Annotated in this window: 103 protein-coding genes, 1 tRNA gene and 4 pseudogenes (1 of these 108 only partly in view); 82 read left to right on the top strand and 26 right to left on the bottom strand. The window is 72.6% G+C overall.

Annotated features, from left to right (window positions below; translation table 11 throughout):
- Positions 1–267 precede the first annotated feature (267 nt).
- Complete coding sequence (locus tag UQW22_RS15700; protein ID WP_407318003.1) at positions 268–969, top strand: hypothetical protein; 702 nt, start codon at positions 268–270, stop codon at positions 967–969.
- 208 nt (positions 970–1,177) lie between these two features.
- On the opposite strand, the gene UQW22_RS15695 is transcribed toward UQW22_RS15700, so the two are convergent.
- Positions 1,178–1,732, bottom strand: a complete 555-nt coding sequence (locus UQW22_RS15695) for a small multidrug efflux protein (protein WP_407318001.1) — start codon at positions 1,730–1,732, stop codon at positions 1,178–1,180.
- A 218-nt stretch (positions 1,733–1,950) separates the two neighbouring features.
- Between UQW22_RS15695 and UQW22_RS15690 the strand changes: the two are divergent.
- A pseudogene (locus UQW22_RS15690) lies at positions 1,951–2,181 on the top strand (DUF1330 domain-containing protein); the annotation flags it as partial.
- Between the two features lie 35 nt (positions 2,182–2,216).
- Entirely contained in the window at positions 2,217–3,044 is an 828-nt protein-coding gene (locus tag UQW22_RS15685) for a zinc-binding dehydrogenase (RefSeq protein WP_407318000.1), read from the top strand.
- 57 nt (positions 3,045–3,101) lie between these two features.
- Here UQW22_RS15685 and UQW22_RS15680 read toward each other — a convergent pair whose 3' ends face one another.
- Entirely contained in the window at positions 3,102–3,731 is a 630-nt protein-coding gene (locus UQW22_RS15680) for a hypothetical protein (RefSeq protein WP_407317999.1), read from the bottom strand.
- A gap of 268 nt (positions 3,732–3,999) precedes the next feature.
- On the opposite strand from UQW22_RS15680, the pseudogene UQW22_RS15675 reads away from it, so the two are divergent.
- Both UQW22_RS15675 and UQW22_RS15670 read left to right on the top strand, forming a co-directional pair.
- Positions 4,000–4,488 (top strand): annotated as a pseudogene (locus tag UQW22_RS15675) (ATP-binding protein); the annotation flags it as partial.
- A 261-nt stretch (positions 4,489–4,749) separates the two neighbouring features.
- The gene (locus UQW22_RS15670; protein ID WP_407320835.1) at positions 4,750–6,768 is read left to right on the top strand and encodes a LuxR C-terminal-related transcriptional regulator; all 2,019 of its coding nucleotides are present in this window, start codon (positions 4,750–4,752) and stop codon (positions 6,766–6,768) included.
- Positions 6,769–6,841: 73 nt separating this feature from the next.
- Here UQW22_RS15670 and UQW22_RS15665 read toward each other — a convergent pair whose 3' ends face one another.
- On the bottom strand, positions 6,842–7,555 hold the full coding sequence (locus UQW22_RS15665) for a MerR family transcriptional regulator (RefSeq protein ID WP_407317998.1): 714 nt from the start codon (positions 7,553–7,555) through the stop codon (positions 6,842–6,844).
- A 174-nt stretch (positions 7,556–7,729) separates the two neighbouring features.
- Complete coding sequence (locus UQW22_RS15660; protein WP_407317997.1) at positions 7,730–8,335, bottom strand: TetR/AcrR family transcriptional regulator; 606 nt, start codon at positions 8,333–8,335, stop codon at positions 7,730–7,732.
- Between the two features lie 121 nt (positions 8,336–8,456).
- Between UQW22_RS15660 and UQW22_RS15655 the strand changes: the two genes are divergently transcribed.
- Positions 8,457–9,401 (top strand): alpha/beta hydrolase family protein, encoded by a 945-nt coding sequence (locus tag UQW22_RS15655; protein WP_407317996.1) that lies wholly within the window; start codon positions 8,457–8,459, stop codon positions 9,399–9,401.
- Positions 9,402–9,494: 93 nt separating this feature from the next.
- On the opposite strand, the gene UQW22_RS15650 is transcribed toward UQW22_RS15655, so the two are convergent.
- The gene (locus UQW22_RS15650) at positions 9,495–10,253 is read right to left on the bottom strand and encodes an SDR family oxidoreductase (RefSeq protein WP_407317995.1); all 759 of its coding nucleotides are present in this window, start codon (positions 10,251–10,253) and stop codon (positions 9,495–9,497) included.
- 198 nt (positions 10,254–10,451) lie between these two features.
- On the bottom strand, positions 10,452–10,931 hold the full coding sequence (locus UQW22_RS15645) for a MarR family winged helix-turn-helix transcriptional regulator (RefSeq protein WP_407317994.1): 480 nt from the start codon (positions 10,929–10,931) through the stop codon (positions 10,452–10,454).
- 73 nt (positions 10,932–11,004) lie between these two features.
- On the opposite strand from UQW22_RS15645, the gene UQW22_RS15640 reads away from it, so the two are divergent.
- The 8 genes from UQW22_RS15640 (at position 11,005) to UQW22_RS15605 (ending at position 18,605) form a co-directional block, all read left to right on the top strand.
- The gene (locus UQW22_RS15640; RefSeq protein ID WP_407320834.1) at positions 11,005–12,075 is read left to right on the top strand and encodes an LLM class flavin-dependent oxidoreductase; all 1,071 of its coding nucleotides are present in this window, start codon (positions 11,005–11,007) and stop codon (positions 12,073–12,075) included.
- Positions 12,072–12,761, top strand: coding sequence for an NADPH-dependent F420 reductase (locus UQW22_RS15635; RefSeq protein ID WP_407317993.1), 690 nt, complete (start codon positions 12,072–12,074; stop codon positions 12,759–12,761). Before UQW22_RS15640 ends, UQW22_RS15635 begins: the two co-directional genes overlap by 4 nt.
- Before the next feature lie 118 nt (positions 12,762–12,879).
- Positions 12,880–13,272, top strand: a complete 393-nt coding sequence (locus UQW22_RS15630) for a GNAT family N-acetyltransferase (protein WP_407317992.1) — start codon at positions 12,880–12,882, stop codon at positions 13,270–13,272.
- An 87-nt stretch (positions 13,273–13,359) separates the two neighbouring features.
- A complete protein-coding gene (locus UQW22_RS15625; RefSeq protein WP_407317991.1) occupies positions 13,360–14,643 on the top strand; it encodes a glutaminase in 1,284 nt (427 codons plus the stop codon).
- A gap of 44 nt (positions 14,644–14,687) precedes the next feature.
- Positions 14,688–16,067 carry a DUF2252 domain-containing protein gene (locus tag UQW22_RS15620; RefSeq protein WP_407317990.1) on the top strand — a complete coding sequence of 460 codons (1,380 nt, stop codon included), beginning with the start codon at positions 14,688–14,690 and terminating at the stop codon, positions 16,065–16,067.
- A gap of 99 nt (positions 16,068–16,166) precedes the next feature.
- Positions 16,167–17,009: an alpha/beta fold hydrolase gene (locus UQW22_RS15615; RefSeq protein WP_407317989.1), complete on the top strand. Its 843-nt coding sequence runs from the start codon at positions 16,167–16,169 to the stop codon at positions 17,007–17,009.
- A 95-nt stretch (positions 17,010–17,104) separates the two neighbouring features.
- Positions 17,105–17,869: a MerR family transcriptional regulator gene (locus UQW22_RS15610; protein WP_407317988.1), complete on the top strand. Its 765-nt coding sequence runs from the start codon at positions 17,105–17,107 to the stop codon at positions 17,867–17,869.
- Positions 17,859–18,605: a GPP34 family phosphoprotein gene (locus tag UQW22_RS15605; RefSeq protein ID WP_407317987.1), complete on the top strand. Its 747-nt coding sequence runs from the start codon at positions 17,859–17,861 to the stop codon at positions 18,603–18,605. The genes UQW22_RS15610 and UQW22_RS15605 overlap by 11 nt, the downstream gene beginning before the upstream one ends.
- A gap of 85 nt (positions 18,606–18,690) precedes the next feature.
- On the opposite strand, the gene UQW22_RS15600 is transcribed toward UQW22_RS15605, so the two are convergent.
- From UQW22_RS15600 to UQW22_RS15590, 3 genes are all read right to left on the bottom strand, one after another.
- Entirely contained in the window at positions 18,691–19,461 is a 771-nt protein-coding gene (locus UQW22_RS15600; protein WP_407317986.1) for an isocitrate lyase/phosphoenolpyruvate mutase family protein, read from the bottom strand.
- Positions 19,462–19,471: 10 nt separating this feature from the next.
- Positions 19,472–20,194, bottom strand: a complete 723-nt coding sequence (locus tag UQW22_RS15595) for an alpha/beta fold hydrolase (RefSeq protein WP_407317985.1) — start codon at positions 20,192–20,194, stop codon at positions 19,472–19,474.
- Between the two features lie 116 nt (positions 20,195–20,310).
- Positions 20,311–23,055, bottom strand: a complete 2,745-nt coding sequence (locus tag UQW22_RS15590; protein WP_407317984.1) for an ATP-binding protein — start codon at positions 23,053–23,055, stop codon at positions 20,311–20,313.
- A gap of 248 nt (positions 23,056–23,303) precedes the next feature.
- Here UQW22_RS15590 and UQW22_RS15585 point away from each other — a divergent pair, with 248 nt between their 5' ends.
- The 12 genes and pseudogenes from UQW22_RS15585 (at position 23,304) to UQW22_RS15530 (ending at position 32,750) form a co-directional block, all read left to right on the top strand.
- Entirely contained in the window at positions 23,304–23,801 is a 498-nt protein-coding gene (locus UQW22_RS15585; RefSeq protein WP_407317983.1) for a carboxymuconolactone decarboxylase family protein, read from the top strand.
- On the top strand, positions 23,798–24,814 hold the full coding sequence (locus UQW22_RS15580; RefSeq protein WP_407317982.1) for a pirin family protein: 1,017 nt from the start codon (positions 23,798–23,800) through the stop codon (positions 24,812–24,814). Before UQW22_RS15585 ends, UQW22_RS15580 begins: the two co-directional genes overlap by 4 nt.
- A gap of 113 nt (positions 24,815–24,927) precedes the next feature.
- On the top strand, positions 24,928–25,389 hold the full coding sequence (locus UQW22_RS15575; protein WP_407317981.1) for a DUF4260 family protein: 462 nt from the start codon (positions 24,928–24,930) through the stop codon (positions 25,387–25,389).
- A 180-nt stretch (positions 25,390–25,569) separates the two neighbouring features.
- Positions 25,570–26,097, top strand: a pseudogene (locus tag UQW22_RS15570) (AAA family ATPase); the annotation flags it as partial.
- Positions 26,098–26,116: 19 nt separating this feature from the next.
- The gene (locus UQW22_RS15565; protein WP_407317980.1) at positions 26,117–27,109 is read left to right on the top strand and encodes a LuxR C-terminal-related transcriptional regulator; all 993 of its coding nucleotides are present in this window, start codon (positions 26,117–26,119) and stop codon (positions 27,107–27,109) included.
- 135 nt (positions 27,110–27,244) lie between these two features.
- Positions 27,245–27,322 (top strand): annotated as a pseudogene (locus UQW22_RS15560) (ABC transporter ATP-binding protein); the annotation flags it as partial.
- Between the two features lie 20 nt (positions 27,323–27,342).
- Positions 27,343–27,951: an ABC transporter permease subunit gene (locus UQW22_RS15555; protein ID WP_407317979.1), complete on the top strand. Its 609-nt coding sequence runs from the start codon at positions 27,343–27,345 to the stop codon at positions 27,949–27,951.
- 98 nt (positions 27,952–28,049) lie between these two features.
- The gene (locus UQW22_RS15550; protein WP_407317978.1) at positions 28,050–29,171 is read left to right on the top strand and encodes an alpha/beta hydrolase family esterase; all 1,122 of its coding nucleotides are present in this window, start codon (positions 28,050–28,052) and stop codon (positions 29,169–29,171) included.
- A 105-nt stretch (positions 29,172–29,276) separates the two neighbouring features.
- Positions 29,277–30,110 carry an alpha/beta hydrolase family protein gene (locus UQW22_RS15545; protein WP_407317977.1) on the top strand — a complete coding sequence of 278 codons (834 nt, stop codon included), beginning with the start codon at positions 29,277–29,279 and terminating at the stop codon, positions 30,108–30,110.
- The gene (locus tag UQW22_RS15540) at positions 30,107–30,886 is read left to right on the top strand and encodes an SDR family NAD(P)-dependent oxidoreductase (protein ID WP_407317976.1); all 780 of its coding nucleotides are present in this window, start codon (positions 30,107–30,109) and stop codon (positions 30,884–30,886) included. Before UQW22_RS15545 ends, UQW22_RS15540 begins: the two co-directional genes overlap by 4 nt.
- A gap of 47 nt (positions 30,887–30,933) precedes the next feature.
- Positions 30,934–32,109, top strand: a complete 1,176-nt coding sequence (locus UQW22_RS15535) for an AI-2E family transporter (protein ID WP_407317975.1) — start codon at positions 30,934–30,936, stop codon at positions 32,107–32,109.
- 38 nt (positions 32,110–32,147) lie between these two features.
- Entirely contained in the window at positions 32,148–32,750 is a 603-nt protein-coding gene (locus UQW22_RS15530; protein WP_407317974.1) for a GNAT family N-acetyltransferase, read from the top strand.
- A 72-nt stretch (positions 32,751–32,822) separates the two neighbouring features.
- Here the strand turns inward: UQW22_RS15530 and UQW22_RS15525 are convergent, their stop codons facing one another.
- On the bottom strand, positions 32,823–34,133 hold the full coding sequence (locus UQW22_RS15525; protein WP_407317973.1) for a lytic polysaccharide monooxygenase: 1,311 nt from the start codon (positions 34,131–34,133) through the stop codon (positions 32,823–32,825).
- A 110-nt stretch (positions 34,134–34,243) separates the two neighbouring features.
- Here UQW22_RS15525 and UQW22_RS15520 point away from each other — a divergent pair, with 110 nt between their 5' ends.
- A complete protein-coding gene (locus tag UQW22_RS15520; protein ID WP_407317972.1) occupies positions 34,244–35,587 on the top strand; it encodes a M20/M25/M40 family metallo-hydrolase in 1,344 nt (447 codons plus the stop codon).
- Here UQW22_RS15520 and UQW22_RS15515 read toward each other — a convergent pair.
- Entirely contained in the window at positions 35,574–36,380 is an 807-nt protein-coding gene (locus UQW22_RS15515) for a fructosamine kinase family protein (RefSeq protein ID WP_407317971.1), read from the bottom strand. The genes UQW22_RS15520 and UQW22_RS15515 overlap by 14 nt on opposite strands.
- Before the next feature lie 21 nt (positions 36,381–36,401).
- Positions 36,402–36,608, bottom strand: a complete 207-nt coding sequence (locus UQW22_RS15510) for a DUF5703 family protein (RefSeq protein ID WP_106269450.1) — start codon at positions 36,606–36,608, stop codon at positions 36,402–36,404.
- Between the two features lie 73 nt (positions 36,609–36,681).
- Here UQW22_RS15510 and UQW22_RS15505 point away from each other — a divergent pair, with 73 nt between their 5' ends.
- The gene (locus UQW22_RS15505; protein WP_407317970.1) at positions 36,682–36,972 is read left to right on the top strand and encodes a primosomal protein; all 291 of its coding nucleotides are present in this window, start codon (positions 36,682–36,684) and stop codon (positions 36,970–36,972) included.
- A gap of 38 nt (positions 36,973–37,010) precedes the next feature.
- Here UQW22_RS15505 and UQW22_RS15500 read toward each other — a convergent pair whose 3' ends face one another.
- Positions 37,011–37,982, bottom strand: a complete 972-nt coding sequence (locus UQW22_RS15500) for an aldo/keto reductase (RefSeq protein ID WP_407317969.1) — start codon at positions 37,980–37,982, stop codon at positions 37,011–37,013.
- Between the two features lie 81 nt (positions 37,983–38,063).
- Between UQW22_RS15500 and UQW22_RS15495 the strand changes: the two genes are divergently transcribed.
- Together UQW22_RS15495 and mshC are read left to right on the top strand one after the other, a co-directional pair.
- Entirely contained in the window at positions 38,064–38,936 is an 873-nt protein-coding gene (locus UQW22_RS15495) for an undecaprenyl-diphosphate phosphatase (protein ID WP_407317968.1), read from the top strand.
- An 18-nt stretch (positions 38,937–38,954) separates the two neighbouring features.
- Positions 38,955–40,244: a cysteine--1-D-myo-inosityl 2-amino-2-deoxy-alpha-D-glucopyranoside ligase gene (gene mshC, locus UQW22_RS15490; RefSeq protein ID WP_407317967.1), complete on the top strand. Its 1,290-nt coding sequence runs from the start codon at positions 38,955–38,957 to the stop codon at positions 40,242–40,244.
- Positions 40,245–40,269: 25 nt separating this feature from the next.
- On the opposite strand, the gene UQW22_RS15485 is transcribed toward mshC, so the two are convergent.
- Complete coding sequence (locus UQW22_RS15485; protein WP_407317966.1) at positions 40,270–41,157, bottom strand: PAC2 family protein; 888 nt, start codon at positions 41,155–41,157, stop codon at positions 40,270–40,272.
- Between the two features lie 108 nt (positions 41,158–41,265).
- On the opposite strand from UQW22_RS15485, the gene UQW22_RS15480 reads away from it, so the two are divergent.
- Positions 41,266–41,952 (top strand): HAD family hydrolase, encoded by a 687-nt coding sequence (locus UQW22_RS15480; protein ID WP_407317965.1) that lies wholly within the window; start codon positions 41,266–41,268, stop codon positions 41,950–41,952.
- Positions 41,953–41,969: 17 nt separating this feature from the next.
- Here the strand turns inward: UQW22_RS15480 and UQW22_RS15475 are convergent, their stop codons facing one another.
- Complete coding sequence (locus UQW22_RS15475) at positions 41,970–42,884, bottom strand: RecB family exonuclease (RefSeq protein ID WP_407317964.1); 915 nt, start codon at positions 42,882–42,884, stop codon at positions 41,970–41,972.
- 84 nt (positions 42,885–42,968) lie between these two features.
- On the opposite strand from UQW22_RS15475, the gene UQW22_RS15470 reads away from it, so the two are divergent.
- From UQW22_RS15470 to UQW22_RS15415, 12 genes are all read left to right on the top strand, one after another.
- Positions 42,969–44,105, top strand: coding sequence for a site-2 protease family protein (locus tag UQW22_RS15470; RefSeq protein ID WP_407317963.1), 1,137 nt, complete (start codon positions 42,969–42,971; stop codon positions 44,103–44,105).
- Positions 44,106–44,116: 11 nt separating this feature from the next.
- Positions 44,117–45,100 (top strand): tRNA (adenine-N1)-methyltransferase, encoded by a 984-nt coding sequence (locus UQW22_RS15465; RefSeq protein WP_407317962.1) that lies wholly within the window; start codon positions 44,117–44,119, stop codon positions 45,098–45,100.
- Between the two features lie 213 nt (positions 45,101–45,313).
- On the top strand, positions 45,314–46,966 hold the full coding sequence (gene arc / locus UQW22_RS15460; RefSeq protein ID WP_407317961.1) for a proteasome ATPase: 1,653 nt from the start codon (positions 45,314–45,316) through the stop codon (positions 46,964–46,966).
- 108 nt (positions 46,967–47,074) lie between these two features.
- Positions 47,075–48,691, top strand: a complete 1,617-nt coding sequence (gene dop, locus UQW22_RS15455) for a depupylase/deamidase Dop (protein ID WP_407320833.1) — start codon at positions 47,075–47,077, stop codon at positions 48,689–48,691.
- A 74-nt stretch (positions 48,692–48,765) separates the two neighbouring features.
- Positions 48,766–48,963: a ubiquitin-like protein Pup gene (locus UQW22_RS15450; RefSeq protein WP_407317960.1), complete on the top strand. Its 198-nt coding sequence runs from the start codon at positions 48,766–48,768 to the stop codon at positions 48,961–48,963.
- Positions 48,964–48,969: 6 nt separating this feature from the next.
- Positions 48,970–49,821 (top strand): proteasome subunit beta, encoded by an 852-nt coding sequence (gene prcB, locus UQW22_RS15445; RefSeq protein ID WP_407317959.1) that lies wholly within the window; start codon positions 48,970–48,972, stop codon positions 49,819–49,821.
- Positions 49,818–50,537 carry a proteasome subunit alpha gene (prcA, locus tag UQW22_RS15440; protein WP_407317958.1) on the top strand — a complete coding sequence of 240 codons (720 nt, stop codon included), beginning with the start codon at positions 49,818–49,820 and terminating at the stop codon, positions 50,535–50,537. Before prcB ends, prcA begins: the two co-directional genes overlap by 4 nt.
- A gap of 9 nt (positions 50,538–50,546) precedes the next feature.
- Positions 50,547–51,908, top strand: a complete 1,362-nt coding sequence (gene pafA, locus UQW22_RS15435) for a Pup--protein ligase (RefSeq protein ID WP_407317957.1) — start codon at positions 50,547–50,549, stop codon at positions 51,906–51,908.
- A gap of 94 nt (positions 51,909–52,002) precedes the next feature.
- On the top strand, positions 52,003–53,022 hold the full coding sequence (locus UQW22_RS15430) for an FKBP-type peptidyl-prolyl cis-trans isomerase (protein ID WP_407317956.1): 1,020 nt from the start codon (positions 52,003–52,005) through the stop codon (positions 53,020–53,022).
- A 7-nt stretch (positions 53,023–53,029) separates the two neighbouring features.
- The gene (gene hisF, locus UQW22_RS15425; protein ID WP_407317955.1) at positions 53,030–53,800 is read left to right on the top strand and encodes an imidazole glycerol phosphate synthase subunit HisF; all 771 of its coding nucleotides are present in this window, start codon (positions 53,030–53,032) and stop codon (positions 53,798–53,800) included.
- Positions 53,801–53,940: 140 nt separating this feature from the next.
- A complete protein-coding gene (locus UQW22_RS15420; RefSeq protein WP_407320832.1) occupies positions 53,941–55,758 on the top strand; it encodes an ABC transporter ATP-binding protein in 1,818 nt (605 codons plus the stop codon).
- Positions 55,755–57,575 (top strand): ABC transporter ATP-binding protein, encoded by a 1,821-nt coding sequence (locus UQW22_RS15415; protein WP_407317954.1) that lies wholly within the window; start codon positions 55,755–55,757, stop codon positions 57,573–57,575. The genes UQW22_RS15420 and UQW22_RS15415 overlap by 4 nt, the downstream gene beginning before the upstream one ends.
- A gap of 10 nt (positions 57,576–57,585) precedes the next feature.
- Here UQW22_RS15415 and UQW22_RS15410 read toward each other — a convergent pair whose 3' ends face one another.
- The gene (locus tag UQW22_RS15410; protein WP_407317953.1) at positions 57,586–58,320 is read right to left on the bottom strand and encodes a haloacid dehalogenase type II; all 735 of its coding nucleotides are present in this window, start codon (positions 58,318–58,320) and stop codon (positions 57,586–57,588) included.
- 78 nt (positions 58,321–58,398) lie between these two features.
- Here UQW22_RS15410 and UQW22_RS15405 point away from each other — a divergent pair, with 78 nt between their 5' ends.
- From UQW22_RS15405 to pyk, 12 genes are all read left to right on the top strand, one after another.
- Complete coding sequence (locus tag UQW22_RS15405; RefSeq protein ID WP_407317952.1) at positions 58,399–59,001, top strand: CGNR zinc finger domain-containing protein; 603 nt, start codon at positions 58,399–58,401, stop codon at positions 58,999–59,001.
- Positions 59,001–59,441: a phosphoribosyl-AMP cyclohydrolase gene (hisI, locus tag UQW22_RS15400; protein ID WP_407317951.1), complete on the top strand. Its 441-nt coding sequence runs from the start codon at positions 59,001–59,003 to the stop codon at positions 59,439–59,441. The genes UQW22_RS15405 and hisI overlap by 1 nt, the downstream gene beginning before the upstream one ends.
- On the top strand, positions 59,438–61,078 hold the full coding sequence (locus tag UQW22_RS15395) for an anthranilate synthase component I (RefSeq protein WP_407317950.1): 1,641 nt from the start codon (positions 59,438–59,440) through the stop codon (positions 61,076–61,078). Before hisI ends, UQW22_RS15395 begins: the two co-directional genes overlap by 4 nt.
- A complete protein-coding gene (locus UQW22_RS15390) occupies positions 61,075–61,671 on the top strand; it encodes a Trp biosynthesis-associated membrane protein (protein ID WP_407317949.1) in 597 nt (198 codons plus the stop codon). Before UQW22_RS15395 ends, UQW22_RS15390 begins: the two co-directional genes overlap by 4 nt.
- Positions 61,672–61,711: 40 nt before the next feature.
- Positions 61,712–61,990, top strand: coding sequence for an HGxxPAAW family protein (locus UQW22_RS15385; RefSeq protein WP_407317948.1), 279 nt, complete (start codon positions 61,712–61,714; stop codon positions 61,988–61,990).
- Between the two features lie 222 nt (positions 61,991–62,212).
- A complete protein-coding gene (trpC, locus tag UQW22_RS15380) occupies positions 62,213–63,037 on the top strand; it encodes an indole-3-glycerol phosphate synthase TrpC (RefSeq protein WP_407317947.1) in 825 nt (274 codons plus the stop codon).
- A gap of 81 nt (positions 63,038–63,118) precedes the next feature.
- Positions 63,119–64,414: a tryptophan synthase subunit beta gene (gene trpB, locus UQW22_RS15375; protein WP_407320831.1), complete on the top strand. Its 1,296-nt coding sequence runs from the start codon at positions 63,119–63,121 to the stop codon at positions 64,412–64,414.
- The gene (gene trpA, locus UQW22_RS15370) at positions 64,411–65,256 is read left to right on the top strand and encodes a tryptophan synthase subunit alpha (RefSeq protein WP_407317946.1); all 846 of its coding nucleotides are present in this window, start codon (positions 64,411–64,413) and stop codon (positions 65,254–65,256) included. The genes trpB and trpA overlap by 4 nt, the downstream gene beginning before the upstream one ends.
- Positions 65,253–66,263 (top strand): prolipoprotein diacylglyceryl transferase, encoded by a 1,011-nt coding sequence (lgt, locus tag UQW22_RS15365; RefSeq protein WP_407317945.1) that lies wholly within the window; start codon positions 65,253–65,255, stop codon positions 66,261–66,263. Before trpA ends, lgt begins: the two co-directional genes overlap by 4 nt.
- Before the next feature lie 123 nt (positions 66,264–66,386).
- A complete protein-coding gene (gene gltB / locus UQW22_RS15360) occupies positions 66,387–70,955 on the top strand; it encodes a glutamate synthase large subunit (protein WP_407317944.1) in 4,569 nt (1,522 codons plus the stop codon).
- Positions 70,948–72,426 carry a glutamate synthase subunit beta gene (locus UQW22_RS15355; RefSeq protein WP_407317943.1) on the top strand — a complete coding sequence of 493 codons (1,479 nt, stop codon included), beginning with the start codon at positions 70,948–70,950 and terminating at the stop codon, positions 72,424–72,426. The genes gltB and UQW22_RS15355 overlap by 8 nt, the downstream gene beginning before the upstream one ends.
- A 77-nt stretch (positions 72,427–72,503) precedes the next feature.
- Positions 72,504–73,943 (top strand): pyruvate kinase, encoded by a 1,440-nt coding sequence (gene pyk, locus UQW22_RS15350; RefSeq protein ID WP_407317942.1) that lies wholly within the window; start codon positions 72,504–72,506, stop codon positions 73,941–73,943.
- 83 nt (positions 73,944–74,026) lie between these two features.
- Here pyk and UQW22_RS15345 read toward each other — a convergent pair.
- A tRNA-Leu gene (locus UQW22_RS15345) sits at positions 74,027–74,100 on the bottom strand.
- A 133-nt stretch (positions 74,101–74,233) separates the two neighbouring features.
- Between UQW22_RS15345 and UQW22_RS15340 the strand changes: the two genes are divergently transcribed.
- Together UQW22_RS15340 and UQW22_RS15335 are read left to right on the top strand one after the other, a co-directional pair.
- Positions 74,234–74,899: an ANTAR domain-containing response regulator gene (locus tag UQW22_RS15340; RefSeq protein ID WP_407317941.1), complete on the top strand. Its 666-nt coding sequence runs from the start codon at positions 74,234–74,236 to the stop codon at positions 74,897–74,899.
- Between the two features lie 103 nt (positions 74,900–75,002).
- Entirely contained in the window at positions 75,003–75,692 is a 690-nt protein-coding gene (locus UQW22_RS15335; RefSeq protein WP_407317940.1) for a GNAT family N-acetyltransferase, read from the top strand.
- 25 nt (positions 75,693–75,717) lie between these two features.
- Here UQW22_RS15335 and UQW22_RS15330 read toward each other — a convergent pair whose 3' ends face one another.
- The gene (locus UQW22_RS15330) at positions 75,718–76,140 is read right to left on the bottom strand and encodes a hotdog fold thioesterase (RefSeq protein ID WP_407317939.1); all 423 of its coding nucleotides are present in this window, start codon (positions 76,138–76,140) and stop codon (positions 75,718–75,720) included.
- Between UQW22_RS15330 and polA the strand changes: the two genes are divergently transcribed.
- On the top strand, positions 76,139–78,904 hold the full coding sequence (polA, locus tag UQW22_RS15325; protein WP_407317938.1) for a DNA polymerase I: 2,766 nt from the start codon (positions 76,139–76,141) through the stop codon (positions 78,902–78,904). The genes UQW22_RS15330 and polA overlap by 2 nt on opposite strands.
- Positions 78,905–78,911: 7 nt before the next feature.
- On the opposite strand, the gene UQW22_RS15320 is transcribed toward polA, so the two are convergent.
- The gene (locus tag UQW22_RS15320; RefSeq protein WP_407317937.1) at positions 78,912–79,703 is read right to left on the bottom strand and encodes a class I SAM-dependent methyltransferase; all 792 of its coding nucleotides are present in this window, start codon (positions 79,701–79,703) and stop codon (positions 78,912–78,914) included.
- 233 nt (positions 79,704–79,936) lie between these two features.
- Between UQW22_RS15320 and rpsA the strand changes: the two genes are divergently transcribed.
- Positions 79,937–81,439 (top strand): 30S ribosomal protein S1, encoded by a 1,503-nt coding sequence (rpsA, locus tag UQW22_RS15315; RefSeq protein WP_407317936.1) that lies wholly within the window; start codon positions 79,937–79,939, stop codon positions 81,437–81,439.
- Positions 81,440–81,597: 158 nt separating this feature from the next.
- Here the strand turns inward: rpsA and UQW22_RS15310 are convergent, their stop codons facing one another.
- A complete protein-coding gene (locus UQW22_RS15310) occupies positions 81,598–83,529 on the bottom strand; it encodes an ABC transporter ATP-binding protein (protein WP_407317935.1) in 1,932 nt (643 codons plus the stop codon).
- 34 nt (positions 83,530–83,563) lie between these two features.
- On the opposite strand from UQW22_RS15310, the gene coaE reads away from it, so the two are divergent.
- The 6 genes from coaE (at position 83,564) to UQW22_RS15280 (ending at position 89,243) form a co-directional block, all read left to right on the top strand.
- A complete protein-coding gene (gene coaE, locus UQW22_RS15305; protein WP_407317934.1) occupies positions 83,564–84,202 on the top strand; it encodes a dephospho-CoA kinase in 639 nt (212 codons plus the stop codon).
- On the top strand, positions 84,199–84,828 hold the full coding sequence (locus UQW22_RS15300) for a pyroglutamyl-peptidase I (RefSeq protein ID WP_407317933.1): 630 nt from the start codon (positions 84,199–84,201) through the stop codon (positions 84,826–84,828). The genes coaE and UQW22_RS15300 overlap by 4 nt, the downstream gene beginning before the upstream one ends.
- Before the next feature lie 50 nt (positions 84,829–84,878).
- Positions 84,879–86,987, top strand: coding sequence for an excinuclease ABC subunit UvrB (uvrB, locus tag UQW22_RS15295; protein ID WP_407317932.1), 2,109 nt, complete (start codon positions 84,879–84,881; stop codon positions 86,985–86,987).
- Between the two features lie 75 nt (positions 86,988–87,062).
- On the top strand, positions 87,063–87,491 hold the full coding sequence (locus tag UQW22_RS15290; RefSeq protein ID WP_407317931.1) for a VOC family protein: 429 nt from the start codon (positions 87,063–87,065) through the stop codon (positions 87,489–87,491).
- 190 nt (positions 87,492–87,681) lie between these two features.
- Positions 87,682–88,686: a TerC family protein gene (locus UQW22_RS15285; RefSeq protein WP_407317930.1), complete on the top strand. Its 1,005-nt coding sequence runs from the start codon at positions 87,682–87,684 to the stop codon at positions 88,684–88,686.
- The gene (locus UQW22_RS15280; protein ID WP_407317929.1) at positions 88,683–89,243 is read left to right on the top strand and encodes a hypothetical protein; all 561 of its coding nucleotides are present in this window, start codon (positions 88,683–88,685) and stop codon (positions 89,241–89,243) included. The genes UQW22_RS15285 and UQW22_RS15280 overlap by 4 nt, the downstream gene beginning before the upstream one ends.
- Before the next feature lie 46 nt (positions 89,244–89,289).
- On the opposite strand, the gene UQW22_RS15275 is transcribed toward UQW22_RS15280, so the two are convergent.
- Positions 89,290–89,586, bottom strand: a complete 297-nt coding sequence (locus UQW22_RS15275) for a YciI family protein (protein WP_407317928.1) — start codon at positions 89,584–89,586, stop codon at positions 89,290–89,292.
- A 114-nt stretch (positions 89,587–89,700) separates the two neighbouring features.
- On the opposite strand from UQW22_RS15275, the gene uvrA reads away from it, so the two are divergent.
- The 11 genes from uvrA to UQW22_RS15220 all read left to right on the top strand — a co-directional run bounded on the left by uvrA (position 89,701) and on the right by UQW22_RS15220 (position 102,562).
- Positions 89,701–92,664 carry an excinuclease ABC subunit UvrA gene (uvrA, locus tag UQW22_RS15270; RefSeq protein ID WP_407317927.1) on the top strand — a complete coding sequence of 988 codons (2,964 nt, stop codon included), beginning with the start codon at positions 89,701–89,703 and terminating at the stop codon, positions 92,662–92,664.
- A 17-nt stretch (positions 92,665–92,681) separates the two neighbouring features.
- On the top strand, positions 92,682–93,191 hold the full coding sequence (locus tag UQW22_RS15265; protein WP_407317926.1) for an OsmC family protein: 510 nt from the start codon (positions 92,682–92,684) through the stop codon (positions 93,189–93,191).
- 41 nt (positions 93,192–93,232) lie between these two features.
- Entirely contained in the window at positions 93,233–95,254 is a 2,022-nt protein-coding gene (gene uvrC, locus UQW22_RS15260; RefSeq protein ID WP_407317925.1) for an excinuclease ABC subunit UvrC, read from the top strand.
- Positions 95,251–96,186: an RNase adapter RapZ gene (gene rapZ / locus UQW22_RS15255; protein WP_407317924.1), complete on the top strand. Its 936-nt coding sequence runs from the start codon at positions 95,251–95,253 to the stop codon at positions 96,184–96,186. The genes uvrC and rapZ overlap by 4 nt, the downstream gene beginning before the upstream one ends.
- Before the next feature lie 87 nt (positions 96,187–96,273).
- The gene (yvcK, locus tag UQW22_RS15250) at positions 96,274–97,194 is read left to right on the top strand and encodes a uridine diphosphate-N-acetylglucosamine-binding protein YvcK (RefSeq protein ID WP_407317923.1); all 921 of its coding nucleotides are present in this window, start codon (positions 96,274–96,276) and stop codon (positions 97,192–97,194) included.
- Positions 97,195–97,251: 57 nt separating this feature from the next.
- Positions 97,252–98,232 carry a DNA-binding protein WhiA gene (gene whiA, locus UQW22_RS15245; protein WP_407317922.1) on the top strand — a complete coding sequence of 327 codons (981 nt, stop codon included), beginning with the start codon at positions 97,252–97,254 and terminating at the stop codon, positions 98,230–98,232.
- A 244-nt stretch (positions 98,233–98,476) separates the two neighbouring features.
- Complete coding sequence (gene gap / locus UQW22_RS15240; RefSeq protein WP_407317921.1) at positions 98,477–99,481, top strand: type I glyceraldehyde-3-phosphate dehydrogenase; 1,005 nt, start codon at positions 98,477–98,479, stop codon at positions 99,479–99,481.
- Positions 99,482–99,624: 143 nt separating this feature from the next.
- Positions 99,625–100,824 (top strand): phosphoglycerate kinase, encoded by a 1,200-nt coding sequence (locus UQW22_RS15235; protein ID WP_407317920.1) that lies wholly within the window; start codon positions 99,625–99,627, stop codon positions 100,822–100,824.
- Between the two features lie 73 nt (positions 100,825–100,897).
- Positions 100,898–101,665, top strand: coding sequence for a triose-phosphate isomerase (tpiA, locus tag UQW22_RS15230; RefSeq protein ID WP_407320830.1), 768 nt, complete (start codon positions 100,898–100,900; stop codon positions 101,663–101,665).
- A 174-nt stretch (positions 101,666–101,839) separates the two neighbouring features.
- The gene (gene secG / locus UQW22_RS15225) at positions 101,840–102,085 is read left to right on the top strand and encodes a preprotein translocase subunit SecG (protein WP_407317919.1); all 246 of its coding nucleotides are present in this window, start codon (positions 101,840–101,842) and stop codon (positions 102,083–102,085) included.
- A gap of 111 nt (positions 102,086–102,196) precedes the next feature.
- Positions 102,197–102,562, top strand: coding sequence for an RNA polymerase-binding protein RbpA (locus tag UQW22_RS15220; protein ID WP_407317918.1), 366 nt, complete (start codon positions 102,197–102,199; stop codon positions 102,560–102,562).
- A gap of 107 nt (positions 102,563–102,669) precedes the next feature.
- Here UQW22_RS15220 and pgl read toward each other — a convergent pair whose 3' ends face one another.
- The 5 genes from pgl to tkt form a co-directional block, all read right to left on the bottom strand.
- Positions 102,670–103,434: a 6-phosphogluconolactonase gene (gene pgl / locus UQW22_RS15215; RefSeq protein ID WP_407317917.1), complete on the bottom strand. Its 765-nt coding sequence runs from the start codon at positions 103,432–103,434 to the stop codon at positions 102,670–102,672.
- Positions 103,431–104,366, bottom strand: coding sequence for a glucose-6-phosphate dehydrogenase assembly protein OpcA (gene opcA / locus UQW22_RS15210; RefSeq protein ID WP_407317916.1), 936 nt, complete (start codon positions 104,364–104,366; stop codon positions 103,431–103,433). Before opcA ends, pgl begins: the two co-directional genes overlap by 4 nt.
- 28 nt (positions 104,367–104,394) lie before the next feature.
- Complete coding sequence (gene zwf / locus UQW22_RS15205) at positions 104,395–105,936, bottom strand: glucose-6-phosphate dehydrogenase (protein WP_407317915.1); 1,542 nt, start codon at positions 105,934–105,936, stop codon at positions 104,395–104,397.
- 66 nt (positions 105,937–106,002) lie between these two features.
- Positions 106,003–107,115 (bottom strand): transaldolase, encoded by a 1,113-nt coding sequence (gene tal, locus UQW22_RS15200; protein ID WP_407317914.1) that lies wholly within the window; start codon positions 107,113–107,115, stop codon positions 106,003–106,005.
- A 101-nt stretch (positions 107,116–107,216) separates the two neighbouring features.
- On the bottom strand, positions 107,217–109,328 hold the full coding sequence (gene tkt, locus UQW22_RS15195; protein ID WP_407317913.1) for a transketolase: 2,112 nt from the start codon (positions 109,326–109,328) through the stop codon (positions 107,217–107,219).
- Positions 109,329–109,686: 358 nt separating this feature from the next.
- On the opposite strand from tkt, the gene UQW22_RS15190 reads away from it, so the two are divergent.
- The 6 genes from UQW22_RS15190 to UQW22_RS15165 all read left to right on the top strand — a co-directional run.
- Positions 109,687–110,655 (top strand): heme o synthase, encoded by a 969-nt coding sequence (locus tag UQW22_RS15190; protein ID WP_407317912.1) that lies wholly within the window; start codon positions 109,687–109,689, stop codon positions 110,653–110,655.
- 33 nt (positions 110,656–110,688) lie between these two features.
- Positions 110,689–111,642 carry a site-specific tyrosine recombinase XerD gene (gene xerD, locus UQW22_RS15185; RefSeq protein ID WP_407317911.1) on the top strand — a complete coding sequence of 318 codons (954 nt, stop codon included), beginning with the start codon at positions 110,689–110,691 and terminating at the stop codon, positions 111,640–111,642.
- A 123-nt stretch (positions 111,643–111,765) separates the two neighbouring features.
- A complete protein-coding gene (locus UQW22_RS15180) occupies positions 111,766–112,677 on the top strand; it encodes a ParA family protein (protein WP_407320829.1) in 912 nt (303 codons plus the stop codon).
- A complete protein-coding gene (locus UQW22_RS15175; RefSeq protein ID WP_407317910.1) occupies positions 112,661–113,530 on the top strand; it encodes a segregation and condensation protein A in 870 nt (289 codons plus the stop codon). The genes UQW22_RS15180 and UQW22_RS15175 overlap by 17 nt, the downstream gene beginning before the upstream one ends.
- Positions 113,527–114,171 (top strand): SMC-Scp complex subunit ScpB, encoded by a 645-nt coding sequence (gene scpB, locus UQW22_RS15170; RefSeq protein ID WP_407317909.1) that lies wholly within the window; start codon positions 113,527–113,529, stop codon positions 114,169–114,171. The genes UQW22_RS15175 and scpB overlap by 4 nt, the downstream gene beginning before the upstream one ends.
- Positions 114,172–114,190: 19 nt before the next feature.
- Positions 114,191–114,603: the 5' portion of a pseudouridine synthase gene (locus UQW22_RS15165; RefSeq protein ID WP_407317908.1), read on the top strand. The gene runs 397 nt beyond the window's last position; only the first 413 of its 810 coding nucleotides appear in the window; its start codon is at positions 114,191–114,193; its stop codon lies off the right edge, out of view.

Here is a 114,603-nt window from a genome sequence, read left to right as displayed (position 1 = left end):
GGTTCACTCCTAGGCCGTGCGCCTGCTGTCGTTCGGTACTGCCACCGGTGGCGACGGCGGGCGAGCTGCCTCCCATCCGAGGAATGCTCTCCGACGAGTGCGGGGTGACGCCGGCATCTTGGTCCTGCGGTGGCGTCGGCCGCGACGAGCGGCCCACCGTTTCCAAGGTGCCGCTCAAGACCGCCCGACGACAGCGACGGAGGCCCCCAGGGTCTACACCCACCGAGGTATTTTCGCTGCAGCTGGCCAAGGTGGGAGAGTCTCCCCGTGGATACTCGGAAGGTCGTCGCGACCGCTCGGCACTGGGCCATCAGCTACTCGCAGGTCGCCGCGCGCCGCACCGAGGTGCGCCTCGACGCCGAGCACGCACTCGACGCGCTGAAGGGGAACCTTGTTGCCGCGAACCTCGGGGGCGAGATCGGGTGGCGCGTGCTCCCCCTCGGCGCGAACGACGCCTCGGCGCTGCGCGCCGTGTCCCGTGCCGTGACGCTCGCGCCGATCGAGGCAGAAGACCAAGAGGCAGTGCGGCAGCTCGCCGACGAGGTGCCCGAGGCGCTTGCCGAGGCGGAGGCGGTGTCCGGCGCGCGCCGGCTGCTGGCGACCCCAGCGGTGCGGCAGGCTGGTGCAGAGGCCGTGGAGTTTCTCACCGAGTACGTCACCTGGGGGCTGGAGTCCGGGCTGCCCGGGGTTCTGCGTCGCCTGGAGCCTGGCTCCGAGCCGGAGGACATCACGGTCACCGACGCGCTGTCCCCGCGGGTGGGACTGGGTTCGATCTGGCGTGGACTGGGCGCCGCCGAGCTGATCGATGCGAGCGCGCTTCATGCTGCGAGCGGCATGTCGGTGTCGGCCGCCGACGCGGACCTCACGCAGCTGCGCCCCGTGCTCGCCACCGGTACCGCGACCCATCTCGTCGTCTTCAGCACGGCGCCGCGCCGCGCGGCTGATCTGATGACCGCCCTGCAGCCCTGACGACGGGGGCAGACCCTCCTGCTCACACTCTGTCGAAGGCCACCCGGGTCCACCACCGGGAGGCCCTCTGTCGTTCCCGGCGCGACAGCGTCGTCCGGTCGAGGGTCAGGGTCGTCACCCAGGGCTCGTGCTTCCCCGCGGGCCGGTACGGCTGCGATGAGAGCGACATCGATCCTGGGACGCTTCACCCCCAGCCAGGGGTGATCGCCTACACGCCGACCACGAAAGTCAGTGCGGCCCAGGCGGAGACCGTCGCCAGAGCGGTCCAGAGGACGATCGCGACGGCCTGCCACAGCAGCACCCAGCCGCGCGGGGTCCCTCCGGAGACGAGCAGCGCCGACGTGATCTGCGTCGGGATCGCAAGCGGTCCGAGGATGCTCGCCCCCGGCACGCCGAAGCGTACGAGCCACTTCTTGAAGCGCTGGCGTCCCTTCGACTCCTGCCTGGCCGAGATCTCCTCGACCGCCACCGCGGTGCCCTTGCCCGCGACGGCGGGGTTCGCCCGCGACCGGCTCCGGATCACGGCAGTGCGCGCCCGTGAGGTGAGGAGCACCACGACCAGCACGCACAGGAAGTTGCCGGCGGCAGCGGCGAGGCCCGCGACGACCGGGTGGAGACCGCCCACCACGCCGATCAGCGCCGCGACCTCGCCCTCGATGAACGGGACCGCCGCGGCGAGCATCACGACGAACGGCTGGACGGGCTCGGGAACTTGCGACACGAGCTCCTGGAAGGTGCGAACGAGCTCCTCGACGGGATCCATGACTCTCTCCGATCTGGCCGGGTGCCCGGCCCCGCTCAAGCAGACGACGTGTTGCCACCACAGGGTCAAGACGTGCGTCGCCGGCCGCGCGGGCTCGAGGCTCCACGGAAGCCGGTGCACACCACGTCGGGAGTTGTCGGTGTACTTCACCGATGCGAAGGCAACACGTGGAGCCGCAGGCTCGGGGCAAGGCCCAGGCAAGACGAAAGGCCTGACGCATGAGCGCCTACATCCTGTTCCAGCGGGAGGCCACGAACGATCAGCAGGCCCTCGACCGCTACGCGGAGCTCGCCGACGGCACGTTCGCCGGCCACGACGTGCGGGTCCTGGTCGACTACGGCACGCACGAGGTGCTGGAGGGACCTCCCGTCGAGGGCGTCGTCGTGCTGCAGTTCCCGGACGCGGCGGCGGCACAGGACTGGTACTGCGGCGAGCAGTGTCAGGACGTCGTGGTGCACCGCTTCCAGGGGCGAGCTACCGGGCCGTGCTCGTCGACGGTGCGGACACGGAAGAGGTCTACTACACGCCCCAGATCTTCGGTGGCCCCGGCTCCTACGCCGAGCAGCACGTCGTCGACGTCGACCTCGTCGGTCGCAAGCCGGCGAACATCAGTCACCTGGAGGCGGCGAGCCTGACTCTCGTCGGTGGAACGGTCTGGGAGGCGCTGGTGACGCGAGCTCGGCTCACCGTGGGGGAGACCACCCTGATCCATGGCGGCACGGGCGGCGTCGGCACGATCGCGATCCAGGTCGCGAAGGCGATGGGCGCACGCGTGCTCACCACCGCGAAGGCGGGCGACCACGAGTTCGTGCGCTCCCTCGGAGCCGACGCGACCATCGACTACACCTCGACGGACTACGTCGAGGCCGTGGCCGAGATGACCGGAGGCAAGGGGGTCGACGTCGTCTTCGACACCATCGGTGGCGACACGCTCACACGAAGCCCGCTGACGCTCGCCGACTCTGCACGCGTCGTCAGCATCGTCGACCTCGCGCAGCCGCAGAACCTTATCGAGGCGTGGGGCGTCAACGCCGCCTACCACTTCGTCTTCACCCGACAGAACCGAGGAAAGCTGGACGCGCTCACGACGTTGGTCGAGCGCGGTCTCGTGCAGCCGGTCATCGGCGCTGCCCTCCCGCTCGCCCGGACGGGTGAGGCCCACGAGCTCCTGGAGAACAGGCAGTTGTACGTGCTCCGGGGCAAGGTCGCGATCGATGTCGTGGGCGACACCGTCGCGCTTCCACCGCGCAGCTCGTCGACGAACGTCTCGGGTCCTCGAGCGATCGATACGGTCGTCAGCCACCAGGGGTGACTGATGCGTGATCAAGCATCCGGTCGTGCTTCCGGTCTGGACCGCCTCTCCAGTTCGTCATAGCCGGCGCCTGCGACGGGTCGCCGAGCCCCACGACGGCGCCGCGGGCTCCGGAGCAGGTGCCGACAGCCTCGCCGCGTCGAAGACCGACATGATGACCATCGCCGTGCTGGTGAAGCCGATGGCGAGGGCGAGGAGCATCGAGGGGACGAAGTCGCTCGGCGACGGGATCCAACCGCCGAGGACCCACGGCAGGACAGCCAGCGCCGCCACCGCGAGCGAGGTGCAGATCTCGTTCGCAGCCAGCGCAGGGGACTTCCTCGTCGCGCCCTTCTTCACGATCCGACGGGTGGTGTCGACGGTGGCGACCACGAGTGCCGCTACGAAGACGAGGAACGCGACAGCCCCCCAGACGGGCTCCGCGCCGGCCAGGGCGAGGGCGACGAAGAGGGGCAGGCTGTAGGCGATCAGCACCCACCGGGCGCCGGCCCGCATGTACTGGTCCGGCGCGCTGCCCGCGGCGCCGCGGGATCGGTGCAGCGCCGAGTCGAGGTAGAAGAACACGGCCACGATGAAGGTGCCGACGAGGGTCGCTGCGATCCCTGCGAGGCCGAGCAGAAACTCGTCGGTCACCTCCCCGGAGGCGACCGTGAGACGTTCGACGTCGAGGACTCGCGAAGCGGGCATCGGGCCATTCCTTTTCGTGTCCACAGGCGCCGGTGGCCCAGCGGTGCGGCCGCCTCCCGGTCCGAGGAGCCCGATCCACGGGCCGAAGATCTCCGGCAGACTGGTTCCCCCTGGGTTCTGCGGGTGTCATCAGGCTCGCTCAGGTCGCGCTGTTCTCGCGTCGGTGGAAGACCCGGTGCTCTCGCCGCTCGTGCCTGTCCCGCCCCTGCAGGCACCGTGGCGGCTGCGGTTCGCATCGGTCATAATCACCTAGTCCGGCGCCTGCCCGCGGAAGGGGGCGAACCTGGTGGACCTTCTGGGCCGACGCGCCGAGCGCGAGGCCGTCGAGCACCTGCTCACCGAGGTGCGAGCCGGGCGGAGCAGGGCGTTGGTGGTGCGTGGCGAGGCAGGCATCGGGAAGACGGCGGTGCTGGAGCACACCCGGCACACCGCGGCATCGGCAGGGTTCCGGGTCGAGCTTCTGGTGGGTGTGGAGTCCGAGACGCAGTTCGCGTTTGCCGGCGTGCACCAGTTGTGCGCACCGCTGTGGGATCGTGTGGGGGCCCTGCCGGACCCGCAGCAGGTCGCTCTGGGGGTAGCGCTCGGGCTGCACGGGGGTGCGACGCCGGACAAGTTCTTGGTCGGGTTGGCGACCCTCAACCTGCTGGCCGAGGTGGCTGAGGACAGGCCGTTGGTGGCTCTCGTCGACGATGCGCAGTGGCTGGACCAGGCGTCCGCGCAGGTTCTGGCGTTCGTGGCTCGGCGCCTCGCGGCCGAACGCGTCGCGCTGGTCTTCGCAGTTCGCGACCACACCAGGAGCGCGGCCCAGCCGCTCGCCGGGTTGCCTGAGATCCGTCTCGACGGGCTCGGTGAGACCGACGCACAAGACCTGCTCGCCGCAGCGGTGCACACTCCGCTCGACGACAGGGTGCGCGACCGGATCGTCGCCGAGGCGCGCGGCAACCCGTTGGCGCTGCTGGAGCTGCCTCGCAGCGCGCCTCTGGCGCAGCTGGCCGGCGGATTCGGGCTGCCGGACGCGATGAGCGTCCCCCGCCGCGTCGAGGAGGGTTTTCGGCAACGCTCGCGAGACCTGCCGACGGAGACACAGCGTCTGCTGCTGGTGGCCGCGGCCGAGCCGACCGGGGACGCAGTGACGCTGTGGCGCGCGGCCGACGAGCTGGGGATCCCCGCCGAGGCGGCCGCACCCGCGGAAGAGGTCGGCCTGCTGGACGTCGATACCCGAGTGCGGTTCCGTCACCCGTTGGTGCGCTCGGCGGTCTACCGAACGGCCACACCCTCGGAGCGTCGCCGCGCCCACGCCGCACTGGCCGCCGCCACCGACCCGCAGCGCGACCCGGACCGGTGCGCGTGGCACCGCGCGCAGGCGGTGATGGGCACCGACGAGGACGTCGCGGCAGAGCTGGAGCGCACAGCCGATCGAGCTCGTGCCCGCGGGGGTATGGCCGCCGCAGCGTCGTTCCTGCAACACGCCTTCGAGCTGACCCCGTCGTCAGCGTGCCGTACGACCCGCGCGCTGAAGGCCGCCGACACCCTGCACGAGGCGGGAGCGTCCAAGGACGCTCGGGAGTTGCTGACGCTGGTCGACGCCGGACCGCTGGACGCCTTGCAGCGAGCGCGCCTCGCCTTGCTGCGCGCGCGGATCGAGTTCCACCTGACGCGACACGGTGACGCGGCTCGGATGCTGCTGGACGCGGCAAGGATGCTCACGCCCCACGACGTGGCGCTGGCCCGTGAGACTTATCTCCACGCTCTCGATGCCGCGATCATCACGGGCGGGGGCCCTGGCCACGGCGTGCGTGAGGTGGCGGACGCAGCGCGCGCGGCACCGCCCGCACCTGAGCCGCCGGGGCCGTCCGACCTCCTGCTCGACGGGATGGTGACGACCTTCACCCGGGGCTACGCGGCGGGTGAGCCCGCACTGCGCCGGGCACTGGAAGCGTTTCGCGCTGACGAGCTCGGCGCCGGCAGCGTGCCGGGTGACGACGATCGCCGCTGGTTGTCGCACGCCAGCCGCACCGCGAGCGTGCTCTTCGACGACGAGAGCCTCCATGCGTTGGCCACGCGCCACGTCCGACTCGCTCGTGATGCCGGTGAGCTCGTGACCCTCCCCGCCGCGCTCCTGTTCCAGTCCATCGCGATGACGCTGAGCGGGGAGCTCGAGCGCGCCGGTGAGCTGGCTGCCGAGCAGTCAGCGATCGCCGCCGCGACCGGCGCCGTCCCCCTGCCCCACGCACAGCTCGTCCTGGCTGCCTGGCGCGGCCGTCTCGACGAGACCGTGGAGATCCACACGACCGTCGCCCGGGCCGTTGCCGACGGTGAGCGCGGTACCGAGGTGCCCCTCGCGCAGTACGCGTTGGCGGTGCTGCACAACGGACTGGGCAAGTATGCCGCCGCGCAGGAGTCTGCGGCGCGAGCGCGCAGGTCCGACGCGCTGAACCCCAGCAATCTGGCGTTGCCGGAGCTCGTCGAGGCGGCGTGCCGTGCCGGCCATCCGGAGGCGGCGCTGGAGGCACTGGACGAGCTCGACTCGAGAGCCCGAGCCAGCGGCACTCCGTGGGCGCTGGGACTCGCCTCCCGATCACGAGGGTTGGTCACCTCGGGTCGCCCCGCCGAGGAGCACTATCGCGAGAGCATCGGACAGCTCGGCGACAGCACGATGACTGCCCATCTCGCCCGCACGCACCTCGTCTACGGCGAGTGGCTGCGCCGCGAGGGCCGCCGCCTGGACGCCCGCGAAGAGCTTCGTACCGCCCACGAGCTGCTGTCCGACATGGGTGCGGAAGCGTTCGCGCAGCGCGCCGCCCGCGAGCTGCTCGCCACCGGCGAGCATCCACGCAAGCGCAACGCCCGGCCCACCGACGCCCTCACCGCGCAAGAGCTGCACGTCGCGCGACTCGTCGCCACGGGCGCGACCTCCCGAGAAGCCGGCGCACAGCTGTTCCTCAGCCCCCGCACGATCGAAGCCCACCTTCGCAACATCTTCCGCAAGCTCGGCATCACCTCTCGCCGACAGCTCAAGGACGTACTGCTTCCCTGAGCGGGACGACCCGTCCACGGACGCGGTGGCGGAGGAGCTCCGGTGCAGGTGAACGTGCTCGGTGCGGCCGTTCCTAGCTCGCCCTCCGTCGATCCGCCGCAGCCGGCTGCTCGTGCACGGCGGCCGCAGCGCGGCTGAGCACGTCGCGCTGCGCGGGGTTGTAGAGCTCGGCCAGCGCCTGCACCAGTGTCTGCTTGGCAGCGGCGTGGAGCCAGGGCCACGTGGCGGAGCGCCAGTTCGCGCCGCTGCGCGCGACCTCCACCGCCAAGCGCTCTCGGATCGTGTCGCTCGCGTCGGGGGGCAGCGCGGCGAGCTGCGCGCTGATCGCGGGAGGCTCCGCCGTCACCATTCTGCGCAGGTGCGCCACCGCATCGTGGTCGTAGAGCTGTGTGCAGATGTGGATCAGAGCGCGGTCGGTCTCGGACAGCCGTGACGCGAGAGGCTCGAACCCAGGGGGCGTGTCGACCGGTGCGCCGGCGTGCAGGATGGCCGCGATGTCGGCTCGCGCTCGCCGGGACCGCTCGATCTCCTCCTGCAGCGCGGCGTCGAGGCCTCGCAGAGCGTCCCTCAGGCTGTTCCCGCCCTGGGCACCGATCTGCGCGAGCGGAACGCCGAGCTCGGCGAGACGCCGGAGCTGCAGCAGTCGGACCAGATGGGGTACTCGGTACTGCTTGTACCCGTTGTACCTGCGTGAGGGCTCATCGAGAAGCCCGAGCGCGTGGTAGTGCCGAACGGTGTTGACCGTCGTGCCTGCGAGGTCTGCGAGTTCACGTGTGCTCCACGTCATGTGATCACGCTCGCCGCACCGGCCACGCCCTCGCATCGGTGGAACTCACTGGTTCTTCCTCCGCCCATGGCGGGCGACACCTACGTCAGGCCTCCGTCGTGTCGGTGGAACCTTCCTGATCCGGTCGACGAGCCGATGCGGACGGTTCCGACTCGGCACGAACGGTGCCGGTCGTCAGGGGAGCTCCGGTGGTGGCGCGAGCACGCCCGTGACGAGGAGCTGTACTACTACCTCGGCCTCGTACCGGTCGTCGGCCGCCGCACCGATGCAGAGGTTTCCGATGCCCTTGAGGACGTTGTACGCGTCCACCTGCGTCGCTGAGCCCAGGGGCTCGAGCGCAGCGTCGAGGAGCGACGCGCACACGGGGACCAGGCGGTCGACGAAGTAGGTGTGCAGAGCGTCGGATCCGGCTCTGTCCCCCTGCAGTGCGTCGGCGAGCCCGTGCTTGGTGACCAGGAGCTCCACGAACAGGGTCACCCATGCCCGGAGGGCCGTCTCGGGCGCCGCTTCCTCCGCCAGCAGTCGTGGGCCGGCGTCTGCGCACGCTTCGATCTGGTGCCGGAACACGGAGACCACGAGGTCCGCCCGGGTGGGGAAGTGGCGGTAGATCGTGCCGATGCCGACCCCGGCCTGCGCCGCGATCTCGCGGACGGGTGCGTCGACTCCGGAGGCGACGAACACGGTAGCCGCCGCGTCGAGGAGCGCTTCCTCGCTCCGGCGCGGACGGCCCACCTGCCGGGACCGCGGACTGCGCCGAGGCTCGCTCTGAGTCGTGGCCAACTTTCCTCCTCGCTCGTGCGGCGACGCACTGGTTGCGTTTCGGAGCAGCGTTCCGTAAAGTTACGGATCGTCGCTCCGTTATCAGTATCCCAGAGTCGGAGCCATCCGGAAGGAAGTACTCATGAACTCGTCGCTCGTCGACTCGCTCGAAGCCGCCGTCGGCCCGGGCGCCCCTGTCGTCTCCGTCGCTCCCGTCGCGCTCCTCGCTCCGGGTCGGCCGGTCCCGCTCGAGGTGCGTGTGTCGGCCCCGGCGAGCGGCATGGACCTTCCCGTGGTGCTGTTCTCTCACGGCAACGGATGGAATCTGGACGGGTACGCGCCGCTGACGGCCTTCTGGGCCTCCCGCGGGTTCGTCGTCATCCAGCCCACGCACCTGGACTCGCGCCGGAACGGGTTCGGTTTCGACCACCCGGTGTTTCCCAGCATCTGGACCGAGCGGATCGCGGATCTCACGCGCATCCTCGACCAGATCGACACCGTCGTGTCCGCTGTTCCCGGCCTTGCCGGCCGCGTCGACACCAGCCGCGTCGGTGTCACCGGGCACTCGTGGGGCGCCCAGACGGCGCAGTCGCTCCTGGGCGCGCGGATCTTCGACGAGGGGGGTCGCGTCGGTCGCGACAGGTCGGACTCTCGTGTGACTGCAGGGATCCTGTTCGCCGCGACCGGTGTCGCCGGTGATCACCTCGCCCCGTTCGCGCAGGAGAACTTCCCGTTCATGCGCCCCTCGTTCGGTGAGCTGACGACGCCGACGCTTGTCGTCGCCGGCGACCGTGACCAGTCCAAGATGTCCAGCCGCGGACCCGACTGGTTCACCGACCCGTACACGCACAGCCCGGGTGCCACCGACCTCCTCACTCTCTACGGTGCCGAACACTCTCTGGGCGGGATCGTCGGGTATGAGGTCGCCGAGACCACTGACGAAGATCCGGGTCGGGTCGCGGTCGTCCAGCGGATGAGCACTGCCTACCTTCGGACGGCTCTGCGGGGCGAGGGTGACCACTGGCCCGCTGCTCGCGACGTGCTGAAGGGCAGCACCGACCCGATCGGCCGCATCGACAGCAAGTGAGGTCGATCGGGCTGCGTGTCTCGTGGACACCGAGGCGTGCTCCGCTCGGACGGTGTCGGCGGGTGGTCTCGTCCTTGTCGTTCCGCGAGGGCCCTAGAGCCCGCGCTCCTCGCTGACCGAGTTGGCTCCGTCGACGGTGATCAGCTGGCCGCTGATGTAGGACGCGCCGTCCGCGGCGAGGAAGGCGATCGCGTGGGCGACCTCGTCGGAGGTACCGGAGCGCCCGACGGGGGTCGCCGCGCCCATGGCGCGCTCGTGGTCGGATGCGGACGCCGTGTCGATCCAACCCGGCGCGACGGCGTTCACCACGACACCGCTCGACGCCGTCTCGATCGCCACCGCTCGAGTGAGCCCGACGATTCCTGCTTTCGCCGCGTGGTAGGCGACGTCGCCCGGATAGGCGGCAACCGGTCCCGACACGGACGAGACGTTGACGATCCGGCCGTAGCCGGCGGACTGCATGCCTCCGACCACCGCGCGGATCATCAAGAACGTCGTGGTCAGGTTGCGTTCCAGCGACGCGTGCCAGCGAGCGACCGCGGCGGCCGGGTCCCGATCGGACACCGACGTCATGCCGGCATTGTTGACGAGCACGTCGACACTCCCGTAGGCGGTCTCCGCACGGGTGACGACGGCGTCGACACCGCTCTGCTCCCTGAGGTCGGCGACGACTCCCTGCACCTCGCCGCCTGAGGCGCGCAGCTCGTCGACGCGATCGAAGATGCGGTCCGTCGTCGACGTGACGACCACACGCATCCCTGCGGCGCTGAGAAGACGGGCCGCGGCGAAGCCGATGCCGTGCTCGCTCCCGGCGCCGGTGATGATGGCAACATGCTGACGGGGCAACGCCATGGTGGGACCTCGTTCCTCTCGTCGATCGGGACGAGCCGACTCCGGTCCGCCCGACGGGACGCGTCATGCTCCTGACGGGCGATCGTCCGATCTCTCGATGCGGTGGGTGATCCACCCAGCACAAACTCTGTGGTGAGGACCGTGTCAAGGGCTGCGACGACCCGGCTCTCTCGGACGGTCCCCTTAGAGGCGGGCGGCTCAGGTCCCGTCGGCGAGCCGGAGGTGGCGGCGCACCGCTGCCGCGGCGTCGCGCAGGTGGTCGAGCTGCTCGGGGGTGAGCGCGTCGACGAAGACCTCCTTGATCGCGCGAAGGTGCGGCAGGGTGCTGGCGTGGAAGGCGCGGTCGCCGGAGTCGGTGAGCACGACCCGCGAGCCGCGGGCGTCCTCCGCGCACGGTTCGCGACGCACCAGGCCCCGTCGCTCCATGCGCCCGAGGTGACCGGACAGGCGGCTGCGTTCCCACTCGATGTGCGCGGCGAGCTCGGAGGATCGCATCGCCCGGCCGTCCGCCTCGCTCAGTGCGAGGAGCACCCGGTAGTCCCCGCCGGAGAGCCCCGAGTCCTCGTGCAGCCGGGCCTCGACACGGGCGCGGACGATCTCGGAGGTCTCGATGTACGCGCGCCAGGCCGCGAGCTCCTCGTGCGTGGGGACCGGTCGGCGACGCCCTGGACTATTCATGGACCCTCCTCGGTTGTTGACATGTAAATCATATGCGCCACGGCGCGACCTCACCGAGAAGGAGTGGCAGACCATGGACGTCTCGCAGATCGAGTTCGGCATCGACAGCTTCGGCGACCGGCCGCGGGACGACCGGGGCGAGGTCGTCTCCCACGCCCAGGCGATCCGTGCGGCGGTGACAGAGGCGGTGCTCGCCGACCAGGTCGGCATCGACGTGATCGCGCTCGGTGAGCATCACCGGCCGGAGTACGCGATCTCCAGCCCGGAGACCGTGCTGGCCGGTATCGCGACCGCCACCCAGCGCATCCGGCTGGCCTCCGGGGTCACGGTGCTGTCCTCGGACGACCCGGTGCGCGTCTTCCAGCGGTTCGCCACCGTGGACGCGCTGTCCCACGGTCGCGCCGAGGTGATCCTCGGCCGGGGCTCGTTCACCGAGTCGTTCCCGCTGTTCGGCTACGACCTGAAGGACTACGACGTCCTGTTCGAGGAGAAGATCAACCTCTTCAACCGGCTCCTGGACGAGCGGCCGGTCACCTGGGAGGGAACCACCCGACCGGCCCTGCACGCGGCCGACGTCTTCCCGAAGACCGAGTCGGGCCGGCTCCAGACGTGGGTGGGCGTCGGCGGGACACCGCAGTCGGTGCTCCGCACCGCCACCTACGGGTTCCGGCTCATGCTCGCGATCATCGGCGGGGCGCCCGACCGGTTCGCGCCCTACGTCGACCTGTACCAGCGCGCCCACGAGCAGCTCGGCACCAGCCCGCAGCCGGTCGGGATGCACTCGCCCGGCTTCGTCGCCGAGACCGACGAGGAGGCCAAGGAGCTGTTCTACCCCGGGTACCGGGAGATCCGCGACCGGATCGGTGCGCTGCGCGGATGGCCGCCGCTGCGCAGGGCGGAGTTCGACGACGAGGTGGAGGGCGGATCGCTGTACGTCGGGTCGGTCGAGACCGTCGCTGCCAAGATCGCCCACGCGGTCCGTGCGCTCGATGCGGGCCGGTTCGACATGATCTACTCCGCGGCCGGCACCGTGTCCGCCACCGCACGGCTGCGCTCGGTCGAGCTCTACGGCACCCAGGTGATCCCCCGGGTGCGCGAGCTCCTGGCCGAGGCCCCGAAGACCGCGGCGGGAGCGGCACGATGAGCCCCGCCACCACGACGATCGGGATCCTGGGCGCCGGGAAGGTGGGAACCGTCCTGGCCCGACTGGCCGTGGCCGCAGGGCTCCGGGTCCTCATCTCCGGCTCCGGCGACCCCGAGAAGATCGTCCTGACCACGGAGGTCCTCACCCCGGGTGCCCGGCCGGTCTGGTCCGCCGAGGCCGCAGCGGCCGCGGACGTCGTCGTGCTCGCCCTGCCGCTCAGCAGGTACCGCGACCTCCCGGCACGGGAGCTGGAGGGCAAGCTGGTCGTCGACGCGATGAACCACTGGTGGGAGATCGACGGCCCTCGGGACGCGGTCGTGCCACCCGGACTCTCCTCCAGCGAGCTCGTCCAGCAGTTCCTGACGGGCGCGCGGGTGGTCAAGGCGTTCAACCACATGGGCTACCACGACCTGGAGGACGGGGCCCGACCCGCGGGGCCGGGGCGCAAGGCGATCGCCGTCGCCGGTGACGCGCCGGCGGACGTCACCGCGGCGTCGGAGCTGGTCGACGCCCTCGGATTCGACGCGGTCGCGCTCGGCGACCTGGCCACGGGTGCTCGCCTCGAACCTGGTACCCCTGCCTTCGGGGCGAACGTCGACGCCGAGAACCTTCGTGCCCTGACCGGCCCGGTGGCCGTGGAGCCGGCCGACGGGCCGCGCGACCGGGAGTCCGTGAGGTCCGGTTGACCGTGTTCCCACCACACGGTGTCCACTGGGCGCTCGGCCGACGGTGACGCGCCGATGGTGCGGCACCTGGTCCGTGCCGGGCACACCGCGAGAAGCGCGCTGAGGAGAGGGTCGTCGCATGACTGAGTCACTGACGGACAGGACGGGCACGAGGGTCGCGGTCGGGGTCGAGATCGCCGACCCCGTCAGCGCCTACACGATCACGGTCGACGACGGACCCGTCGCCGGCCGGGCGGAGTTCGTCGACCTTCCGGACGCGGACCGCGAGCGCATCGTCTTCCACACCGAGGTCGACCAGGACTTCTCCGGACGCGGCCTGGCCAAGATCTTGCTCGAGGAGGCGCTCGCGGACAGCATCCGTCGCGGCCTCACGATCGTGCCCGTCTGCCCGCTGTTCGGCCGCCACCTCGCCCGGCACGGCGAGGAGTTCGTCGCTGCGGGCGGGGCGTTCCGTGAGCCGACACGCGCGGACCTGTCCGCGGTGACCCTCGCCGTCCGGCACCGGCCGTGACCGCCCACCTGTCCTGCAGGACGCCGTGCCGCGGCACAGCGTGACGTCGGCGGCTGCACGGGATCGCGCAGCGGGGGAGGAGAGCATATGCGGTCGATGATCCCCGACTACCTGGAAGGCGCGCTGTCCGACGTCGCGGCGGACGACTCCGGCGAGACCGCGAGCTACATCCCCGAGCTCGCGGCGGCGGACCCCGACCGCCTCGGCGCGGCTTTCGCCACGATCGACGGTCAGGTCTACGGCGCGGGCGACGTCGAGGCGGAGTTCACCATCCAGTCGATCTCCAAGCCGTTCGCGTACGCGCTGGCGCTGTCCGACCGTGGGTTCGGACCCGTCCTGGCCAAGGTCGGGGTCGAACCGTCCGGCGAGGCGTTCAACGAGATCTCCCTCGAGGACGGGACCGGACGCCCGCTCAACCCGATGATCAACGCCGGCGCCATGACGGCCCACGCGCTCACCGGCCCGGAGGGATCCGACCCTGCCGGCAGGGTGGAGCGTGTGATCGACGGTCTCTCGGCGTTCGCGGGCCGTCGGCTGCGGGTCGACGAGGCGACGTGCGCCTCGGAGATGGAGCACGCGCACCGGAACCTGGCGATCGCGCACATGCTGCGCAGCCACGAGATCCTCACGGAGGACCCTCGCGGCGTGGTGGACGGCTACCTCCGCCAGTGCGCGGTGCTCGTCACGGCGCAGGACCTGTCCATGATGGCCGCCACGCTGGCCAATCGTGGTGTCAACCCGCTCTCGGGTCGGCGGGTGGTCGGCGAGCGGGTGGTCCGGCAGGTGCTGAGCGTCATGGCCACCTGCGGGATGTACGACGCCGCGGGGGACTGGGCCACGCAGGTCGGCATCCCCGCCAAGAGCGGCGTCGCCGGCGGGCTCATCGGTGCGCTGCCGGGCCAGCTCGGCATCGCGACGTTCTCGCCCCGGCTGGACGCGCACGGCAACAGCGTCCGTGGCGTGTCGCTGTTCGAGCGGTTCACCACGGACATGGGGCTGCACCTGATGGAGGTGCCGCCCGCCGCGCGTGCGGTCGTGCGGTCCCACCGTGCCCGCGGCAGCGCGGGCGACGCGGTCCGGGTCCTGCGGCTGCAGGGCGGTATCCGCTTCGCCGGGGCGGAACGGTTCGTCCGCGAGGTCATCGACAGCCCGCCGGCCGAACCACGCGTTGTCGTCGACGTCTCCGCGGTCTACTCGATCGACGACGTCGCCCGCCGGATGCTCCTCGAGCTCGTGCGCCGGCTCACCCTGGACGGTCGCGACGTCTACCTGGTCGACCCCGAGGTGATCGTGCCGGACCCGGACCCGGGCGACGGCGGCCGGGTCACGGTCGTGGACGTCATCGACGAGGTCCCGGTCGTCCGGGGCTAGGTCGGCGCGCGCGACGTCGCGCTCGCCGGTCGGGCGGACGACGCATGAGCGCCGAGGTGAAGCCCCGGGCGCGTTCCTCGGACCGCGTCAGCGCGACGGCGCAGGACGGCCGTGACGCACGCAAGCGGGCGCCGCGTCGGCGGGCGGCCGACTGGGACCCGCGGGTGCGCGACCAGAGACCCCTCGACCGGCTGCGTGCGCAGGAGGCGGTCCGCGACCCGCGGCTGCTGCCGCTGCGGTACGCGCGGATGGCGTCGTCCCCGTGGGCCTACCTGCGCGGTGCGGCTGCCGTGATGGCTGCCGACCTCGCGGCCGCGCCCCGCTCGGGGCTCGACGTCCAGATGTGCCGTGACGCGCACGTCCTGAACTTCGGCTTCTGGGCGTCGCCGGAACGGCAGCTGCTGTTCGACGCGCGCGACTTCGACGAGACCCTCCCGGGCCCGTTCGAGTGGGACCTGAAGCGCCTCGTGACCAGCGTCCACGTCCTCGCCGTCTCGGAACGGCTCGCTGCGGGGTGCGGCGAGAGCTCGGCGGCCGCCGCCGTGGAGGGATACCGCACGGCGATGCGCCGGTACGCCCGCATGGGGGAGCTGGACGTCTGGTACGACCGGATCCCGCCCGACGTGCCGCTGAAGCGGCTGTCCTCGCAGCACGCCGAGGCCGCCGTCCGCCTCATCGAGAAGCAGTCCAGGAAGCGGACCCACCACGGGGCGGCCCAGCAGCTCGCGACCGAGGAGGGCGGGCGTCGCCGGATCCTCCGGGACCCGATGAAGCGGGTGGACGACGGACTGAGCCGGGAGCAACAGGTCGCCGCCTACGAGCAGCTCTACGACACGTACCTCGCCTCCATCCCGCCCCACCTGCGCCGCCTCGTCAGCCGCTTCACCCGGGTCGACTCCGTCCGCCAGGTCGTCGGCGTGGGGAGCGTCGGGATGCGCGTCTGGCTCCACCTGCTGGAGGGCGACAGCGGGCAGCAGCCGTTGTTCTCCCAGGTGAAGCAAGCCACGGCGTCGGTGTACGAGGAGTTCCTCGGTCCGAGCGAGTTCTCGAACCACGGCGAACGCGTGGTGGTCGGCCAACGTCTCATGCAGACCGCCAGCGACATCTTCCTCGGCCATCTCCGCGTCGACGGCTTCGACTACTACGTGCGCCAGTTCCGTGACATGAAGATCATCCCGCGAGGGGACCAGATCTCCGGCTACCTGCCGCAGTTCGCCTACGCCTGCGGGCACGCCCTGGCCAAGTCCCACGCGCGCAGCGGCGACCCGGCCGCCATCGCCGGCTACATGGGCCGAGGTGCCGCCTTCGCGGACGGGATCCTCGGGTTCGGTCGAGCCTATGCCGAGCAGACGCACGCCGACCACGCCGAGCTGGTGGCCGCCGTCGGCAGCGGAGAGGTGCGCGCCGCCGAGCGAGCCTGGTGAGCGGGACGCCGTGAGGGCTTGACCGTGTTGTTGCCACACGGCATCTACTGGGAGCAGCGGCCGTCCCTCTGCCGGCCGGGAACCGAAAGGACCAGGAGCATGGGCTACATCACCGTAGGGAACGAGAACAGCACGCCCGTCGAGCTGTACTACGAGGACCAGGGCAGCGGGCAGCCTGTCGTGCTGATCCACGGCTACCCCCTCGACGGACACAGCTGGGAGCGTCAGACCCGGGAGCTGCTGGACCAGGGCTACCGGGTGATCACCTATGACCGGCGCGGGTTCGGCCAGTCCTCGAAGGTGCACCACGGCTACGACTACGACACCTTCGCCGTGGACCTGAGCACCGTGCTGGAGACCCTCGACCTGCGCGACGTCGTGCTGGTGGGCTTCTCGATGGGTACCGGCGAGCTGGCCCGCTACGTCGCCCGGCACGGTCACGAGCGCGTCGCCAAGCTGGCGTTCCTCGCGTCGCTCGAGCCGTTCCTCGTCCAGCGTGACGACAACCCCGAGGGGGTGCCGCAGGACGTCTTCGACGGCATCGCCGCGGCCGCCAAGGACGACCGGTACGCGTGGTACACGGAGTTCTTCAAGAACTTCTACAACCTGGACGAGACGCTCGGCTCGCTCATCAGCCCTGAGGTGGTCTCGGCCAGCTGGAACGTCGCCGTCCGCAGCGCCCCGGTGGCCGCCTACGCCGTCGTCCCGGCCTGGATCGAGGACTTCCGGACCGACGTCGAGGCGGTGCGTGCCGCTGGCAAGCCGACCATGATCCTGCACGGCACGAAGGACAACATCCTGCCGATCGACGCCACCGCGCGTCGGTTCCGGCAGGCGCTGCCGGACGCCACCTACGTAGAGGTCGACGGCGCGCCGCACGGACTGCTGTGGACGCACGGCGACGAGGTCAACGACGCCCTGAAGTCCTTTCTGGGCGAGTGACACCTCGGTGGAGGGTGGCCCCCGGCTGCCCTCCACCGCCGGCCCCCCCTGTCGCCGGGAACCGCCCGTCGCTCGGCCGCACGAGAGGAGCCGACATGCCGTGGAGCACCCGAGAGCTCGCCGAGCGCGCGGGCACGACGGTGAACACCATCCGTCACTACCACCGCACCGGCCTGCTCGACGAGCCCGAGCGCCGGTACAACGGCTACAAGCAGTACGACGTGCAGCACCTGGTGACCCTGCTCCGCATCCGGCGTCTCGTCGGCCTCGGTGTGCCGCTCGCCCAGATCGGTGACGTCAGTGCCCGGACCGACAGCACCCCGGAGGTGCTGCGCGCGCTCGACACGGAGCTGCAGCAGGGCATCGCTCGGCTGGAGAAGGCGCGGGCGGACCTCGCTGTCATCCTGCGCGACGACGCCCCCGCGGACATCCCGGCCGGCTTCGAGTCGGTGGCGACCCGGCTCTCGGAGGCGGACCGGTCCATCGTCCACATCTACACCCAGCTCTACGACGAGTCGGCGCTGGCCGACATCCAGAAGCTCGTGGCGGCGGACACCGACGGCGTCGGCGCCGAGCTCGACGAGCTGCCCGCCGACGCCGACGAGGTCACCCGGCGCGGGCTGGTGGACCGGCTGGCCGCGACCATCGTGCGCAACAACCGCGACTTTCCCTGGCTGACCGATCCGGCGGCGCACCTGGCCAAGGACCCGTCGTTCACCGCACAGACGATGGCCGACGCCCTGCACGACCTGTACAACCCGGCGCAGCTCGACGTCATCGGGCGCGCCCACGCCCTGGCGAAGGAGCTCGAGCAGAACCTGCCCGAGCACGAGGTGAAGGACACGACTGATGACGACTGAGCACCCGGACGACGCGCGGCCCGCGCCGGTGACAGCACCGCAGACCACCGACAGCGCGAGCTTCCCCGGCGAGCCGACCCTGGCGGAAGACCTCCTGCTGCTGCTGTTCCAGCCCGGCTCGGGCACCATCGCCGGCGAGGGGACCCTGTACTACGTCCTGGCCGGCGCGGTCCTCGCCGACCTGAGCCTCGGCGAGCACGTGCAGACCTCGACGGGCCGGACGGGGTCGCTGGTCGTCGGAGCCGTCGGCGACCGGCCGCCCGCGGACCCGCTCCTGCGGACGAGCTGGGAGTACGTCGCGGGCAAGGCCCGCGGGGTGCAGACCGTCCTGGCGGCCACGGGCCCGTCGCTGCGCCAGCCGCTGCTGGACCGGCTGGTCGACCGAGGCGACCTGCACCGGCGCACCCGCAAGGCGCTCGGCCTGTTCACGTCGTCGGTCCTCGAGGAGGGCGACAGCGGCCGCAGGGCGCGGGTGCTCGGCGAGGTGCGGGCCGTGCTCGTCGACCGTGTCGAACCGACCCCACGCACCGCCGCGCTCGCCGCCCTGCTCTACGGCAGCGGCACCATGCCCCAGCTCGACCGCGACATCCCGTGGACCTCGCCGGTGATCGCTCGCGCCGAGGAGCTCACCGAGGGCAGCTGGGGAGCAGAGGCCTCCGCCAAGGCGGTCACCCGCACGGTCACGGCGGTCATCGTCAACAGCGTCGTCGCCGCTGCTGCGGCGCTGCCGCGCTGACAGCGCCGCCGAGCAGACCCTGACGGCCCGTCCGGCCGTCCGGCCAGGCCGTCGGAGCATGCTCGGCTCCCAGGTCTGGGAGGCCTCAGTTGAGCGCGGGCGTGTCGGCGGGGACGACCCCGTCGCCGTAGAGGTCCGTGGCCAGGTCCCGCAGCGCCCGCAGGGCGACCCGCTGCGTGAGCGGTCCGTAGGACACGCGGGCGACGCCCAGCTCCTCGTACTCGGACGCGGTCAGCGCCCCGGGCACGCCGATGACGCTGAGCCGGCGCTCGCCGAGCCCGGCGACGAGGTGCTGGGTCGACTCGCGGTCGAGCTTTCCGGGCACGAAGACGAGGCTCGCGCCGGCATCGAGGAACGCCCGGCCGCGGTCGACGGCGTCGTCGAGGCTCTCGGACAGCGGCCGGTCACCTCCGCGCACCAGCGCGTCCGTGCGCGCGTTGAGCTGGAACGGCACGCCCTCCTGCTTGGCCACGCGCACGATGGCCTCCACGTTCGCCACCGCCTCCGGCCGCGGCACGAGGCGGTCCTCGACGTTCGCGCCGACGACGCCGACACCGATCGCGCGCCGGACCGACTCGCCCGGGTCGCCGAACCCAGCGTCGAGGTCGGCGGTCACCGGCAGGTCGGTCGCCTCAACGATCCGCGCCACGGCGGACAGCGCGACGTCGAAGGGGATCTCGCCGTCCGCGAACCCGTGGCTCGCGGCGATGGAGTGCCCGGCGGTGGCGATCGCGTGCGTACCGGGCAGGTCGGCGACCGCCCGGGCGCTGATCGCGTCCCAGACGTTCACGACGCGGAGGATCTCGGGGGCCTCGTGGAGCGCCTTCAGCGCTTCGGCCTTCTCGACGGTGTGCATGGTCGTGACGCTACAACGGCCTGCGCGCGACGGCGTCCACGGCGTCCAGGATGACGTCCGCGACGGCGTCGGGGCGCGAGACCTCCAGGGCGTGCGACCCGTCCCAGATCTCCCGCCGCACGGCGGCGTCGGCCCGGTCGGCCATGAGCTGCAGCGCTGCGGTGGGGATGGTGCGATCCGCGTCGCCGTAGACGAACCAGCTCGGACGGGTCCGCCATGCGGGGACGGCGCTCACGAGGACGTCCGACAGCGCGCTCTCGGCCACCGGGCGTTGCGCCGCGCTCATCGCGGCGGAGAGCGCCGCTGGGACGTCGGCCGCGAGCTGCGCGGCGAACGCCTCGCGACGCACGACGAGCTCCCTCCCGCTCGTGCGGACCGGGTAGCCCGCGACCGTGTCGCGCAGCGTGCTCCCCGGGAACCGGCGGGAGAGCTCGTCGGCGCTCTCGCCGTGGTCCGGGGCGAAGGCCGAGACGTAGACCAGCGCGGTGACGGTCTCGCGCGTGCCGGCCTCGGTGATGACCATCCCGCCGTAGCAGTGCCCGACGAGGACGACCTCTCCCGGGACGGCGTCGAGGACGTCCGACAGGTAGCGCGCGTCCTCGGCGAGGCCGCGCAGCGGGTTCGCCACGGCGACCACCGGCACGTGGTCCTCGTCCAGCCGGGCGATGACCTCGTTCCAGCTCGACGAGTCGGCGAATGCTCCGTGCACCAGAACGACGGTCGGTGCGGGCACGATGCTCCTTCGGTCGGGGGTGCACCGGGGGTGTGGTGCACCTCACATCCCCAGTCGACGGTGTGTGCCCACCACAGTGTCAAGGCCTGCCCGTCGGTCGAGGACAGGGCACCGCCTCAGAGCAGCTCCCGGAGCTGGCGACGGGAGGTGATGCCGAGCTTGCGGTAGATGTTGCGCAGGTGGGCCTCGATCGTGCGAGGGCTCAGGAAGAGCTCGGCGGCGACTTCTCGGGACGTCGCGCCGGCCGCCACGAGCCGTGCGATGTGACGTTCGTGGTCCGTCAGCGCCGTGGACGGCCCTGCGCCGCGTGCTCGCGGGTGCTCCCCGGTCGCACGGAGCTCACGCGCAGCTCGCTCGGCGAACACCTCGGCTCCCATGGCGACGAAGGACTCGTGCGCTGTACGGAGCCGCTTGCGCGCAGCGTGCCGCTGGCCCCGACGGCGCAGCCACTCGCCGTGCAGGAGGTGAGCGCGCGCGAGGTGCGCGGCCATACGGGTGGCGCCGAGCTGGTCGATCGCCTCGCGGTAGTGCTCCTCGGCCGCGCCGGCGTCGGCAGCGCTGTCGTCGACGAGGAGCGCCTGAGCCAGGGCGGCGAGGCCGCGCGCCATGGGCGTCCTGCACGCGGAGGACAGGACCGTGAGCTCGTGCAGCGCAGGGCGGGCGTCGTCGCGTCGCGCCCCACGGACGGACCCTTCGACCAGCTCGTGGAGCGCGAGGCTGCGGACGAAGAGCTCGGGCGACCGGCTCGCGCGCGTCGCGGCGTCGGCGGCCCCGGCATAGTCACCGCTCGCGTTGCGGGACACGGCGAGGGCGTACTGCGCGACGCCGCCGGCCGCACCGTCGGCGTCGGCGTCGGACGTCGCCGAGGGCCGGCTCTCGTCGTCCTCACGCCCGCGCCACGCGGCGAGCAGCAGGTCCGCGGAGGCGAGGGGCACGACGCCGGTGGCCCGGGCGACGGCTCTGCTCTCGGCGGCGAGGTCCGCGGCCTTCTCGAAGTCGCCTGTGAGGACCAGCATGCACGCGAGATGGACGAGCGCTGAGGGAAGGGCCGTCAGGGAGCCGGCGCGACGGACGCGTTCGACGTTGCGGTGCAGCAGGCGGTGGGTCGTCTCGTCGTCGAGCACCGCGCCGGCGCTGCGGGCCGCGAGCACGAGCCACCGGCCGGTGCGTTCGTGCAGCGGGCCCTCGCCGGCCGGGTCGTACGGCTCGAACGCCGACAACGCATCGCCGATCTCGGTCACGGCGTCCGCGAGACCGTTCGTGGAGGCGCTGACCAGCGCGTCGAGGAGGAGGTCAGCCGGCTCGGGCGGGCCGGGCAGGGACGGGGCATGCCTCGCGGCTGCGGCGACGTCCTCGGCGCCGACGTGGCCGGGCACCCCACCGACGACGAGTGCGCTGTTCAGGGCGAGCAGGTAGGCCTCACGAGACCGGCCGGGGTCGAGAGGTGCGAGCGTCTCGGCCGCCGCCAGGAGACGAGCCGGAGCACCGTTCCCGGATGTCGTGTCGAAGTCGATCATCGCCCGGTACAGGGTGACCCGTGCACGATCGAGGCCGTCCAGCGAGCCTTCCTCGGCGACGGCCAGCAGACGCAGCGCCTGGTCCGGCGCGCCCGCCTCGTGCATGGCCTGCGCAGCCAGGATCGCCCGCCCTGCCCGGGCGCTGGGTTCGGGAGTGAGCTCCGTGGCCCGTTCCAGCAACGCCGCCGCGTCCGCGAAGCTGCCGCGAGCGATCGCTCGTTCGGCAGCGGCGACCGACTCGGCCGCGACCGCCTCGTCGGTCCCGAGGATCGCGTTCGCGCGATGCCAGGCGCGACGATCGGGGTCGCTCCGGGTACCGACGGCACGCGCGAGCGCGTCGTGCGCCTGGCGGCGGTCGTCCGGGTGGGCCCCGCCGTAGATGGCTGATCGAGCGAGAGGGTGCGGGAAGCTCACCCTCGACCCGATCTCGAGCAGGCCGGCGTCCTCCGCCGCAGCGGCGGCGTCGGGTCGGATGCCGAGGTGCGCGGCGGCCTCCCAGAGCAGCGTCGGGTCGCCCGTGGGCTCCGCCGTGGCGATGAGCAGCAGCCGTCGGGTGTCCCGCTGCAGCGCTGCAGCACGCTGACGATAGGCCTCCTCGACACGGCGAGGCGCCGTCGCAGGCACCGCCAGCTCGCTCGCCAGCTGGCTCGCTCTGGTGGCCCGGGGGAGCTCGAGCAGTGCGAGCGGGTTGCCTCGAGCCTCGGCGACCACACGGTCTCTCAGGACGTCGCCGATCGGCGTGCGGACGGTCGATGCCAGCAGGGCTCGGGCGTCGGAGTCCCCGAGGGGGTGGATCGTGTGGGGACGGAGACCGGCGAAGCGCGATCCCCGTTCGTCGGAGAGCTCTCGGGTGGCGATGATCAGCGCCAGTCGCTCGGCGGCGAGCCGCCGTGCCACGAACGCGATGACCTGCGCCGAGGCGGTGTCGAGCAGCGACCCGTCGTCCACGAGACAGAGCAGCGGCCGCTGCTCGGCGCTCTCGGCGAGCAACGAGAGCGTGGCGAGCCCGACGAGAAAGAGGTCCGGGGGCGTGCCCGCCCCTCTGCCCAGCGCCACGTCCAGGGCGGTCCGCTGGGGGGCGGGCAGCACGTGCGCGTGCTCCATGAGCGGCGCGCACAGCTGGTGGAGCCCTGCGAACGCCAGCTGCTGCTCGGACTCGTGCCCGATGGCGCGGACAACGGTGAACCCGGCCGGTGCGGCGACGTCGGCGGCGTGGTCGAGCAGGGCCGTCTTGCCGATGCCCGCCTCGCCCAGGACGACGAGCGCTTGGCTTCGCCCGGCGAATGCCTCGCCCAGGACATGCTCGACCGTCTCGAGCTCCGACTGCCTTCCGATGAGGTGCACCGACTGCTCTCCCTCCGCCACGCGGCATCGGACGGACTGGGCGGGGGACGTCGACGTCGTCCCCCGATGCCGAGCACGGGTGCTCGGCGAGACGTTACCAACGAGGGCGGGTGCGACACACCTCGGCAGCGGACGCACGCGTGGACGGACGCCTCGGTGCTCGCACCGAGCAGGCGGGAACTCCGCTCACCCGGCCGGCGGTTCAGGTCGCTTGACCCTGTGCAGGGAACACGGTCTTGAGTGCCACCATGGGTGAACTCGCCGAACCGTCCACGCGTCCGTACCTGGACAAGGCCATGCCGGGGGCGTGGCGCGCGCTGGTGGCCTTCTCGGTGGCGACCCGTGAGGCGGCCTCGCAGCGAGGGCTCCTCGCGCACGAGTCCGAGCTCATCAAGGTGCGTGCGTCGCAGATCACCGGCTGCGTGTTCTGCCTGGACCTCCACTCCCGAGAGGCGAGAGAGGCGGGCGTCCCGCAGCAGAAGCTCGACCTGCTGCCGGGCTGGCGTGACGTCGGGGTGTTCGACGACCGAGAACGGGCGGTGCTGGCCGTGGCCGAGGCAGCGACGGTCCTCCCTCTCGGTGAGACTGCTGCTTCCGAGCTGTCCAGCGCCCGATCGACCCTCGGTGACGCGACATTCGTGGCCGCCGAATGGGTGGCTGTCGCCATCAACGCGTTCAACAGGATCTCCATCCTCAGCGGCCACCCGGTGCGCCCCCGCGACATCGAAGGAAGGCTCGTCCGATGACCAACCTCGACGTGCGCCCCGAGCTCGAGGTGCTCGGGCCCGGCGGCTCGCACGCCGCCGTCCAGGTCCTCGAAGCGCGACCCGTCGCCCTCGGCGGACCGCGCGCCATGAACGTGCATCGCACGCTGCCTCAGCGGAAACGGTCGTTGGTCGGGGCGTGGTGCTTCCTGGACCACTTCGGCCCCGACGACGTCGCCGACACCGGCGGCATGCTGGTGCCACGACACCCGCACACCGGGCTGGCCACGGTGTCCTGGCTGTTCACGGGAAGCGTGGACCACCTCGACTCCGGCGGGAATGCGGCGTCGGTCGTCCCGGGATCGCTCAACCTGATGATCGCCGGGCGTGGCATCACCCATCAGGAGATCAGCGACCCAGGGACCAGCGTGCTGCACGGCGTGCAGCTCTGGTACGCGCTACCCGAGGAGAACCGTCACGGCGCGAACGGGTTCGTGCGGTACACGCCGGAGCCCGTGGCCCTGCCGGGGGCGACGGCCCGTGTGTTCCTCGGAGAGCTCCTGGACTCGGCCTCGCCGGTCGACACGCGCACACCCGACCTGCTCGGTGCCGAGCTGGTCCTCGCCCCCGGCGCTTCCGTGCGGCTGGACGTGCGAGCCGACTTCGAGCACGCCGTGCTCGCCGAGAGCGACGACGTCGTGGTCGGCTCGACCGCCGTCGGCCACCGGTCCCTGGCTTACCTCCCGCCGGGGTCGGAGTCGTTGACCATCGCGGCGGGAGCCGCGGGCGGCCGGGTCATCCTCCTGGGCGGCGTGCCGTGGGACGAGCAGATCGTGATGTGGTGGAACTTCGTCGGGCGCGACCACGACGAGATCGTCGAGTTCCGCCGCCGCTACCAGGCAGAGCTCGGGTTCGAGCCCGCCGGTCCTCGGGACGCGGGAGCGCCGGAACTGTTCGGTCCCTTCCCGTCGGGGCAGCCGCGGGCGCTGCCTGCCCCACCGTTGCCGACCGTCAGGCTGCGTCCGCGGGAGCGAGGTGGGACCGAGGCGTCGTGAGGCGGGTGTTGTCGCCCGCCACGTCCCTCGCGGCCACGCCCGCGTCGGTCGAAGGCTCGGTGTACGTGACGATCACCGACGCGGAGGCGCGCGGGGTCGGCGACGATGGCCACATGAGTGACACGGACCTGAGCACCATCGCCGGCGGCGTCGCGCGCGGCGGCCTGCGGCCGGCGACGATCGAGCGGATCGAGAACGGACTGGTGGTCGCGGTGGCGATCGCCGGGACGCTCGCGATCGAGCCGGCACTGTGGTGGTTCCCCCTGGCTGTCCTCCTGGCGTTCGACCTGTCGATGGTCGGGTACCTGCGGTCGCCGGCCGCCGGCGCGGTCACCTACAACGCCGTCCACACCTATGTCTGGCCGCTGGGCCTGGCGGTCGCGGCGCTCGCGGCCGGTATCGGCGCCCCGACGCTGTCGCGGTGGCTGGCTCTGATCGCGCTCGCCTGGGCCTTCCACGTGGGACTCGACCGCGCGCTCGGGTACGGCCTGAAGCTGGCCGACGCGTTCACGCACACGCACCTGGGCTGGATCGGCAAGGACACCGGCAAGGACGGCGGCACGGGCGTCCGGTGACGCGACGTCGCGACACCTTTAGCGCGAATCACGCACGTGAGCGAGGGTCCAACGAGGACAGGCGGAAGAGAGCCGGACCGCGCCAGCCGGCCGCTGCGGGCACCCGTCCGCGGCACGCGCCCGGGTCGTGTCGTCGGTCGCGGGTGAAGTCTCTGGTCGCGGTGGTTCGTCTCGGTGAGAATGGCCTGGTCGGGGACTTGGCCCGAGCCCGGTCCGCAAGGACGGCGGTCCGAGCAGACGGAGGCGTGCCTGGTGAGGATCCTGGGGCGGCGCACCGAGGCGGCGGTGGTCGATCGGTTCCTCGCGGACGCGCGGGCGGGCCGCAGCGGGGCACTCGTGGTGCGTGGCGAGGCCGGCATCGGCAAGACGACGCTGCTGGAGCACGCCGGTGACGTGGCTGTGGCCTCCGGGTTCAGGGTGGACCGGGCGACCGCTGCCGAGTCGGAGGTGCAGTTCGCGTTCGCCGGCCTGCACCAGCTGTGCGCGACGGCGCTGGAGCGGGTGCGCGCGCTGCCGGAGCCCCAGCGCAGAGCGCTGGGGGTAGCGTTCGGGCAGGCGATCGGTCCGACGTCGGACCGGTTCTTGGTGGGGCTGGCCGTGCTCAGCCTGCTGGCGGAGGTCGCCGAGGAGCGACCATTGCTGTGCCTGGTGGACGACGTGCAGTGGTTGGACGAGGCGTCGGCACAGGTGCTCGGGTTCGTCGCCCGCCGGGTGGGACGACGACGCCGTGCACGCGCTGGCCGAGCTCGACGTGCGTCTCGCCCGCGAGGCCGGCGCGCTGTCACGGCTCCCGGCGGCCCTCAACGCTCTTTCCTCGGTACTGGTGCTCACCGGCGACCTGGGCCGTGCCGCCGAGCTGGTGGCCGAGGAGGCCGCGATCCGGAGCGCGACCGGGGGCCCGCCGCTGCCCAACGCCCGGCTCATCCTCGCCGCCTGGCAGGGGCGCCGGGCGGAGACGACCGCGCTGCACGCCACGATGGTGGCCGAGGCGAAGGGGAGGGGAGAGGGCGCGACGCTCGGACTGGCCGACGTCGCCATGGCCGCGCTGCACAACGGACTGGGCAACTACGGCGAGGCTCTCGCCGCGGCGAGCGTGCCGGTGGAACGCGGCGAGCTGACCTTCGCCAGCATCGCGCTGCCCGAGCTCGTGGAGGCCTGCGTGCACGCCGGCGAGCCGGGACGGGCTGACGCGGCGCTGGAACAGCTCAGAGTGCGGGCCCAGGCCAGCGGCACCGCGTGGGGGCTGGGGCTGTACGCGCGGTCGCGGGCGTTGCTGAGCACCGGGCCGGACGCCGAGGAGCACTACCGGGAGGCGATCGACCAGCTCGGACGCAGCCGGATGGCCACTCACCTGGCCCGCGCCCACCTGGTCTACGGCGAGTGGTTGCGCCGCGAGGGACGCCGGCAGGGCGCGCGCGAGCAGCTGCGTACCGCGCACGAGATGCTGACAGGCATGGGAGTGGACGCCTTCGCCGCCCGCGCTGCCCGGGAGCTGGGCGCCACCGGCGAGCATCCGCGCGAACGCACGGAGAAGCCCACCGACGACCTCACCGCCCAGGAGCTGCACGTGGCACGGCTGGTGGCCACCGGCGCTACCTCCCGCGAGGTGGCCGCGCAGCTCTTCCTCAGCCCACGAACCGTCGAGGCCCACCTGCGGGCCATCTTCCGCAAGCTCGCCATCACCTCCCGTCGCGAGCTGCGTGACCTGCCCCTGCCGTGACCGTGGCTGCCGCCACGACCGCGTCGCCTGGCGTGCTCGCGCTGTCGCGCTCGAGTCGCTGACCGAGGCTCCTTGACCCTGTGGCGGCAACACGGTGTCGGGTGGTGTCATGCACACCAGAGACCGGGACCGCTCGTGATCGAGGCGCAGTCCCTGACGAAGCGCTACGGCGCCACGACCGCGGTCGACGGTGTCGACTTCACCGTGCGCCCGGCACCGACTTCGGTGCCCTGGTGGTCGCCGTGCTCGGGGCGCTGGTGATCGCCGGGGAGTACGGCACCGGCACCATCCGCAGCAGCCTCGCGGCCGTGCCGAGCCGGCTGCCGGTGCTGGGCACCAAGGCGCTGGTGCTGGGCTGTGCCACGTTCGTGGTGGCGGCCGTCTCGTTCGCCGCCGCCGTGCCGCTCTCGACCGGGCTGCTGGCGGGCAACGACGTCGACGTTCACCTCGACGACCCGCAGTACTGGTCTGCCGTGCTCGGCGGTGTCGCCTATCTGGTGCTCGTGGCCCTGATCGCGTTCGCGATCGGTGCGCTGGTCCGCAGCGTCTCCGGCGGCATCGCGATCTCGCTCGGCCTGTTGCTCGCCGCGCCGGTCGCGCTGAGCCTGCTGTTCGGGGGCGACCCGCCGGCCTGGGGCGAGAACCTCGCGTCCCTGCTGCCCACGATCGCGGGCAAGCTGCTCTTCACCTACCCGGCGTCCCAGCGCTGGGTGGACCTGTCCGCGCCCTCGGCCGACGGCGGCTGGCTCGGTGAGCCGTGGCACGGCGCTCTCGTCCTGGTCGGCTGGGTGGCGGTGCTGCTCGCCGTCGCCGGTCTGCTGCTGCGCCGCCGGGACGCATGAGCCCCCGGGGGCCAAGGGCTCGACTCCGGTCTGTCCGTGTGGCGAGAACTGGGTCTGGGCTCGGTCCGACGGAGACGCACCATCGAACGGAGAACCCCATGACCGCGCCCTCACCCGAAGCGGTGTCCGAGCCCGCACCCGAGCGTGCGAGCGGCTCCGCGCCCGACGGCGGACCTGAGCAGCCCGCCGTCCGCCAGCGCCGGCGCCGGCGCCGGCGTCGTTGGTGGGTCGGCGGGGCCGTCGGACTCCTGGCGGGGATGGTGACGGTGCTCACCCTGGTGTTCCAGCTCGGTCTGCCGTGGTGGAGCGGCGAGGGGGACCACCACCACGTGCACGTCGGGGCAGACGGCACCCGCCAGCGCTACCAGGTGCACCTTCCGCCGCAGCACGACGGCGACACGGCGTTGCCGGTGATGATGGCGATCCACGGGTGCGGGATGACGGGGTACGGGTGGAACTCGATGAAGGGATCCAGCCAGTTCGACCATCTCGCTGACCGTGAGGGGATCATCGTCGTCTACCCGACCCAGCGCATGTTCGCCCATCGCATCAACTGCTGGAACTCCGACGACCCGCGCAACCAGGTCCGCGGCAGCGGGGAGGCGGCGCTGCTGGCCGGCGTGGCCCGCGACGTCGTCGAGCGCTACGGCGCCGATCCCGAGCGCATCCACGTCGCCGGCGCCTCCTCCGGCGCGGGCACCGCCGTGATCCTCGGCGTCACCTACCCGGACGTGTTCGCCACCGTCACCTCGGTGGCCGGCGGCGAGTACGGTCTCGACCAGGTCGATCCGGACGACCCGGACGCGACCCCGCCGTCGGTCACCGGACGGCAGGCGTGGGCGCAGATGGGCGAGCAGGCCCGCGCCGTGCCGCTGCTGGTCGTGCAGGGCGGCAGCGACGACGTCGTGCCGAGTCTCGTCGGAGAGCGGCTGGTGCAGCACTGGCGCACGGTCGTCGACCTCGTTGTCGACGACGCGCTCGACGGCAGCCCGGAGCTCGTCCCTGACACCGTCGTCCACCCGGCCGCCGGGATCCGCTACGAGTACGAGCAGACCACCTATCGCGGCCCCGGCGGGCAGGTGCTGATCGAGTACGTGCACGCCGACGAGCTCGCCCACGCCTGGTCCACCCCCGGCGCCGTCGGCATCTTCACCGACACCGCCGGCCCTGACGCCACCGCGATCGCGTGGCAGTTCGCCCAGCTGCACGACGCCCGCTGACCGCGCAGCGACCACGGCGACGGTGGTCCACCGTGCCCGAACTCGGTCCTGGGGTCGTCGGAGCTGGTCTCGCGGGCGAATCGTCCGGCATGGAAGGATCGGCCCGTGGAACCGCAGACGCTGCACCTGACCGACCCTGCCCGCCGCGCGATCGACTCCGGTGCCGACCGGCCCGTGCGCGTGCACGTGTGGCGCGCGGACCGTGCCGACGCGCCCCTGGTGGTCCTCTCGCACGGCACCGGCGGCGCGGCGGCCGACCTCGCCTGGTGGGCCACGGGCCTGCGGGACGCCGGCTTCGACGTCGCCGCGGTCGACCACCACGGCAACAACCACGTCGACGGGTATCTCGCCGAGGGTTTCGCCTGGTGGTGGGAACGGCCGCGAGACGTGTCCTTCGTGCTCGACCACGTGGAGGCACGCGGCCCGGTGGGGGCCTGCGGGTTCTCGCTCGGCGGCTACACCGCGGCGGCCGTGTGCGGGGCTCGGGTCTCCGCCAACGCGTACGCGGCGCTGCTGACCGGGCAGATCGAGTCGCCGCCGATCCCGGAGTACCCGGGCGTCGCCGAGGAGCTCGCCGCACGCTACGGCGAGGACGACGTGCGCGGCTGGGTGGACCGGGCCGCCGCCGACCACCGCGACCCGCGGGTCCGGGCAGGCTTCCTGCTGTGCCCGGCGGTGGGGCCGCTGGTCACCTCGGAGAGCCTCGCCGCCGTCGGTGTGCCGGTGGGCGTGCGCTGGGCCGCCGCGGACGACATCACGCCGCCGGCCGGGAACGGCGTGCGCTACGCCGAGCTGATCCCCGGGGCCGACGGCGGCACGGTCGGCGCGCCCACGGCGGGCCACTACGGCTTCGTGATCCCGGAGCAGCACGACCCCCGTGCCCAGGCCGAGGTGGTGGCGGCGTCCAGCTCCTTCTTCGCCCGGACGCTGCGCGGATGACCGGTCAGGCGTACGTGGAGGACCTGTTCTCGCTGGACGGCCGCACCGCCGTCGTGACCGGTGGCAGCTCCGGGATCGGCCGGGCGATCGCCACGGCGCTGGCCCGCGCGGGTGCCGCCGTCGTCGTCGTGGACCGTGGGCGCGACGCCCTGCAGGCCACGGTCGACGACCTCACCGCGGCGGGCTGCCTGGCCGCTGCGGTGGTCGGCGACCTGTCGTCGCGCCCGGGGATCCGGGCCGTCTGCGACGCCGTGGTGGAGCCCTTCGGCGAGCCCGACGTCGTGGTCTCCAGCGCCGGGATCAACCTGCGTCCGCCGATGGCGGAGATCGACGAGTCGGTCTGGGACGCCACCATGACCGTCAACCTGGAGGCACCGTTCTGGCTCGGTCAGCGGTTCGGGCCGGCCATGGCCGCCCGCGGCGACGGCCGCCTGATCCACGTCAGCTCCCAGCAGGCGCACCGGGCGTTCGTCACCAGCGGCGCCTACGGCGTCTCCAAGGGCGGTCTCGAGTCGCTCGCCCGGTCCCAGGCCGAGGCGTGGTCGCCCCACGGCGTCACGGCGAACACCCTCGTGCCGGGCTTCGTCCTCACGCCGCTGAACCAGCGCCTGCAGGACGACCCGACCCGTGTCGCGGCGCTCGCGGACCGCACCCTCGTGGGCCGCAACGGCGTGCCCGACGACTTCGCCGGCGCCGCCGTGTTCCTGGCCAGCCGGGCGTCGGCGTACGTCACAGGACAGTCGATCCACGTCGACGGCGGGTTCTCCGTGCACTGAGCCGTCCCGCGCCGCACACTGGCACCACCCGAGCCGGAGGGATCGACGTGTACGAGGCGACGGAGAACGTGCCGCAGTGGTTGCGCACGACGGGCGGCTGGTCGTGGCGGCTCGTCGCCGTCGTCGCGGCCGTCGCGCTGGTGGTCTACGCGACCACCCAGGTCCAGGTGGTCTTCGTCGCGATCTTCCTCGCCCTGGTCCTGACGTCGGTGTTCCGGCCGCTGGCCGAGCTCTACGCCCGGGTCATGCCGCGCGTGCTCGCCACCGTGCTCGCGCTGCTCAGCGGCGTGATCGTCTTCGGAGGGCTGCTGACGTACGTCGTGGCGTCCGTCGCGGGGCAGTGGACCCGCCTGGCCGGCGAGTTCGACACCGGCGTGGACCAGATCCTCGACTCGCTGCAGAACCTGCCCTTCGGGCTGTCGGTCACGGGTGAGCAGCTCAACGAGTGGATCGACGCCGGCCAGGAGTGGCTCGGCGACAACGCGGAGAACATCGCCGGGCAGGCGGCGGAACGGGCAGGCTCGGTGGTCGAGGGCCTCATGGTCTTCGCGCTCGCGATCTTCTGCACCGTGTTCTTCGTCCACTCGGGCGCCAACATGTGGCGCTGGTTCCTGGGGCAGGTGCCCGCCCGGCAGCGCCGGCGCTGGCAGGAGGCCGCCGGAGCCGGCTGGTACACCTTCTCCGGGTTCGCCCGTGGCACGGTCATCATCGCGTTCATCGACGGCGTCCTCGCCTTCGTGCTGCTGCAGATCCTCGGGGTGCCGCTGGCGGCCCCGCTGGCCGTGCTCGTCCTCATCGGCGCGTTCATCCCGATCATCGGCGCGCCGTTGGCCATGATCATCGCCGCGGTGGTGGCGCTCGCCGCGCAGGGTTTCGTCACGGCGCTCATCGTCACGCTCGGCATCGCCGCGATCGGACAGCTCGAGGGGCACGTCCTGCAGCCGCTCATCATGGGCAAGCAGGTCTCGTTGCACCCGGTGGTCGTGGCGGTGGCGGTGCTCTCGGGCACCGTGCTCGCCGGCATCCTCGGGGCCGTCGTCGCGGTGCCGCTCGTCGCGGTCGTCTGGACCGTCTTCTCGACCCTGCGCGGTGACCGCCCGGTGCCGTTGCCCGCCGCGGCCGACGGCAGTCCCGACCCGCCGCCGGACCGGTCGGAGGAGGACGGCGACGACCCTGAGCCGCTGCCCCGGGCCGCGCCGGGGTCCGGACCCGCGCAGGACTGATCCGCGGTGCACCGGGCGCGCGCTGGCAGGATGCGCCCATGGAACCGTTCGTCCTGCGCAGCGCCGAGGTGACGCTGTCCGTCCCCACCGCCGTCGACGTCGATCGGGTCGCCCAGGTGTGCGCCGACCCGGAGATCGCCGCGTGGACCGTCATGCCGTCCCCGTACGTGCGCGCCGACGCCGAGAGCTTCGTCACGCGGACGGTGCCCACCGGCTGGGCCGAGGAGACCATGTTCACCTGGGCCGTGCGGGCGCCGGGCAGCGTGGACGGCCCGGTGCTGGCCATGATGGGCATCACCCGGAAGATGGGTGCGCCGGGGCAGGAGCAGGCCGGGGAGATCGGCTACTGGACGGCGCCCGACGCCCGCGGCACAGGCCTGACGACCGCCGCAGCTCGCCTGGCGGCCGACTGGGCGCTGGACCCGGAAGGGCTGGGCCTGGAGCGCCTGCAGTGGCAGGCGTTCGTCGGCAACTGGCCCTCGCGCCGCGTCGCCTGGAAGCTGGGGTTCCGGTTCGAGGGCATCCTGCGCCGCTACCGCCCCCAGCGGGGCGTCCTGCGCGACTCGTGGATGGCGTCCCTGCTGCCGCACGACCCGCGCGAGCCGTCGGAGCCCTGGCCCACCGAGGCGTCCCAGCCCTGACGTGCCCCACAGCGCCGGCCTCCTGCCGCGATGCGTGGCAGGAGACCGGCGCTGCGGCCGTGGACGGTTCGCTCAGGCTGCCGAGCAGACCGCGCTCAGCGAGCTCGGATCGCCGCTGCCGATGAAACCGGCCGACGTCGAGGCGCCCGCGGCGAGGTTGCCGTTCCAGCTCACGTTGGTGAAGACGTTGCCGGAGACCTCGGCACTCCACGCCTGGTCGACCGTCGCGCCGTCGACGGTCACCTCCCAGCCCGTGAGCGCGTCGGAGCCTGCGGTCACGACCAGGTCGGCCTGGTAGCCGCCGCTCCACGCGTTGACGACGCCGACCTCGGCGGTGCAGTCGCCGACGGGCGGTGGGTCGTCGTCCTCGGCGGGCGTGGTGAAGGAGGTGGCGGCCGTCGTCGCCGAGACCGCACCCGTGTTGTCGTTGCGCGCCCGCACCACGACCTCGTACGTGGTCTCGGGTTCCAGCCCGGTCAGATCCACCATGGGGGAGCCGCCGGTGGTCGCCAGCACGTCGCCCGTGGCCGGGTCGACGACGTCGTAGCCGGTCACGCAGCCGTCCTGGGCGACGCCCCACATGATGTGCGCGCTCGTCGCACGGACGTCGGAGGCCATCGCGGCACCGGGCACCCCGGGGGCCTCGTCCGGGCACACGGGGTCCGGGTCGGGACCGGGGTCGGTCTCCCCGATCCCGGTGACCTCGCCGTCCCCGCCGTCGAACGCGACGTCGGAGCAGCTGTAGAAGTTCTCGGTGCTGTCCGAGCGCACCCAGTGGGTGAAGACGATGTGGTCACCACTGCGGTCGGCGGGGAGGGTGACGTCCCAGTAGTAGTAGTTGAGGGCACCCGGTCCGCCGGTGTCCGGCGGGTCGGTCACCGTGTCGACGAGCTCGAGATCGCTCCAGGCGAGCGGGCTCGAGGAGTCCCAGCCCTCCTCGGTGACGTACACGTCGAACCGACCGGGGTGCTCGGCCCAGTTGTTGTGCTGGAACTGGTAGGTCTCACCGGCCGTCACGTGCGTCGTCGGCCAGTCGTCCCGCACGGCGTTGAACCCGGAGAAGTCGTACGGGCCGTTGCCCCCGCCGTCGCAGATCTGCCCGTCGGGGATGTATCCCTCGGTGCGGCCGGCGCCGTTGGAGTCGAGGTTGCCGAACCAGTTGTAGAACGCGGCGGACCCGCCGGCCGCGTAGGCGTCGGCGCACGCCGGGTTCTGCGGGTCGAGGCCGCCGGACGCGGACTGGCCGTCGACCCAGCACAGGTACTGGCGGCTGCCGGGGAACACCTCGGCGCCGTGCGCCTCGGCGTCGGGCGGCTCGGTGGCCACCACCAGACCGGCGGCGCCCACGAGGGCTGCCACGGTCAGGGCTGCGAGTCTTCGCATGTCGAGCTCCTTCACTCGGTGCGGGCAAGGATGTCTCGACAGTGCCCGACGGGAGCCGCGCTCGACAGGAACCAAAACGTTTCGGGTCGCGGGCTGGGTACCGTAGGCCCGTGATCTCACCGCGACCCGACGTGACCCGTCCCACCGCCGAGGACGAGGTCGTCGGCATCTGCCAGGACCTGCTGAGGATCGACACCTCGAACTACGGCGAGAACCAGGGGCCGGGGGAGCGCAAGGCGGCCGAGCTCGTCGCCGGGCTGCTCGCCGACGTCGGTCTTGAGCCCGCGCTGTACGAGTCGGCGCCGGGCCGGGCCTCGGTCGTCGCCCGGCTCGCCGGGACGGACCCGTCACGCCCGGCCCTGGTGCTGCACGGCCACACCGACGTGGTGCCGGCGGCCGCGGCGGACTGGACCGTCGACCCCTTCGCCGGGGAGGAGATCGACGGCATGCTGTGGGGTCGCGGGGCGGTGGACATGAAGGACATGGACGCGATGATCCTCGCGGTCGTGCGGCAGATGGTGCGCGAGGGCCGCCGCCCGGCGCGGGACGTCGTCATCGGCATGTTCGCGGACGAGGAGGCCGGTGGCGTGCTCGGTGCGCGCTGGTTGGTCGACCACCACCCCGAGCTGTTCGAGGGGGCCACCGAGGCGATCAGCGAGGTCGGCGGGTTCTCCGTCGACGTGGGAGGCCGGCGTGCGTACCTCGTCCAGACCGCGGAGAAGGGGCTCGCGTGGCTCCGCCTGGTCGCGGATGGCCGGGCCGGGCACGGGTCGCAGGTCAACCACGACAACGCCGTCACCGAGCTCGCGGCGGCCGTCGCCCGGATCGGCACGCACGCCTGGCCGTACACGCTGACACCCACGGTCGAGCGGCTGCTGCGGGGGGTGGCGGACCTGACCGGTCTGCCGTTCGACCCGGCCGGCGGTGCCGACCCCGACCAGGTCGACGCCCTGGTGGCCGCCCTCGGACCGGCCGCGAAGTTCGTCGGCGCCACGGTGCGGCACACCACCAACCCCACCCAGCTCGACGCCGGGTACAAGGCCAACGTCATCCCCGGCACGGCGTCGGCGACCCTCGACATGCGCACCGTGCCCGGTCATGACGCCGAGGCCATGGGCGTGCTGCGCGAGCTCGCCGGGCCCCACGTGCGGGTCGAGCCCCTCCACACCGACCGGTCGCTCGAGGTGCCCTTCAGCGGTGGCCTGGTGGACGCCATGGTCGACGCGCTGCACGCCGAGGACCCGGAGGCTGCCGTGCTGCCGTACACGCTGTCGGGCGGCACCGACAACAAGTCCATGGCCCGGCTGGGCATCACCGGCTACGGGTTCGCCCCGTTGCGGCTGCCCGGCGACCTGGACTTCGCCGGGATGTTCCACGGCGTCGACGAGCGGGTCCCCACGGACGCGCTGCGGTTCGGCACCCGGGTGCTGGACCGGCTGCTCATGAGCTGCTGAGGTCTCCGCCCAGCTCGGCCAGCAGCCGGCGCGTCGAGCTGATGTAGCCGCCGCCGAACAGCACCGCGTGCACCGCCAGCGGGTAGAGCTGGTGCAGCCGCACGCGCTCGCGCCACCCAGGCGCCAACGGGTGCGCGTCGGCGTACGCGGCGAGGATCTCCTCGAGGTGCGGTGCGCCGAACATCGCGAGCATCGCCAGGTCCGTCTCGCGGTGGCCGCCGTGCGCGGCCGGGTCGATCAGCGCGGCCTCGTCGGCCTCGTCGGTCTCGTCGGCGCCGTCCGCGGTGGTCCAGAGCACGTTGCCGGACCACAGGTCCCCGTGCAGCCGCGCCGGGGGCTCGGCGGGTCCGGCGAGCCGGGGCAGGCGCTCGCAGACCCGGTCGAACGCGGCGTCGTCGTCGTCGTCGAAGGCCCCGCGGCGCCGGCCCTGCGCCAGGACGGGCCGCAGGCGCGCCTCGGCGTAGTAGGAGGGCCAGTCGGACCAGGACCCGGCGACCATCTCCAGCGGGTCGTCCAGCGGGCCGAAGAAGCCCTCCGTGGCCCCCGACGGGAGCGTCCCGAACGCCGGAGCCCCGGCGTCGTGCAGCGCGGCCAGCGACCGGCCGAACGTCCGGGCGGCCGACGGTGTGGCGCTGCCGGGGACGAGCCGTTCGAGGTCCAGGTGCCCCGGCCCCACGTCGAGCACGCGCGCGACCCGCGGACCGCCGTCGACGGCGAGCCAGCGCAGGCCGGCCGCCTCGGTGTCGAAGAACCCCGCCGGTGCGTCGTGACGGGCCTTGCGGTACGTCTGCATCGCCGAACCTCCGAGAGCAGGTCAGAGCGTCGAGGTCGCCCGGATGACCTTGCGCCGCAGCCACACCCGCCGCTCGCCGCCCAGGTACAAGCGGGTGCGCGCGAGCTCCCAGCGGCCGTACTCGGCCTCGTCGGTGAGCATCCTGCGTGCGTCCGGCACGGACGTGCCCCGGTCGATCGTGACCACGCGGTACTCGTACTGTCCGTGCTTGCGCCAGCTCGATGCCATGCGTCCGCCTCCCGAGATGAGCTCCGGCGATTTCGTCTGCCCATTGTGCCCTGCATGACGCTACCGTCAGAGCATGACCGCTGATCCGCGTGCCGCGTTGGACCGCTTCGTCGCCGCCCTCGAGGGCCACTACCACGCGGTGTCCTCCCGCCGCGGCGACGAGGACCCCGCCGTCGACGACGCCTACGAGGTGCTCGCCGACGCGTTCGAGGTGTACGAGGACGCCCTGGCGCAGGTGTACACCGAGGTCACCCCGTTCTACCTCGACGACGACGACGAGGACGACGAGGACGACGGGGACGACGGGGACGACGAGGAGGGTGACGAGGACGACGACCTGGACGCGGACGACGACGGTCGCTGAGCCGCGCGCGGCGCGTGCCGCGACCCGGACCTGACCGCCTACCAGCGCTCGGGGTAGCCCGGGACGAACGCCGACACGTCGTCCAAGGCGGCGTGCACCTCGCCGGGGAGCGTGAGGTCCAGGGCGCGGGTGACCCCGTCGAGCTGTTCCGGCGTGCGGGCCCCCACGACGGCGGAGGCGACGGCCGGGCGGGCCAGCAGCCACGCCAGGGCCACCTCCAGCGGTGCCCGGCCGAGACCGTCGGCGGCCGTGGCGACGGCCTCGACCACGGCGGCCGCGTCGCCGTCCTCCAGGTACTGCCCGACGAAGCCGGCGAGGTGGTCCGACGCCGCGCGTGACCCGACCGGCACCGAACGCCGGTACTTGCCGGTCAGCACCCCGCGCCCGAGGGGCGACCACGCCAGGACTCCGAGCCCCAGGGCGGTGGACGCCGGGACCGTCTCGCGTTCCACGCCGCGCTGCAGGAGCGAGTACTCCAGCTCCAGGGCGGCCAGCCCGATCCCGTCGGCGGCCTCGAGGAGCGTCGCCACGCGGGCGGACGACCAGGCCGGGAAGTTCGACAGGCCCACGTACCGCGCCCGGCCCGAGGTCACCGCGAGCCGCAGCGCCGAGACCGTCTCCTCCAACGGCGTCGTCGGGTCGGGGCACGCCACGAGGAACAGGTCCACGTGGTCGACGCCGAGCCGCGCCAGCGAGCCGTCCAGGTCGGCCAGCAAGGCCCCGCGGGACGCGTCCCGCCGCGGGCCGTCGGGCCCGTGCCGGACGCCCCCCTTGGTGCAGAGCACGAGCTCGTCGCGAGGGACCGCGCCGGTGAGCTGTTCGCCCAGGACACGTTCGGCGTCGCCGTCGCCGTACGACGCCGCGGTGTCGACCAGCGTGCCCCCGGCGTCGACGAACGCCTTGAGGATCGTCGCGGCGTCGGCCTCGTCGGTGCCCCGGCCCCACGTCATGGTGCCGAGCCCGAGGGCGGACACACGCAGCCCCGAGGACCCCACCTGGCGTCTTTCCATGCCGGGAACACTACCGGCGGCGCTGACGGCGCCGGAGGTACCGCGCCGGACCGGTCGTCCACCCGGGTAGTGTTGCCGCCCGTGAGTGCGTGGGAAGCGATCCTCCTCGGCCTGGTGCAGGGCTTCACCGAGTTCCTGCCCGTCTCGTCCAGCGCCCAGCTGCGCATCGTCGGGGAGCTGGTGGGCGGTGCCGATCCCGGCGCCGTCTTCACTGCCGTGACGCAGATGGGCACGGAGGTCGCCGTGCTGCTCTACTACCGGCGCACCATCCGGGACACCTGCGTCGGATGGTGGACGTCGCTGCGTGGCGACCACGGGTCCGACTGGCGCTCGCGGATGGGCGCCCACGACCTGGACGCCCGGATGGCCTGGTTCATCGCGCTCGGCTCGGTGCCGATCGTCGTGACCGGCGTGCTGTTCGCCGAGCACATCGAGACCACGTTGCGGAACCTGTGGTTCACGGTCGCCACCCTCGTCATCTTCGGCATCCTGCTCCAGGTGGCCGACGCCTACGCCTCGCGCCGGCTCGAGGTGCGCGACATGACGCCGCGTCGCGCCCTGGGCTTCGGCTTCGCGCAGGTCCTGGCTCTCATCCCCGGAGTGTCCCGGTCCGGGGCGACCATCACCGCGGGCCTCGCGATGGGCTTCGACCGCAAGTCCGCGGCCGACTACTCGTTCCTCCTGGCGGTTCCCGCGGTCCTGGGGTCGGGCTTCTACGAGCTGGTCCGGGCCGGCCAGGGCACCGCGGCGACAGGATCGGCAGGTCCGGCGGCGACACTGCTGGCGACCGTCGTGGCCTTCGCCGTCGGCTACGTCGTGCTCATCGGCTTCCTCAAGATCGTGTCGAACTACTCCTACAAGCCGTTCGTCTACTACCGGTACGGCCTGGCGGCGGTCGTCGTCGTGCTCCTGCTCACGGGGGTCCTCGAGGCCGACGCCGGCGCACCGGTCTGACGCCGGTAGCCTGGCCCCGTGCATTCCTGGCCCTCCCCCCAGATCCCCGAGCTGCCCGCGCCCGCCGACGGCCACCGCCCCGTGGTGCGCGTGCACGACTCCACCTCGGGCGCCCTCGTCGACCCGGCCCCCGGTGCGACCGCCCGGTCTTTCGTGTGCGGTGTGACGCCCTACGACGCGACGCACCTCGGGCACGCGGCCACCTACGTCGCCTTCGACCTGCTGCACCGGGCGTGGACCGACGCCGGCAAGCAGGTGACCTACTGCTCGAACGTGACCGACGTCGACGACCCGCTGCTCGAGCGGGCGACGGCCACCGGCGTCGACTGGCGTGACCTCGCCCGCGAGCAGACCGCCCTGTTCAGCGAGGACATGACGGCGCTGGGTGTCGTCCCGCCGCAGCCGTGGACCGGCGTCGTCGAGTACGTCGAGCCGATCGCCCGGGCCGTCGCCCAGATGCTCGCCGACGGGACGGCGTACCGGGTCCCCGTGGAGCCGGGTGCGGGTGGCGCGACGCCCGACCTGGGCGACGTGTACGCGGACCTCACGGCCGACCCGGCCTTCGGCACGGTGTCGGGCCTCGACGACGCGACGATGGCGGAGCTCTTCGCCGAGCGGGGCGGCGACCCGGACCGCGAGGGGAAGACGAACCCGCTCGACCCGCTGCTGTGGCGCCGCGAGCGGGTCGGCGAGCCGGCCTGGGACGGTGGGGTCCTCGGTTCCGGTCGGCCCGGGTGGCACGTCGAGTGCTCGGTCATCGCCCGGGACGGGCTCGGCCTGCCGTTCGACGTCCAGGGCGGGGGAGCGGACCTGCTCTTCCCGCACCACGAGATGTCCGTGTCCCACGCCCGCATGCTGGCCGGCCCGGACGCCGCCCCGACCGCGCACGTCCACGCGGGGCTCGTCGCGTACGAGGGGCACAAGATGAGCAAGTCGCGCGGGAACCTCGTGCTCGTCTCCGCGCTGCGGGGCGAGGGCGTCGACCCGATGGCGGTCCGGCTCGGCATCCTGGCCCACCACTACCGCAGCGAGTGGGAGTGGACCGACTCGACGCTCAAGGAGGGCCGGGCGCGCCTGGACCGCTGGCGTGCCGCGGTCTCCGGCAACGGGGCACCCCCCGCGGACGAGCTGCTGGCCAGCCTGCGCTCGGCGCTGGCCGCCGACCTCGACGCCCCCCGGGCGCTGGCCGCCGTCGACGCGTGGGCCGACCACGCACTGGCGCCCGGCCGCGACACCGCGCACGACGAGGAGGGCGCGCCGGGCGTCGTGGCCCGGGCCGTCAACGCCCTGCTCGGCGTCCGGCTCTGAGTGGTCCGGCTCTGAGCACGAGGCGTCAGCCCTTGTCGGGGCTGCCGTGGCCCGGCCCGCCGCGGCCGGGACCGTGGTCGCGGCGTCGCAGGTAGCGTTCGAACTCGCGGGCGATGGCGTCTCCCGAGGCCTCGGGGAGCTCCGCGGTGTCCTTGGCCTCCTCGAGCTGCTGCACGTACTCGGAGATCTCGGCGTCCTCACCGGCGAGCTCGTCGACGCCCCGCTGCCAGGCCTCGGCGTCCTCGGGGAGGTCGCCGAGGGGCACGGCCGCCGCGAGGAGCTCCTCGACCCGCGCGAGGATCGCGAGCGTCGCCTTCGGCGAGGGCGGGTTGGCGACGTAGTGCGGCACCGCCGCCCACAGCGAGACGGACTGGAGCCCGCGTGCCGCGGACTCGTGCTGGAGGACGCCGACGATGCCGGTCGGTCCCTCGTACGTGCTCGGCTCGACGTCGAGCACGGCCTGCAGGCCGGGGCTCTCCGTCGTGGCGGTCAGCGGGATCGGCCGGGTGTGCGGGACGTCCGCGAGCAGCGCGCCGAGCGTGACCACGGTCTGCACGTCGAGCTCCTCGGCGATGTCCAGCAGCTCGCGGCAGTACGCCTTCCAGCGGAACGACGGCTCGATGCCGTGGACGACGACGACCTGCCGGTCCGGGAGGTCGACGACGGCCACGGTGGTGGTCGGCCACTCGACAGTGCGCCGGCCGTCCGGCCCGGTGGTGACCACGGGCCGGTTCACCTGGAAGTCGTGGTAGTCCTCCGGGTCGAGCTCGCGCAGCGGTGAGGAACCCCACACCTCGGCCAGGTGCTCCAGGGCTCCGGTCGCGGCACCGCCGGCGTCGTTCCAGCCTTCGAACGCAGCGATCATGACGGTCTGACGTGCGGCGTGGCGGCCGACCGGCTGCTCGGTGCTCATCTGACAAGCCTATACAGCACCGCGGCCCGGAGGGCCGTGCGGGAGCGCGCGACCGGACGGGGACCGCACGACGACGAACGACACCGGTGCCGTCCGTACGATGGTGCGGTGCCCGACCTTTCCTCGCCCCGCCCCCTGCCCGCCGCCGTCCTGTGGGACATGGACGGCACCCTCGTCGACACCGAGCCGTACTGGATCGCCGCCGAGCACGAGCTGGTCGCCGAGCACGGTGGGACCTGGACGCACGCCCAGGCCCTGCAGCTCGTCGGCAACCCGCTCGAGGTCTCGGCCGGCGTGCTGCAGGAGGCCGGTGTCGACCTGCCCGTGCCGGAGATCGTCTCCTGGCTGCTGACGAGGGTGACCGCCCAGGTCCACGACGGCGTCCCGTGGCAGCTCGGCGCGCGCGAGCTGCTCGCCTCGCTCGCCGACGCCGGTGTGCCCTGCGCGCTGGTGACCATGAGCTACGCCGTCCTGGCCGAGGCCGTGACGGCCCACGTGCCGGGCGCCTTTGCCACGCTCGTCACGGGTGACCAGGTCACCCGCGGCAAGCCCGACCCGGAGCCGTACCTGGTGGCCGCGCGTCGTCTCGGGGTCCGCGTGGAGGACTGCGTCGCGATCGAGGACTCGCCGGCGGGGATCGGTTCGGCGCTGGCGGCGGGCGCCCGCACCCTGGGTGTCGAGGCGGTCCTGCCCGTGGAGCCGCGCGACGGGCTCAGCCGCGCCGCGAGCCTGGCCGACATCGACCTGGCGGTCGTCCGGCGCCTGGCCGCCGGCGAGGTGCTCGAGCTGGTCTGAGCCGTTCGGCCCGGTCCTCAGAGGTCCAGACCGAGCCGCGCCCGCAGGGCGCCCTCGGGGATCGGCGGGGGAGTCCCACCGAACTCCGGGCACAGGTCCTGGTGGGCGCACCAGCCGCACAGCTTGCTCGGGCGGGCCACGAACTCGCCCCGGCGGGCCGCCGTCGTGATCGCGTCCCACACCCCCCGGACCTTGGTCTCGGTCACCTGGAGCTCACGTTCGCTCGGCTCGGCCCGCAGCACCTGGCCGTCGCCGAGGTAGACGAGCTGCAGCATCTTCGGCAGCACGCCGCGCTCACGCCAGACGACGAGCCCGTAGAACCGCATCTGGAACAGCGCCTTGCCCTCGAACCCCGGGCGCGGGGAGCGTCCCGACTTGTAGTCCACGACCCGGATGGCGCCGTCCGGCGCCACGTCCAGCCGGTCCACGATCCCGCGCAGCAGCGGGCCGTCGTCCAGGCGGCTCTCCACGAAGAGCTCGCGCGCCTCGGGTTCCAGACGGTTCGGGTCTTCGAGGGTGAAGTACGTGCCGAGCAGGCGGCCCGCCCCGTCGAGCCACGACGTCAGCGGCTGGTCGGCGGCGTCGCCGTCGGGCAGGAACAGCTGCGCGTAGCGCGGCTCGGCCTGCACGAGCCGGTCCCACTCGGTGGGCAGCAGGTCGAGTGCGGCCTGACGGGTGCGCTCGCCCAGCGGGGCGTCGTACAGCCGCTCCAGGACGGCGTGCACGAGCGTCCCGCGGGCCGCGGCCGACGACGGCGGCTCCGGCAGCCGGTCGATCGCCCGGAAGCGGAACAGCAGCGGGCACTGCAGGAAGTCGGACGCCCGCGACGGCGACAGCGCGGGCGGGCGTGAGGTGCGCTCGCCCGTGGGCTCGTCAGCAGAGCGCGCGGGGTCCGGGGCGAGGTCGGGGCCGAGGTCCGCCGTCGTCGTCATGCCCGCCACCCTACGGCGGGCCACCCACACCCGGGGCGCGTCCTCCACAGGCTGCTCGACGGGCCGCACCGATAGCCTGAGCCCGTGCCTCCCCGTTCCTCCGGCTGGCGGATCGGCCGCGTCGCCGGCGCCCCCGTGCTGGTGACGCCGTCCTGGTTCCTCGCGGCCGTCGTCCTGACCGTCCTGTTCGCTCCCACCGTCCGTGCGTTCGCGCCCCGGATGGACACCACCGGCGTCCTCGTCGTGTCGTTCGCGTTCGTGCTGCTGTTGTTCGCCTCGGTGTTCTGCCACGAGGTCGCCCACGCCCTCGTGGCGCGGGCGCGCGGCCACCGCGTCGACGAGCTCGCACTGACCCTGTGGGGCGGGCACACCGCCTACTCCGGGGGCACGGCCCGCCCCCTGGACGGTGCGCTCGTCGCCGTGGTAGGGCCTCTGACCAACCTGGCGCTCGCTGTGGTCTTCTGGCTCGGCTTCCAGGCCCAGACGGTGGCCTCCGTCCCCGCGCTCCTGCTGTACGCGGGTGCCTTCTCGAACGCGTTCGTCGGTCTCTTCAACCTACTGCCGGGCCTCCCGCTCGACGGCGGCCAGGTGCTCGAGGCGGCGGTCTGGAAGGTCACCGGCTCACGCACCCGCGGCACGCTCGCGGCCGGGTGGGTCGGCCGCGCCGTCGGTGTCGGAGTCGTCGCCGCGGCCCTGCTGTGGCCCCTGGCGTCCGGAGCGCGGCCCGACTGGGTCATGGTCATGTGGGCGGCGCTGATCGGCGCGTTCCTCTGGTCCGGCGCCGGCGAGGCCATGCGGACCGGTCGGCGCCGCGAACGGCTCGGTGCCGTCACGGTCCGGTCGCTGGCGATGCCCGTCCTCGTGGTGGGGCAGGGATCGACGGTCGCGGACGTGGTGCGGGCGGCCACCGGGAGCACCGCCGGGGACCTCGTCGTCGTGGTGGCGGACGCCGCCGGGGGGCCCGTGGGCTGGGTGGATCCCCGCGCCGTCACCGCCATCCCCGCGGCGCAGACGCCGACCACCCCGGTGGACGCCGTCCTCGTCCCGTTCGCGCCCGGTTCCGCCGTCGACGCCGGATCCGGCGGGCCGGAGCTGCTGCACCGGCTCGCAGCCACCTCGCGAGGCTCACGCCTCGTGCCCGTGGTCGACGCGGGCGGCGTCAGCGGCGTGCTCGACGTCTCGCGGGTGGCCGCGGCGGTCCGTCCGCCCGATCGTCAGTAGACTCGACCCCCGTGACTTCTCCAGCCGCCACCGGCGCCGACGAACGACGAGGACCGCTGCGCGTCGGCGACAAGGTCCAGCTCACCGACCCCAAGGGCCGCATGCACACCGTCACCCTCGCCGAGGGGGCGACGTTCCACACCCACAAGGGCTACTTCCGCCACGAGGAGCTCATCGGACGCCCCGAGGGCTGGGTGGTGACCAACACCGCGGGGATCGAGTACCTGGCCCTGCGCCCGCTGCTCAGCGACTACGTGCTCTCGATGCCTCGCGGCGCCGCCGTCGTCTACCCCAAGGACGCCGGGCAGATCGTCCAGATGGCCGACATCTTCCCCGGTGCCCGGGTCGTCGAGGCCGGCGTCGGCTCCGGGGCGCTGACGCTGTCGCTGCTGCGGGCGGTCGGCGATGCGGGCGAGCTGCACTCGATCGAGCGGCGCGAGGACTTCGCCGCCATCGCCCGTGGCAACGTCGAGACCTTCTTCGGCGGCGCGCACCCGGCCTGGCAGCTGCACGTCGGAGACTTCGCGGACCGGGTGGGCGACGTCGTCGAGCCGGGCACCGTCGACCGGGTCGTGCTCGACATGCTCGCGCCGTGGGAGAACGTCGACGCGGTCGCTCGCACGCTCGCACCCGGCGGTGTGCTCGTGTGCTACGTGGCCACGGCCACCCAGCTCTCGCGGACGGCCGAGGACCTGCGCGCCGACGGCCGGTTCGCCGAACCGACGGCCTGGGAGTCGATGGTGCGGGGCTGGCACCTCGAGGGCCTGGCCGTGCGGCCGCAGCACCGCATGATCGGCCACACCGGGTTCCTCATCACCGCACGACGGCTGGCCGACGGCGTCGCGCCCCCCGAGCGCAAGCGGCGTCCGGCGAAGGGGTCCTACCCGGGCACCACCGACGCCGAGTGGACGGAGGACGACCTCGGCGAGCGTCCGGTCTCGGACAAGAAGCTGCGCCGGGTCCGGCGCGAGGTCGGCCAGGCGCCCGAGGAATGAGCCCGACGCGGGTCACCGCCGGCCCGGGGCCCCTCGCACGGCATGTCACGGTGCGGTCACGGAGAGGTCACAAGAGGTCTGGATCGTGTGAACACGCCGACCGATCCGTGAAATGGTCGACGCGATCACGGCGTTGACCCTTAGTGTGCTGTGTCTCGGGGGTTCCTCCTCGCCGGTGGAGGATGCCGCCCGGGCCGCACGAGAGGGGACGCGATGACCGACCACCCTGTCCGCCCGGAGCCGGTCCAGGCCGCGCCGTCGGGCCGCGACTCGCAGCTGGCGCTGCTCGCGGCGAAGAACGAGCGCCTCGCCGAGGCGTTGCGCGCCGCGCGCGACCAGATCGTCGAGCTGAAGAAGCAGATCGACGACCTGGCGAAGCCGCCGGGGACGTACGCCACGTTCCTCGCCGCGCACGACGACGGCTCGGTCGACGTCGTCTCGTCGGGCCGCAAGATGCACGTGCAGGCCAGCCCCGGTCTGGATCTCGACGAGCTGGCGCCCGGCCAGGAGGTCAAGCTCAACGAGGCCATGACGGTCGTCTCGGCCGGCGGGTTCGAGCGGATCGGTGAGCTGGTGACGGTCAAGGAGGTCCTCGACGTCGAGCGGGTGCTCGTCGTCGGCCGGGCCGACGAGGAGCGGGTCGTCCGCCTCGCGGGATCCCTGCGGGGCACGCCCCTGCGCGTCGGCGACGCCCTGACCGTCGACATGCGCAGCGGGTTCGTGTTCGAGGTCGTGCCGAAGTCGGAGGTCGAGGAGCTCGTCCTCGAGGAGGTCCCCGACATCGCCTACGAGGACATCGGCGGCCTCGGCCCGCAGATCGAGCAGATCCGGGACGCCGTCGAGCTGCCGTTCGCCCACCCCGACCTGTACCGGGAGCACGGGCTGCGACCGCCCAAGGGCGTGCTGCTCTACGGCCCGCCCGGCTGCGGCAAGACCCTCATCGCCAAGGCGGTGGCGTCGTCGCTGGCGAAGATGGTGGCCGAGAAGCGCGGCGGGGACCCGAACGCGAAGAGCTTCTTCCTCAACGTCAAGGGTCCCGAGCTGCTGAACAAGTACGTCGGGGAGACCGAGCGGCACATCCGGCTGATCTTCGCGCGAGCCCGGGAGAAGGCGAGCCAGGGCATGCCCGTGGTGGTGTTCTTCGACGAGATGGAGTCGCTGTTCCGCACGCGCGGCACGGGGCTGTCGTCCGACGTCGAGACGACGATCGTGCCCCAGCTCCTCGCCGAGATCGACGGCGTCGAGCGTCTGGACAACGTGATCGTCATCGGCGCGTCGAACCGCGAGGACATGATCGACCCGGCGATCCTGCGTCCGGGCCGCCTGGACGTGAAGATCAAGATCGAGCGCCCCGACGCCGAGGGCGCGACCGAGATCTTCGGCAAGTACCTCACGGCGGACCTGCCCATCAACGGCGACGACGTCGCGGAGCACGGCGGCGACCGCGTCGCGGCCGTCGAGGGGATGATCGGCTCGGTGGTGGAACGCATGTACGCCGAGGACGAGGACAACCAGTTCCTCGAGGTGACGTACGCCAGCGGGGACAAGGAGACGCTGTACTTCAAGGACTTCAACTCCGGGGCGATGATCGAGAACGTCGTGGACCGGGCGAAGAAGTCGGCGATCAAGGACCTGCTGGCCACCGGCAAGCGGGGCATCCGGGTCGAGCACCTGCTGTCCGCCTGCGTGGACGAGTTCCGCGAGAACGAGGACCTGCCCAACACGACCAACCCGGACGACTGGGCGCGGATCAGCGGCAAGAAGGGTGAGCGCATCGTGTTCATCCGCACGATCGTCACGAAGAAGGGCGAGAGCGGCACGCCGCGCACGATCGACACCGTGAGCTCGACCGGCCAGTACCTCTGACCGAGGGTCCTGTGCACGTCCGGCGGTCGCGAGACCGCCGGACGTGGACAGGTCGCCGCGCGTGCCGCACCGCCGCATAGGGTGGAGTGCGTGACGGTGCGACGCGTGATGGGTATCGAGACCGAGTACGGGGTGCTGGCGCCGGGACGTCTGGCGGCCAACCCGATGTTGATGAGCTCCCAGGTGGTCACCACCTACCGGGCGTCCGTGCAGGGCGGGCGTCCCGGGCACCCGCCGACGCGCTGGGACTACGACGACGAGGACCCCCTGGCCGACGCCCGGGGATTCCACCTCCAGCGAGCCTCGGCGCACCCCTCGCTGCTCACCGACGACCCCGACGCCCCGGCGCCCTCCGGGCCGACGGCCGGCAGCACGGCGGCACCGGAGCGGGTCGAGCGGCCGGAGTCCGAGGAGTACGACGACCCGAGCGCCGCGAACTGCATCCTGACCAACGGTGCGCGGCTCTACGTCGACCACGCGCACCCGGAGTACTCCTCGCCCGAGGTGACCAACCCGCGCGACGGCGTGCTGTGGGACGTCGCGGGCGAGCGGGTGATGCTCGCGGCGACCCGACGGCTCGCCCAGGTACCCGGATCCGAGGTCGTGCTGTACAAGAACAACGTCGACGGCAAGGGCGCCAGCTACGGCACCCACGAGAACTACCTGGTGGACCGCGGGCTCGCCTTCGTCACGATCGTCGAGATGCTCACCCCGTTCCTGGTCACGCGGCAGGTCTTCACCGGCTCCGGCCGTGTCGGGCTCGGTCCGACGGGCGATGAGGCGGGGTTCCAGCTCTCCCAGCGGGCCGACTACATGGAGGCAGAGGTCGGGCTGGAGACCACGCTGCGCCGGCCCATCGTCAACACGCGCGACGAGCCCCACGCCGACCGGACGCGTTGGCGGCGCCTGCACCTCATCCTCGGCGACGCCAACCACCTCGAGGTCGCGACGTACCTCAAGCTCGGCACCACCTCGTTGGTGCTGTGGGTGACCGAGCACCTCGACGAGCTCGCCGACGCGGGGGTGCCCGCCCGGGCCGAGCTCGCGGCCCTGCGGCTGGCGGACCCCGTCGGCGACGTCCGCCGGGTCTCGCGCGACCTGGACCTGTCGACCCCGCTCGCGCTCGCGGACGGGTCGACGGCCACGGCGCTGCAGATCCAGTCCCGGTACGCCGACGTGGTCGCCCGGTCGCTCGCCGCGCTGGGGCACGACGACGACTCCGACGCCGTGCTGGACCGGTGGCGTTCCGTCGTGGAGCGCCTGGGCGAGGATCCCGCCTCCTGCGCGCGCGAGGTCGAATGGGTCGCGAAGCTGCGGCTGCTGGACCGCGTGCGCCGGCGGGACGGCCTCGCCTGGGACCACCCGCGGCTGCACGCGATGGACCTGCAGTGGTCGGACGTGCGCCCCGAGCGCGGCATCTACCACCGCCTGGTGGCCGCGGGCGCCGTCGAGCGGCTGGTCACCGAGGACGAGGTGGCCCGGGCCGTGCACCACCCGCCGCAGGACACCCGGGCGTGGTTCCGCGGGGAGGTCATGGAGCGCTACCCGGACGAGATCTCCGCGGCGAGCTGGGACTCGGTGATCTTCGACGTCGCCGGCACCGCGTCCCTGCAGCGGGTCCCCATGCTGGACCCGCTACGCGGCACGGCCGCGAACGTGGGGGCGCTGCTGGACGCCAGCCCGGACGCCGCGGCGCTGCTCGACGGTCTGCGGGGCGACACGTGAGCCGTGCGGCTCGCGGCGTCCCCGGCACGGCATAGGCTGACCCCACCTCGCAGGAACGATGAAGGAGGCGGACCATGGCAGGTCAGGAACGCATCAACCCGCAGCGCGACGACCGCACGCCCGACGACGACGTGGAGGCCCCGGAACCGGTCGCGCCCCAGACGTCCGACTCCGACGCGGAGGTCGACTCGCTGCTGGAGGAGATCGACGAGGTCCTGGAGTCGAACGCCGAGTCGTTCGTCCGGGGGTTCGTGCAGAAGGGTGGGCAGTGAGTGCCGATGAGTCCTGCTGACGCCTCCGGCCGGCTCCCGGACGCCTTCCTGCGTCCGGGGTCGAGCTCGTTCGTGGACTTTCTCGGGGCGCACGCCCCGGAGCTGCTGCCCGGCAACCGGTCGACGCCCGGGACCGGTGCGCCGGCGACGGCGGAGCTCGCCCCGCACGCGACGACGATCGTCGCGCTGACGTTCGGCGGCCCTGACGGCGAGCAGGGTGTCGTCCTGGCCGGCGACCGGCGCGCGACGATGGGCAGCATGATCGCGAGCCGGGAGATCGAGAAGGTCTTCGCGGCGGACGAGTACTCCGCCGTCGGCATCGCCGGGTCGGCCGGGATCGCCGTGGAGCTCGTGCGGCTGTTCCAGCTGGAGCTGGAGCACTACGAGAAGATCGAGGGGTCCCTGCTCTCCCTCGACGGCAAGGCGAACCGGCTCGCCACGATGATCCGGGGCAACCTGCCGATGGCGCTGCAGGGCCTGGCCGTGGTCCCGCTGTTCGGCGGGTACGACCGTGACCGGGGCACCGGACGGATCTTCAGCTTCGACGTGACCGGCGGCCGCTACGAGGAGCGCGACCACCACTCGGTGGGGTCCGGCTCGGTCTTCGCCCGCGGGGCGCTCAAGAAGCTGTGGCGCACCGGGCTCGACGCCGACGGCGCGGTCTCGGTCGCCGTGGAGGCGCTCTACGACGCTGCCGACGACGACAGCGCCACCGGGGGACCGGACACGGTCCGCAAGATCTGGCCCGTCGTGGCCACCGTGACGGCCGACGGCTACCGTCGCGTGGACGACGACGCGCTCGCCGCCGTCGTCGGCCGCATCGTCGAGGCTCGCAGCGAGGAAGGACGACGCGCATGAGCATGCCCTTCTACGTCTCGCCCGAGCAGCTGATGAAGGACCGGGCCGACTTCGCGCGCAAGGGGATCGCGCGGGGGCGCTCCGTCGTCGTCCTCGCCTACGCCGGCGGGATCGCGTTCGCCACCGAGAACCCGTCGCGTGCGCTGCACAAGATCTCCGAGATCTACGACCGCATCGCTCTGGCCGCCGTCGGCAAGTACAACGAGTTCGAGAACCTGCGGGTGGCCGGCGTGCGGTACGCCGACCTGCGCGGCTACTCCTACGACCGCACGGACGTCACCGCGCGCGGGCTCGCCAACGCGTACGCCCAGACCCTCGGCACGGTCTTCACCACGGAGTCCAAGCCCCTCGAGGTGGAGCTGGTCGTGGTCGAGGTCGGTGCCGTCCCGGCGGAGGACCAGCTCTACCGGCTGAGCTACGACGGGTCGGTCGCCGACGAGCACGGGTTCGTGGTCATGGGCGGGCAGGCCGAGCAGCTCACCGCGCGCGTCCGTGAGACCTGGTCGGAGGGCATGGCCCTGGAGGACGTGCTGCGACTCGCCGTGCACGCGCTCGGGGCGGTGGCCCCGGACGGGACCGTCGCCGCCGACGGCGCCGAGCGGTCGATCCCGGCTTCCGCCCTGGAGGTCGCGGTGCTCGAGCGCGACCGGCCGCGGCGCACGTTCCGCCGCCTGCACGGCGACGTTCTGGCGGACCTGCTGGCCGAGGACGACTGAGGGAGCACCATGGACCGACGGATCTTCGGGCTGGAGACGGAGTACGGCGTGACGTGCGCGGCCGACGACGGCCGCGGGCTCAGCGCGGACGAGGTCGCCCGTTACCTCTTCCGCAAGGTGGTGGCGTGGGGGCGTTCGTCCAACGTGTTCCTGCGCAACGGTTCGCGGCTGTACCTCGACGTGGGCTCGCACCCGGAGTACGCGACGGCCGAGTGCGACGACGTGCGCCAGCTGGTGGCCTACGACCGGGGCGGCGAGCGGATCCTCGAGGGTCTGGTGGCCGACGCCCAGCAGCGTCTCGAGCACGAAGGACTGCCCGGCAAGGTCCACCTGTTCAAGAACAACACCGACTCGGCGGGCAACTCCTACGGGTGCCACGAGAACTACCTGGTGCGCCGGCAGGGGGACTTCTCCAGGCTGAGCGACGTGCTGGTGCCGTTCCTCATCACGCGCCAGGTGCTGACCGGCGCGGGCAAGGTGCTGGCCACCCCGCGGGGGGCGACCTACTGCCTGTCCCAGCGGGCCGACCACATCTGGGAGGCCGTGTCGAGCGCGACGACCCGGTCGCGGCCCATCATCAACACCCGCGACGAGCCCCACGCGGACGCCGAGCACTATCGGCGCCTGCACGTCATCGTCGGCGACTCGTCGATGTCGGAGACGACGACGATGCTCAAGGTCGGGGCCACCGACCTCGTGCTGCGCCTGGTCGAGGCGGGGGTGCCCGTGCGCGACCTCACCCTCGAGAACCCGATCCGGGCGATCCGCGAGATCAGCCACGATGCCTCGGGGCTGGCGCCGGTGCAGCTCGCCAACGGCCGGACCGCCACCGCGGTCGACCTGCAGGGCGAGTACTACCAGCGGGTGCGCGAGCACGTCGAGGCCCACCTCGAGCTGACGCCGCAGGTCAAGCAGGTCCTCGACCTGTGGGAGCGAGGGTTGCGGGCCATCGAGTCCGGCGACCTGACGCTCGTCGAGCGCGAGCTCGACTGGGTCATCAAGAAGCGGCTCATCGAGCGCTACCAGGCCAAGCACGGTCTCACGCTCGACGACCCCCGGGTCGCACGCCTCGACCTGGCCTACCACGACATCTCCCGCACCGAGGGTCTGTACAACCTGCTCGCGGCGCGGGGGATGGTCGACCGGGTGGCGACAGACCTCGAGGTCTTCGAGTCGACGGCGGTCCCGCCGCAGACGACGCGCGCCAAGCTCCGCGGCGACTTCGTGCGTGCCGCCCAGGAGGCCCGACGGGACTACACGGTCGACTGGGTCCACCTCAAGCTGAACGACCAGGCGCAGCGCACCGTGCTCTGCAAGGACCCGTTCCGCAACGTCGACGAGCGGGTGGAGCGGCTCATCGAGTCGATGTGAGGCACGGTCCGGCCACGGCCACGGCCACGGCCACGGTCGCGGTCGCGGTCGCGGGCCGGGCGGGCCGTCGCCGCGAGCGTGGCAGACTGTCTCGGTGCTCCGTCGTCCCCGCTCGCTCGCCGCCGCCGTCGGTGCCTGGCTCGCCGTGGCGCTGGTGCTCGCAGGGTGCTCGTCCCCGCTCGAGGAGCTGACCCCCGCGACGGCGCCCTCCCAGGCGCCGGTCGAGGTGAGCGGTCCCGAGGGCGAGCCGCCCGTCGTGGAGTACCCGCAGCCGTACGACGTGGTGCGCGCGGGCTCCCGGACCATCCGGCCCGGGGCCGGCGAGGAGATCGAGGACGGCGGTCCGGTGCTGCTGCACCTGTACGCCGAGGACGGCCGCGACGGAAGCGTGATCTCCTCCACCTATCTCGACGCGCCCGCCTGGTACACCTTCGACCCCGAGTCGCTGGGGCAGAACCTCCACGAGTCGCTGCGGGGCAAGCGGGTCGGCGCCCGGGTGCTGGTGGTCGAGAAGGACGGCGACGTACCGGTCGTGCTCGTCGTCGACGTGCTGCCCACCCGGGCGTCGGGCACCGTCGTGGAGACGTCCGAGGAGCTTCCGCAGGTGGTGCGCGACCCGGACGGCGCACCGTCGGTGCGGTTGCCGGACGGCGACCCGCCGGACGAGCTGGTGGTGCAGCCGCTGGTGCGTGGCTCGGGGCCGCAGGTCGACGTCGGTCAGGTGGTCACCGTCCGCTACGAGGCCCTGCGGTGGAGCGACGGCGCCGTGTTCGACACGAGCTGGGCCGACGGTGTCGCGCCGCAGTCCGAGACGATCGGCATCGGCCGGCTCATCGAGGGCTGGGACCAGGGTCTGCTGGAGCAGTCCGTCGGTTCCCAGGTGCTGCTCGTGGTCCCGCCCCGGCTCGGCTACGGTGGCACCGGCAGCGACCTCGCGGACGAGACGCTCGTGTACGTCGTCGACATCCTCGACGCGAGGTACCAGGTCACCGAGGAGACCACCGGAGAGGACTCCGGGGACGACCCGGAGGAGGACTCCGACGGGGAACCGTCGGACGCGAGCGCGCGGGCTGCCCAGGACGAGGCGACCGAGGACCGGACCACTGGAGGGTGACCAGCAGATGAGCGTAACCGTACGGGTGATCCCGTGCCTGGACGTCGATGCCGGACGCGTCGTCAAGGGCGTGAACTTCACGAACCTGCGGGACGCCGGCGACCCCGTGGAGCTCGCCGACCGGTACGACACCGAGGGCGCCGACGAGGTGACGTTCCTCGACGTGTCTGCCTCCTCCGGCGGCCGGGAGACGATGGTCGACGTGGTGCGGCGCACCGCCGACCAGGTCTTCGTGCCCCTCACCGTCGGCGGCGGGGTCCGGACCACCGACGACGTCGACCGGCTCCTCCGGGCGGGCGCCGACAAGGTCGGCGTGAACACGGCGGCCATCGCACGTCCTGAGCTGATCGCTGAGATCGCGGACCGGTTCGGCAACCAGGTGCTGACCCTGTCGGTCGACGCGCGCCGGGTCACCGGTGACATCACCACGGAGTCCGGCTACGAGGTCACGACCCACGGCGGGCGCCGGGGAACCGGCATCGACGCGGTGGAGTGGGCGGAGCGCGCCGCGCGGCTCGGTGCCGGTGAGATCCTGCTCAACTCCATGGACGCCGACGGCACCACCGGCGGCTTCGACCTGGAGATGCTGACGGCCGTGCGGCAGCGGGTGTCGGTGCCGCTCATCGCGTCCGGCGGTGCGGGGACCCCCGAGCACTTCGTCGAGGCCGCCCGGGCGGGTGCCGACGCCGTCCTGGCCGCGAGCGTGTTCCACTTCGGGACGCTCACGGTCGGACAGGTCAAGGACGCGATGCGCGCGGCGGGCGTCGACGTGCGCTGATCACGGCGTCCTCGCCGCGGACGTTAGGATCGATTCGATCCCCGACGACTGCGAGGAATGCTGTGCCCGGACCCGGCCCCGAGACGACCACCCTCCCGGGGTCGAGGCTGCGCCGCAGCGCGGCGCTCCTGTGGCGCGGGATGCGTGCGGAGCCCCGCCTGTACGGGCTGGCGGTCGCCGCCTCGGCCGTGTTCGGCGCTGCCACGGTCGCGGTCAGCCGCGCCGTCGGCTGGGCGACCGACGCGGTCGTCGTGCCGGCCCTGGGCGGGGACCCGGCGGCGCGCGAGGACATCTGGCTGGCCGGTGGCGTGCTCGCGCTGGTCGCGCTGACCCTCGCGCTGTCGGTCGCGGGCCGGCGGATCTGGGCGGGCTGGGGCAACGCCGGGCTGCAGGCCCAGCACCGTCGGGCGTTGTCGCGTCAGTACCTGCGCCTGCCCATGTCCTGGCACCGGGCGCACCCCGCCGGCCAGCTGCTGTCGAACGCCAGCGCCGACGTCGAGGCGGCCACCGGCGTGTTCAACCCGCTGCCGTTCGCCCTCGGCGTCGTGGTGATGATCGGCGTCGCGACGGTCATGCTGGTCGCCACCGACCCGTGGCTCGCCGCCGCCGCACTCGTCGTCATCCCCGCCGCGATCGTCGCGAACCTCGTCTTCCAGCGGCACATGTCGCCGGCGGCCACCCGGGCGCAGCAGCTGCGCGCGGAGGTCGCCGACGTCGCGCACGAGTCCTTCGAGGCGGCGCTGCTGGTCAAGTCCCTCGGGACGGCGGACCGCGAGGAACGGCGGTTCGCCGAGCGCACCGACGCCCTGCGGGCGGCGAACGTCCGGGTGGGGACGGTCCGTGCCGTCTTCGACCCGGTGATCGAGCTCCTGCCCAGCCTGGGCACGCTCCTGGTCCTGGCCGTCGGGGCGTGGCAGGCGGCGAGCGGAGCCGTGGACGTCGGCGACGTCGTCACCGCGGCGTACCTCCTGACGATCATGGCGGTGCCGGTGCGTGCCTTCGGCTGGGTGCTCGGCGAGCTGCCACGGGCCCTCGTGGGGCACGAGCGCATCACCCGGGTGCTCGACGCCCGGGGGGAGATCGCCGCCGGCACCGACCCGCTCCCGCGCGGCCGGGCCGGGCTGGCCGTCCGGCTCGAGGGCGTCGGGGTGGACGTGCCCTCGATCGGGCGGACCGCCACGCTGCTCGACGACGTCAGTCTCGACGTCGGCGCCGGCAGCACCGTGGCGGTGGTCGGCCCCACGGGAGCCGGCAAGACGACGCTCGTCTCGCTGCTGAGCCGGTTGAGCGACCCCACCCGGGGGACCGTGTCGCTCGACGGCGCCGACCTGCGCACCCTCGCCGACGGGGAGGTCCCGGCCCAGGTCGCTCTCGTGGCCCAGCAGACCTTCGTCTTCGAGGACACGGTGCGGGCGAACGTCACCCTGGCCGACGAGACGGGCCCGGACGTGGACGCCGCCGTGTGGGAGGCGTTGCGCCTGGCGCACGTCGACGACGTCGTGCGGGCGCTGCCCGAGGGGCTCGACGCCCCGCTGGGCGAGCGCGGGGCCAACCTGTCGGGCGGGCAGCGCCAGCGCCTCGCCATCGCGCGGGCACTGGTGCGCCGGCCGCGGCTCCTGGTCCTGGACGACGCGACGAGCGCGGTGGACCCTCGTGTCGAGCAGCAGATCCTCACCGGTCTCGCGGCGACGGCCGACGGGCGCCGCGCGACGACGGTCGTGATGGTCGCCTACCGCATGTCGTCGGTGACCATGGCCGACGTCGTGGTCCACCTGGACGGCGGGCACGTGGTCGACGTGGGCACGCATGCCGAGCTGTTGGCGCGGGACGCCGGCTACCGGGAGCTCGCCACCGCCTACGAGACCGAGACGGCGCGGCGGGAGCAGGAGCTCGCGGACGAGCGGGCGGCGGGCACCGACGTCCATCGACCGTGGGACGAGGAGGAGGTGGCCCGATGAGCGAGTCGCGCATCGCCTCGGCCAGCGAGCTCGGCGTGCTGGCCACCCTGCGCCGCGGCGTGGAGATCTCACCGCAGATCGTGCACGGCATCTGGCTCACGCTCGCGCTGGCCGTGCTCGCGGCCGCCGGCCGCGTGGTCGTCCCCCTGGCGGTCCAGCGCACCATCGACGACGGCATCCTGGCCGACGGCGGGCCGGACGCGACCCGTGTGGTGCTGCTCACCGGGCTGGCCGCCGGAGCCGTCCTCGTCGCCGGGCTGTGTACGGCGGTCGTCAACATCCGGCTGTTCCGCAGCACGGAGGCCGGGCTGGCCGCGTTGCGCGAGCGGGCGTTCCGGCACGTGCACGACCTGTCCACCCTGTCCCAGGGCACCGAGCGCCGCGGTTCGCTGGTCTCCCGGGTCACCAGCGACGTGGACACCATCTCCCAGTTCGTGCAGTGGGGCGGCATCATGCTGCTGGTCAGCTCGCTGCAGATCGTCGTCGCCACGGTCCTCATGGCCGTCTACTCGCCGTTGCTGACCGTCGTGGTCTGGGCGTGCTTCGTCCCGCTGTTCCTGGTGCTGCGCTATGCCCAGCGCGCCGTCGGGCGGGCGTACGGGCGGGTGCGCGAGCGGATCGGGGCGATGCTCGGGGCCGTCTCGGAGGCCGTCGTCGGCGCCGAGACCGTGCGGGCCTACGGGGTGGCGGACCGGACCGGCCGTCGCGTGGACGCCGCGGTCGAACGCACGCGCGTGGCTCAGGGTCGGGCGATGCTGCTGGTGGGCAGCGTGTTCTCGTCCGGGACCTTCATGGCCAACCTGGTGCTCGCCGTGGTCGTCGTGGTGGGCGCCTACCTGGGCATCGGTGGCGGGCTCACCGCCGGCGAGCTCGTGGCCTTCCTGTTCCTCGTCCAGCTGTTCACCGGGCCCGTGCAGATGGCCACCGAGATCCTCAACGAGCTGCAGAACGCGGTCGCCGGCTGGCGGCGGGTGCTGGCCGTCGTCGAGACGCCGCTGGACGTCGTGGACGCGGGAGCCGACGGCGCCGACAGCCCGCGCGGCGACGCCCGCGTCACGCTGCGGGGGGTCCGGTACTCCTACCCGGACGGGCCGGAGGTGCTGCACGGCATCGACCTCGACCTGCCGGCCCGCCGCAAGATCGCGGTGGTCGGCCAGACCGGCTCGGGCAAGACGACGGTCGCCAAGCTCGTCGCACGGCTGATGGACCCGACGTCGGGCCGGGTCGAGCTCGACGGGACGGACCTGCGCGAGATCTCCCTCGCCCGCCTGCGCGAGCGCGTGGTGCTGGTCCCGCAGGAGGGGTTCCTGTTCGACGGCACGGTCCTGAGCAACGCCGCCTACGGGCTGCGTGCGCCGGGCGGCCCGGGCAGCGCCGGGGCCGCCGACGGCGCCGAGGTGCGCGAGCGGGTCGCCGCGGCGTTCGACGCCCTGGGCCTGACGGACTGGGTGGCGGACCTGCCCGCGGGCCTGGACACGGACGTGGGCCAGCGCGGGGAGTCGCTGTCGGCGGGGGAGCGTCAGCTCGTGGCGGTCGCCCGCGCCTATCTCGCCGCGCCCGACCTGCTGGTCCTCGACGAGGCGACCTCCGCCGTCGACCCCGCCACCGAGGTGCGTATCGCCCGGGCGCTCGACGCGCTCACGTCGGGCCGCTCGACGATCACGATCGCGCACCGGCTGTCGACCGCCGAGTCGAGCGACCTGGTGGTCGTGGTCGACGACGGCCACGTGGTCGAGGTGGGCTCGCACGCCGAGCTGGCGGCGGCGGACGGCGTGTACGCCCGGATGCACGCGAGCTGGATGGCCCAGACCCGCTGACCGGTCCGGGCTATCTCGCCCCGAGCGCGGTCGCGAGCTCGTCCAGGCCGTCGAACCGGCTGTCGACGTCGTCGCCGGCCGTCGGTGCTGCGCCGACCGGCCGCCGCACCCAGGCGGTGCGCAGGCCGCACGCCCGGGCCGCGCGGAGGTCCCAGCCGTGCGCCGCCACCATGAGCACCCGGTCCGGCCGGCTGCCCGCGGCGTCGAGGGCGAGCCGGTAGACCTCCCGCGCCGGCTTGTAGGCGCGGACCGCCTCGCCGGACAGGGCGAGGTGCCAGCGCAGCCCGGCGTGCGCGCCCAGCCGCATCAGCGTGGCGTGGCTCGCATCGGACAGGGCCAGCACGGGCAGGCGGCCGGCGAGGCGCTCGAGCGCGGCGACGGTGTCCGGCCAGGGGGAGAGGCGGCGGGCGGCCGTGGCCAGGCGGTCGACCGCCGCCGGGTCCGTGAGCCCGGCACGGTCGGCGACCTCCTCGGCGGCCTCGCGGTCGATGACGTCGGTGCTGGCGTAGGCCCGCTCGCCCCGTGCGACGCGCCCTTGCTCACGGTCCCGGTGCCGCGTCCACGCGGCGAACAGCTCGTCGACGGCGGGCTCGTCGCGCCCGGGTGCCGCCTCGCGGATCGCGGCGCGCAGCCCGCCGGGCTCGTCGACGAGCGTGCCGAGCACGTCGAGCACGACGACCTCGACGCCCTGCAACCCGACCGTGCGCGCCGCAGCGTCCTGCGAGGCGCTGTCGTGGGCCACCATGATGATCTCCCGTCGTCGTCACCGCCTGAACCCGTGACGATCTTGCGCCCCGGCGACGTCACCGGTCAAGATGGTGATGTGGACTTCGCGTTCGTGAGCGGCGACCCGGCCCTCGACCTCGTCGGCACGGTGCTGTCCCGCGAGGACCAGCGGCTCGACCTGCTGGGGGAGCCGGGCGACCTCGAGCGATGGATCGCGCGGTGCGAACCGCTGCCGGACCGCGTGACCGTCGACGAGACCTCCTTCGCCGCCGCGCTCTCGTTGCGCGAAGCGGTCCACCGGCTCGCCCTCGACCGGGTCCGCGGCAGGTCGTTCGACCCGCGGGCCCTCGGGGGCGTCAACGCCGCCGCGGCCGGGCCGGCGCCCGCGGTGACCCTCGGCGACGACGGGATCCGCCGGGAGGGTGACCTGCGAGCGGTGCTCGCCCAGATCGCTCGGGGCGCTGTCGACGTGCTGGGCGACCCCGGCGCACGCCTCAAGGAGTGCGCCCGCCCCGGGTGCACCCGCCTCTTCCTGGACCGCTCGCGGGGCGCCCGGCGTACCTGGTGCGGCATGGACGGGTGCGGCAACCGGGTCAAGGCCGCGGCGTACCGGGCGCGGCGTCGGGCGGCGTCACGCGGGCCGGGGGCCGGCTCCGCGGCGGTGGACGCCCCGCTCGGCACGCCGCGGAGCGTGGGATGATGTCGGCTGTGCCTGACCTGCCCGAACTGAACGACGGTCCGCTGCGAGCCGAGCTGTCCGCCCGCCTCAAGCGCGACGACCAGGGACTGGTCGCTGCGATCGTGCAGCAGCACGACAGCGGGGACGTGCTCATGCTGGGCTGGATGGACGACGAGGCGTTGCGCCGCACCCTGTCCGAGGGGCGGGTGACGTTCTGGAGCAGGTCGCGGTCGGAGTACTGGCGCAAGGGTGACACCTCCGGTCACTTCCAGTACGTGAAGAGCGTCGCGATCGACTGCGACGGCGACGCCCTGCTCGTCCGGGTGGACCAGGTCGGCGCCGCCTGCCACACCGGCGCGCCCACCTGCTTCGACGCTGGCGGCGAGCTGCCCGCCGTCGTCGGTACCCGCCCCGACGCGAGCCCTGCCGAGCACCCTGACGAGAACGAGGAGGTCCGGTGACGAACGCCGGCACGCCCACCACCCCGCCCCGTCCCGCGGCCCCCGCCGTCGCGCCCACGGCCGAGGACCTCACCTGGGGTGCGACGTGGCCGCGCCTGGACACCTTCCGCGAGCTGGCGCGCGATCGTCGCGTCATCCCCGTGGTCCGTCGCGTCCTGGCCGACGACGTGACCCCCGTCGGTCTGTACCGCTCGCTGGCCGGCGGGCGGCCCGGCACGTTCGTGCTGGAGTCCGCGGAGGCGGGCCGGTCCTGGTCGCGGTGGTCGTTCGTCGGCGTCGAGGCGCGCGCGACGCTGCTGTCCGACGGCGGGCGGGCGGTGTGGACCGGGGACGTGCCGGCCGGGATCCCCGTGGAGGGCGACGTCGTCGACGTCCTGGAGTCCGCGCTGGAGGCCCTGCGGACCGTGCCGGTGGAGGGCCTGCCGCCGCTGACCGGCGGGTTCGTCGGAGCGATGGGCTGGGACGTGGTGCGCCACTGGGAGCCGACCCTCCCGGCGGACGCGCCCGACGAGCTCGACGTGCCGGAGGTGGCCCTGACCCTGGCCACGGACCTGGTGGCCGTGGACCACCTGACGGGGTCGGTGTGGCTCATCGCCAACGCGATCAACGCCGACGGCACGGACGAGCGCGTCGACGAGGCGCACGCGGACGCCGTCGCCCGGCTCGACCTGCTCGCGGAGCGGCTGGCGGTCTCGCACCGCGCCGAACGGACCGTGCTGCGCGACGACGTGACCGAGCCGGAGATCGAGTTCCGCTCCACGCGTGCCGAGTACGAGAACGCCGTCCTGGCGGGCCAGGAAGGGGTGCGCGACGGCGAGGTGTTCCAGGTCGTGCTGTCCCAGCGGCTCGACCTCGACTGCCCGGCCCCGCCGCTCGACGTGTACCGCGCGCTGCGCACGATCAACCCGAGCCAGTACATGTACTACTTCCAGCTCGCCGACCACCGCGGGCGTGACTTCGCCGTCGTCGGGGCGAGCCCGGAGACCCTGGTGAAGGTCGACGACAGGTCCGTGACCACGTACCCGATCGCGGGCTCGCGGCCCCGTGGGGAGAAGGTCGAGGACGACGTCGAGCTCGCCGAGGAGCTGCTCGCCGACCCCAAGGAACGGGCCGAGCACCTCATGCTGGTGGACCTGTCCCGCAACGACATGGTCAAGGTGTGCGAGCCCACCTCGGTGGAGGTCGTGGAGTACATGACGGTGCGTCGCTTCAGCCACATCATGCACCTGTGCTCGACCGTCGTCGGGCGCCTGCGCCCCGGGGCGACGGCGCTCGACACGTTCCGGGCGACGTTCCCCGCGGGGACCCTGTCCGGCGCGCCGAAGCCGCGGGCGATCGCGATGATCGACGAGCTGGAGCCGGCTTCCCGCGGCATCTACGGGGGGACCTGCGGCTACTTCGACTTCGGCGGGAACATGGACATGGCGATCGCCATCCGGACCGCCCTGCTGCGCGACGGACGTGCCTCGGTGCAGGCCGGCGGCGGGATCGTCGCGGACTCGGTGCCGGCGCTGGAGTACGAGGAGTCGCGCAACAAGGCCGCGGCGGCCGTCCGGGCGGTGCAGCTCGCCGCGCGGTTCGCCGACCTCGGCGCCTCGCCCGCGGCGAGCCCGGCGGGAGCGGGGACGGCGCCGTGATCCGTTCACGGTCCCGCGCCGTCGTCCTCCTGCTGGTGCTGGGTGGCGCGGCGTTCGCCGTGTCGGCCCCCGTGTGGTTGCGCACCACCGTCGCCACGGCCCTCGAGCCGCAGGTCGCGGTGGAGGTGCCGGGCACGACGGCGGCGCCGGCGGTGAGCGCGGCCGCCTTCGTCGTCCTGGCGGGGGCTCTCGCGGCGACGCTGGCGGGGCGCGTGGCGCGGTGGGTCGCATTGGCCGCCACCGCCCTGGCCGGTGCCACCGTGGCCCTCGGTGCCGGAGCCGTGCTCCAGGACCCGCAGGCGCCGGCCGTCGCGGCCGCGGCGGACGCCGCCGGCGTGACCACCCTCACCTCGCCGGTGACGGTCACGGCCTGGCCGTGGCTGACCGTCGCCGTGGGTGCCGCCGTCGTCCTGGTCTCGGCGCTCGCGGCCCTGGGGGTGCGCTCGTGGACCCTCGGGGACCGGCGGCACGAGCGGGCCGGTGCCGGTCCCCGGAGCGCCCCCGGGCCCGGCGGACCCGCCGACCGCGACCCGGACGCCCAGGCGGACTGGGACGCCCTCTCGCACGGCACCGACCCGTCCGCCGACCGGTAGTCTGACCCCAGCAGCACGCGACGAAAGGTTTGCCCCGCACATGACCGACAACACCACCGCCGAGCCGATCTACTTGCCGGACGCGGTCCCGCCCACGAACCACGGCCACACCGTCGCGGCCTGGACGGCCATGATCGGCATCATGGCCGGTGCTCTCGTGTCGTCGGTCGGCTGCCTGCCCGGCGTCCCGTTCGTGCTGTTCTGGGTGGGGCTGGTGATCGTGCTGCTCGCCTGCGTGGCCGGTCTCGTCCTGCGCAACATGGGGTACGGCCAGCCCAAGGACGGCGTGGAGCCCCGCCGTCCTGCCGGCTCGCACTGACCACGCGACCGCCCGCACGACTCCGACGGCGCCCGCACCCGACCAGGTGCGGGCGCCGTCGCGTCGGAGCAGCATGCCGTCACGGAGCGATAACGATGTGGGCCGCGGGGCGCGGCGGGCCGCGGCGCGCGCCCTGCACGGGCGTCTCGACCCTCGGGCGGTGGTCGGCGCGCCGGTGAGACGGGCCTACCATGGCAGCAAGACGACGAGGGAGGGGAGAGCATGACGGTCCTGGAGGACATCGTCGCGGGAGTCCGCGAGGATCTCGCCGTGCGGCAGGCCCGCACCTCGCTCGACGAACTGAAGGAACGTGCCGCCAGGGTCCCGGGAGCCCTCGAGTGCTGCGGTCGGCTGCTGTCCGAGGACAAGGTCGCCGTCATCGCCGAGGTGAAGCGGTCGAGCCCGAGCAAGGGCGCCCTGGCGGACATCACCGATCCCGCAGCCCTGGCGGTCGAGTACGCGGCGGGCGGCGCGAGCGTGATCTCCGTGCTCACCGAGCAGCGGCGCTTCGGCGGCAGCCTGGCCGACCTCGACGCGGTGCGCGCGCGCGTCGACGTCCCCGTGCTGCGCAAGGACTTCGTCGTGACCCCGTACCAGGTGTGGGAGGCGCGGGCGCACGGCGCCGACGTCGTGCTGCTCATCGTCGCGGCGCTCGAGCAGACGGTCCTGACGTCGCTCGTCGAGCGTGTCCACTCCCTCGGGATGACGGCGCTCGTGGAGGTGCACTCCGAGGACGAGGTGCGGCGCGCCCTGGACGCCGGTGCCCGCGTGGTCGGCGTGAACGCGAGAAACCTCAAGACGCTCGAGGTCGACAGGGACACCTTCGGGCGGCTGGCGCCGCTCATCCCTGACGACGTGGTCCGCGTCGCCGAGTCCGGGGTGCGCGGTCCGCACGACGTCATGGACTACGCTCGCGCCGGTGCCCACGCCGTCCTGGTCGGCGAGGCCCTGGTGACGGACGGCGAACCGCGCCGCTCGGTCGCGGACCTGGTGGCCGCCGGTCAGCACCCGGCCCTGTGGTCCGTGCGTCCCGCCGCCCAGCCGTGACCCCGTGGCGGACGCCGCCGTACCGACCTGCCCCCCCGACGCCCTGAAGGAGCGCCTGTGCCCGAGCAGCCCGAGCAGCCCGTGCGATCCGCGCTGACCGAGACCCTGGCTCACCAGGTGGCCGAGAAGCTCGCCGACGTCCACGGCCCGTACTTCGGGCAGTTCGGCGGACGGTACGTCCCCGAGGCGCTGATCGCCGCGCTGGACGAGCTGGAGACGGAGTTCCGCAAGGCTCAGGACGACCCCGGCTTCGCGGCGGAGCTGTCCCGCCTGCACCGTGACTACACCGGCCGTCCCTCGCCGCTGACGGAGGTGCCGCGGTTCGCCGAGCACATCGCGCCGGCGGACGGCGACGGCGTCGCCCCGGTCCGGGTGCTCCTCAAGCGCGAGGACCTCAACCACACCGGCTCGCACAAGATCAACAACGTGCTCGGCCAGGCGCTGCTCGTCAAGCGCATGGGCAAGACGCGCGTCATCGCGGAGACCGGTGCCGGCCAGCACGGTGTCGCGACGGCGACGGCGGCCGCCCTGCTCGGCCTCGAGTGCGTGGTCTACATGGGCGAGGAGGACACGCAGCGCCAGGCGTTGAACGTGGCACGCATGGAGCTCCTCGGCGCGACGGTCGTGCCGGTGGCGATCGGCACCCGCACGCTCAAGGACGCGATCAACGAGGCGCTGCGCGACTGGGTCACCAACGTCGACGACACCCACTACCTCCTGGGCACCGTGACCGGTCCCCACCCCTTCCCGGAGATGGTCCGCGAGTTCCACCGGATCATCGGCGAGGAGGCCCGCGAGCAGGTCCTCGAGCGCGTCGGGCGGCTGCCCGACGCCGTCGCGGCGTGCGTGGGCGGCGGGTCCAACGCCCTCGGGCTGTTCAACGCGTTCCTGGACGACCCGCAGGTCGAGCTCTACGGGTTCGAGGCCGGGGGAGAAGGCATAGAGTCCGGCCGGCACGCGGCCCGGTTCTCGGGTGGCGCGCCCGGCGTGCTGCACGGGGCCCGTTCCTACCTGCTCCAGGACGACGACGGGCAGACGCGGCCCAGCCACTCGGTCTCGGCCGGCCTCGACTACCCGAGCGTGGGCCCCGCGCACTCGTGGCTGCACGACATCGGACGCGCCACCTACGAACCGGTCACGGACGCCGAGGCCATGGAGGCCTTCCGGCTGCTGTGCCGCACCGAGGGCATCATCCCCGCGATCGAGTCGGCGCACGCGCTGGCCGGTGCGTTGCGGCTCGGACGCCGGCTGGTCGCCGAGGGACGCTCGGAGCAGGTCCTGCTCATCAACCTCTCGGGCCGCGGGGACAAGGACGTCGCGACGGCCGCGCGCTGGTTCGGCCTGCTCGACGACGACGCGACGGAGGGGGACCGGTGACCGGGACGGTGACATCGTCGAAGACCGCGGCGCGCCTGGACGAGCTGGCCGGTGCCGGCCGGGCGGCGCTCGTGGGCTACCTGCCCGTCGGGTTCCCGGACGTGCAGCGCTCGATCGAGGCGGTGACGACGATGGTCGACGCCGGCGTCGACGTGGTCGAGATCGGGGTGCCCTACACGGACCCCGTGATGGACGGTCCGGTCATCCAGCGTGCCGCGGAGGCCGCGCTGCTGGCCGGCGCGCGCGTGCGCGACGTCCTGTCCGTCGTCGAGGCCGTCTCGGACCGGTCGGGCGGCACCGTCCCGGCGCTGGTGATGTCCTACTACAACCCGGTGCTGCGGTACGGCGTCGGTGCCTTCGCCCGCGACCTGGCAGGTGCCGGCGGTGCGGGGATGATCACACCCGACCTGATCCCCGACGAGGCGGACGAATGGAGCGCGGCGGCCGACGAGCACGGGCTGGACAAGGTCTACCTCGTGGCGCCGAGCTCGACGCCCGAACGCCTGCGGCTGACCGCGCGGGCGTCGCGCGGGTTCGTCTACGCCGCGTCGACCATGGGCGTCACGGGTGCGCGGGAGTCCGTCGGCCGACGGGCCGAGGAGCTGGTCGCCGACACACGTGCCGCGGGCGCCCGGCACGTGTGCGTGGGCCTGGGCGTCTCCACCGGTGACCAGGCCGCCGAGGTGGGCCGGTTCGCCGACGGGGTCATCGTCGGGTCGACGCTCGTGCGCACCCTGTTGTCTGACGACCCGTGGGCCGAGCGGCTGGACGCCCTCGGCAGGGTGACCGCCGAGCTCGCGGCCGGAGTCGCGCGCGCCCGCACGACCGGAGGAGTCTCGTGACCGTCATCGGCCAGCTCGCCGCCTCGATCCCCAGCCCGTCGCAGCACACGTGGTACGTCGGTCCGCTGCCGATCCGGGCCTACGCTCTGGCGATCCTCGCCGGGATCGTCGTCGCGGCCTGGCTGACCATGCGACGGTGGAAGGCCCGCGGCGGTGATCCGGACGACGTGCTCGAGATCGCCTTCTGGGCGGTCCCGTTCGGCATCGTCGGGGGGCGGCTCTACCACGTGATCTCCACGCCCGACCCGTACTGGGGCGAGGGCGGGGACCCCGTCAGCGCGCTCTACATCTGGGAGGGCGGCCTCGGGATCTGGGGTGCCGTCGCCCTGGGCGCCGTCGGCGCGTGGATCGGCTGTCGTCGGCTCGGCGTGCGGCTGTCGTCCTTCGCAGACGCCCTGGCGCCCGGCCTGCTCGTGGCCCAGGCGATCGGCCGGCTGGGCAACTGGTTCAACCAGGAGCTGTTCGGCGCCCCGACCGACCTGCCGTGGGGCCTGGAGATCGATGCCGGCAACCTGCCGATCGACCCGGCCACGGGGATGCAGTACGCCGAGGGCACGCTGTTCCACCCCACGTTCCTGTACGAGATCGTCTGGAACCTCGCCGCGGCCGCACTTCTGCTCTGGCTCGACCGCCGGTACAGGCTCGGTCATGGGAGGGTATTCTGGGCCTACGTCGCGCTCTACACCCTCGGACGGGTGTGGATCGAGATGCTCCGCATCGACACCGCCGAGATGGTGCTCGGGCTGCGGCTGAACGTGTGGACCTCGATCGTCGTGGGCCTGGGAGCCCTCGTCGCGTTCGTCGTCATCGGCCGGCTGCATCCCGGTCGCGAGGACGGTGTCGAGCTGCCGGGTCGTTCCCACGCCCCGGAAGCCGATGCGCAGACCGAGACCGACGGTGACCCCGACGGCACGGCCCAGGCCGCGACCGACGTGGACACCACCGACACGACCGACACGGAAGCGTCGGCGTCCGGGCCCGACCAGGACCCGGCACCGCGCGCCTGAGGTGTCGCCGACCGGGTCACCACCCGGGGAGCGTCACCTGGCAGAGTCCGACGGGCCGACGACGTCCCGATCCACCCTTGAAGCAGACGCGCCCGCGTGCGGGCGCACAGGAGGACGGTGTTGATGACCACGCCGCAGCACTGGGTCGCGCCACCCGAGGCGCAGGGCCTCTACGACCCCGCGACGGAACACGACGCGTGCGGTGTCGCGTTCGTCGCGACCCTGCGCGGGACGCCCGGACGGGACATCGTCGACGCGGGTCTCACCGCGCTGCTCAACCTGGACCACCGCGGAGCGGTCGGTGCCGAGGAGAACAGCGGCGACGGGGCGGGGATCCTCACCCAGATCCCTGACGCGTTCGTCCGCGACGTCGTCGCGGTCGAGCTCCCGCCCGCGGGCCGCTACGCGATCGGCATGGCGTTCCTCCCGCAGGACGCCGCCGAGGCCGAGGCCGCCGTCCGGCGGTTCGAGGCGATCGCCGTCGAGGAGAAGCTCGACGTGCTCGCCTGGCGCGACGTGCCCGTGACGGCCGACCTCGTCGGGCCGACGGCACGGGCTTCCATGCCGACGTTCCGTCAGGTCATCGTCGCCGACCCGGCCCGGGAGCTCACGGGCCTGGAGCTCGACCGGCGTGCCTACCGGCTGCGCAAGCGCGCCGAGAACGAGCAGGGGCTGTTCCTCGCGTCGCTGTCGGCACGCACGCTCACCTACAAGGGCATGCTCACCACGGCGCAGCTCGAGCCGTTCTTCCCCGACCTGTCCGACCCGCGCTACGCGTCGGAGATCGCGCTGGTCCACTCGCGCTTCTCCACGAACACCTTCCCGTCGTGGCCGCTGGCCCAGCCGTTCCGCATGATCGCCCACAACGGTGAGATCAACACCGTGCGAGGCAACCGGAACTGGATGGCCGCTCGCGAGGGCACCCTCGCCAGCGAGGCGCTCGGCGACCTGGGCCCGCTGCTCCCGGTGTGCACGGCCGGCTCGAGCGACTCGGCCAGCTTCGACGAGGTGCTCGAGCTGCTGCACCTGTCCGGGCGGTCGCTGCCCCACTCGGTGCTCATGATGATCCCGGAGGCGTGGGAGAACCACGCCGAGATGGACCCGGCACGGCGGGCGTTCTACGAGTACCACGCCAACCTCATCGAGCCGTGGGACGGCCCGGCCTGCCTGACGTTCACCGACGGCACGCTGATCGGGGCGGTCCTCGACCGCAACGGTCTGCGCCCGGGACGCTACTGGGTGACGGAGGACGGTCTCGTCGTGCTCGGTTCCGAGGCCGGTGTGCTCGACCTCGACCCGGCGACCATCGTGCGCAAGGGCCGGCTCGAGCCCGGCCGGATGTTCCTCGTCGACACCGACCAGGGCCGGATCGTCGAGGACGACGAGGTCAAGTCCCAGCTCGCCGCGCAGCGGCCGTACGCGAAGTGGGTCGAGGAGAACTCGATCTCGCTCGGGTCGCTGCCCGAGCGGGAGCACGTCGCCCACTCGCCGGCGTCGGTCCAGCGCCGCCAGCGCGCCTTCGGCTACACGTCCGAGGAGCTCAAGGTCATCCTGACCCCCATGGCGAACAACGCCATGGAGCCCCTGGGTGCCATGGGGTCGGACACGCCGGTCGCCGTGCTCTCCAGCCGTCCGCGGCTGCTGTTCGACTACTTCACGCAGATGTTCGCCCAGGTCACCAACCCCCCTCTGGACGCGATCCGCGAGGAGCTGGTGACCTCGATCGGCGGTGCCATCGGGCCCGAGCCGAACCTGCTCGACGACACCCCGCTGCACGCCCGCAAGCTCCTCCTGCCGTTCCCGGTGCTGGACAACGACGAGCTCGCCAAGATCGTGCGCATCGACCGTGACGCGCGCCTCGAGGGGGAGTTCCGGGCGGCGATCGTGCGCGGCCTGTACGACGTCTCCGGCGGAGGCCGGGCGCTGCAGGCGCGGCTCGAGGAGATCTTCGCCGAGATCGACGACCAGATCGAGGCCGGGGCGACGCACATCGTGCTGTCGGACCGCGACTCGGACGCCGAGCGTGCGCCGATCCCCTCGCTGCTGCTCACCAGCGCCGTGCACCACCACCTGCTGCGCCGGCACACCCGCACCCGGATCTCCCTGGTCGTGGAGGCGGGCGACGTGCGCGAGGTGCACCACGTTGCGCTGCTCATCGGCTACGGGGCGGCTGCGGTGAACCCCTACCTCGCCATGGAGACCGTCGAGGACCTCGCCCTGCGCGGCTACCTCGGCGTCGCACCCGACCTGGCCGTCCGCAACCTGATCAAGGCGCTGGGCAAGGGCGTGCTCAAGGTGATGTCCAAGATGGGCATCTCGACGATCATGTCGTACCGCGGTGCGCAGGTCTTCGAGGCCATCGGCCTGTCGCAGCAGCTCGTCGACGACTACTTCACCGGCACCACCAGCCGCCTCGGCGGCATCGGCCTCGACGTGATCGCGGCCGAGACCTCGGCGCGCCATGCCGAGGCGTACCCGGCGTCGGGGAACCACGCCCCCCACGAGCGGTTGACGACCGGTGGTGAGTACCAGTGGCGGCGCGACGGGGAGGAGCACCTCTTCGACCCGGAGACCGTGTTCCGCCTCCAGCACGCCACCCGGACGGGGCGGATGGAGATCTTCCGCCAGTACACGCGCCGGGTCGACGAGCAGTCCGAGCGGCTGATGACGCTGCGGGGTCTGCTCCGGTTCAACCCCGACCGGGAGCCGATCCCGATCGACGAGGTCGAGCCGGTCAGCGAGATCGTCAAGCGGTTCAACACCGGCGCCATGTCCTACGGCGCGATCAGCCAGGAGATGCACGAGACGCTCGCGATCGCGATGAACGAGCTCGAGGGCCGCTCCAACTCCGGCGAGGGCGGCGAGGACGCCGAGCGTCTCTACGACCCGCGGCGCCGGTCGCGCGTCAAGCAGATCGCCTCGGGCCGGTTCGGCGTCACGTCCGAGTACCTGACCCAGGCCGACGACATCCAGCTCAAGCTGGCCCAGGGCGCCAAGCCGGGCGAGGGCGGCCAGCTCCCCGGACCGAAGGTCTACCCGTGGGTGGCCAGGACGCGGCACTCGACACCTGGCGTCGGCCTCATCTCGCCGCCGCCGCACCACGACATCTACTCGATCGAGGACCTGGCCCAGCTGATCCACGACGCCAAGAACGCGAACCCGAGCGCACGCGTGCACGTCAAGCTCGTGTCCGAGTTCGGCGTGGGGACGGTGGCCACCGGCGTGTCCAAGGCGCACGCGGACGTCGTGCTCATCTCGGGGCACGACGGCGGCACGGGCGCCAGCCCGTTGACCTCGCTCAAGCACGCCGGCACGCCGTGGGAGATCGGCCTGGCCGAGACACAGCAGACGCTCGTGCTGAACAACCTGCGTGACCGGATCACGGTGCAGGTCGACGGCCAGATGAAGACGGGCCGGGACGTCGTCGTGGCCGCGCTGCTCGGCGCGGAGGAGTTCGGCTTCGCCACCGCGCCGATGGTCGTCTCGGGCTGCATCATGATGCGGGTCTGCCACCTGGACACGTGCCCGGTCGGCGTCGCCACGCAGAACCCCGAGCTGCGCCGCCGGTTCACCGGCAAGCCCGAGTTCGTGATCAACTTCTTCGAGTTCATCGCGACCGAGGTGCGCGAGCACCTCGCCTCGCTGGGTTACCGCTCGATCGACGAGGCGGTCGGCCAGGTCCAGGCGCTCGACACGCGCAAGGCCGTGGACCACTGGAAGGCGCAGGGTCTCGACCTGGCACCGGTGCTCGACCGTGTCGAGCACCCGGCCGGGTCGGCGCTGCACCGCACCCGGGAGCAGGACCACGGTCTGGACAAGGCGCTCGACCAGCACCTCATCGCGCAGGCGGCCCCGGCGCTCGAGGACGCCCGGCCCGTGCGCATCGAGGTGCCCGTGCGCAACGTCAACCGCACGGTCGGCACCATGCTCGGGCACGAGGTGACCAAGCGTTACCGCGGCGAGGGGCTCCCGGACGACACCATCGACGTCACGCTGACCGGTTCGGCCGGCCAGTCGTTCGGGTCCTTCGTCCCGCGCGGCGTGACGCTGCGGCTCTTCGGCGACGCCAACGACTACGTCGGCAAGGGCCTGTCCGGCGGGCGCATCGTCGTGCGCCCGGACCGGGCGGCGGTCCTCGACGGTGCCGCGAACGTCATCGCCGGCAACGTCATCGGCTACGGCGCGACGAGCGGCGAGATCCTGCTGCGGGGCCGCGTCGGCGAACGGTTCGCCGTCCGCAACTCAGGGGCGACGCTCGTCGTCGAGGGCGTGGGCGACCACGGCTGCGAGTACATGACGGGCGGCGAGGTGGTCGTCCTCGGCCCGACGGGTCGCAACTTCGGCGCCGGCATGTCCGGCGGGGTGGCCTACGTGCTCAACCTGCGCGAGGCCGCCATGAACACGGCGTCCGTCGCCGCCGGCGAGCTCGTCGTCGGACCGCTCGAGGAAGCGGACTGGACCCGCGTGCAGGAGCTGCTGGCCCGCCACCACGAGGAGACCGGGTCCCCGGTGGCTGCCGAGCTCCTCGCGGACGACGGGACGCGAGCACGGTTCTCCCGTGTCCTGCCGCCGGCCTGGGCGAACGTCCGCACGGCTCTGGCCGAGGCGGAGTCCGCCGGCACGCCCTTGGGAGAGGGCGAAGACTTCGACCCCTCCCTCTGGGAGCACATCATGGAGGTGGCCCGTGGCTGACCCGCGTGGATTCCTGAAGGTGCGGGAGCGCGAGCTCCCGCCGAACCGTCCCGTCGAGGTACGTCTGCGCGACTGGAAGGACGTGCACGCGCACCGGAAGGACGGCGAGCCGCTCCTCGGTGGCCGGTTGGCCGAGCAGGCCGGCCGGTGCATGGACTGCGGCATCCCGTTCTGCCACCAGGGCTGCCCCCTCGGGAACCTCATCCCCGAGTGGAACGACCTGGTCCGGACGGACCAGTGGGCCGACGCCATCGAGCGCCTGCACGCGACGAACAACTTCCCCGAGTTCACGGGGCGGGTCTGCCCCGCCCCGTGCGAGACGAGCTGTGTGCTGGGCATCAACCAGCCGGCCGTCACGATCAAGAACATCGAGGTCTCGATCATCGACGAGGCGTTCGAGCGGGGGCTGGTGACACCGCAGGTGCCGCAGCGGCTCACGGGCTCGACCGTGGCCGTCGTCGGGTCCGGCCCGGCAGGGCTCGCGGTGGCGCAGCAGCTGACCCGGGCGGGTCACACCGTGGTCGTCTACGAGCGGGACGACGCGATCGGCGGCCTGCTGCGCTACGGCATCCCCGACTTCAAGCTCGAGAAGTCGCACATCGAGCGGCGCCTGGCCCAGATGGAGGCCGAGGGCACGCGGTTCCGCACGAGCGTCGACATCGGCAGGGACATCACGTGGGACGCGCTGCGCCGTCGGTTCGACGCCGTGGTCGTCGCCACCGGCGCCACCGTGCCGCGCGAGCTCACCGTCCCGGGCAAGGAGCTCGACGGCGTGCACCCGGCGATGGACTTCCTGACGCCGTCGAACAAGGCCGTGGCGGGTCACCCCGTCGACGGGGCGCCGCACGCCGCGGGCAAGCACGTCGTCGTCATCGGCGGCGGCGACACCGGGTCGGACTGCGTCGGGACGTCGCTGCGGCAGGGCGCCGCCAGCGTGACCACCCTGGCGATCGGCAAGACACCGCCGACCGAGCGCCCGGCCCACCAGCCGTGGCCCACCGACCCGATCCTGTTCGAGGTCTCGAGCTCCCACGAGGAGGGCGGCGAACGGACGTTCCTCGCCTCGACGGTAGAGTTCGTCGACGACGGGCGCGGCGCGGTCCGTGCCCTGAAGGTCGCGGAGACCGAGTATCTCGCCGACGGTCGGCGGGTGCCCAAGGCCGGGACCGAGCGGGAGATCCCGGCGGACCTGGTGCTCGTCGCGATGGGGTTCACGGGCCCGGAGACCGAGGAGCTGGTCACCCAGACCGGCGCCGAGACCACGAGTCGTGGACTCGTGCGTCGCGGCGAGGACTACGCGAGCACGTTGCCGGGCGTCTTCGTGGCCGGCGACGCCGGCCGCGGCCAGTCCCTCATCGTGTGGGCGATCGCCGAAGGGCGCGCGGCCGCGGCCGCGGTGGACAAGTTCCTCCAGGGGAGCACGGAGCTGCCGGCCCCGGTGGGCCCGCGCACCGTCGCCCTGAGAGGATGAGCACGAACCCGGGCGCCGTGTGGCGTCCGGGACGGCCCCGGTCGGTACCGGGGCAGTACGACGACGAGGCTGGAGACATGCGCAGAGCGAAGATCGTGTGCACCATCGGACCCGCGACGGCATCCCCGGAGAAGCTCCGGGAGCTGGTGGACGCGGGTATGGACGTGGCCCGGATCAACCGGAGCCACGGCGAGCAGTCGGAGCACGAGGCCGTCTACCACGGTGTGCGCGCGGCAGCGAAGGACGCGGGGCGAAACGTCGCCGTCCTGGTCGACCTGCAGGGTCCCAAGATCCGGCTGGGACGGTTCGGTGGTGACGAGAAGCACCTCCTCGACGAGGGCGACACGCTCACCATCACCACCGAGGACGTCGTCGGTACCCGCGAGCTGGTCTCCACCACGCACAAGGGGCTGCCCCAGGACGCCCGCGTCGGCGACCCGATCCTCATCGACGACGGCAAGGTGCGTGTCCGTGTCACGGCGGTCGAGGGCCCCCGCGTCGTGACGACGGTCGAGGTGCCCGGCCCGGTGTCGAACAACAAGGGCCTCAACCTGCCGGGCGTCGCCGTCTCGGTGCCGGCGCTGAGCGACAAGGACACGGACGACCTGCGCTGGGCCCTGCGGCTCGGCGCGGACATCATCGCGCTGTCCTTCGTGCGCAACGCGGAGGACTACGAGGACGTCCGCCGCATCATGGAGGAGGAGGGGCGCGTCGTCCCTGTCGTCGCCAAGATCGAGAAGCCGCAGGCGGTGGACAACCTCGAGGAGGTCGTCGCCGCGTTCGACGGCTTCATGGTCGCCCGCGGCGACCTGGCCGTCGAGATGCCCCTCGAGCAGGTCCCGCTGGTGCAGAAGCGCATCGTCGAGCTGGCGCGTCAGAACGCCAAGCCGGTGATCGTGGCCACGCAGGTGCTCGAGTCGATGACCACGAGCCCCCGCCCGACGCGCGCCGAGGCCTCGGACTGCGCGAACGCGGTACTCGACGGTGCCGACGCGGTCATGCTCTCGGGCGAGACGTCCGTGGGCGACTACCCGATCCTCACGGTCGAGACGATGGCCTCGATCATCGAGGCCACGGAGGAGATGGGGCGCGAGCGCATCGCGCCGCTCGGCTCGACCCCGCACACCCGCGGCGGTGTGATCACGCGGGCCGCGGCCGAGATCGGCAACGCCCTCGGTGTGAAGTACCTCGTGACGTTCACGCAGTCCGGCGACTCCGCGAAGCGCATGTCGCGCCTGCGGTCGGGCATCCCGCTGCTGGCCTTCACGCCGGTGGAGTCGGTGCGCAACGTGCTCGCGCTGACCTGGGGCACCACGACGTACCAGGTGCCGCGCGTGGACTCGGTCGACGCGATGGTCGGCCAGGTCGACCAGACGCTGCAGGCCAACGGGCTCGCCGAGGTGGGCGACCGGGTGGTCATCGTCTCGGGCGCGCCGGTCGGTGTCCCGGGGACGACGAACTCGATCCTGGTGCACAAGGTGGGCAGCCACGGGGACGGTGGCGCCTTCTCCGGCTGAGCGCCGCCTCAGCCACGGTGCCGGTGATCCGGTGCCGGACGACGAGAGCCCGGACCGCTGTGGCGGTCCGGGCTCTCGTGCTGTGCCCCGGGCGGGATTCGAACCCGCACTGGATCGGGTTTGAGCCGATTGCCTCTGCCGGTTGGGCTACCGGGGCGTGTCGGCAGCGGCCTTATCGAACCACACCGGACGGCGAGGTGCCCAACCGGTCCGCCGCGGCTCCGTGGGTGCGCACGGTCACACCGGCACGCTGCGGCAGGAGCACGCGACGCGTGCCCGTGGGGTCTACGATGGTCCCTGTGACCGACGAGAAGCTGCCGCTCGACCTGCCCCCGCTGATCGACGCCGAACCCGAGCCGGCGCCGCCCGAGACCCCGGCGAAGCCGACCCGACGGGCCGTCGTCGCCGAGGACGAGGCGCTGATCCGCATGGACGTCGTCGAGACGCTCCGCGAGGCGGGGTTCGACGTCGTCGGAGAGGCCGGGGACGGTGAGACCGCGGTCAACCTGGCCACCGAGCTCAAGCCCGACATCGTCGTGATGGACGTCAAGATGCCCGAGCTGGACGGCATCTCCGCGGCCGAGCGGATCGGCAAGGCGCACGCCGCGCCGGTCGTGCTGCTCACGGCGTTCTCGCAGACCGAGCTGGTCGAGCGGGCGCGGGACGCCGGGGCCATGGCCTACGTCGTCAAGCCGTTCACCCCGGCGGACCTCCTGCCGGCGGTCGAGATCGCGATCTCCCGCTACCAGCAGATCGGTGCGCTCGAGTCCGAGGTGGCCGACCTCCAGGAGCGCTTCGAGACCCGCAAGCGCGTCGACCGGGCCAAGGGCCTCCTCATGACGAAGATGGGTCTGAGCGAGCCGGAGTCGTTCCGCTGGATCCAGAAGACGTCCATGGACCGCCGCCTGACCATGCGTGAGGTGGCCGACGCGGTCATCGACCAGGTGGGCGCCTGAGACACGTTGTGCGACTCCCTGGCGACGGCTATTGTCGCCAGGGAGTCGTGATCTTTTCGTGACCTTCGTGCCGAGGTCACCAGCAGTGTCGGAAGGAGTGTCGATGCGTGCAGCGGTCGTAGTGCGGTCCGCGACGGAGGACGACCTGCTCGAGGTCGCCGAGCTGGCGGCGAGTGCCGCCCCGGATGGTACGACCACGGCCGCGGCCGACCCGGGACGCCTGTGCGAGCACCTCAGCGTCCTGCTGGCCGCGGGCGGCGAGGTCCTGGTCGCCGTCGAGGACGACGCCGTCGTCGGCTTCCTGCTGGTCAGGGTGCTCGAGCCGCACCTCTACTCCACGGCTCCGAGCCTGTACGTCGACGCCATCCTTGTCGCCCCGCGGGCGCGGCGGCACGGTGCGGGTCGCGCTCTGCTCGGCTCCACGCTCGGCCTCGCGACCGCGGCGGGCGCCGAGAGCATCTACTGCGCCCCGGCGCCGGGCGCGCGAGAGATGCACCGGTTCCTCGCCCGCCTGGGCTTCGCGCCGGCGGCCGGGCACCGCGTGGTGGCGGTGCCCGTCCTGGAGCGGCGGCTCGCCCAGGGAGGCGCACCGGGTGCCACCGTCGTGCGTCGTCGGGACGGCCGTCGCCGCCGGGACGCGACGCGTGCCGCCATCGAGGACCTGGTCGCCCGTCGGCGACGGGCACGCGAGGCGGGCCTGCCCACCGGCCCGGTCGACCTGCGGGCCTTCCAGGTCGAGCACGCGGCGGCCGAGGCCGCACGCGGGGCCGAGCAGACCTCCAACGCCTCCTGAGAGCCTCGGCGCCCGGTGGTCCGCGTCAGCGGGCGTCGAGCAGCATGCAGGTGAGGCGCGCGGTCGCGACCCGTCGCCCGTCGTCGTCGGTGACGACGATCTCGTAGGCCGCGGTGGTCCGTCCCCGGTGCAGGGCGGTCGCGGTACCGTGCACCTGCCCCGAGCGCACGCCCCGGTGATGGGTGATGTTGAGCTCGAGCCCGACGGCGGCCCGCCCCTGGCCGGCGTGGCTCTGCGCGGCGACCGACCCGAGCGTCTCGGCCAGGGCGGCCGTGGCCCCTCCGTGCAGGAGTCCGGCCGGCTGGGTGTTGCCGGCGACGGGCATGCTGCCTCGCGTCGTGTCCGCGCCCACCTCCGTCAGGACGATGCCGGTGCGCTCGATGAGCGTGCCCGAGGCAGCCCGCTGCCAGCCGGTGGTGTCCTGCGGGAACGCGTCGGTGTCGGTCATGGCAGATAGGTTGGCACCCGTGACGACCACAGCGCGAACCGGCAGCTCCAGCACCGCCAGCTCCAGCCCGGCCGGTGGTACCCGTCCCCGGCTGCTGCTCATCGACGGACACTCCATGGCGTACCGGGCGTTCTTCGCCCTGCCCGACACCCTGGTGACCTCGAGCGGCCAGGTGACCAACGCCGTCTACGGGTTCTTCTCGATGCTCACCAACCTCCTGCGCGACGAGGCGCCGACCCACCTCGCGGTCGCGTTCGACGCCGGGCGGGTGACCTTCCGCACGGAGCGGTTCGCGGAGTACAAGGGCAACCGCGACGCGACGCCCGAGGTGTTCCGCGGCCAGGTCCCGCTGATCAAGGAGGTCCTGGAGGCGTTGCGGGTCCCGGCGCTGCAGCGCGAGGGGATCGAGGCGGACGACATCCTCGCCACGCTGGCGCGCCAGGGCACCGAGGCCGGGATGGACGTGCTGGTGTGCTCCGGTGACCGCGACTCCCTGCAGCTCGTCACGGACGAGGTGACGGTCCTGTACCCCAAGAAGGGGGTCTCCGAGCTGGCCCGGATGACGCCGGAGGCGGTCGAGGCGAAGTACAAGGTCCGGCCCGAGCGGTACCCCGACCTGGCCGCGCTGGTGGGGGAGACGAGCGACAACCTGCCCGGGGTGCCCGGTGTCGGACCGGGCGTGGCCGCGAAGTGGATCACCCAGTTCGGAGACCTCGACTCCCTCCTCGAACGTCAGGGCGAGGTGACCGGCAAGAGGGGCGAGGCGTTGCGCGAGCACGCCGACCAGGTCCGGCTGAACCGCGAGCTCAACGCCCTGCTGACCGACGTCGAGCTGCCCCTCGGTGTGACGGACCTCGCGCTGTCCGGGTTCGATCGCGAAGCGGTGCACACCGTCTCGGACACGCTCCAGTTCGGTGCGCTGCGCGACCGCCTCCTCGCCGTCGACCCGGCGGCGGGTGCCGTCGACGACACGAGCCCGACGACCGGCATCGACGTCACGCTGCACCGGGGGACGCTCGCCGACTGGCTCGCCGAGCACCGCGGCCGGGCGCTCGGGTTCGACGTGACGGGGTCCGGTGGGCCCGCGGGCGGAGACGCCTGGCAGGTCGCCGTGGCGACCGGGAGCCGCGACGGGTCGGCGAGCGCCGTCGTCGTGGACCTCGCCACGGCCACGGCCGACGACGAGCGGGCGCTGACCGCCTGGCTGGCGGACGGGGCGTCGCCGAAGACGGTGCACGGCGCGAAGTCGGCGTGGCACCGGCTCGCGGCACGGGGGATCGACCTGGACCTCGGCGGCGTCGCGTGCGACACCGAGCTCGCGGCCTACCTGTGCTATCCCGACCAGCGCGGCTACGACCTGGCCGATCTGGTCGTCCGCCACCTGCACCGCGAGCTGACGGCCGTGGACGAGTCCGCCCAGGGTGCCCTGGACCTCGAGCTCGCCGAGGGGCCGCCCGCCGGCAGCGAGGCCGCGCACCGCGCGGTCGCGGTCGTGGATCTCGCCGACGCGCTCTCCGACGGCCTCGACGACCGGGGTGCCCGTGGGCTACTCGACGACGTCGAGCAGCCGCTGTCGGCGGTGCTGGCGCGGATGGAGCACACCGGCATCGCGGCGGACACCGGCTTCCTCACCGAGCTCGAACGTGGCTTCGCCGACGCGGTCGCGCGGTCGGCTGCCGAGGCGTACGACGTGATCGGTCGCGAGGTCAACCTCGGGAGCCCGAAGCAGCTCCAGGAGGTGCTCTTCGACCAGCTCGGGATGCCGAAGACCAAGAAGATCAAGACGGGCTGGACGACCGACGCCGCCTCGCTGCAGGACCTGTTCACCAAGACCGAGCACCCGTTCCTCGCGCATCTCCTCGCGCACCGCGACGCTGCCAAGCTGCGCACGACGGTCGACGGGTTGCTCAAGGCCGTGCAGACGGACGGCCGGATCCACACGACCTTCCAGCAGACGATCGCCGCGACCGGCCGGCTCAGCTCCACCGACCCCAACCTGCAGAACATCCCGATCCGGACGGAGTCCGGGCGGCGGATCCGCCGGGCGTTCCGGGTCGGTCCGGGGTACGAGACGCTGGTCACCGCCGACTACAGCCAGATCGAGATGCGGATCATGGCGCACCTGTCGGGCGACGCCGGACTGATCGCCGCGTTCCGGTCGGGTGAGGACCTGCACCGGTACGTGGGCTCGCGGGTGTTCGACGTGGAGCCGGCCAACGTCACGGCAGAGATGCGGGCGAAGGTCAAGGCGATGAGCTACGGGCTCGCGTACGGGCTCAGCGCGTTCGGGCTCTCCCAGCAGCTCGGGATCGCGACCGGTGAGGCGCAGGGCCTGATGGACGACTACTTCACCCGGTTCGGCGGGGTGCGTGACTACCTCGCCGGCGTGGTCGAGGAGGCCCGCGCCACCGGGTACACCGCCACCCTCCTGGGGCGGCGCCGCTACCTGCCGGACCTGACCAGCGACAACCGACAGCGCCGTCAGATGGCCGAACGGATGGCGCTCAACGCCCCCATCCAGGGAAGCGCGGCCGACATCATCAAGCTGGCGATGCTGGGGGTGCAGCGCGAGCTCGACGACCGGGACCTGCGGTCGAGGCTGCTGCTGCAGGTCCACGACGAGCTCGTGGTCGAGGTCGCAGCGGGGGAGCGGGACACCGTCGAGGAGGTCCTGCGCACCCGCATGGGGGCGGCGTACGCGCTGGACGTCCCGCTGGACGTGTCGGTCGGTGCGGGCGAGACCTGGCACGAGGCCGGTCACTGACCGCCTGTCAGTCCTTGGTCGTCACGAAGACCGCGGTACCGGGCAGGAGCGCCCCGCGCTCGGGGCCCCACCCGCCCCACGTCTGGTCGTTCCAGGCAGGCCACTCGGGTTCGACGACATCGCGCACGCGCAGTCCGGCGGCGACCACGTCGCGGACGTGGTCGCCCACCGTCCGGTGGTGCTCGGCGTAGACCACCCGGCCCGACGCCGACTCCTCGACGTAGGGGCGTCGGTCGAAGTAGGAGCGGTGGGCGGTCAGGCCGGCCGGGCCCGGGTCGTCGGGGAAGGCCCAGCGCAGCGGGTGCGTCACCGAGAAGACCCACCGCCCGCCGTCGCGCAGGACGCGCGCGGCCTCGGCGTGGACCCGGCCCGGGTCCGGGACGAACGGGATGGCTCCGAACGACGTGAACACGACGTCGAAGGTGCTGTCGCGGAACGGCAGGGCGCGGGCGTCCGCCTCCACGAGCGGCACCTGGACGCCGGTGCGGGCGTCCAGACGGGCGGCGGCGTCGAGCATCGCTGGCGCCAGGTCGGTGGCCACGACCTGTGCGCCCTGGCCGGCGAGCCACCGTGAGCAGTGCGCGGCACCGGCACCGATCTCGAGCACGCGGGCGCCGCGCGGGTCGCCGAGGAGCCGCGCCTCGGCCTCGGTGAGCCCCTCGGGGCCCCAGCGGAACCCGGCGTCCCCGAGGAACGCCCCGTGGTCGTCGAGGTACTCCTCGGCGTGCTCGTGCCACCATCGACGTGCGGCACCGTCGTCGTCGGGGGCGTCTCGGTAGCCGAACCAGGTCGCGGTCACCCCGACATCGTGACATCCGCGACCGGCGCCGGGGCGCGTCGAGATGCGGGTGACCGGGGTCTCAGCGGCTCCGACCGGCCGGCGTTGACCCCTCGAAATCCCGCGGATAAGATGGTCCGCGGTGCAGTGCGCCGTGCGCGCAGACCAGCGATCGATCGGCCGGTCGCCGTGCGACCCACCTGCACCACGACCCTGTCCGTACTATGCCCTGTCCGCATCGGAGCAACTACTCAATGACCATCTCCACCACGAAGTCCGCCCCGCAGGTCGCCGTCAACGACATCGGCACCGAGGAGGACTTCCTTGCCGCCGTCGACGCCACCATCAAGTACTTCAACGATGGTGACATCGTGGAAGGCACGATCGTCAAGGTCGACCGCGACGAGGTCCTCCTCGACATCGGCTACAAGACGGAGGGTGTGATCCCGTCCCGGGAGCTCTCCATCAAGCACGACGTGGACCCGGGCGAGGTCGTCACCGTCGGTGACGCCGTCGAGGCTCTCGTCCTCCAGAAGGAGGACAAGGAGGGTCGCCTGATCCTGTCCAAGAAGCGCGCGCAGTACGAGCGCGCCTGGGGCACGATCGAGAAGATCAAGGAAGAGGACGGCGTCGTCACCGGCACCGTCATCGAGGTCGTCAAGGGCGGCCTCATCCTCGACATCGGCCTGCGCGGCTTCCTCCCCGCCTCCCTCGTGGAGATGCGTCGCGTCCGCGACCTCGCGCCGTACGTCGGCAAGGAGATCGAGGCCAAGATCATCGAGCTCGACAAGAACCGCAACAACGTGGTCCTGTCGCGCCGTGCCTGGCTCGAGCAGACGCAGTCCGAGGTGCGCTCCACGTTCCTGCAGACGCTGCAGAAGGGCCAGGTGCGCCCCGGTGTCGTCTCGTCGATCGTCAACTTCGGTGCGTTCGTCGACCTGGGTGGCGTGGACGGCCTGGTGCACGTCTCCGAGCTCTCCTGGAAGCACATCGACCACCCGTCCGAGGTCGTCGAGGTCGGTCAGGAGGTCACGGTCGAGGTGCTCGACGTCGACTTCGACCGCGAGCGCGTCTCCCTGTCGCTGAAGGCGACGCAGGAGGACCCGTGGCAGACCTTCGCCCGCACTCACGCCATCGGGCAGGTCGTGCCGGGCAAGGTCACCAAGCTGGTGCCGTTCGGCGCGTTCGTCCGTGTCGAGGACGGCATCGAGGGCCTGGTGCACATCTCCGAGCTGGCCGTCCGCCACGTCGAGCTGCCCGAGCAGGTCGTCCAGGTGGGTGCCGAGGTCTTCGTCAAGGTCATCGACATCGACCTCGAGCGTCGCCGCATCTCGCTGTCGCTCAAGCAGGCCAACGAGGGCATGGACCCGGAGTCCGAGGACTTCGACCCGGCGCTCTACGGCATGGCTGCCGACTACGACGAGAACGGGGAGTACAAGTACCCCGAGGGCTTCGACCCGGAGACCAACGAGTGGCTCGAGGGCTTCGAGACGCAGCGTGAGGCCTGGGAGGCGGAGTACGCCAAGGCGCACGCCCGCTGGGAGTCGCACCGCGAGCAGGTCCGCGCCGCACTGTCGGCCGACGCCGACGCCGCGGCCGGGGACGTCGTCTCCTCCTCGAGCGGTTCCTCGAGCAGCGGTCCGTCCGCGTCGTCGTCCTACTCCTCGGCTGCCCCCGTGCAGCAGGAGGAGACCGGCGGCACGCTGGCTTCCGACGAGGCGCTCGCCGCGCTCCGTGAGAAGCTGACCGGCAACTGAGCCGACCGTCACCGACCCGCTGAGGGTCGTTGACTCCGGCAGAGGCCCGTCACCCCCAGGGGTGGCGGGCCTCCGTCGTACCCGGTGGATGGTGGGCCCCTGCTGGGCCCGGGCGGAGCGAAGGGGCGCGTTGACGGGGCGCCACGGACGACGGGACGCTACGGCGAGGGCGACGACCGGTCGTCGAGGTCCGCGAACTGCGTGCGGTACAGCTCGGCGTAGAGCCCGCTCGACGCCAGGAGCTCGGCGTGCGACCCCTGCTCGACGACCGCGCCCTCGTCGAGCACCACGATGGAGTCCGCCGCCCGGACCGTCGACAGCCGGTGCGCGATCACGAGCGAGGTCCGGCCGGCCAGCGCCTCGTCGAGAGCTGCCTGCACGGCCGCCTCGGACTCCGAGTCGAGGTGCGCCGTCGCCTCGTCGAGCACGACGACGTCGGGGGCCTTGAGCAGGAGCCGGGCGATGGCCAGCCGCTGACGCTCACCGCCGGAGAGCCGGTAGCCGCGGTCCCCGACGACCGTCTCCAGGCGCTCGGGCATCCGGTCGACGAGGTCGGCGATCCTGGCCTGCTCGAGGGCACGCCAGAGCTGCTCGTCCGTGGCGTCGTGGCGGGCGTAGCGCAGGTTCCCGGCGACCGTGTCGTGGAACAGGTGGGCCTCCTGCGCGACGACCCCCACCGTCGCACGCAACGACGCGGCGGTGACGTCGCGCAGGTCCTGGCCGGCGATCCGGACGACGCCGGAGGTCGGGTCGTACAGGCGGACCACGAGCTGGGAGAGCGTCGTCTTGCCGGCCCCGGACGGCCCGACGAGCGCGACCATCGAGCCGGCGGGCACGGCGAAGGACACGTCGTGCAGGGTCGCGCCGACAGGGTCCTTGCGGACCGCCGCGACGGACTCCAGCGAGGCGAGCGAGATCTCGTCGGCCCGCGGGTAGCGGAAGGTCACGTCGTCCAGCTCGATGCCCGCCCCGTGCGCCCTGACCGCCGCCCGGAGGTCACGGGCGTCGTCCTTCTCAGCGACGGTCGGTTCGAGGTCGAGCACCTCGAGGACCCGCTCGAAGCTGACGAGCGCGGTCATGACGTCGATCTGGACGTTGGACATCGCGGTCAGGGGGCCGTAGAGCCGTCCGAGGTACGCCGTCAGCGCCACGATCGTGCCGACGGTGAGCTGGCCCGCGATCGCCTGGAGCCCCCCGACGCCGTAGACGACGGCGATTGTGACGGACGCGAGGGTCGTCAGCCCGATCCGGAACCAGGTCGAGTACAGGGCCCTGGCGACGCCGACGTCGCGCAGCGCCCGGGCCTGCTCGGCGTAGCGGGCGGCCTCGCGCTCGGGGTCGCCGAACACCTTGGCCAGGTGCGCCCCGGCGACGTTGAACCGCTCGTTCATGAGCTGCCCGGCGTCCGCGTCGAACTCGTAGCCGCGGTGCGCCAGGGCGGCGATCCGTCGGCCGAACCAGCGGGCCGGGAGGACGAAGGCCGGCAGGAGCACCAGCGCCAGCAGCGTCAGGCTCCACGACATGACGAACATCGCCGCGAGGGTGAAGACGACCGTCAGGCCGTTGGAGACGACGGTCTGGAGGGTCGAGGTGAAGGCCTGCTGCGCCCCGAGGACGTCCCCGTTGAGCCGCTGCACGAGCGCCCCGGTCCGCGCCCGGGAGAAGAAGGCCAGGGGCATCCGCTGCACGTGGTCGTACACGCTGGTGCGCAGGTCGACGATCAGCTCCTCGCCGACCACCGCGGAGACCCACCGCTCGGCGAGCGACAGCACTGCCGTCAGGAGGGCGAGACCGACCGCTGCGGCCGCCATGACCAGCACGACGTCGCGCTGCCCCTCGCCGATGCCGACGTCGATGAGACGGCGGAACAGCAGCGGGACCGCCGCACCGGCCGCAGCGCTCACCAGGAGGAGGGCGACGAAGAGGACCAGCCGGCCCCGGTAGGGCCGGGCGAAGGCCAGGATGCGGCGCAGGGTCTCGCGCGGCAGCCGACGGCGCCGCACCGACGCGTCCTGCAGGTAGGACCGCATCGGCCCGCCCATCCCGCCCCCGCCGGGCCGTCCACCGGTTGCTCGCCCGCCCATGCTCATGGCGTGAAGCCTACGGCGAGGGCAGGATGTACCCATGTTCCGCATCGGCCTCACCGGTGGTATCGCCGCAGGCAAGTCCGTCGTCTCCCGTCGCCTCGACGAGCTGGGGGCGGTGGTCGTCGACCACGACGTCCTGGCGCGCGAGGCGGTCGCGCCGGGTTCGGTGGGGCTCGCCGAGGTCGTCGAGGAGTTCGGCGACCAGGTCCTGTCCGGCGACGGTTCGTTGGACCGGCCCACGCTCGGGCGGGTGGTGTTCGGCGACCAGGGCGCGCGGGCCCGGCTCGAGGAGATCGTGCACCCGGAGGTCCGCCGGCTGGCGGCCGAGCGGGAGGCGGCGGCAGGGACCGCCAACCCGCGGGCCGTCGTCGTGCACGACGTCCCGCTGCTCGTCGAGACCGGCCAGAGCGACCGCTACCACCTGCTCGCTGTCGTCGACGCGCCGGCGGTGCAGCGCGTCGAGCGCCTGGTGACCGGCCGGTCGATGACCGAGGCGGAGGCCAGGGCGCGCGTGGAGGCGCAGGCGGACGACGACGCGCGGCTGGCAATGGCCGACGTCGTCCTCGACGGGACGGGTACGGAGGCCGCGCTGAGGGCACAGGTGGACGGGCTGTGGGCCCGGGTCGCCGAGGAGGTCGCGCAGGAGCTGGACGCCGAGCAGGACGAGCGGGCGTGAAGGTCCTCGTCACGGGGTTCGAGCCGTTCGACGGCGCGACGGCCAACGAGTCGTGGGAGGCCGTGCGCTGCCTCGAGGATCGATGGACGGCCGCGGGGCACGCGGAGGAGCTGGTCGCCGCCCGCCTGCCGGTGACCTTCGCGGGCGCCCCCGCACGCCTGCGCGAGCTGCTCGGCGAGCACGCACCCCAGGTCGTGGTGTGCGTGGGGCTCGCGGCGGGTAGCGGCGCTCTGCGGCTCGAACGGGTCGCGGTCAACGTGGCCGACGCCCGGATCCCGGACAACGCGGGCCGGTCACCGGTCGACGAGCCGGTGGTCGACGGCGGACCGGTCGCCTACCTGAGCTCGCTGCCCCTCAAGGCGGCCCTGGCGTCCGTGCGTGCGACCGGGATCCCGGCCGCTGTGAGCAACACGGCCGGCACCTACGTCTGCAACGCCACGTTCTACGCCCTGGCGCACGCACTGGCTGCGTCGCACGCGCGGGCGGGGTTCGTGCACGTCCCCGCCGCCGACGTCCTCCCGGCGGCCGAGTCGGCGCGGGCGCTCGCGGCGGTGGTCCGCACGGCCCTGGACCACCGCGCCGGACGGATCGACGACCTCGTCCTGGCGGCCGGCACCGAGCACTGACCGGTGCCCGCGACGCGGCGGGTGTCGGTGGCCCGGCCTACCGTGGGGGCATGCGACCCGTGACCGACCTGCAGCGCACCGTTGCTCCCTTCGAGGTGATCTCCGAGTTCGAGCCCAGCGGCGACCAGCCCGCGGCGATCGGTGCGCTCGCCGAGCGTGTCCGGGCGGGGGAGAAGGACGTCGTCCTGCTGGGTGCCACGGGCACCGGCAAGAGCGCGACGACGGCCTGGCTCATCGAGAAGCTGCAGCGTCCGACCCTCATCATGGCGCCGAACAAGACGCTCGCGGCGCAGCTCGCCACGGAGTTCCGCGAGCTGCTGCCGAACAACGCCGTCGAGTACTTCGTCTCCTACTACGACTACTACCAGCCCGAGGCGTACATCGCGCAGACGGACACCTACATCGAGAAGGACTCGTCGATCAACGACGAGGTGGAGCGGCTGCGGCACTCCGCGACGTCGAACCTCCTGACGCGGCGCGACACCGTCGTCGTGGCGTCCGTGTCGTGCATCTACGGCCTGGGTACGCCGCAGGAGTACGTCGACCGGATGGTGCGGCTCGAGGTCGGCGACGTGGTCGACCGCGACGAGATGCTGCGCAAGTTCGTGCAGATGCAGTACTCGCGCAACGACATGGCGTTCACCCGCGGCACGTTCCGGGTGCGGGGCGACACCGTGGAGATCATCCCCGTGTACGAGGAGCTCGCGGTCCGCATCGAGCTGTTCGGCGACGAGATCGAGACGATCCAGACGCTGCACCCGCTGACGGGTGACGTGATCCGCACCGAGCAGAGCGTCTACCTGTTCCCCGCGACCCACTACGTGGCGGGCCCCGAGCGGATGGAGCGGGCGATCGGCACCATCGAGGCCGAGCTCGAGGCCCGTCTGGCGGACCTGGAGAAGCAGGACAAGCTGCTCGAGGCCCAGCGGCTGCGCATGCGCACCACCTACGACATCGAGATGATGCGCTCGATCGGGACCTGCAACGGCATCGAGAACTACTCACGGCACATCGACGGCCGTGAGGGCGGCACGCCACCGAACACCCTGCTCGACTACTTCCCCGAGGACTTCCTGCTCGTCATCGACGAGTCCCACGTGACGGTCCCGCAGATCGGCGCGATGTTCGAGGGCGACATGTCGCGCAAGCGTGCCCTCGTCGACCACGGGTTCCGTCTGCCGAGCGCGATGGACAACCGGCCGTTGCGGTGGGAGGAGTTCGTCGAGCGGATCGGCCAGACGGTGTACCTGTCCGCCACCCCCGGCGACTACGAGCTCTCGATGTCCGACGGCGTGGTGGAGCAGATCATCCGGCCCACCGGGTTGGTCGACCCCGAGGTGGTGGTCAAACCCACCACGGGCCAGATCGACGACCTGCTCGGCGAGATCCGCGAACGCGTCGACCGCAACGAGCGGGTGCTGGTCACCACCCTGACCAAGAAGATGGCCGAGGACCTCACCGACTACCTCCTGGGCAAGGACGTGCGGGTGCGCTACCTGCACTCCGAGGTCGACACCCTGCGACGGGTCGAGCTGCTGCGCGAGCTGCGCATGGGGGAGTACGACGTGCTCGTCGGCATCAACCTGCTGCGTGAAGGGCTCGACCTGCCGGAGGTCTCGCTCGTGGCCATCCTCGACGCCGACAAGGAGGGCTTCCTGAGGTCGGAGCGCTCGCTGATCCAGACCATCGGGCGCGCGGCCAGGAACGTGACCGGTCAGGTGCACATGTATGCCGACAAGGTGACTCCGGCGATGCAGTTCGCGCTCGACGAGACGAACCGCCGGCGCGAGAAGCAGCAGGCGTACAACGCCGAGCGGGGCATCGACCCGCAGCCGCTGCGCAAGCGGATCGCCGATGTCACCGACATGCTGGCGCGTGAGGACATCGACACCGCGGAGCTGTTGGCGGGGGGATATCGCAAGGCTGCCGGCGAGTCCCGCGGGAAGGCCCCTGTGCCCGGGGCGCCGAAGGAAGCCTCGACGTCGGGCAACCGGCTGGCCGGGCTGGCGGCCGAGGAGCTCGCCGAGCTCATCCAGGAGCTCAGCGATCAGATGCACGCCGCCGCCGCCGAGCTGCAGTTCGAGGTGGCGGCACGCCTGCGCGACGAGATCGGCGGGCTCAAGAAGGAGCTGCGCCAGATGAGGGCCGCGACGGGCTGACGCCCGGATGCGCTCTGCGAGGGGCGAGTCCTGACCCCTGGTCCGCCGTCCCCACCACGACCCGAGGAGCCCGGCATGGCCACGAGATTCCAGGTGACCTTCGACGCCACCGACCCGCGCGCGCTCGGCGACTTCTGGTGCGCCGCACTGGGCTACGAACGGGACGCGCCACCGGCCGGGTTCGCCACCTGGGAGGAGGCGTTGACGGCGTGGGGCGTACCCACCGAGCTGTGGAACAGCAAGAATGCCGTGAGCGACCCGGCCGGCGAGGGCCCGCGGATCTTCATCCAGCAGGTGCCCGAACCGAAGTCGGGCAAGAACCGTGTGCACCTCGACCTGGACGTGGGCGCGGGCCGCACCGGGGACGAGCGGCTCCCTGTCCTGCGGGCGGAGGCCGAACGCCTGACGGCCCTCGGGGCGACGGTCGTGAACGAGGGCGCGGAGCTCGGGGACGTCTGGATCGTGATGCAGGATCCGGAGGGCAACGAGTTCTGTCTCCAGTGATCGGCGTCGCCGCCGCACCTGCGGGCCGGCGTCGTGACGTATGCTGGTCGATCGTTGGAGGGGAGTATCTCCCAAGCGGTGAGGTCGTCAGGACGACCGGCGTCGGTGCCGGTCCGGTCTCACCCACCCGGGCCGTCCCTGGGTGAGAGAGACCTCCGGTGCCTCGTTCTGCGTACCGGAAGGATCTGTCATGGACGTCCCTGGATGGGTATGGGTCGCCACCGTCGCCGCGATCCTGGCGATGCTGGTCGTCGACTACGTCGGGCACGTGCGCACACCGCACGCCCCGACGCTCAAGGAGTCGGCCTGGTGGTCGCTCGCCTACGTGGCGGTGGCGGTCGCCTTCGGAGGGCTCGTCTTCGCCGGCTGGGGCAGCCAGTACGGCGGCGAGTACTTCGCCGGCTACATCACGGAGAAGTCGCTCAGCGTCGACAACCTCTTCGTGTTCGTCCTGATCATGACGAGCTTCCGCGTGCCCCGGGAGCACCAGCAGCGCGTGCTGCTGATCGGTATCACGATCGCGCTCGTGCTGCGGACGATCTTCATCCTGGCCGGCGCGGCGCTGATCGCGAACTTCGCCTGGATCTTCTACGTGTTCGGCGCGTTCCTCGTGTGGACCGCGATCGCTCAGGCCCGCGCGGGGACCGATCACGACGAGGAGTTCACCGAGAACGCGGTGCTCCGGCTGACCCGGCGGGTGTTCCGGACCACCGACGACTACGTGGACCACCGGATGACCGTCCGGATCGACGGCAAGCGCTACATCACACCGATGCTCATCGTGATGGTCGCGATCGGCAGCGCGGACCTGCTCTTCGCCGTCGACTCGATCCCGGCGATCTTCGGACTGACGCAGGAGACGTTCCTCGTCTTCGCCGCCAACGCGTTCTCGCTGCTCGGTCTGCGCCAGCTCTACTTCCTCGTCGACGGCCTGCTCGACCGGCTCGTGTTCCTCAACTACGGGCTGGCGGCGATCCTCGGGTTCATCGGTCTGAAGCTGATCATCCACGCGCTGCACACCAACGAGCTGCCGTTCGTCAACGGTGGTCAGCACGTCGAGGCGATCCCCGAGATCCCTACGAGCTACTCGCTGGCGTTCATCGTGGTGGTGCTCACCATCACCACCGTGGCGTCGCTCCTGAAGACCCGCCGCGACCAGCGCGTCGGCCTCCCCGCCGAGAGGGGTGACCGATGACCCACGAGCTGCCCGGCCACGACGCCGGCCCCGAGCAGGGCCACCAAGGTCTCGAGCCCTGGTCCGATGATCCGGGGGCGTCCGCGCCCGACGTGCCGCCGCGGCCGCTGCGCCTCGCTGTCGTGCTGATGTGGGTCGGCGCGGCGCTCAGCGTCGTCGGGGCCTTCGCCGGCTACCTCATGCTCGACACGGTGAACGCGCTGGTGGCGCAGGAGCTGTCGGCGCAGGGCATGTGGGAGGTGGCCACCCCGGAGCTCATGGAGCTCATGGAGGGGGTCGTCGTCGCCGGCCTCGTGGTGGGCGGCGTGGTCTCGGCCGGTCTCTGGTCGTGGATGGCCGTCAAGAACGGGCAGGGCAGGTCGTGGGCGCGTGTCGTCGGCACGGTGCTCGCCGGGCTGTACGTGCTGAACTTCCTCTCCGGGCTCGCCCAGGCCGGCGTGGCGGGCACGGCGGTGCTGGGCGTCCTCCAGCTGGCGCTCGTGGTCACGACCGTGGTGCTGATGTGGCAGCCCACGTCGTCGGACCACTACGCGGCGCCGTCCGTCTCCCACCGCTGAGCCCGACGAGGCCCCACGGCCCGGGCGCGCGCCCGGGCCGTGGTGATCACGCCGCGAAGCCGCCGATGACCGGCACCCACTCGCGGACGGACACCTCTGCGACGAGTCCCGTACGCCGGAACGGATCGGCGTCGAGCAGGGCGATCGCCTCCGCGGCCGACGGCGCGCTCATGACGATCAGTGCACCGTCCGGCTCGCCGTCGGTGGCGGGCAGCGGCCCGGAAACCAGGACCGCGCCCTCGGTGCGCAGCTCCTGCAGGTGGTCGCGGTGCGCGGGACGGGCACGGTCGCGGGCCGTGCCGCTGTCGGCGGCGTAGACGTAGGTGACGGCGTAGACGCTCATGGCGTCATCCAAGCATCTCCGTGGGGCGCCCGGCGGGGGTGTCCGCGGGCACGTCCCGCCACCGTGACATGGAACACCTGTACGAGTGTCGGTCGCGGGCCGTACGATGCTGCGGTGAGCAATCGCCTCGTCGTCTCCGGTGCCCGCGAGCACAACCTCCGCAACGTCGACCTGGACCTGCCGCGGGACGCGCTCATCGTGTTCACGGGCTTGAGCGGGTCCGGGAAGTCGTCGTTGGCGTTCGACACGATCTTCGCCGAGGGGCAGCGGCGCTACGTCGAGTCCCTGTCCGCGTACGCCCGGCAGTTCCTCGGGCAGATGGACAAGCCGGACGTCGACTTCATCGAGGGGCTGAGCCCGGCTGTCTCGATCGACCAGAAGTCGACCAACCGCAACCCCCGGTCCACGGTCGGGACGATCACCGAGGTCTACGACTACCTGCGGCTGCTGTTCTCACGCGCCGGGACGCAGCACTGCCCGGTCTGCGACGAGCCGGTCCAGGCGCAGACCCCGCAGCAGATCGTCGACAAGATCCTCGACCTGCCCGACGGCACGCGATACCAGGTGCTGGCACCCGTGGTGCGGGGTCGCAAGGGGGAGTACCTCGACCTCTTCGCCGAGCTGCAGACGCAGGGATTCTCGCGGGCGAGGGTCGACGGCGAGACCGTCCAGCTCAGCAGCCCGCCGGCGCTGGAGAAGAAGGTCAAGCACGACATCGAGGTCGTGGTGGACCGCCTCGTCGCCCGCGAGGGCGTCCAGCGCCGCCTGACCGACTCCGTCGAGACCGCGCTCGGCCTGGCCGGTGGGCTGGTGATGATCGACCTGGTCGACGTCGGCGAGTCCGGCCAGAGCGGCGACGGCACCCCGCGGTTGCTGAAGTACTCCGAGAAGCGCTCGTGCCCCAACGACCACCCGCTGAGCCTCGACGAGATCGAGCCGCGCACGTTCTCGTTCAACGCGCCCTACGGCGCCTGCCCGGAGTGCACGGGCATCGGCTTCCGGCTCGAGGTGGACCCCGAGCTCATCGTCCCGGACACGGAGCGCACGCTGCGCGAGGGCGCCGTCGCCCCGTGGTCGCAGACCTCGTCGGAGTACTTCGAGCGGGTCCTGGGCGCGCTGGCCGAGGAGATGAAGTTCTCGATGGACGTGCCCTGGCGCGCGCTGCCGCAGCGCGCACGCGAGGCGATCCTGCACGGGCGCAACCATCAGGTGCACGTGAAGTATCGCAACCGTTGGGGTCGGGAGCGGCAGTACTCGACCGGGTTCGAGGGAGCGGTCACGTTCATCGAGCGCCGGCACGCCGAGACGGAGTCGGACTGGTCCAAGGAGCGCTACGAGGCCTACATGCGAGAGGTCCCGTGCCCGCAGTGCCAGGGGGCGCGTCTGAAGCCGGAGGTCCTCGCGGTCAAGGTCGGCTCGAAGTCGATCTGGGACGTCTGCCGGCTGCCGATCGGCGACGCCAAGGAGTACCTCGACGCCCTCGAGCTGGGTACGCGCGAGACAGCGATCGCCGGTGAGGTGCTCAAGGAGATCCATGCCCGGCTGGGCTTCCTGCTGGACGTCGGGCTGCACTACCTCACGCTCGAGCGGGCAGCGGGCACGCTCTCCGGCGGCGAGGCGCAGCGCATCCGGCTCGCGACCCAGATCGGCTCGGGTCTGGTCGGCGTCCTGTACGTGCTGGACGAGCCCAGCATCGGGCTGCACCAGCGCGACAACCGGCGGCTCATCGAGACGCTCACCCGCCTGCGCGACCTGGGCAACACCCTGATCGTCGTCGAGCACGACGAGGACACGGTGCGTGCGGCCGACTGGATCGTCGACGTGGGACCCGGTGCGGGCGAGCACGGGGGTGCCGTCGTGCACTCGGGCGACCTCGCCGGGCTGCTGGAGGCCGAGGGGTCGATGACCGGCGCCTACCTGGCCGGCCGACGGAGCATCGCGCTGCCGACGGCACGCCGGGGCGTCGACCGGCAGCGCCAGGTCACGATCGTGGGTGCCCGGGAGAACAACCTGCGCGACATCGACGTCTCCTTCCCCCTCGGGGCCCTCACCGCCGTCACGGGCGTCTCGGGGTCGGGCAAGTCGACGCTGGTCAACTCGATCCTGCACACGGTGCTGGCCAACGAGCTCAACGGGGCACGCCAGGTGCCCGGCCGGCACACCCGCGTGACCGGCACGGAGCAGCTGGACAAGGTCGTGCACGTCGACCAGGGCCCGATCGGACGCACGCCGCGGTCCAACCCGGCCACCTACACCGGCGTGTGGGACCGGGTCCGCAAGATCTTCGCCGAGACCGAGGAGGCGAAGGTGCGCGGCTACGGCCCCGGCCGCTTCTCCTTCAACGTCAAGGGCGGCCGGTGCGAGGCGTGCTCGGGCGACGGCACGCTGAAGATCGAGATGAACTTCCTGCCCGACGTCTACGTGCCCTGCGAGGTGTGCCACGGTGCGCGATACAACCGCGAGACGCTCGAGGTCCACTTCAAGGGCAAGACGGTCGCCGACGTCCTCGCGATGCCCATCGAGGAGGCCGCCGAGTTCTTCGCGGCGTTCCCCGCGATCTCGCGCCACCTGAGCACCTTGGTCGACGTCGGGCTCGGCTACGTCCGGCTCGGCCAGCCGGCCCCGACGCTCTCCGGCGGAGAGGCGCAGCGCGTCAAGCTGGCCAGCGAGCTCCAGAAGCGCTCCACCGGGCGTACCGTCTACGTCCTCGACGAACCGACGACCGGTCTGCACTTCGAGGACATCCGCAAGCTGCTCGGCGTGCTGCAGTCGCTCGCCGACAAGGGCAACACCGTGCTGGTCATCGAGCACAACCTGGACGTCATCAAGAGTGCCGACTGGGTCGTGGACATGGGACCCGAGGGTGGTTCGGGCGGCGGGCTCGTCGTCGCCGAGGGGACGCCCGAGCAGGTCGCGGCCGTCGATGAGAGCCACACCGGACGCTATCTGGCCGAGGTGCTGGCAGACCACCCCGACGTCCCGGTCGCGGCGCCCGCAACGGCCTCGCCGGCACCGGCCGGGCCGGTGCGGCGACGGAGCGCGAAGAAGGCGCGGGCCACCAAGCGCGACGCGGCCTGAGGCTCTACGGTGTCGCCATGGGAGCCCACCACGAGTACACGGTCGCCGTCAGCTGGCCGGCATCCGGCATCGAGCCGGGCAGCCCGGAAGCGGTGACGTCGTCGTACACCGCCTACACCCGTGACCACGACGTCGCCCTGCCGGGCCGGCCGGGGATCCCCGGCTCGGCGGACCCTGCGTTCCGGGGCGACCCCGGTCGGTACAGCCCCGAAGACCTCTTCGTGGCGAGCCTGTCCCAGTGCCACATGCTGTGGTTCCTGCACCTGGCCGCGGAGAGCGGTCTGGCCGTCCGGGAGTACGTGGACGACGCGACGGGCACGATGCGGGTCGAGTCGCGGGGGGAGGGGCAGTTCACGGACGTGACGCTGCGTCCCCGCGTCGTCGTCGACCCTGGGCCGCGGGCCACCGACGAGCACGTCGCCGACCTGCACCACCGTGCGCACGCGCTCTGCTTCCTGGCGCGCAGCGTCAACTTCTCGGTGATCGTCGAGCCGGCACCGCTGCACGTCGCCGAGGCCGCCGCCTGAGCGGTTCCCGGGTTGTCGGTGTCCTGACCTAGCCTGGGCCCATGGCCGACCCCGCGACCTACCGTCCTCGACCGGGGGAGATCCCGACCTCGCCGGGCGTCTACCGGTTCCGTGACGCCGATCGCCGCGTCATCTACGTCGGCAAGGCGAAGAACCTGCGCCAGCGGCTGTCGAACTACTTCCAGGACGTCGCCAACCTGCACCACCGCACCCAGCGGATGGTGACCACCGCGGCCTCGGTCGAGTGGACCGTCGTGGGCACCGAGGTGGAGGCGCTGGCCCTGGAGTACTCCTGGATCAAGGAGTACGACCCCCGGTTCAACGTCAAGTACCGCGACGACAAGTCCTACCCGTACCTCGCCGTCACGATGGGTGAGGAGGTCCCGCGTGCCCAGGTGATGCGGGGCGCCAAGCGTCCCGGGACCCGGTACTTCGGACCCTACGGGCACGCGTGGGCGATCCGCGAGACCCTCGACCTGCTGCTCAGGGTGTTCCCCGTCCGGACGTGCTCGGCCGGCGTGTACCGGCGTGCGGAGCAGTCGGGGCGACCGTGCCTGCTCGGCTACATCGACAAGTGCGCCGCCCCGTGCGTGGGACGGATCAGCCCCGAGGACCACCACGCGCTGGCGAACGACCTGTGCGACTTCATGGCCGGCGACACGGGCAGGTTCGTGCGGCGGCTCGAACGGGAGATGGCCGACGCCGCCGCCGCGCTCGAGTACGAACGGGCCGCCCGGCTGCGCGACGACCTGGCGGCGCTGCGGCGCGTGACGGAGAAGAACGCCGTGGTGCTCTCGGACGCGACGGACGCCGACGTCTTCGCCCTGGCGGGTGACGACCTCGAGGCGGCGGTGCAGGTCTTCCACGTGCGTGGCGGTCGGATCCGCGGCCAGCGGGGCTGGGTGGTGGAGAAGGTCGAGGACATCACCGACGCGGAGCTCGTCGAGCACCTCCTGCAGCAGGTCTACGGGGCTGTCGGTGACGTCCGCGACCCGGCGGTCCCCGCGCCTGAGGCGCGCGCCGCCGCGCGGGACGCCGTCCCGCGCGAGGTGCTCGTGCCCGTGCTGCCGACCGACCTGGAGCAGGTCACCACCTGGCTGGCCGGTCTGCGCGGCGCCCGCGTCGACGTCCGGGTCCCGCAGCGCGGGGACAAGCGCGAGCTCGCCGCGACGGTCCGCACCAACGCCGAGCAGGCGCTCGCCCTGCACCGCACGCGGCGTGCGGGCGACCTCACCACCCGCAGCCAGGCGCTCGCCGAGCTGCAGGAGGCGCTCGGCCTCGAGGAGGCGCCCCTGCGGATCGAGTGCTACGACGTCTCGCACACCCAGGGCTCGTACCAGTCGGCGTCGATGGTCGTGTTCGAGGACGGGCTGCCGCGCAAGGGCGAGTACCGCTCGTTCTCCGTTCGCGGGCCGGACGGCGACGGTGCGGCCGACGACACGGCCGCGATGCACGAGGTGATCACCCGGCGGTTCCGGCGATACCTCGACGACCGGCACGCCTCCGGCGAGCTCGCCGCGTCGGGCGAGGTCGGGCCGCAGGCGGAGCCCGACGAGCGGCGCCGGTTCGCCTATCCTCCGCAGCTCGTCGTGGTCGACGGTGGTCCGCCCCAGGTCGCGGCAGCGGCGCGGGCGCTGGCCGAGCTCGGCGTGACGGACGTCGCGCTGTGCGGTCTCGCCAAGCGCCTGGAGGAGGTCTGGGTGCCAGACGACGACTACCCGGTCATCCTGCAGCGTGCCTCCCAGGCGCTGTACCTGCTGCAGCGGGTGCGCGACGAGGCGCACCGGTTCGCCATCGCCCAGCACCGGCGGCGGCGCAGCAAGGGCATGCTGTCGTCCGTGCTCGACGGCGTGCCGGGCCTCGGCCCGGCGCGCCAGCAGGCACTGCTGGCGAGGTTCGGGTCGGTCAAGCGGCTCCGCGGTGCGAGCGTCGAGGAGATCGCCGAGGTCAAGGGCGTGGGCGCCCGGACGGCGCAGGCCGTGGTCGACGCGCTCGCGAGCACCGACGCGCCCGGCTCGGCGGACACCGACGGGGGCGACCGGACTGGCATGCTGAGCACATGAGCGAACCGTCGCCCATCACCGTCCCGCAGGGCATCGCCGCAGCCGAGGCCTCGACGCCCGCACCCCCACGCTCCGACCCCGAGGTGCTCATCATCACGGGCATGTCCGGCGCGGGGCGTTCCCGTGCCGCCGGCGTGCTGGAGGACCTCGACTGGTTCGTGGTCGACAACCTCCCGCCGCTGATGATCGTGCCGCTCGTCGACCTGATGACCAAGGCGGGTTCGTCGGTCGACCAGCTCGCCGTCGTCGTCGACGTCCGCGGCCGCGAGTACTTCCCGGAGCTGGCCGAGGCCCTGGGCCACCTGCGCGACGGGGGTGTCAACTACCGGATCCTGTTCCTCGACGCGTCGGACGCCGTGCTGGTGCGGAGGTTCGAGAGCGTGCGGCGCCCGCACCCCCTGCAGGGCGACGGACGCATCCTGGACGGGATCGCTGCGGAGCGTCGCGTGCTGGCGTCCATCGCCGAGCGCGCGGACGTGGTCATCGACACGACCGGGCTGTCCGTCCACGACCTGGCCAAGGAGGTGCGGGACGCGGTCGCCGTCGGCGCCGTCGACGCGTTGCGGATCAACGTGGTCGCGTTCGGCTTCAAGTACGGGCTGCCGCTCGACGCCGACCACGTCGCGGACGTGCGGTTCCTGGCCAACCCGTACTGGATCTCCGAGCTGCGGCACCTCACCGGGCAGGACGAGGCGGTGCGCAGCTACGTGCTCGCCCGGCCCGGCGCCACGGAGTTCGTCGAACGGTACGTCGCGGCGCTCGAACCCGTGCTGGCGGGCTATCTCGCGGAGGAGAAGCGCTATGCCACGATCGCCGTCGGCTGCACCGGTGGCAAGCACCGGTCGGTCGCCGTCGCGGGAGAGATCGCCGATCGCCTGCGGGCGTCGGGCCAGCGCGTGACGGTCACGGCGCGCGACCTCGGGAAGGAGTGACCGCTGAGCGCGAGGACACCCGGTTCCGGGACGGAGGGGTTCCACCAGGGCGCCCGCGGCCTCGGCGGGCCCGAGGGGCCCCGGACGGTGGCCCTCGGCGGGGGGCACGGCCTGTCCGCCAGCCTGCAGGCGCTGCGACTTCTGACCGAACAGCTGACCGCCGTCGTGACCGTGGCCGACGACGGCGGGTCGTCGGGTCGGCTGCGCGACGAGCTCGACGTCCTGCCGCCGGGCGACCTGCGCATGGCGCTGGCCGCGCTCTGCGACGACTCGGAGTGGGGGCGCACGTGGAGCGACCTGCTGCAGCACCGGTTCACCACCGGCGGTGAGCTCGACGGGCACGCGATGGGAAACTTGCTCATCGTCTCGCTGTGGGAGCGCCTGGGGGACACCGTGGCCGGCCTCGACTGGGTCGGGCGCCTGCTCGGTGCGCGGGGCCGGGTCCTGCCCATGGCCTCCGTGCCGCTGGTGGTCGAGGCCGACGTGGTCGACCGCGGCGTCGCCGCGACCGTCGTCGGGCAGAGCAGCGTCGCGCGGTGCGGCGGCCGGATCGACCAGCTGCGTCTCGACCCCGCCGAGCCGCCCGCGTGCCCGGAGGCGGTGCGTGCGGTGCTGGACGCCGACTGGGTGGTCCTGGGCCCGGGGTCCTGGTACTCGTCGGTCCTCGTGCACCTGCTCGTGCCCGGGCTCGCTGCAGCGTTGCACGCGACGTCCGCGCGGCGCTGCGTCACCCTCAACCTCAGCGCCGAGCCGGGGGAGACCCACGGGCTCTCCGCACCCGAGCACCTGGGGGCGCTGCGCCGGCACGCGCCTGACCTGAGCATCGACGTCGTGCTGGCCGATCCCTCGGCCGTGGACGATCTCGACGAGCTGCGCACGGCGGCGGACGCGCTCGGTGCCCGCCTCGTCGTGGCACCGGTGGCGCGCGGTGACGGCACGCCGCGCCACGACCCGTTGCGGCTCGCCGCCGCGTACCGGGACGTCTTCGAGGGCACCGTCGCCCGGTGAGCCGATCGACCCGCGACCTCGACGGCGCAGGTCACGGGCGCGTGGCAGGATGACGCCATGGCGCTGACGGTAGAGGTGAAGGACGAGCTGTCCCGGCACGTGGTGACCCGGACGTCGTGCCGCAAGGCCGAGGTCTCGGCGATGCTGCGGTTCTCGGGCGGGCTGCACATCATCTCGGGGCGCGTGGTGATCGAGGCGGAGCTCGACACGAAGTCGGCGGCGGCACGGCTGCGCCGAGCGATCGGGGACCTGTACGGGCACACGAGCGAGCTCATCGTGGTCCGCGCCGGTGGCCTGCGCAAGAACGACCGGTACGTGGTGCGGGTGGTACGCGACGGCGAGTCCCTGGCCCGGCAGACGGGTCTGCTGGACTCGCGGGGGCGTCCGGTGCGGGGGCTGGCCCCGGAGGTCGTCTCGGGCGGGGTGGACGCCGCCGAGGCGGTGTGGCGCGGCGCGTTCCTGGCGCACGGGTCCCTGACGGAGCCGGGCCGGTCGATGTCGCTGGAGGTGACCTGCCCGGGGCCGGAGGCCGCGCTGGCGCTGGTCGGCGCGGCGCGCCGGATCGGGGTGCAGGCCAAATCGCGCGAGGTGCGCGGCATCGACCGCGTCGTGGTGCGTGACGGCGACGCGATCAGCGAGGTCCTGCGCCGGATGGGCGCGGTGTCCACGCGCCGGACGTGGGAGGAGCGCAGGGCCCGGCGGGAGGTCCGGGGCACGGCGAACCGGCTGGCGAACTTCGACGACGCGAACCTGCGACGGTCGGCCCGCGCGGCGGTCGCGGCGGGCGCCCGGGTCCAGCGCGCGTTCGAGATCCTCGGCGACGAGGTGCCCGACCACCTGCGCGAGGCCGGCGAGCTGCGCCTGGCCCACAAGCAGGCCTCGCTGGAGGAGCTGGGTCAGCTGGCGGCGCCCCCCTTGTCCAAGGACGCGGTCGCGGGACGGATCCGGCGGCTGCTCTCGACGGCGGACAAGCGGGCGATGGACCTCGGCGTGCCGGACACCGAGGCGGGGCTGTCACCGGACCTGCTGGACCTGTGAGGCCCGGGACGCCCACTGGTCGGACCACCTGTCTCACGGGGGGCCGGAGTCAGCACCCGGCAACGGATGGGTATAGGCTCCGAGGTGTCAGGTGACGACGGTGTGACCCTGGGTTTGATGTCCCGGCCATGCGTCACGGGACCTCCGGGGTGGCTCCGTGTCTACCAGCGCGCCGAGTGCGCGCGAGAGTTGGCATCAACCGTGTGCGCCGGTTCGGATCCGGCGCGCCCTGAGGAGGGCTATCGTGACCATCCGCGTCGGCATCAACGGCTTCGGCCGCATCGGACGTAACTTCTACCGGGCTCTCGTCGAGTCGGGTGCGGACATCGAGGTCGTGGGCGTCAACGACCTGACCGACAACAAGACGCTCGCGCACCTGCTGAAGTACGACACCACCCTGGGTCGCTTCGGCAAGACCGTCGCGTTCGACGACGACAACATCATCGTCGACGGCACCAAGATCCGCGCTCTGGCCGAGCGTGACCCGGCCAACCTCCCCTGGGGCGAGCTCGGTGCGGACATCGTCATCGAGTCCACCGGCTTCTTCACCGACGCCACCAAGGCCAAGGCGCACATCGACGCCGGCGCCAAGAAGGTCATCATCTCCGCCCCGGCGAAGAACGAGGACGCGACCTTCGTCATGGGTGTGAACAGCGACCAGTACGACCCGGCCGCGCACCACATCATCTCGAACGCGTCGTGCACCACCAACTGCCTCGCGCCGCTGGCCAAGGCCCTCAACGACTCGATCGGCATCGAGCGTGGCCTGATGACCACGATCCACGCCTACACCGGCGACCAGAACCTGCAGGACGGTCCCCACAAGGACCTGCGTCGTGCCCGCGCCGCCGCGCAGAACATCGTCCCCACGACGACCGGTGCCGCCAAGGCCGTCGCCCTGGTGCTCCCGGAGCTCAAGGGCAAGCTGGACGGTTACGCCCTGCGCGTCCCCGTGATCACCGGCTCGGCCACGGACCTGACCTTCGAGGCCCCGAAGGACGTCACGGTCGAGGAGGTCAACGCCGCGGTGAAGGCCGCCGCCGAGGGCCCGCTCAAGGGCGTGCTGTCCTACGTCGAGGACGACATCGTCTCCTCCGACATCGTGACCGACCCGCACCAGAGCATCTTCGACGCGAAGCTCACCAAGGTGATCGGCAACCAGGTCAAGGTCGTCTCCTGGTACGACAACGAGTGGGGCTACTCCAACTCCCTCGTGTCGCTGACGGAGCTCGTCGGCGAGAAGCTCTGACGAACCGCCACGCCCGAGCGTGACCACGACGTCCGCGGGTGCGCGGTCCGCCCGTCCCCGTGACGAGCGGACCGCCGCACCCGCGGACGTCGTCGTGTCACGAGCACCCGCCACCACCCGACCTTCCTGCACGAGGTGAGCTCATGAAGACGATCGACACTCTCGGAGACCTGCGCGGGCGACGCGTCCTGGTCCGTTCCGACTTCAACGTGCCGCTGGACGGCACGACCATCACGGACGACGGTCGCATCCGTGCGGCGCTGCCCACGCTCGAGCGGCTGTCCGACGCCGGTGCGCGCGTCGTCGTCATGGCCCACCTGGGACGCCCGAAGGGCGCCCCGGACGAGAAGTACTCCTTGGCCCCGGTCGCCGCTCGCCTCGGCGAGCTGCTCGGCCAGGACGTGGCGCTGGCCACGGACCTGGTCGGTGACTCGGCCCGTGCCACCGTGGACGCGCTCGGCGACGGGCAGGTGGCCCTTCTGGAGAACGTGCGCTTCGACGCCCGCGAGACCTCCAAGGTCGACGCCGAGCGGGCGGAGCTGGCCGGCGAGCTCGCCGAGCTGGCCGACGCCTTCGTCTCCGACGGCTTCGGCGTGGTGCACCGCAAGCAGGCGTCGGTGTACGACGTCGCGCAGATCCTCCCGTCGGGGGCGGGCGACCTGGTGCTCAAGGAGGTCGAGTCGCTCTCGCGTGCCACGACCGACCCCGAGCGTCCGTACGCCGTCGTGCTGGGCGGCTCGAAGGTCTCGGACAAGCTGGGCGTCATCGCCAACCTGCTCACCAAGGCCGACCGGCTGCTCATCGGTGGGGGCATGGTGTTCACCTTCCTGGCGGCCCAGGGCCACTCGGTCGGGGCCTCGCTGCTCGAGGAGGACCAGGTCGACACCGTGCGCGGTCATCTGGCCGAGGCGGAGAAGAACGGTGTCGAGATCGTGCTGCCGACGGACATCGTCGCCGCGGACTCGTTCGCCGCGGACTCGCCGCACACGACCGTCGCGGCGGACGCGATCCCCGACGGCAAGATCGGCCTGGACATCGGTCCGGAGTCCGGCAGGCTGTTCGCGGCCAAGCTGGCCGACGCGAGGACCATCGCCTGGAACGGCCCCATGGGCGTCTTCGAGTTCGAGGCCTTCGCCGGCGGCACCCGCGCGGTCGCGCAGGGCATCGTGGAGGCCACCGCCGCCGGGGCGTTCTCGATCGTCGGCGGCGGCGACTCCGCTGCGGCCGTCCGGATCCTCGGCTTCGACGAGGACGGCTTCAGCCACATCTCGACGGGTGGGGGTGCGAGCCTCGAGCTGCTCGAGGGCAAGGAGCTGCCGGGCCTGACGGTCCTGGCGGACTGAACCGACGATCCTCCACGATCCCAACCACCACGACACGAAGGACACGACTGTGGCCACGAACCGCACGCCGCTGATGGCGGGCAACTGGAAGATGAACCTGGACCACGCCGAGGCGATCGCGGCGGTCCAGAAGCTGGCGTGGACGCTCAAGGACGCCACGCACGACTACTCCGCGGTGGAGGTGGCGGTGCTCGCGCCGTTCACCGACCTGCGCTCGGTGCAGACCCTCGTGGACGCGGACAAGCTCGAGATCCGCTACGGGGCGCAGGACGTCTCGCAGCACGAGTCCGGCGCCTACACGGGCGAGGTCTCGGCGGGGATGATCTCCCGCCTCGGTTGCACCTATGTCGCCGTCGGGCACTCCGAGCGCCGCGAGTACCACGCCGAGAGCGACGCCGTCGTCAACGCGAAGGTCAAGGCCGCGTTCGGCAAGGGCGTCACGCCGATCCTCTGCGTCGGCGAGGGGCTCGACGTGCGCAAGGCGGGCGACCAGGTGTCCTTCACGCTGGCGCAGCTCGACGCCGCGCTGGACGGGGTGCCCGCCGCGCAGGCCAAGGACGTCGTCGTCGCCTACGAGCCCGTGTGGGCCATCGGCACGGGCGAGGTCGCCACGCCCGAGGACGCGCAGGAGGTCTGCGGCGCGATCCGCGCCCGGCTCGCGGAGCTGTACGACGACGGGCTCGCGGCGGGCGTGCGAGTCCTGTACGGCGGCTCGGTCAAGTCGGGCAACGTCGCGCAGATCATGGAGCAGCCGGACGTCGACGGCGCACTGGTCGGCGGGGCGAGCCTCGACCCGGAGGAGTTCGCGAAGATCGCGCGGTACCAGTCGCACGTCGCGTGAGCCCCTCGGACGGTGCGCCACGCGCACCGTCCACCCCGAACGCCTCTCGTGGCGGTCACCCCTCGGTCATGCGAGGGGTTCGCCACGAGAGGCGTTCGTCACCTAGTCTTGAGCCCGCCGGGCAATCCCGGCGCCGTCAGCCCGCCGTGAGGCGGCCGAGAACCGAGGACACCCATGTTCGCCGCGTTGACCATCTTTCTGAACGTCGTGCTGGTGATCACCAGCGCGTTCCTGATCCTGCTCATCCTGATGCACAAGGGCAAGGGCGGGGGCATGTCCGACATGTTCGGGGGCGGGATGTCGAGCGCGGCGGGCAGCTCCGGGGTCGCCGAGCGCAACCTCAACCGCATCACCGTGGGCATCGCCCTGGTGTGGGTCGTGGTCATCGTGCTCCTCGGTCTCGCCACCAAGGTGAGCTGACGGACCAACGAGCCGCAGCGGGGGCGCGGCGTCGGGCGGCATCGGGGGGCGCCGTCGGGCACGAGGATCGTCCGTGGGCATGGCCCACTGAGTCGAAGGTGAGGACGACACGTGGCAACTGCTGGACACGCCATCCGTGGCTCGCGCGTCGGGGCCGGACCCATGGGAGAGCAGGAACGCGGCGAGGTTGCGCCGCGGACCGCTGTCTCCTACTGGTGTCTCAACGGTCATGAGACACGCCCGAGCTTCGCCGCCGTGGAGGACATCGAGCCTCCTGAGCACTGGGACTGCCCACGGTGCGGATTTCCCGCGGGCCAGGACCGGTCGAACCCGCCGGCGCCGCTGCGCAACGAGCCGTACAAGACCCACCTGGCGTACGTGAAGGAGCGGCGCTCGGAGGACGAGGGTGCGGCCCTGCTGGAGGAGGCGCTCGAGACGCTCCGCGCGAAGCGCTCGGGGCTACGACAGGCGAGCTGACGACCGGCGCGGGCGTCCGGAGGCATCTCGCGGGCGAGACGGCCCCGGACCCCGCCGGGCGATCCGGCTCCGCGTGGGACCGTGGAGCGTGGACGCGCAGCGCGACGTCAGGCGGTAGGCGCGGCCGCGGCGGCGTCGAGCAGCCACAGGGTGCGGTCGTGTCCCACGGCGCGGACGGCGGGGACCTGAGTCACCGGGCCGTCCGACAGTGCCGCAGCGGTCTGGGCCGCCTTCTCCGCACCCGCGGCGACGACCCACACCTCGCGGGCGGCGCCGATCGCCGCGAACGTCAGGGAGACGCGTTCCGGCGGTGGCTTGGGCGAGCCGTGGACGCCGACGACCGTGCCGGAGGCGCCCAGGGCGGGGTGCTCGGGGAACAGGGACGCGACATGGCCGTCGGGGCCCATGCCGAGCAGCAGCACGTCGAAGGGCGGCACGTCGCGGCCGTCCGGCGCGAACGACGCCAGCTCGTCGGCGTAGGCTGCCGCTGCCTCCTCCGGCGTGGTGGCCTCGCCCGGACCCGCACCATGCGCGGGCACGGCGTGGACGTGGCGCTCCGGCAGGCCCGAGGACGCCACGAGGTCGTCGATGAGCGCCTCGCGAGCCTGGGTCTCGTTCCTGTCGGGATCGCCGGCCGGCAGGAACCGCTCGTCGCCCCACCACAGGTGAACGCCGGACCAGTCCACCGCGGTGCGCAGCGGGCTCGCGGCGACGGCGGCGAGCGTCTTGATCCCGACGGTCCCCCCGGTGAGGACGACGTGCACCGGGCTCCGCACCGACTGGACGTCGAGCACCCGGGTGAGCAGCCGGGCCGCTGCGGCCTCGGCGAGGACGGACGCGTCGGGGTGGACCACGACGAGTCGGGTGCTCATGCGGTCTGCTCCACGGTCTCGACGCGGGTCAGGCCCTTGCCCAGCACCTGGCCGTAGATCTCGTCGGGGTCCAGGCGCCGGAGCTCCTCGATGAGGGCCTCGGAGAGCGACCGGATCGGCAGCGACATACGGCGTTCGGGTTTGCCGGGCTGGCTGATCGTGACCACGCGGCCGTCCGGGCGGTCCAGCACGATCGGACCGCTCTTGCGCTCGAGCGTGACCCGGGTGATCGCGTCGGACCCCGGGGTCCGCACGACCGTGGCCGGGCACCGCAGCTTCAGCCCCAGCCAGGCGGCGAGCAGGTCGAGCGAGGTGTGGTGCGCCTGTCCCTCGACCCGGACCGAGGTCACCGGTTCGTACGGGGGCTGGTCGATGGCGGCGGCGATGAGTCCACGCCACAGCGTGACCCGCGCCCACGCGAGGTCGGTGTCGCCCTCGGTGAACGACCTGGCGAGGCGTCCGAGCATCGCCACCGGGTCGGTGGCCGTGGTCGTGTCGGTGATCCGCCGCTGAGCCATGGACCCCAGCGGGTCGGAGGTCGGGTCGTCCGGCCCGCCGGTGGGCCACCACAGGACGATGGGTGCGTCCGGCAGCAGCAGCGGCATGACGAGCGTGTCGGGGTGCTCGGTCAGCGGCTCGGCGCACCGCAGGACGACGACTTCCGAGGCACCGGCGTCGCCGCCCACCCGGATCTGGGCGTCGAGCCTGCCCGCCGTGGCCCGGGCCGCGAGCGGCGCGACGACGACGACGCGGCAGGGATGCTCGTGGCTGGCCTCGTTGGCGGCGGCCACCGCCGCCTCGACGTCCTCCTCGACGGCGACGACCACCAGGGTCAGGACGCGGCCGAGCGCGACGGCGCCGCCCTCGTCGCGCAGGTGGTCGAGCCGCTTGCTGACCGCGTTCGTCGTGGTGTCCGGCATGTCGATGATCATGGGTGTGCTCCTTCGTCGTGCCGGCGGGTCAGGGACGGCGCCACGTGCGGCCGTCGCGGGCCATCATGGCGTCCGCCGACGGCGGACCCCAGGACCCCGACGGGTAGGGCTCCGGGCGGCCCTTGTGCGCCCAGTGCGCGATGACCGGGTCCAGGATCTTCCACGACAGCTCGACCTCCTCGCGCGTGGGGAACAGCGGCGGGTCGCCCAGCAGGACGTCGAGGATGAGCCGCTCGTAGGCCTCGGGGGAGGACTCGGTGAAGGAGTGCCCGTAGCCGAAGTCCATCGTGACGTCGCGGACCTCCATCGCCGTTCCCGGCACCTTCGCGCCGAACCGCATCGTGACGCCCTCGTCCGGCTGGACACGGATCACGAGGGCGTTGCTGCCCAGGTCCGAGGTCAGCGAGCTCTCGAACGGCAGGTGCGGGGCCGTCTTGAACACCACGGCCACCTCGGTGACGCGACGGCCGAGGCGCTTGCCGGTGCGCAGGTAGAACGGCACCCCGGCCCAGCGCCGGTTGTCGATGTCGAGCCGGACCGCCGCGTACGTCTCGGTGGTGGACTCGGGGTTGAAGCCCTCCTCCTCGAGGAAACCCGGAACCTTCTCGCCACCCTGCCAGGCCGTGGCGTACTGGCCGCGCGCCGTGTGCCGGCCGAGGTCGCGGGGGAGCCGGACGGAGGAGAGCGCCTTGATCTTCTCCGCACGCAGCGCGTCGGCGTCGAAGTCGACCGGCTCCTCCATCGCCACCAGGGCGAGGAGCTGCAGCAGGTGGTTCTGGATGACGTCGCGCGCCGCACCGACGCCGTCGTAGTAGCCGGCGCGACCACCGATGCCGATGTCCTCGGCCATGGTGATCTGCACGTGGTCGACGTAGTTGCTGTTCCACAGCGGCTCGAAGAGCTGGTTGGCGAACCGCAGCGCCAGGATGTTCTGGACCGTCTCCTTGCCGAGATAGTGGTCGATGCGGAACACCGACTCCGGCTCGAAGACCTTGGAGACCACCGCGTCGAGCTCCTGGGCGGAGGCGAGGTCGTGCCCGAACGGCTTCTCGATGACGACCCGGCGCCATGCGTCGTCCGCCGACTCGGACAGCCCGGAGCGGGAGAGCTGCTCGCACACCAGGGGAAAGGCGCTCGGCGGGACCGACAGGTAGAAGGCGTGGTTGCCGCCCGTGCCGCGCTCGGCGTCGAGGTCCTCCACGGTGCTGCGCAGGCGCTCGAACGCCTCGGGGTCGTCGAACGACCCTTGCACGAACCGGATGCCCTCGCTCAGCTGCTTCCACGTCGCCTCGCGGAACGGCGTCCTGGCGTGCTCCTTCACCGCGTCGTGGACGATCTGGGCGAAGTCCTGGTCGTCCCAGTCGCGGCGGGCGAACCCCGTGAGGGCGAACCCGGGCGGCAGCAGGCCACGGTTGGCGAGGTCGTAGACCGCCGGCATCAGCTTCTTGCGGGAGAGGTCGCCGGTGACCCCGAAGATGACGAGCCCGCACGGCCCGGCGATCCGGGGGAGCCGGAGGTCGAGCGGGTCGCGCAGCGGGTTCTGCTCAGCAGTGATCTTGGCCGGTCTCACGGTGCCCCGTCTCTCTCGTCGTGCATTCGTCGTGCTGCAGAGTGGCTGGTGTCGCGCCGGGTCCGCTCACGCGCCGGCGGCGTCGAGCCCGGTCTTGGTGGTGGTGAGCAGCTCGTCCCAGCTCTTCTCGAACTTGGACACGCCCTCGTCCTCGAGCCGTGCCGTCACCTCGTCCAGCGAGATACCTTGCGCCTCGACCGCGTGCAACGTCGCAGCCGCGTCGTCGGCCGTGCCGCTGACCGTGTCGCCCACGATCTCGCCGTGGTCCGCGAAGGCGTCCAGGGTGGCCTGCGGCATGGTGTTGACCACGCCGGGCGCCACCAGCTCGGTGACGTAGAGCGTGTCCGGGTAGGCCGGGTCCTTCACCCCTGTGGAGGCCCACAGCGGCCGCTGCGGCTGCGCACCGGCGGCGGCGAGGCGCTGCCAGCGCTCGGAGGCGAAGACCTCCTGGTACGCGGCGTAGGCGAGGCGCGCGTTGGCGATCGCGGCGCGGCCGCGCAGGGCGAGCGCGCCGTCGGTGCCGACGTCGTCGAGCGCGGCGTCGACCGTGGCGTCCACGCGCGAGACGAAGAACGAGGCGACCGACCCGATGGGGGCGAGGTCGTGCCCGTTGTCGCGGGCCTGCTCCAGCCCGGTCAGGAAGGCGTCCATGACCTGGCGGTAGCGCTCGATCGAGAAGATGAGGGTGACGTTGACGCTGAACCCGGCCGCGAGGGTCTCGGTGATCGCGGGCAGGCCCTCGACCGTGGCGGGGATCTTGATCATGATGTTGGGGCGGTCGACCGTCTCCCACAGGCGTCGCGCGGTGGCGACCGTGGCCGCGGTGTCCCGGGCGAGCCGCGGGTCGACCTCGATGGAGACCCGGCCGTCGACGGCGTCCGTGGCGTCGTAGACGCCGCGCAGCACGTCCGCCGCGGCGCGGACGTCGTCGGTGGTGATGGCCTCGACGGCGGCCTCGACGTCGGTGCCGGCGAGTGCGGTCAGCGCGCTGTCGTACGCGGTCCCCGCGGAGAGCGCGGCGGCGAAGATCGTGGGGTTGGTGGTGACGCCGACGACGTCGTGGGAGTCGACGAGGCCGGCCAGGTTGCCGGTGTCGAGGCGCTCGCGCGAGAGGTCGTCCAGCCAGATGGACACGCCTGCCTCGGAGAGGCGTCGGGTGGGTCGGTTCGTCTCGGTCATCTCAGGTCTCCTGCCTCGGCACCGGTGGCTTCACCACCGTGCTCGTCACATGGTGGGCGACGACGGCGGCCGACGCCTGTCGGCCGCCGTCGTCGGGGTTCTCACTCGCCGCGGGCCTCCGCGACGGACTCGCGGGCGGCGGCGGCCACGGCCTCGGCCGTGATGCCGAACTCGCGGTACAGCGTCTGGTAGTCCGCCGACGCGCCGTAGTGCTCCAGCGAGACGCTGCGACCGGCGTCGCCGACGATGTCGCGCCACCCCTGGGCCACGCCCGCCTCGACCGACACGCGTGCCTTCACACCGGTCGGCAGGACCGACCGGCGGTACTCGGCGTCCTGACGGTCGAACCACTCGCGGCTCGGCATCGACACCACGCGGGCGGCGATGCCGTCGGCGGCGAGGAGCTCGCGCGCCTCGACGGCGAGCTGCACCTCGGAGCCGGTGCCCACCAGGATGACGTCCGGCGTACCGTCCGTGTCCAGCAGCGTGTAGGCGCCGCGCAGGGTGCCCTCGGCACCGGCGAAGCCCTCCGTGCCGCGCGGGAACGTCGGCACGCCCTGACGGGTCAGCACGAGCCCCGCCGGGTGGTCGCGGTCCTCGAGGATGCCCCGCCAGGCCCAGGCGGTCTCGTTGGCGTCCGCGGGACGGACGACGTCGAGCCCCGGGATGGCGCGCAGCGCGGCCAGGTGCTCGACCGGCTGGTGGGTCGGGCCGTCCTCGCCGAGACCGATCGAGTCGTGCGTCCAGACGAACGTCGACGGGATCCCCATGAGGGCGGCCAGACGCACGGACGCGCGCATGTAGTCCGAGAACTGCAGGAACGTGCCGCCGTAGGGGCGGGTCAGGCCGTGCAGGACGATGCCGTTGAGGATCGAGCCCATGGCGTGCTCACGGATGCCGAAGTGCAGCGTGCGGCCGTACGGGTCGCCCGGGAACTTCTTGGTGGCGTGCTCGACCGGGACGAACGACGCCGCGCCGTCCATCGTGGTGTTGTTCGAGCCCGCCAGGTCGGCCGAGCCGCCCCACAGCTCCGGGAGCACGTCGGCGAGGGCGGAGAGCACCTTGCCGGACGCGGCACGCGTCGCGATCCCCTTCGTCGAGGCCTCGAACGTCGGCAGGGCCTCGGCCCACCCGTCGGGCAGCTCGCCGGCCTTGAGGCGCTCCAGCAGAGCGGCGCCCTCGGGGCTCGCCGTCTTCCACGCCTCGAACGCCGTGTCCCAGGCGGCCCGCTCGTCGGCCTGGCGCTCGGCGACGGCACGCGTGTAGGCGAGCACCTCGTCGTCGATGTGGAAGGACTTGCCCGGGTCGAGCTCGAGCGCGGTCTTCATGCCGGCGACCTCGTCGGCACCCATGGCCGAGCCGTGGATGCCACCGGTGTTCTGCTTGGTGGGCGCGGGCCAGCCGATGATGGTGCGCAGCGCGATGATCGACGGCTTGCCGGTCTCGGCCTTGGCCGCGTCCAGCGCCGCGGCGAGCGCGTCCGTGTCCTCGGTGTAGCCGGTGCCGCCCTGGGTGAAGTCCACGCGCTGGGTGTGCCAGCCGTAGGCGGCGTAGCGGGCCAGCACGTCCTCGGTGAAGGCGATCTCGGTGTCGTCCTCGATGGAGATCTTGTTGTCGTCCCAGATCACCACGAGGTTGCCGAGCTGCTGCGTGCCCGCCAGCGACGATGCCTCGGAGGTCACGCCCTCCTGGAGGTCGCCGTCGGAGGCGACCACGTACACGTGGTGGTCGAACGGCGAGGTGCCGGGCGCGGCGTCCGGGTCCAGCAGGCCCCGCTCGCGACGCGACGCGTAGGCCATGCCGACGGCGGAGGCGAGACCCTGGCCGAGCGGGCCCGTCGTGATCTCCACGCCGGGGGTGTGGCCGTACTCCGGGTGCCCGGGAGTCTGGGAGTCCCAGGTGCGCAGCGCGGCGATGTCGTCCATCTCCATGCCGTAGCCGGCCAGGAAGAGCTGCAGGTACAGCGTCAGCGACGAGTGCCCGGCCGACAGCACGAACCGGTCGCGGCCCACCCAGGCGGGATCGCTGGGGTCGTGGCGCATCGTCTTCTGGAACAGCAGGTACGCGGCCGGCGCGAGCGAGATCGCCGTCCCGGGGTGACCCGAGCCGCACTTCTCGACGGCGTCGGCGGCGAGCGCCTTGATGGACTTGACCGCGCGCGCGTCGAGTTCATTCCACTCGAGCGGCGACAGTGCGGGGTCGAACGCGTTCACGTATGCCTCTTTCCTGCCCGAGGCGATGCCCCGGGTGCTCTGCTGCTGTGGCCGGGCGCGGCAGGCCTCGTCGTGGCGGCGAGGACGGTCGCCGGCGCAGCGGACGGACCGGTGCGCACGACGGCACCAGTGCCCTGCGGTGTGCGTCTCCACACTAGCGGTGACGGCGCGCCGGTGCGTCCAAGCCTCGGGAGCGTCCCACCATGTGAGCCGCCAGGCTCGCGGGCAGGCTCGCGGGCAGGCCGACCCGGTTCTATCTCACAGGGCGGCGCGAACCGGTGCGGACGAGGGATCCTGCACGTCGTCGTACGATGGAGCCGCCCTGCCCGACCCCCTCGCGAACGGAAGCACCACGCGCGTGAGCACCCCGAGCCGCACGACGTCCGCCTCGTCGCCCTCGACCCGCGCCGCCGCGCGCCGCGGGGCGGATGACCGGAGCAGCGGCTGGCGGGACCGCGCGGGCGCCTACGTGGCGCTGACCAAGCCGCGGATCATCGAGCTGCTGCTGGTCACCACCGTCCCCACGATGATCCTCGCCGAGGGCGGCCTGCCCGATCTGTGGCTGGTCGTCAAGACCCTGGTCGGTGGGGCGCTCGCGGCGGGTTCGGCCAACGCCTTCAACTGCTACCTCGACCGTGACATCGACGAGGTGATGAACCGCACCAAGCGCCGCCCGCTCGTCACCGGGGAGATCGCGCCGCGGCAGGCGCTCGTCTTCGCCACGGCGCTGGGCGTCGTGTCGCTGGTGTGGTTCGCGTGGCTGGTCAACGTCCCGGCCGCGTGGCTGACCTTCGCGGCGATCGCGATCTACGTGGTCGGCTACACGATGATCCTCAAGCGCCGGACCTCGCAGAACATCGTGTGGGGCGGCATCGCCGGCTGCATGCCCGTCTTCATCGGCTGGGCGGCCGTCACGGAGTCCCTCAGCTGGGCGGCCCTCGCGCTGTTCGGGGTAATCTTCTTCTGGACCCCGCCGCACTACTGGCCGCTGTCGGTGAAGTTCAAGAAGGACTACGCCGACGCGGGCGTGCCGATGCTCCCCGTGGTCGCCTCCGACCGTCGCGTCGCCGCCGAGATGGTCGGGCACACGGTCGCGATGATCGTCTGCTCCCTCGCTCTCGTGCCGCTGGCCGGCATGACGTGGGTGTACACCGTCGTCGCGACGGCGCTGGGCGGTTGGTTCCTCTGGCTCACCGTGTCGATGCTGCGCAAGGCGCAGGGACGCGGCCGCAGCGGGCCCGGCGCCATGAAGGTCTTCCACGCCTCGATCACGTACCTGACGCTGCTGTTCGTCGCCGTCGCCGTGGACGTCTTCCTGCCGTGGTGACCTGCGGGGGCGTCGGGACGGCATGATGGGCGCGTGAGCGCTCCCGCCGACCTGCTGCACCCCGCCCTCGCCACGGCGGTGCGCGACTACCTCGCGCACCTGCGCGTCGAGCGTGGCCTGTCCACCAACACGGTCGCCGCCTACCGGCGCGACCTCGAGCGCTACGCGACCTTCCTCTCCGCCGCCGGGCGCACCGGGCTCGACCAGGTCGACGAGCGCGACGTCGCCGCCTACCTGACCACGGTGCGCGAGGGGTCCGACGGCGGCAGGCCGCTGTCTGCGTCGTCCGCCGCCCGGTCGTTGGCCGCCGTCCGCGGCTGGCACCGGTTCGCCCTCGCGGAGGGATGGACCGGCCACGACCCAGCGGCCGAGGTGTCCGCGCCCACCCAGACGCGCAGGCTGCCGCACGCCCTGAGCATCGACGATGTCGCCCGCCTGCTGGCCGCCGCCTCGGCGGGCGACACGCCGGCCGGGCTCCGCGACCGGGCGCTGCTCGAGCTGCTCTACTCCACCGGGGGACGGATCAGCGAGGTCGTCGGGCTGGACGTCGACGACGTCGGGTCCGACGCGGTCGTCCGGCTGTTCGGCAAGGGCGGCAAGGAACGGGTGGTGCCGGTCGGCTCGTACGCGCGCGACGCCGTCGACGCGTACCTGGTCCGCGGTCGTCCGGCCCTGGCGTCCGCGGGCGCCGGGCGCGGACGCAGCACCCCGGCGTTGTTCCTCAACTCGCGCGGCGACCGGCTGTCGCGGCAGAGCGCCTGGGCGGTGCTGCAGGGCGCGGCCGACCGGGCGGGGCTGACCGAGCACGTCTCGCCGCACACGCTGCGCCACTCCTTCGCCACGCACCTGCTGGCCGGCGGGGCCGACGTGCGCGTGGTCCAGGAGCTGCTCGGCCACGCCTCGGTGACCACGACGCAGATCTACACGATGGTGACTCCCGAGGCGCTGCGCGAGGTCTACGCCGCGACCCATCCCCGGGCGCTGTAGCAGCCTGACCCACCCCGGCCGCAGGGGTGTCGATGTCCGCCGCGCCGCGCGCCGGACCGATGCCCCGGACACCTCCGGTGTAGCGTGACGGACGTGAGCGACGCACCCGGGGGGAGCGACACGATGACGCAGCCTGCGACGGCCGAGAGCACGTTGCCCGGGATCCCGGGCCACGAGGCGGCACAGGAGGGCGCGGCCACCGACGTGGTCGGCCGGCCGCTGCCCGACTTCCCGGAACCGGCTCCGCGCACCACGCACGGGCCGGCCAGGATCGTCGCGATGTGCAACCAGAAGGGCGGGGTCGGCAAGACCACGACCACCATCAACCTCGGGGCGGCCCTGGCCGAGTACGGCCGCCGGGTGCTGCTCGTGGACTTCGACCCGCAGGGCGCCGCGTCGGTCGGGGTGGGCATCAGCCCGCACGAGCTCGACCTGAGCGTCTACAACCTCATCATGGACCGGGACGTCGAGCTGTCCGACGTCGTGCGGCCGACGGCGATCGACGGCCTGGACGTGGTGCCGGCGAACATCGACCTGTCGGCCGCCGAGGTCCAGCTCGTCGGCGAGGTCGCGCGCGAGTCGATCCTGTCGCGGGCGCTGCGCCCGGCGCTGGACGACTACGACGTGGTCCTGGTCGACTGCCAGCCGTCCCTGGGCCTGCTCACCGTCAACGCGCTGACGGCCGCCCACGGCGTCCTCATCCCCCTGGAGTGCGAGTTCTTCGCGCTGCGCGGCGTCGCCCTGCTGGTCGAGACGATCGACAAGGTCAAGGACCGCCTCAACCCCGACCTCGAGGTCGACGGCATCCTGCCCACGATGTTCGACTCGCGCACCCTGCACTCGCGCGAGGTCGTCGCGCGGGTCCACGAGGCGTTCGGCGACACGCTCCTGCACACCGTCATCGGGCGCACGGTGAAGTTCCCGGACGCCTCGGTGGCGGCCGAGCCCATCACCGCCTACGCACCCTCCCACCGCGGCGCGGCGGCCTACCGCCAGCTCGCCCGCGAGCTCGTCGCCCGTGGCCGCACCGCCTGAGGAGCGTCGCGAGGCACCGCGGGCGGGCGCGTTCACGGTCCACCTCGACAACTTCGACGGCCCGTTCGACCTGCTGCTGTCCCTCATCACGGCCCGCAAGCTGGACGTGACCGAGGTGGCCCTGGCCGCGGTGACGGACGACTTCGTCGCCCACATCCGGGCCGCGGAGACGGCGTCGCGGGAGGCGGCGGGCCGCGGGGAGGAGCGGCCGTCGTGGGACCTGGGCGTGGCGAGCGAGTTCCTCGTCGTCGCGGCGACGCTCCTGGACCTCAAGGCCGCCCGGCTGCTGCCCGGCGTGGTCGAGGAGGACGCCGAGGACCTGGAGCTGCTCGAGGCCCGCGACCTGCTCTTCGCCCGTCTGCTCCAGTACCGCGCCTACAAGGAGGTCTCGGCCGTCCTCGCCGAACGGCTGGCGACCGAGGGGCGCCGGGTGCCCCGCGCGGTGCCGATGGAGAGCCACCTGGCCGCGATGCTGCCCGAGCTCGTCTGGACGCTCGACGGGGACCGGATCGCCGCGCTGGCGGCGAAGGCGCTCGAACCGCGCCAGGCGCCGGTGATCGGTCTGAGCCACCTGCACGCACCCGCCGTGAGCGTGCGCGAGCAGGCCGCGATCGTCGCGCAGCGGCTGCGGCGCGACCACGTGGCGACGTTCCGTGCGCTCACCGCCGGGGAGGAACGCCTCGTGGTGGTGGCGCGCTTCCTGGCGCTCCTGGAGCTCTTCCGCAACGGCCAGGTGTCCTTCGACCAGGTGGCCGCGCTCGGTGAGCTGACGGTGCGGTGGACGGGCGGCGAGGGCGACGACGTCGGTGCGGAGTTCGAGGAGTTCGAGGGCGCCGTGGAGGGAGCCGCATGACGCAGGACACGACGACGGGACCCCGGGCCGGCGCCGCGACCGGCCCGGAGGAGGTCGACGGACCCGAGCCGGTCGACGTCGAGGACCTGCCCGGCGGGCTCGCCGCGGCGCTGGAGGCGATCCTCATGGTGGCCGAGTCGCCGGTCGCCGCCGAACGGCTCGCGGCCGCTGTCGGGCGTCCGACGGCGGAGGTCGCCCGGACGCTGGAGGACCTCGCGGCCGAGTACCGCGGCGAGGCGGGCGGACGCCCGCGCGGCTTCGAGCTGCGCAGGGCGGCCGAGGGCTGGCGCTTCTACTCGTCCGCCGAGCAGGCCGACGTGGTGGGCCGGTTCGTGCTGGAGGGGCAGTCGTCGCGGCTCAGCCAGGCCGCGCTGGAGACGCTCGCCGTGGTGGCCTACCGCCAGCCGGTGTCCCGCGGACAGATCTCGGCGGTGCGCGGGGTCAACGTCGACAGGGTCGTCCGCACGCTGCTCGCCCGGGGGCTGGTGGCCGAGGTCGGTCAGGACCCCCTGTCGGGTGCTGTGCTGTTCGGCACCACGGGCGAGTTCCTCGACCGGATGGGCTGGTCGTCGTTGGAGGAGCTGCCCCCGCTGGCCCCGCACCTGCCGGGCGTCGAGGCGGTCGGCGACCTCACGGACTGAGTCCTGCGACAATGGGTCCATGCCCACCTCACGCCGCGGCGGCCGCCGTCGCCCTCAGCAGTCGCAGAACGCCCAGACCCCGGCGGTCGACGTCCACGTCGCCGACGGGGTGCGCCTGCAGAAGGTGCTCGCCCAGGCCGGGCTCGGTTCGCGCCGCAAGTGCGAGGACCTGATCTCCGAGGCCCGCGTCGAGGTCGACGGGCAGATCGTCACCGAGCTGGGCGTGCGCATCGACCCCGACAAGGCCGTCGTCCGCGTGGACGGCATGACCGTCCAGCTCGACTCCTCCAAGATCACCGTGGCGGTGAACAAGCCGCTGGACATGATCTCGGCGATGAGCGACCCGGACGGGCGCCCCACGGTGGCCGAGCTGGTCAGGGACCGCCCCGAGCGGCTCTTCCACGTCGGCCGGCTGGACGCCGACTCCGAGGG

It is taken from the genome of Isoptericola halotolerans (genome assembly GCF_045689585.1).
Lineage (GTDB): Bacteria > Actinomycetota > Actinomycetes > Actinomycetales > Cellulomonadaceae > Isoptericola > Isoptericola halotolerans_B.
Note: the sequence above shows the minus strand (reverse complement) of the source record. Positions and strands in the feature narration are given on the sequence as shown.

Bases quoted from the DNA above. Each gene is read 5' to 3' on its own strand.
- UQW22_RS15695 (WP_407318001.1), bottom strand. From the start codon at position 1,732: ATGGATCCCGTCGAGGAGCTCGTTCGCACCTTCCAGGAGCTCGTGTCG.
- UQW22_RS15680 (WP_407317999.1), bottom strand. From the start codon at position 3,731: ATGCCCGCTTCGCGAGTCCTCGACGTCGAACGTCTCACGGTCGCCTCC.
- UQW22_RS15670 (WP_407320835.1), top strand. From the start codon at position 4,750: ATGAGCGTCCCCCGCCGCGTCGAGGAGGGTTTTCGGCAACGCTCGCGA.
- UQW22_RS15665 (WP_407317998.1), bottom strand. From the start codon at position 7,555: ATGACGTGGAGCACACGTGAACTCGCAGACCTCGCAGGCACGACGGTC.
- UQW22_RS15655 (WP_407317996.1), top strand. From the start codon at position 8,457: ATGAACTCGTCGCTCGTCGACTCGCTCGAAGCCGCCGTCGGCCCGGGC.
- UQW22_RS15650 (WP_407317995.1), bottom strand. From the start codon at position 10,253: ATGGCGTTGCCCCGTCAGCATGTTGCCATCATCACCGGCGCCGGGAGC.
- UQW22_RS15645 (WP_407317994.1), bottom strand. From the start codon at position 10,931: ATGAATAGTCCAGGGCGTCGCCGACCGGTCCCCACGCACGAGGAGCTC.
- UQW22_RS15640 (WP_407320834.1), top strand. From the start codon at position 11,005: ATGGACGTCTCGCAGATCGAGTTCGGCATCGACAGCTTCGGCGACCGG.
- UQW22_RS15635 (WP_407317993.1), top strand. From the start codon at position 12,072: ATGAGCCCCGCCACCACGACGATCGGGATCCTGGGCGCCGGGAAGGTG.
- UQW22_RS15630 (WP_407317992.1), top strand. From the start codon at position 12,880: ATGACTGAGTCACTGACGGACAGGACGGGCACGAGGGTCGCGGTCGGG.
- UQW22_RS15625 (WP_407317991.1), top strand. From the start codon at position 13,360: ATGCGGTCGATGATCCCCGACTACCTGGAAGGCGCGCTGTCCGACGTC.
- UQW22_RS15620 (WP_407317990.1), top strand. From the start codon at position 14,688: ATGAGCGCCGAGGTGAAGCCCCGGGCGCGTTCCTCGGACCGCGTCAGC.
- UQW22_RS15615 (WP_407317989.1), top strand. From the start codon at position 16,167: ATGGGCTACATCACCGTAGGGAACGAGAACAGCACGCCCGTCGAGCTG.
- UQW22_RS15610 (WP_407317988.1), top strand. From the start codon at position 17,105: ATGCCGTGGAGCACCCGAGAGCTCGCCGAGCGCGCGGGCACGACGGTG.
- UQW22_RS15605 (WP_407317987.1), top strand. From the start codon at position 17,859: ATGACGACTGAGCACCCGGACGACGCGCGGCCCGCGCCGGTGACAGCA.
- UQW22_RS15600 (WP_407317986.1), bottom strand. From the start codon at position 19,461: ATGCACACCGTCGAGAAGGCCGAAGCGCTGAAGGCGCTCCACGAGGCC.
- UQW22_RS15585 (WP_407317983.1), top strand. From the start codon at position 23,304: ATGGGTGAACTCGCCGAACCGTCCACGCGTCCGTACCTGGACAAGGCC.
- UQW22_RS15580 (WP_407317982.1), top strand. From the start codon at position 23,798: ATGACCAACCTCGACGTGCGCCCCGAGCTCGAGGTGCTCGGGCCCGGC.
- UQW22_RS15575 (WP_407317981.1), top strand. From the start codon at position 24,928: ATGAGTGACACGGACCTGAGCACCATCGCCGGCGGCGTCGCGCGCGGC.
- UQW22_RS15550 (WP_407317978.1), top strand. From the start codon at position 28,050: ATGACCGCGCCCTCACCCGAAGCGGTGTCCGAGCCCGCACCCGAGCGT.
- UQW22_RS15540 (WP_407317976.1), top strand. From the start codon at position 30,107: ATGACCGGTCAGGCGTACGTGGAGGACCTGTTCTCGCTGGACGGCCGC.
- UQW22_RS15530 (WP_407317974.1), top strand. From the start codon at position 32,148: ATGGAACCGTTCGTCCTGCGCAGCGCCGAGGTGACGCTGTCCGTCCCC.
- UQW22_RS15525 (WP_407317973.1), bottom strand. From the start codon at position 34,133: ATGCGAAGACTCGCAGCCCTGACCGTGGCAGCCCTCGTGGGCGCCGCC.
- UQW22_RS15515 (WP_407317971.1), bottom strand. From the start codon at position 36,380: ATGCAGACGTACCGCAAGGCCCGTCACGACGCACCGGCGGGGTTCTTC.
- UQW22_RS15510 (WP_106269450.1), bottom strand. From the start codon at position 36,608: ATGGCATCGAGCTGGCGCAAGCACGGACAGTACGAGTACCGCGTGGTC.
- UQW22_RS15505 (WP_407317970.1), top strand. From the start codon at position 36,682: ATGACCGCTGATCCGCGTGCCGCGTTGGACCGCTTCGTCGCCGCCCTC.
- UQW22_RS15500 (WP_407317969.1), bottom strand. From the start codon at position 37,982: ATGGAAAGACGCCAGGTGGGGTCCTCGGGGCTGCGTGTGTCCGCCCTC.
- UQW22_RS15485 (WP_407317966.1), bottom strand. From the start codon at position 41,157: ATGAGCACCGAGCAGCCGGTCGGCCGCCACGCCGCACGTCAGACCGTC.
- UQW22_RS15475 (WP_407317964.1), bottom strand. From the start codon at position 42,884: ATGACGACGACGGCGGACCTCGGCCCCGACCTCGCCCCGGACCCCGCG.
- arc (WP_407317961.1), top strand. From the start codon at position 45,314: ATGACCGACCACCCTGTCCGCCCGGAGCCGGTCCAGGCCGCGCCGTCG.
- dop (WP_407320833.1), top strand. From the start codon at position 47,075: ATGGGTATCGAGACCGAGTACGGGGTGCTGGCGCCGGGACGTCTGGCG.
- UQW22_RS15450 (WP_407317960.1), top strand. From the start codon at position 48,766: ATGGCAGGTCAGGAACGCATCAACCCGCAGCGCGACGACCGCACGCCC.
- prcB (WP_407317959.1), top strand. From the start codon at position 48,970: ATGAGTCCTGCTGACGCCTCCGGCCGGCTCCCGGACGCCTTCCTGCGT.
- prcA (WP_407317958.1), top strand. From the start codon at position 49,818: ATGAGCATGCCCTTCTACGTCTCGCCCGAGCAGCTGATGAAGGACCGG.
- pafA (WP_407317957.1), top strand. From the start codon at position 50,547: ATGGACCGACGGATCTTCGGGCTGGAGACGGAGTACGGCGTGACGTGC.
- hisF (WP_407317955.1), top strand. From the start codon at position 53,030: ATGAGCGTAACCGTACGGGTGATCCCGTGCCTGGACGTCGATGCCGGA.
- UQW22_RS15420 (WP_407320832.1), top strand. From the start codon at position 53,941: ATGCGTGCGGAGCCCCGCCTGTACGGGCTGGCGGTCGCCGCCTCGGCC.
- UQW22_RS15415 (WP_407317954.1), top strand. From the start codon at position 55,755: ATGAGCGAGTCGCGCATCGCCTCGGCCAGCGAGCTCGGCGTGCTGGCC.
- UQW22_RS15410 (WP_407317953.1), bottom strand. From the start codon at position 58,320: ATGGTGGCCCACGACAGCGCCTCGCAGGACGCTGCGGCGCGCACGGTC.
- hisI (WP_407317951.1), top strand. From the start codon at position 59,001: ATGTCGGCTGTGCCTGACCTGCCCGAACTGAACGACGGTCCGCTGCGA.
- UQW22_RS15385 (WP_407317948.1), top strand. From the start codon at position 61,712: ATGACCGACAACACCACCGCCGAGCCGATCTACTTGCCGGACGCGGTC.
- trpC (WP_407317947.1), top strand. From the start codon at position 62,213: ATGACGGTCCTGGAGGACATCGTCGCGGGAGTCCGCGAGGATCTCGCC.
- gltB (WP_407317944.1), top strand. From the start codon at position 66,387: ATGACCACGCCGCAGCACTGGGTCGCGCCACCCGAGGCGCAGGGCCTC.
- pyk (WP_407317942.1), top strand. From the start codon at position 72,504: ATGCGCAGAGCGAAGATCGTGTGCACCATCGGACCCGCGACGGCATCC.
- UQW22_RS15340 (WP_407317941.1), top strand. From the start codon at position 74,234: ATGGTCCCTGTGACCGACGAGAAGCTGCCGCTCGACCTGCCCCCGCTG.
- UQW22_RS15335 (WP_407317940.1), top strand. From the start codon at position 75,003: ATGCGTGCAGCGGTCGTAGTGCGGTCCGCGACGGAGGACGACCTGCTC.
- polA (WP_407317938.1), top strand. From the start codon at position 76,139: ATGGCAGATAGGTTGGCACCCGTGACGACCACAGCGCGAACCGGCAGC.
- UQW22_RS15330 (WP_407317939.1), bottom strand. From the start codon at position 76,140: ATGACCGACACCGACGCGTTCCCGCAGGACACCACCGGCTGGCAGCGG.
- rpsA (WP_407317936.1), top strand. From the start codon at position 79,937: ATGACCATCTCCACCACGAAGTCCGCCCCGCAGGTCGCCGTCAACGAC.
- UQW22_RS15310 (WP_407317935.1), bottom strand. From the start codon at position 83,529: ATGAGCATGGGCGGGCGAGCAACCGGTGGACGGCCCGGCGGGGGCGGG.
- coaE (WP_407317934.1), top strand. From the start codon at position 83,564: ATGTTCCGCATCGGCCTCACCGGTGGTATCGCCGCAGGCAAGTCCGTC.
- uvrB (WP_407317932.1), top strand. From the start codon at position 84,879: ATGCGACCCGTGACCGACCTGCAGCGCACCGTTGCTCCCTTCGAGGTG.
- UQW22_RS15290 (WP_407317931.1), top strand. From the start codon at position 87,063: ATGGCCACGAGATTCCAGGTGACCTTCGACGCCACCGACCCGCGCGCG.
- UQW22_RS15285 (WP_407317930.1), top strand. From the start codon at position 87,682: ATGGACGTCCCTGGATGGGTATGGGTCGCCACCGTCGCCGCGATCCTG.
- UQW22_RS15280 (WP_407317929.1), top strand. From the start codon at position 88,683: ATGACCCACGAGCTGCCCGGCCACGACGCCGGCCCCGAGCAGGGCCAC.
- UQW22_RS15275 (WP_407317928.1), bottom strand. From the start codon at position 89,586: ATGAGCGTCTACGCCGTCACCTACGTCTACGCCGCCGACAGCGGCACG.
- UQW22_RS15265 (WP_407317926.1), top strand. From the start codon at position 92,682: ATGGGAGCCCACCACGAGTACACGGTCGCCGTCAGCTGGCCGGCATCC.
- uvrC (WP_407317925.1), top strand. From the start codon at position 93,233: ATGGCCGACCCCGCGACCTACCGTCCTCGACCGGGGGAGATCCCGACC.
- rapZ (WP_407317924.1), top strand. From the start codon at position 95,251: ATGAGCGAACCGTCGCCCATCACCGTCCCGCAGGGCATCGCCGCAGCC.
- whiA (WP_407317922.1), top strand. From the start codon at position 97,252: ATGGCGCTGACGGTAGAGGTGAAGGACGAGCTGTCCCGGCACGTGGTG.
- UQW22_RS15235 (WP_407317920.1), top strand. From the start codon at position 99,625: ATGAAGACGATCGACACTCTCGGAGACCTGCGCGGGCGACGCGTCCTG.
- tpiA (WP_407320830.1), top strand. From the start codon at position 100,898: ATGGCGGGCAACTGGAAGATGAACCTGGACCACGCCGAGGCGATCGCG.
- secG (WP_407317919.1), top strand. From the start codon at position 101,840: ATGTTCGCCGCGTTGACCATCTTTCTGAACGTCGTGCTGGTGATCACC.
- pgl (WP_407317917.1), bottom strand. From the start codon at position 103,434: ATGAGCACCCGACTCGTCGTGGTCCACCCCGACGCGTCCGTCCTCGCC.
- opcA (WP_407317916.1), bottom strand. From the start codon at position 104,366: ATGATCATCGACATGCCGGACACCACGACGAACGCGGTCAGCAAGCGG.
- tal (WP_407317914.1), bottom strand. From the start codon at position 107,115: ATGACCGAGACGAACCGACCCACCCGACGCCTCTCCGAGGCAGGCGTG.
- UQW22_RS15180 (WP_407320829.1), top strand. From the start codon at position 111,766: ATGACGCAGCCTGCGACGGCCGAGAGCACGTTGCCCGGGATCCCGGGC.
- scpB (WP_407317909.1), top strand. From the start codon at position 113,527: ATGACGCAGGACACGACGACGGGACCCCGGGCCGGCGCCGCGACCGGC.